Raw genomic sequence first — 111,423 nt, forward strand, 5'->3', positions numbered from 1 at the left:
TTTCATCATTGTTTTCGGAACACATTTGCAGATTGATGGGACGGCAAAATGTCCTGTTGCTGGTTTCACTGTGCACTGCGCTTGTGTGTCTCATATTGGCGCTTCCATTGTCCTGGAGCATTCTGGGGCTTTCACTGCTGTTGTTGCGCTGTACCTGCGGTATTCTGGCCCCTTTATCCCTTGCCCTGAGGAGCGAAGCCGTGGCAGATGCTGGAAGTATGGCCGCAAGGCTTTCAGCTCAAAGCTGTTTGATGAATTTGCTGGCGGTTGTTACCAATCTGTTTTTTGGCACTGCCGCCCAGAAAAGTCTCTCTTGCGGAATTATAATGGGGATTCTTTTTTCTCTGGCAGCTTTTATATTTTTCATTATTTATTGTATACCCAAACGGATGATTCCCTCCAAAAGGTAAAAAACAAAACTGTATTAAAAAGATAAAAGCCGCTATCTCGCGGCGGAAATGGAGAACAAAGCATGGCACAGACAACAGAACTTTGGGATATCTACGACAGTGACCGCAACCCTACCGGACGGGTGGAACCCCGGGGCCGTCTGGTCATTGGGGACTATCATCTGGTGGTACACATCTGGCTGATGAACGAAAAGGGAGAGATCCTGGTCACCCAGCGGGCTCAAAATAAGCCTTGGGGGCTGTTCTGGGAAACCACCGGCGGCTCTGTCCTGGCTGGGGAGACCAGCCTTCAGGCAGCGGTGCGGGAGGTCCGGGAGGAAGTGGGACTGGAGCTTGACCCTGCCCATGGCATCCTGATTGACAGTGTGCGTCGGGACCGGGATTTTCTGGACAGCTGGTTTTTCCAGGGACGGCTGCGGCTGTACGACCTGAAGCTGCGTCCCGATGAAGTAGTGGACGCCAAATTCATTTCCCGTGAGGAGTATGATCATATGCGCCGGGGATGTATGTTTGTCCCCACCCAGCCGGATTTCTTCCAGCTGTATGATGTACGGCTGAAAAATCGTTGACGTAAAAGACCCGCGGTCAGGAATCACATTCCGCCGCGGGTTTTTTCTGTCAGCGATTATTGTTGTAATTATTGTTGTTCCGGCTGCCTGGACCGCTGAAATTTCCGGCAGCGCTCATGTTGTTTCTGCCCAGGTAGGTATAGGGGGGCTGATAGGGTGTTCCATAGGGAGTAGTAGCCGCCGTACCGGGGATATTGCGGCGGCGGCCCGGCTTATAGAAGGTAACGAATTTCAGGGAATACATATCACACATCAGGGAGGTTTCATACTGTTCATCATAAAGAATGAAATAGCTTACCCCCACCTTGCTCAAAATTCCCTCCCGGGCTACGATCACCTGGGTGCCGATGAGGAATTCACAGGAAACGAAGCTTCCCACACCTTCGGCCAAAATTTCCTGGAAGGTACCTGTGGAAACCTCACTGTTATCTCCTGACAGTTCCTGATTGACCGGCGTCAGCGTTCTGGGGTTGACATTCTGAGGGTTTGGATCTGTCTGCATGGGAGACTGTACTCCCGGCATTCTCACTTCTTCTTCCATGGTGCTGCCTCCTTATGTATCATTGTAGGCGGGAGTGGGGTCATAAAAGCAATGGTCCCCGATCCTGGTGGTGAACACACCCACTTCACTGGGGAAGTTCTGCCGGCAGGTGGGCTGGTAGGGATTAAAGAACCACAGCGCCCTGCCCAGTCCGGTGACCCGGTTTCCAGCCATGGCCCATTGAGCGATCTCATAGTGGATCTCCTCAGGGCGCATATTGTAGATATTTTGAGGATTGTATTTTCCTCCCACCGTCTCCATGGCACAGGTGAACTGCCCCTGCTGGAAGATGATGCGTCGGATGCTTCCCTGCCCCACCCGGGCATATTCCCCCTCGCTGGCCTCCACACGGTTCATCACCACTGAGGCCACTGCTTTCATACCGGTGTCGCCTTCTCCTCCGGCCTCGCACTGAATCAGCCGTGCCAACAGCTCTTCATCCGAATAGGCCATTGCCTTGCTCGCCCCCTTTTCCGGCTGTCTCGCTCCAGTTTATGCGGGAAGCGGAAAAAACTTTCCTTTTTTCTCTTTTCAAGGAATTTTCGCACCCATTTCTGTGTTTAAAGCAAGCTTTACTGCTTTTGTACACCCTTTCCCCAAAGCACCTTTCTTCCGAAATCCTTTCATTTACAGCAAAAGGCCCCCAATGCCTGAAAGCATCAAGGGCCTGTATACTGATAGACTTATGAAAAACAATTTTCTTTTTACCATCATCCAATTCACATCAAAGCAATTATTTCTTTGAGCTTATTGGTCTGGCCGAAGAAATTCCCATCCATTTGGCTATTGAGGAATAAAGGCTGCTCTTCCCCGCAGCGGCAGAACAGAGCAGGCTGCGGGATATGTGACAGGTCTCACACAATAAAAGCGTCATGGATGGCGTTGACCGCACGGTTGCAGTCTTCCTTATTGATCAGAACCGAAATTTTGATCTCGCTGGTAGAGATCATGTGGATGTTGATGCCTGCGTCAGCCAAAGCCTCAAACATCTTGGCCGCCACACCGGGATTGGTAGCCATACCGGCGCCGACGATGGACACTTTGGAAATGTTGTCATCATAGACGATTTCCTTGGCATTCATCACCTTTTTCAGGTCATCCAGCACTTCCAGGGCCTCATCCATCTGGTCTGCCGCCACGGTAAAGGCGATATCCTTGGTGTTGTTGCGGCCCACCGACTGAAGGATGATGTCCACGTTGATTTTCTTTGCCGCCAGCGAGGAGAAAATCTTAAAAGCGATACCGGGAATATCCTGCACGCCGATAATGGACAGGCGGGCCACATTATTATCCTTCGCAACACCTTTGATGAGCATCTTTTCCACGTCAACGACCTCCTTGATTACCGTTCCGGGCTTCCGCGTCAGGCTGGAAAGCACCTCAAGATTCACGTTATATTTTTTTGCCATCTCCACGCTGCGGGTATGAAGCACCTGAGCTCCCAGGCTGGACAGCTCCAGCATCTCATCGAAGGAAATGACATCCAGCTTCCGGGCGTTGGGAACGATGCGGGGGTCGGAAGTATAGACACCGTCCACATCGGTATAGATCTGGCAGAGATCCGCGTGGAGCACCGCCGCCAACGCCACCGCGCTGGTATCCGAGCCACCCCGTCCCAGAGTGGTGATATCGTCATAGCGGTTGATTCCCTGGAAGCCGGCCACAATAATGATATTGCCCTTATCCAGCTCATTGTTCAGCCGCTCCTTGTCGATGCGGCGGATACGGCTGCTGCCGTGGGTGGAATCGGTAACAAAGCCCGCCTGCCAGCCGGTGAGGGATTTGACGGGATATCCCAGCTTTTCAATGGCCATCGCCAGCAGCGCAATGGAGATCTGCTCTCCGGTGGAAAGGAGAACATCCATTTCCCGCTTGGACGGCTTTTCATTGATTTCCTTGGCCTTTTCAATCAGGTCGTCAGTGGTGTCTCCCTGGGCGGAAACCACAACCACCACATTATTGCCTTTGGCATAGGTCTCGGTGATGATGTTTGCAACGTTCATGATCCGTTCGGCATTGGCTACGGAAGAACCGCCGAACTTCTGCACGATCAGGCTCATCTTGTTCCCTCCATTGTTCTGTTGAGAATGTCAAACCGCCGGGGCCGCGGCGGCTACTGTCAGCGGGAGGCGGTCAGGGCCGGACCTCCACAACGGTGCCGGTGTTGTCCGGCTCCAGAAGCTCCAGCCGCCAGGCGGCCAGCCCCGCGGTATCCAGATAGCACCGCAGATGGCGGAAAAAGCTGTCGTTCTGGGCGGGCACCAGGGCCATCAGAGTGGAACCGGCGCCGCTGATGTACACACATAAGGCTCCAAACTCCAACGCGCAATCCATCACCTGCCGTGCGCCTGGGATCAGCGGAAGGCGATAGGGCTGATGGAGCCGGTCCTGAGAGGCCACCCGAAGATTTTCATACTTGCCGGTGGCAAGGCTTACCGCCATCAGGGCGGAACGGGAAAGGTTAAAGACCGCTTCCTTATGGGTGACCTCCTTGGGCAGCGCTGCCCGGGCCTGACTGGTTTTCAGCTCACTGTCCGGGATGATGGCGGCAAAGCGCAGATCATCCTTCAGCTCCTGGCGGCAGTAGAACACCTTGCCGTTTTCGATGGCGGCGGTGACCTGTCCTCCCAGGATAGCCGGCGTGGAGTTATCCGGATGGCCCTCCATCGTCGCTGCCATATTGATGATATCCTCCCTGGTCAGAGGCTCACCCATCAGGAGATTGGCGCCGGTCAGTCCCGCCACAATGCAGGCGGAGCTGGAGCCCAGGCCTCTGGCCATGGGAATCACATTTTCCTGCCGGATATGCAGTCCGGGCAGCGGTTTCCCGCACAGGTCGAAGAGATATTTCGCGGTCTTATATATCAGATTATGCTCGTCGGTTGGGATGGGTGCGCTGTCCAGGGCCTCTACCAGCACCCCGTCCCACAGTTCCATCTCCACAGTATTGTACATCCGCACCGCCAGCCCCAGGGAATCGAAGCCGGAACCGATATTGGCGCTGGTGGCGGGGACCTTGATCTGTATCATTGCAAATCTTCTCCTTGTTGAGGGCTTTGGAGCCACCCGCTGTCAGTGGAGCGGGGAAAGCTCCGGGAATTTTTCCATATTCTGAATGCTCCGCTTCACACCTGGTAAATGCGGTCAAAGCTGGCTGAGCCGCCGTTTCAAAGGCGTTTCTTACTCTTCCAGAACCCGAACCATGCCCAGGACCTTCACATCGTTCTCCCGGAGGGCATCCAGCTTCCGGGCCAGCTCCCCTTCGGTGGTGCGGGGAGTGATAAAGGCCACCTGACCCTTGGGGGCAGTGACGGAAACAGCCTCTCCAAAGAGAACATGGAACTTGGCTGTGGCCTGATTACTGCTTTCCAGCCGCACCAGAGCGGAAACCGGGCACTCCTCAAAGGGCTCCAGGCGGCTGCCGTCCCCATCCTTCCACTGGAGGGTATGGATGGTTCCTTCCGCCCGGATGGCATCGATGATATCCGATACCACAGCGGAAGCGGTGGGCAGCTTGCCCGCCCCCTTGCCATAAAACATCACATCACCGGTGGCATTGCCCCGTACCAGGATGCCGTTGTATACATCATCCACGGTGGAAAGCTGACTGTCCCGGGACACCAGCGCCGGGGACACCAGAATGGCCAGCTTATCGTCCTCCAGCAGGCGGGCCTGACCAATGAGCTTGATCGCCCCGCCCCAGGCTGCGGCACAAGCCACATCATCGGGGGTGATGGCGGTGATTCCCTCGGTGTGGACCCACTGGGGATAAATATGGCTGCCGAAGGCCAGGGAGGCCAGGATGCAAATCTTGCGGCAAGCGTCATGGCCCTCCACATCAGCGGAGGGATCCCGCTCTGCGTAGCCCAGCTGCTGGGCCAGTGCCAGCGCCTCTTCAAAAGCCATTTTTCCCCGGATCATCTTGGTCAGGATGAAGTTGGTGGTACCGTTGAGGATACCGGCGATGGCGGTGATCTCATTGGCTCCCAGGCAAAGGTGCAGGGGCTTGATGATGGGGATACCGCCGCCCACGCTGGCCTCAAAGAGGAAGTTGACATTGTGCCGGGCGGCCAGAGCAAGGAGCTCCGCTCCCTTGGCGGCCACCAGCTCCTTGTTGGAGGTAACCACGTTTTTGCCGGCGGACAGGCTGCGGCTGACAAAGGTAAAGGCCGGCTCCACACCGCCCATCACCTCCACCACCACATCCACTTCCGGGTCCGCGGCGATCACCTCAAAATCCTTGACAAAAAGATGGGAATAAGGAAGGTCCGGAAAGTCCTTCCGATCCAGAATATACTTGATCTCCACCGGGCAGCCGGCTTTTTTCTCAATACCGGAGCGGTTGGTCGTCAGCACTTCCACCACGCCGGAGCCTACCACCCCATGGCCCAAAATTGCGATTTTCATCGTTTACAGCGCTCCTTTCCTCCATCAGCGGGTGGTGAGGATACGAACCTCCACCACACCGTCCAGGGATTCCAGACGGCTGACCATCTGGGAAACCTGGGTCTCCTTACCCAGCCGGGCGGAGATGGACACAGGAGCCACTCCATCCACCGGAATATTCTGGTTGACGGTGAGAATATTGGCTCCTAAAAGAGAGAGCTCATTGATCAAAGAAGAGAGAACACCGGGGCGGTCCACCAGATTGGTATTCATGGTCACCACATTCTCGTCGATGTTCTCATTGTGCATAAAAACATAATCCTTATACTTATACAAAGCGCTGCGGGAGATTCCTGCGGCTTTGGCGGCCTCCGAGAGATTGCGCACCTTGCCTACCGCCAGCAGGCGCTTGGCTTCCACCACTTTTTCAAACACACTGGGCAGAACGCTTGCATCCACCAGCAGCATCCGTGGCTGATTCATTCTTCATCCACCTTTCCAAAAAGCATCATTGCCCCACCGGAAACTGGCTTCTGGAAGGCGAGGCAAGGACAGTTGTCATCGCTGTGAGTACAATAGTACCATGCTGCGCCCTATCACCTCAATGGGAGAAATGACGAAATTCATCAACAATCCCTGTTATTTTTTGTTTTTTCTCCGGATAGCTTTTCCCTGTTCCACCTGAAAGCGGCACTGCAAATTTTTCCGGGTATGGCGGAAAGGATTTTGCCGTATAAAAGAAAGAGGGAATTCAAAAAAGGAGGGCGATCTGATGCAGGAACGTTTTCTCAAATTTTTTGCCTGCGCCGCCGCAGCCGGGATTTTGGTGTGGGTGCTTTTTCACTGGGTACTGCCCTGTCTGTGGCCTTTTCTGGTGGGGGGATTCATCGCCGTAGCGCTGCGTCCCGCCGCCAGAGGCATCCGAAACCTGACCCGGATGAACTGGAAAGCCTCGGCGGCCACTGCCTGCCTGTTGTTTTACGCTGTTTTTGGGATGCTGCTTTGGAATCTGGGTTTTCTTCTGTTCGCTCAGGGGGCCGCTCTCTTCACCCGGCTTCCGGAGTTATTCGCCGAAGACATCCATCCGGGGGTCACACGCCTGGGGGATCAGTGCATGGGCTGGCTCCAGCGCTTCTTCCCTGCCGCTTCCCAGCAGATGGACCAGCTGTATGGCCGGCTGACCCAACTGGCCGGAGACGGCGTCTCCGCTCTTTCCACTGCAGCCCTGCGCCAGGGGGCGGATTTCGCCGGTCATCTTCCCGCTTTTCTGCTGGCCCTCTCCTTTGCCGTCCTCTCCTCTTTCTTTTTCCTGATGGATTATCAGCAGGTCTCCTCCTTCCTGCTGCGGCAGCTGCCCCGTTCGGCTCAAAAAACGGTATTGGAATCCAAAGTTTACCTGCTGGATACTGGCCGGCGGGTGGTAGAGGCCTACTTTTTGCTGATGCTTCTTACCTTTGCCGAAACCGCCTTTGGTCTTTGGCTGCTGCGGGTGGAATACTTCGCGGTAATGGGCCTGCTGGTAGCGGCTGTAGATATCCTTCCCATTCTGGGCAGCGGCAGTGTGCTGGTCCCCTGGGGAATCTATCTGCTTCTCACCGGCCAGGGACCCCTGGGGGCGGGTATCCTCATTCTTTATGGCGTCATCACTGTGGTGCGTACGATTCTGGAACCAAAGCTGCTGGGCAACCGCATTGGTCTGCATCCTCTGGCAACCATCCTGTCCATGTATCTGGGACTGCGGCTGGGAGGCTTCGGCGGATTGATTCTGGCCCCCATCACCCTGACGCTGCTCATTCATCTGGACCAGGCGGGACATATCCATCTGCTGCGTTAAAAGCTTTTGGGAAAAGAAAGGCAGGAAAACTGCTTCCCGGCCTGAATGCCCCCCAAAAGTTCAGATACACTTCCGGCAAAGATACAGATTTTTCGGGCAGCATTACCAGCATCCAAATGAGACTGACCGCAGTCTCCGTTTTCCCGGTCCATCAGGCGGGAGCGGACGTTTTCTACGGTCCTAGACTGGATAGCAGTTGTCTGTTCTCAGTTTGTTTCATAGTTTTTTTAGTATCAGAAAAAGGGGATGCCATCGCTCTGGTTTCCGCACTCCAGTGGACAGGGAAAATCAGGCGTATGTCTTGGTTTTTATGATTTTGAATTTTATTTTTCTATTGAAGCAGACTTTTCCACAGCCTAAAGAGGGTCTCCTGACAAACTGTCAGGGGACCCTCTTTCTTGGAGCAGAAAACTGCCGGATTATTTTTTTATTCCTGAAGCTGTCTGGACAACAGCAGCAGTTTGTTGGCGGTATTGGCATTGCGTACCGTAATATTGCCGTATTTGGTGCTCATCGCCACTTTGGACCACTTGGTCTTTGAAAAGGTGGCCTTTGGTGCCGACCAGAAAATTACGGAACCGCTGTAAGACAACTGCTCATATTCCGGACGCAGCCCCACCTGTTGTGCCAGTCGGTCCGCCTGTTCCGGCGCAATGACAAAGATGGCCATATGTTTGGACTGTGGATCCTGGTTCCACCAGGACGGCGTCTGAGAAAAAGCCCGCTGATAGTCCTCTGCCGACAAAATCGCAACAGCGATATCCAGGCCGAACCGATCCAGGATCACCTGCCTGCAGCAGTTTTGAAGCTGGATCACATCCTGCCGGGGCGAAGCGAAAAGGATATTTCCGCTGTTGATGTAGGTGCTGACATGGGAAAAACCTCGTTCCTCAAGGGCTGTTTTCAGCTGCGCCATGGGTACCGGATTCTTTCCGCCCACATTAACACCCCGCAGCAGCGCGATGTAAAACTCCATCTCTTCACCTTTCCTTCTTGTTCCCAGATCCTGCTGTTAAGAACCGTTCCGGCGTCTGCTGCTCCGCAGCACTCCAGCGAATCCTTTCCATCCGTTTTCTGTCCCGGTGGGAAGGCTGGTCCTGAAACTTCAGTCTGCACAGGGGACAGGAGCAATGAATCTTCCCTTTGGCCAAACGCCCGGGAACTCCTCCTGTCCAGCCCTCCAGATACTGCTGTCCTCCGATTTCCAAAAGGAGATGTTTCTTTCGTTTGATGGTCCGCTGCCTTTGTCTGCGATAATAGCTTCGGTCTCTGTTCAATGTGATGCACTCCCCATTTTGACGGGCAGCCCATAAGAGGATGGGGAACCGATTCCCTTACAGGCTGCCTATCCTGAGGAAAAATATCAATGACATCATCTTGATCTCTCCTTATTATAAAAGGAAACAAGGATTTCGTCCCTGGAAAAGCTGTTATTCCCGGATCACCCGGCGGGCAAAGGCTGCGGCATCCTCCAGATCCTTTGGGTCAGGATGGCTCAGCGCCCGGTCAAAGTTTTCCAGGGCAAAGCGCATCCGCTGGTCGTTGGGGTCCTTTTCCAGAGCAGCCTCATACCGTGCCCGTATAGGAGCGGGCATCTTTCCCTGGCAGAAAAACCAATCGGCTTTTTCATTGTCGCCGGGAAGCACCTGGGAGGCCCGCTCTACGATACCCTGAAAATAGGGCTGACTGCCGCCCATACCCGCTGTACCAAAGAAAGCAACCTTCTTGCCGTGGAATCTGGAAAGGAGCTGCGCCACAACAGGGGACGCGGTACCCTTATCCGTCCAGAAGCCGACGAAAACAAAATCTTCTTCCGGCACCGCGGTCTCGGATGTGATCGCTTCCAAACGGCTCTGCCCTTCCGGCAAGGCCCCCGCGATTGCCTTTGCCACCGCTTCGGTATTGCCGGTGTGGCTGTGATATAAAACAGCGTATTTCATCTGAAAAACTCCTTTCTTTTTCTGGATGTGAATGATTTCACCTAAGATATACCGCATTTCCATGACTATGTCAAGTAAACAAATTGTGACGGCCCCATTCGGAGAGGGAAAGTTTCTTCAGGGGGCTTTTCAGGAGCATTATGGAATTTCAGTTGCATCCAGGAAAGGGAAACGGTATAATGAATGTTAATAACCCTCTTCCCCGGGGGAATGAGGGGATGGCAAGGGCCCAAGGGCTGAGGAAAGGGGTTTTGATGATGTTTCAGGAAATGATGGATACCATTGGCTTTGTCAGCGGCTTTGATCCCGAGGTGGGCGAGGCTATGAAGGAGGAACTGGCCCGGCAGAGACGGAATCTGGAGCTGATCGCTTCGGAAAACATTGTTTCTCCGGCGGTGATGGCGGCTATGGGAACCGTCCTGACCAACAAATATGCTGAAGGCTATCCCTCCAAGCGGTACTACGGCGGCTGCGAAAAGGTGGACATCGTGGAAAATATCGCCCGGGAGCGTGCCAAAAAGCTCTTCGGCGCCGAGCACGCCAATGTGCAGCCCCATTCCGGAGCTCAGGCCAATCTGGCGGTTTATTTCGCCCTGCTTGAGGCGGGAGATACGGTGCTGGGCATGAGCCTGGCGGACGGCGGGCATCTCACCCACGGCTCTCCGGTGAACCTGTCGGGCAAATATTATCACTTCGTTCCCTACGGCGTCAGCGAGGAAACCGGCACCATTGATTATGACGCCCTGCGGCAGAAGGCCCATGAGTGCAAACCCAAGCTGATCGTGGCGGGTGCCAGCGCCTATCCCCGGGAGATCGACTTCAAGACTATCGGGGAAATCGCCAAGGAAGTGGGCGCCTACTTTATGGTGGATATGGCCCATATTGCCGGTCTGGTGGCGGCAGGCCTCCACATGAGCCCAATTCCCTACGCAGACGTGGTCACCACCACCACCCACAAGACTCTCCGTGGCCCCCGGGGCGGCATGATCCTGTGCAAGGCGGAACTGGCCAAGCAGATCGACAAGGCTATTTTCCCCGGCACCCAGGGCGGTCCTCTGGAGCACATCATCGCCGCCAAAGCAGTCTGCTTCGGGGAGGATCTCAAACCGGAGTTCAAGGACTACCAGCGGCAGATCATCCGCAACGCCAAGGCTCTGGAAAATGCGTTCCGTGAACTGGGCATCACCATGGTTTCCGGCGGCACCGACAACCACCTGATCCTGCTGGATCTGCGGAACCTGGGTGTCACCGGCAAGGAGCTGGAGCATCGCCTGGACGAGGTGTACATCACTGTCAACAAGAATGCCATCCCCAACGATCCCCAGAGCCCCTTCATCACCAGCGGCATCCGGGTGGGTACCCCCGCCGTCACTACCAGAGGTTTGGTGGAGGAGGATATGGCGGTCATTGCCCGGTGCATCTATGACGCCGCCACCGATTTTGAGGGCAAGGCGGAGGAGATCCGGCAGCGGGTCAACGCTCTGTGCGCCCGGTATCCTCTTTATGAATAAGGAAGTGTCAAAAGCATGAAACAACTCAAGCAAATTCGCATTTTGTGCACCATCGCCGTGTTCATCGGCATTTTTCTGGCGGCGGTGGGCCACATTATCGCGGGACTGGCCATGCTGGCAGGAGCCTTTATCCTGGAGCTGAACTTTTTCCGCTGCCCCCTGTGCAAAAGACGGCTGGATACCCGGTTCCGCCTCCATGCCGGGTCCCGCTGCCCCTATTGCCATATGGAAATCCGTTGATTTTTCCAGGCAAAAACAGACAGAAGCAGCGTCATGCTTCTCCGTGAAAATGAGTGTGCCGGAAGGTTCCGGCACACTTGCAAGGAACCATACACCGGGATACGCCGTCGGTTGATCACACAATCAGCGGCGTATCCCCCCGTTTCCCTGCCCTGTGGGTGCGGGAGATGATTTTATGATTTTAATCTTACGCATCTTTCCCCAATAGGTTTTCCGCAGTTTGAGCATCACGGTTTTCCGTGGTGCTGTTTTTGAGAAAGGGAGGAAACAATGGCTGCGCCTTTGGCTCAACGGTTAAGACCCAAAACACTGGATGAAATGGTGGGACAGGAGCATCTGCTGGGTCCCGGCGGACTGCTGCGGCGGGTGGCGGCATCCGGAACTCTGCCCAATATGATTTTTTATGGTCCTCCCGGGGTGGGCAAGACCACAGCCGCCCGGATCATCGCCGCCGGGGCGAACAAAAAGATGGTCCGTCTCAACGGCACCACCGCCTCCACCGGGGATATCAAGGCCCTTATTGGGGAGCTGGACGGCTTTTCCGGCATGAATGGCATTTTGCTGTATTTGGATGAGATCCAATACCTGAACAAAAAACAGCAGCAGACGCTTTTGGAGTTCATGGAGGATGGCTCCATCACCCTCATCGCCTCCACCACCGAGAATCCTTACTTTACCATTTACAGCGCGGTTCTCAGCCGCAGCACCGTTTTTGAGTTCAAGGCAGTAAGCGCCGGGGAGATCCGCCGGGCATTGGAGCGGGCCTGGAAAGTGCTGACGGAGGAGCGGTCCGTAGAGCTGGAGGAGGGGGTACTGGAGCAGATCGCCGGCAGCTGTGGCGGGGATGTCCGCAAGGCTGTGAGCGCCCTGGAGACGGTTTGGCTGGCCGCAGCCGGCAGCGCGGGAAACGGCCGTGTCACCCTGGACGATGCTTCCCAGGTGGCCCAGCGGAGCGCCATGCGGTATGACCGGGAGGGGGATGAGCATTACGATCTCCTTTCCGCCCTGCAAAAGTCCATCCGGGGCTCCGACGAAAACGCCGCCGTCTATTACCTGGCCCGTCTGCTGGAGGCTGGGGATCTTCTCTCCCCCTGCCGCAGGCTGTTGGTGATCGCGGCGGAGGACATCGGCCTTGCCTATCCCATGGCCATGCCCATCGTCAAAGCCTGTGTGGATACCGCCCTCCAAATCGGTCTGCCGGAGGCCCGTATTCCCCTGGCTGAGGCGGCGATATTCCTGGCCACCCAGCCCAAATCCAATTCCGCCTATCTGGCCATTGCCGCCGCCTCCCAGGACATTCAGGCGGGACGGTGCGGCCCCTTTCCACGGCAGCTGCAAAACAAGCATTTTGACGGAGCGGATGCCAAGGAGCGGGGACAGCATTACCTGTATCCCCATGATTATCCCGGTCATTGGGTCGCTCAGCAATATCTGCCCGATGAGCTGAAGGACCGGGTCTATTACCAGTATGGGGAAAACAAGCTGGAACAGGCTGCCAAGGCTTATTGGGACAAAATCAAGGGCAGAAAATAACAGGACAGAATCTCCGGTATCCTGGTGGGAAAAAGATTCTCCGCCAGTTCTCAGCTTCTGTGACCGCCGCCCCCAAAATCCCATCTGCAAAAAACAAAAAAACAGCTCCCGTGGCTGCCGGAACCGCCGGACCACGGGAGCTGTTGTATTTTACACTGTTTCTGCTGTCTTTCCAGGATCATCCCTTCATACAAGGGGTTTTCCACGGCGGAAAGGAACCGGAGTGGAAAATCAGTCCTGATAGAAAGCCTCGGTGGCCTTGTAGGTCATATACAGGTCGCACTTGGAGATCACTTCAAAAGGCGCGTGCATGGACAAAACAGGCACACCCATGTCAATGGTGTCCACATTGAAGTAGGAGACGAACTTGGCCACGGTGCCGCCGCCGCCCTGGTCCACCTTACCCAGCTCTCCCATCTGCCACACCACACCGGCGTCATCCAGCAGACGGCGGAAATAACCCACGGTTTCGGCAGGGGCGTCGTTGGTGGAGGACTTGCCGCCGCTTCCGGTATACTTGGCCAACGCAACGCCATAGTTGAGGTAAGCGGTGTTGTTTTTCTCGCAGACCTCGGCAAAAGCAGGATCAAAGGCCACGTTGACGTCACAGGAGAGGCACTTGGACTTCTCCAGCACATGGCGCAGCTCAAATCCCTGGCTCTGGGCCAGATCCTCGATAAAGTCCACCATATAGTGGGAATGCAGGCCGGTGGTGCCGTCGGAACCCACTTCCTCCTTATCCGCGAAAACGGTGAGGGTGGTGTGGACGGGGTTTTTCACCTCCAGCTCAGCCATCAGGTTGGCGTAAGCGCACACCCGGTCGTCGTGGCCGTAAGCGCCGATCATGCCCCGGTCCAGTCCCAGATCCCGGGCGCCGAAGGCAGGAACAGCAGACAACTCAGCGGACATAAAGTCGCTCTCCACAATGCCGTACTTCTCAAAGAGCAGGCGGGCAATGTTCAGCTTCACCCGCTCACTGGCGGCGTCATCCTTGAAGGGCATGCAGCCGATGAGAATGTTCAGCTGTTCTCCCTTGATTCCCTCCACCATCGGCAGCTTCATCTGATCCTTGGCCAGATGGGGCAGCAGATCGGTGACGCAGAAGATGGGCTCATCAGCCTCCTCACCAATGGTCACATCCACGGTGGAGCCGTCCCGCTTGACGATCACGCCGTGAAGGGAGAGAGGAATGGCGGTCCACTGATATTTTTTAACGCCGCCATAGTAATGGGTCTTGAAGTAAGCCAGCTGACCTTCCTCAAACAGGGGACGGGGCTTGAAATCCAGTCGGGGATTGTCGATGTGGCTGGCGGAGATATGGACGCCTTCGCTCAGGGGAGCGGAACCGATGGTGGCCATCATCAGGGCCTTGCCCCGGTTGTTCTTATAGATCTTGTCGCCAGGCTGATACCGGGCGCCGGGCACATAGGGGGTATATCCCCGCTCCTCCAACAGCTTAATAGTGTACTTGACCACTTCCCGCTCCGTCTTGCAGGTGGTGAGGAACTTTTTGTAATCCTCACAGAAGTCGAATGCCTTTTGGATGGTTTCGTCATCCAGGGTATCTCCCATATTTTTGGGATTCATCAGCAGCTGTTCTTTCAGCTGCTCGCCTTTCGTTTTTTCCGCCATAACGGATACCTCCTGTTGAATTTGGTGACAGACAGGCTGCAAAGGCCCACTGTGATTTATGAAAAGTGGTAAAGGCGGCGGTAGGTTTCCGCCGTTTCCATCACTTTGCTTACATAAGCTCTGGTATCCCCGAAGGGAATGGTGGTAAGGGTCTTGCCATCGGAGGAATATTGGCTGTCCGCCAGCCAGCGGGTGACATTGCCCCATCCGGCGTGATATGCCGCCAGGGCGTTTTCCAGGGTGCCAAACTCCTCCAGCAGCAGTGCCAGGGTCTGGGAACCATAGAAAATGTTCTGTTCCGGGTCCAGCAGTACCGTCCGGGCATCCACAGCGCCGGGTTCTCCCAACCGGTACCGGACCCAACTGAGGGTATCAGGGGTGATCTGCATCAGCCCCAAAGCCCCTACCGAGGATTCCGCGTCCGGCTGAAAGCTGCTTTCGGTGCGGATGACGGCGTAAAGGACCGCCTCTTCCATTCCGGAGCGAACACTGTTTTCCTCCACGACTTCCTGATAACGCAGGGGATAGGCCGCCTGATAAAAACAACGGTAGCCTGCCAGCAGCACGCCTGCGCCCAGAATAAACACCACCAGCGTAAAAAGCAGATGGGAAAAGGGGTTGGTGATTTTTTTCAAAAGCACTTCTCCTTCTGGGAAAAATTACAAACCCAGGTCATTGAGCAGCTCCAGCACGGCCAGACGAAGCTCCACTGTATCGTTATTGTTTTTAATCAGGTAATCTGCCCTGTCGGCAAAAAACTCATCGGTATGCTGGCTGGACATCCGGCGCACCGCAAGTTCAGCCGAAATATGATCCCGGTCGATGATCCGCCGCAGCCGTATCTCAGGGTCAGCGGTGACAACCACAATTTTTTCGCACAGTTTATCAGCGCCGCTTTCAAACAGCGTTGGAGCATCCAGAAAAATCAGTTTTGCGCCCCGCTCCCGGGCCCGCATGATGTCCAGCTCCGCCTCCTCCACAATATAGGGGAAAATAATGCGGTTAAGCGTTTTCAGCTTCTCCTTGTCGGAAAAGACGATTTCCGCCAGGCGCCGGCGGTTCAGCTCCCCCTGGCTGTCTATAATGAGGGGAGAAAACTCCACCGCCAGGTCCACCAAACAGCGGTTTCCCTTGGATGCCACTCTTCGGGAAAGCTGGTCGCAGTCAATGATCTCCACCCCCTGCCACTCCTGCAGCATCCGACAGACGGTGGATTTACCCGAGCCGGTGGGCCCGGTCAGTCCGACGATCATAGCCGTCATTCCTCCTTTTATCCGGTGGTCAAATCAGGTGGCGTCCACCACATGAAAAGCAGCGGAACGAATCAGCCGGTTGTATACCGCCAGCCCGACGCCGTCGGTATCGGGACAATGGATGCAAACCTTTTTTGCTCCCTGTTTATCCATTTCCCGCAGCAGGTCAAAAATACGGTTGGCCTGGGTCAAATGATCCTCCCTTGCCCCATAACAGCGGTTCGGTACCGTCAGCCCGGCGTCCTCCTCAAAGCAAATGGCCCATAAACCGCAGGGCTGCTGCTGTTGGACATAGCGGACAAAGGCCTCCCCTGTGCCCCGCACCAAAGTGACCTCCGCCTTGGGAGCATAATGCTTGTATTTCATTCCCGGAGAACTGACGCGGGCATCGGGGGAAAGCTGTTCCAGCACCCCCCGGTCCATCTCCACCTGCCCCAGGGTTTCACGCAGCTGTTCCAATGTCACAGCTCCGGGACGCAGCAGCCGGGGGACTTCCCCACACAGGGTAATAACGGTGGATTCCACCCCTACTGCGCAGGGATCGCTTTGTACAATAGCGTCCACCCGTCCCTCCAGATCATCCACGCAATGCTGCCATGTAGTGGGGCTGGGGCTGCCGGAGCGATTGGCGGAGGGCGCCGCCAGGGGTACTCCCGCCGCTTCAATAATGGCCCGTGCCACAGCGTTGGAGGGCATCCGGATGGCCACCGTTTCCAGTCCCCCGGAGGTAGCCATGGGAATCCGGTTGGTTTTGGGCAAAATCATGGTCAGAGGACCAGGCCAAAACCGCTCCGCCAGCCGATGCGCGGCCTCTGGAATGCCGGTGACCAGATCCTCCATCATGGACATTTCATGAATATGAACAATGAGAGGGTTATCCTGGGGGCGGCCTTTGGCCTCAAAGATGCCCGCCACCGCTTCCGGGTCCAGGGCATTGGCCGCCAGACCATACACCGTCTCGGTGGGGATTGCCACCAATCCCCCTTCCCGCAGCAGCCGTCCTGCCTCCAGCAGGGCCGGGCGGTCCCGCTCCGGGTCATAAATAGGCAAAAGCTTTGTTTGTTTCATGGATGGGTTCGCTTCCTTTGGATGATCTTCTATTGTAACAGCAGTTTTGACCATGGAAAACATTTCCCTCCCCTTTTCCGGGATTCCGGGAAACTTTCGGTATTTTGTCTGTTCAGCTTTCCTTTTCACCGCTGCTCAGGCGCTGGGCCTGATAGTAGGCTATCAGGGCGTCGATGATCTCGTCCAGAGCGCCGTCCAGCACCGCCTGGAGCTTGTAAAGGGTGAGATTGATCCGATGGTCGGTCACCCGTCCCTGGGGATAATTATAGGTACGGATGCGCTCGCTCCGATCTCCGGTGCCCACCTGGCTTTTCCGTTCGCTGGCAATGCGGTCATCCTGCTCCCGCTGCTTTTGTTCCAGCAGCCGGGAACGAAGGACCCTCAGCGCTTTATCTTTGTTTTTATACTGGCTCCGTTCATCCTGGCACTCCACCACCATACCGGTGGGCAGATGGGTGACCCGGATGGCGGAGCTGGTCTTATTGATGTGCTGGCCGCCCGCTCCGCTGGAACGGAAGGTATCGATTTTCAGGTCCTTGGGATCGATTTCCAGCTCCACTTCCTCCGCCTCCGGCAGCACCGCTACCGTGACGGTGGAGGTATGGATGCGTCCCTGGGTCTCTGTTTCCGGCACCCGCTGCACCCGATGAACGCCGCTTTCATATTTCAGACGGGAATAGGCTCCGTCTCCGGCAATGGAAAAACTGACTTCCTTGCAGCCTCCCAGCTCTGTTTCATTGAGGTTGAGGATCTCGGCCCGCCAGCCCCGGCTCTCTCCGTACATGGAGTACATCCGCAGCAGGCTGTGGGCAAACAGTGCCGCTTCCTCTCCTCCCGCTCCGGCCCGGATTTCCACAATCACGTTTTTGCTGTCGTTGGGGTCCCGGGGCAGGAGCAGGATTTTCAGTTCTTCCGCGGCGATTTCCGCTTTTTCCCGGTTTTCCCGCAGCTCGTTTTCCACCATCTCCCGGAAATCCCGTTCCAGTCCGCCTTCCTCCAGCAGCTGGCGGGCTTCCTCGGCGGCTTCCTTCGCCTGAGCGTATTCCCGGTATTTTTCCACAATGGGCCCCAGTGCGGCGTATTCCTTCATCAGCTCCCGGTACTTCTGGTTATCGCTGACCACCTGAGGCTGGGTGAGCATCTGGCTGATCTCCTCATACCGCGCCTGGGTTGCTTGCAGTTGATCGAACATTCCATGGTCCTCCGTTTATAGATTCCCGGACAAAGGGACTGGCTCAGGGTTGGGGCTCCCGATGGATCCGCTTGATGTTCCGTTCCACCTTCAGCCGCGGCACCATCACCAGATGGCCGCATTTCTGACAGCGGATTTTGAAATCCATTCCCACCCGGGTCACCAAAAACAGATTACAGCCACAGGGATGGGGCTTCTTCATTTCCAGCACATCCCCCACCTGTACATCCATCTTTACCCGCCTCCTTTTTCGGAAATCCCTCTTTCCTGCTGACAGGAAAAAGTCTGTGTCAAAATATTATATCATAAGCTTTGCCGCATTCGCAACGCCTGTTGTATGGTTCCCGCTGTTTCTGCAAAAAATAAAGGGCATCGGCAGCAGAAAGCGCCGTAGAAAGGAAGATTTTCTATGCAGGTGACCATTACCGCGGTATTTGACAGCAGGCAGCAGGCGGAGTGGGCGGCCTCCGCCTTGTCCGGTCTGGGAGGAGAGAATAGTCCTGTCACCATTTCTCTGCAGACAGGGGAAGCAAGCGGTTTTTCCGCTGTGACCGCCGCCACTGGATTTTCCAATCTGTGGGGCGCTCAAAACATGGTGGCGCAATCAAAGGAAAAAGCGCTGCTGCGGCTTCGGTGCGACAGCGACCAGCAGCAGCGGATGATGGGAGAGCTGGCAGCCCTGGGGGCCAGCCGGGTTTCCTCTGAATCCTGAGAAAGCAAGACAAAACCCCGACCGAATCTCTGGAGAAAAGATCAGGTCGGGGTTTTGTTTATGGAGAAAAACGGGATTCAGGGGAATCCCGGAACCAGCGCCGGCGTACTTGCTCGGTTACCGGCGCGGATGGTTCCAACTCAGTGAGTCCGGATTATTTCTTCAGGGAAACCGCGCCAGCGGCAACCAGAGAAACAACAGCCAGAGCGGTGGCTACGCCAACAACGTCGTTAGCGCCGGTCTCGGGGTTCTCGGTGGTGTTGTCATCAGTCTCACCGTCGCCGTCGGTGTCAACAGCGGTGGTATCCAGCTCGATGTCGGAGATGACATAGGAAGCGGAAGAACGGATCTTGCCGGTGTAGGCATAAGCGTCCTCGTCCCACTTCAGGCCGGAAGCAACCAGCTTGCCGTCCTTGACAGCATAGACATACTCATCCTCGTCAGCATAGACTTCCAGATCCATAGCGGTGGGGAAGCCGTTGGTGTAGATGTTCACGAAGGACATCTCAGCATCGGGATAAGCCTTGAGGATATCGGTGTCGGCATCCTCATCATAGTCATAGAAGACCTCATCGCCGTCATAGACGCGGCCTTCCAGATAAGCGATATCGCCCAGCTCAACGCTCATGGTACCGTAGGAAACATCCTCGCCGCCGGCATCCTTGTCGAAGCAGAGAACTTTGCCCAGATCATTGGAGGACAGTTCCATATCTTCCTGCAGACCATAGGGATCAACCTTCACATGACCCACAGCGATGGACAGGTTCTGGCAAACCAGGAAGGTCTTGTTCTTCTTGATTTCGTTGGTCTCATCCTCGTTGACAGTCTTCTTGGTCTTGACTTCCAGCTTCTCGATCTCAACGTTCTTCTTGGCGTCCTTCTCTTTCCGGGACAGGTCATAGTCCTGGTTGAACTTGATCTCTACGCAGCCCTCGTTGTCGTTGATGGACACGGAAGCGATCAGGTTGGCGCCCTTGGTGATCTTCTTGGTGGTGATGGAGAAATAATCAGAATCAAACTCGCTCTTGGTCAGATCACCATTCTGGTTTTCCTCGAACTCATCGGGATAAATGCGCAGCTTGTCTCCGGGAGCCAGCGCAATGTCATCCTTGTCGATGCCAGAAGCACCGGTAGAAATGCTAATGGCGTTCTTACCCAGAGTGTAGGTAGTAGCCATTGCCATGCTGGTCATCATCGCAATGGCCAGCACCATAGAAAGTACCTTTTTCATTGGTGGTTTCCTCCTATAAAATTCTAATCTTTACTTTTGCCGTTCGGTATCTCCATCTCCCTTTCGGCAAAGCCATTATATTACAACCATGTAACCAAAGTTGTGAATTAATTGAAATAATTTACAGGTGAAATCATGAAAAACTTTTATAAAATTCAAGATTAATTAGGTAGCAATAGACATTTATGGCATTTTAAAGCAAAATATTTCAAATTATAAATTACAAATTGTAACCAAAAAGACTTATAAAACCAGAACGACACAAAAATAAAGCTTTAAATATCTTTTTTTGATGTAAAATTAAAATTATGTGAAAAATGCCATCAAAAGTTCAAAAATGGCAAATATCATTTTCATCACAAAACGGAAGGAGCACTTGCTTTTGATGGTAAATTACCGATAATAGGTAATAAAGGCCACTATTCCCCAACTGAGAATAAAGGAGCAGGCAAGATGCAAAACAAGCAGTTGGAATTGCTGAGAAAAGAAGATCAGATCCGCAAACTGTTGATTACCAGCTTACGGCGAGAAAATTTTGAAACTCTGGACGCGATTCACTTGGATGAGATGCCTTCTCAGGAGCAGCAGGTGCTTCTGCTTTCCATCTCCACCATGCTCATTGAGGAAGATGAATTGAGAGAAAACCGTATGGAGGTGGAATATTATACCAGCCCCGTTTTGATGCTGCGGATGCTGGATCACCTCAGCCAAGAAGAACATCCTCACCTCTTTGAGAAACTATGCTGCTACGCAAAGCCTATTTTATTGGCGGTCCGCTTGAGTTCAGGCGGGCCCGGAAGTCAAATGCCGGAAAACATTCCTGATATGCACTTTGGCCCCCTGACTATCCAACACCGCCAGCGCCAGTGTATTCTGGCGGGTAAAGCCATAGATCTCACTCGCAAGGAGTTGGATCTTCTTACATATATGGCCTATTACCGGAATCTGCCTCTGACCCGGGCACAGCTGCTGGATGTGGTCTGGGGCAAAGAGCTGGGGGGCAGCCGGGATATCCGCACGGTAGATACCCATGTCAAACGCCTGCGGAAAAAACTGGGACCATGCGGCCGGTGGGTCGCTACCGTCCGGGGCGTGGGATATTGCTTCCGTTGGCAGGATCAGCCGCTTCTGGGGGAGGATCCCAGGTTGGCTGAATTGATATAAGAAACAATTTCCCACATACCCAGGAAAACTCGCCGGAAATTTTTTTGAAAAAAATCGAAAAAAGGTATTGACTTTCCATGTCAGGTGGGCTATAATAACGAAGCGCTCTCCGGTAAGGGGCTGCGCGAAAAGAATACGGGGGTGTAGCTCACTTGGGAGCCCGGTTGAAGCGGTAAACAACCCCCGTACAGGGAACATAAAAATTAAACATCACAATCTCTCTTATCTGGGGGTATAGCTCAGCTGGGAGAGCGCTTGAATGGCATTCAAGAGGTCAGCGGTTCGATCCCGCTTATCTCCACCATCACCAAGAGATTGTGAACGAAAACCTCACTTCTTCGGAAGTGGGGTTTTTGCTTTATGCAGCGATGGCAACGATGTCCATGCCCATGCTGAACTGCTCAAAGTCAATGTTAAAGTCGATATGCAACTTGTAGTCCCGGTAGACCTCCACCCGCTTGATAAGGCAGTTGACGATCATTTTCTTTGCCTCCATGCTGGCGGTGTCGTACATATCAGCCCAAGAGATAATGTCATCGTATTGGGCGTTCAAGTGTTCCAGCACAGCCTGTCCTTCGTCATAGGCCAGTTGCGCCGCCTCAAGCTGCTGCTGAACTTCGAGACATTTTGTCTCACAGTCAGAAATCAGAGAGCCGAGCAAGTCCTGCGAAAAAGCACTTTCGCCGCGCAGGGATTTAATGACCTCGGCCTTCAGCATATTCAGCTCGGCAGATACTTTTGTATGTTCGGCCCGGATGCTGCGGAGCAGCGCTTTCCGTTCCTCCATCTTTTCTTTGTATCGGATATTGACGATCTCACTTTTGGGGACAGCTTTCATACGCTCAAAGATCTGTCGCACCACCTTATCAATGATGCCGTCAAGGGTATGTGCCGTGTACCCGGTCTGACCGTCACATTCCGTTTGCTTGCGGGTTTTGCCGTAGCAGATATACCGTACACGCTTTACAATGCGGTTTGGATCGTCCTTGCAGGGATAAGCCTTGCCGTTTGTGGTGAGTGAGAGCCGGGAGCCACAATGACCACAAAACACATTCCCGGCCAGCAGGGACTGGCCTCGGGTGTTGAGAGGAACACGGCGCTCCTGTTCGGCAGAATTGGCACGGGAAGTGCGGATATGCTGTGCGGCCTCAAAGAGTTCCGGCGGGATAATCTGCAAGTGCAGCAGCACTTGGGATCGGCTATCGCCGCTGCGGAGTACGCCGGTATAGGTGAGGTTGCAGATGATACCCCGGATGCTGGCGTGGTGCCACATCTTACCCGACCTTGCCCGATACCCGAGCTTATTCAGATAGGTGGCGATCCGCTGGGCTCCGTAGCCCTCATGCACATACTTGTCAAAGATAATCCGCACCACAGCGGCCTCGGCCTCGTTGACAACCAGCTCATAAACCTCATGCTTTCGCTTGTTGAAGCGGCCACTTTTTACGAGATCGTAGCCGTAGGGAGCAAGCCCGCCTTTGAAACCGCCGTCCTCGACAAGCTGGCCGAGGGCGGTTTTTGTGCGGATAGAAGTCTTTTCGCTTTCACCGTCAGCTTGCCAGAAGCGGATATAGTTGGTGAGTTTGTCGGTGTGGGTATCAAAACGCTGCTCACCCTCTTGGGTACTCCATACCCGGATGCCGTTCTTGACAAACCATTCCACCACAAAGGGCGTTTCGTCAGCGATACGCCCGATGCGGTCAAACATGAACACCAGCAGAATATCGAACTTGCCCTGCTTGGCCCGTTCTTTGATGATTTGGAGTTTGTCGCGGTTTTCGGCCCGTACCTTGTGGCCGGATACGCCGTCCTCCTGTTCTTCGTGAACAATCGTCCAGCCCATCTTTTCACAGAAGCGGTGGCACTCTCTGCGCTGCATGGGGATGTCGGCTTGGCTTTTATCGTCATAGTCCACTTGCTTGTCGGTGGACACTCTATACAAACAGTCAACGCGAGTTCCGATAAGAATGTTATTTTCCATATTGATCCGTCCTTTCATTTGTCATAAGGGCAAACCAAAAGAGCGAATCAATACGCGGGAGATATGAACTTTTCAAGGTACATAGGGGCTACCCCCACTATTATTATCGCTCCGATTGGGGTGGATTGCAAGGATGTCGCCGTGGGTATGCTTGGCGGCATTGTTGGCAAAAGAGGATAGCAAAATCTGTTTCACATGGCCGAGGGCCGTTGTGTTTCTGCTATCGGCAAAGGTAGCGGATATTTGATAACCGTCAATGGCGAAAGTGGTTAATTCTCTTGTGCGCTCCATAGATGACCTCCTTCACAAATGGCGTAGAACTGATTGATCCCCGTTGTCTGTTGGGGAAACACGAAAAGGCGGCACCCGCGATTGGGTGTCGCCCTTTTGCCTTTCTCCACATTGGGACAATTTGTCTCGAAGTTAGAATAAGGAGCGCCGCGCTCATTTTCTTGGCCCGTCATAAGACAGCTATACTCGGCGCGACGCTCCTTGCTGGGGTGGTGCGGCAGCTCCGGGGGACAGGCTGCCAGCCTGTCCACTCGCGGATCGTGGCCGTGGGGTGGCAAGTCCCCACTTGCGGCGTTGGTGTGGATCGCTCGTCCTCCGTGTTGGAGAAGTCCTGGCGCACCCGCCGCCCGGCTCCTCGCACTATGCCCGGAGCCGCCGCTATTCAGTTGTGGAGAGGATCAACTCCTCTCATATACCAAGGACATTTGGAAGATGTTTTTTAACCCCCTACATCAAACATTTTGCAAATATTTTTTCATGGACTTCAAACCCTGCTGGATAGATTTATGTACGGCGGCCACGCTTACGCCATCGGCCTCGGCAACCTCAGTCATGCTCTTGCCTTCAATGATACAGGCATCAATGCGAAGCCCCTGCGTTTCGGGCAAAGTGTTCAGCGCGTTCCACAGATCGCAGAAACGCTCCATGCGCTCCAGCAGCTCCTGCGGGGTCGGCTCGGAAAGGCAGGCAGAGTATTCGATCCCATCATCACAGTCGAGGGAATACTGTGCCTTATTGCGGATTATCCGCCGCTGGTAGGCAGCCTCATACAGCTTGTCGGCCCGCAGCTCGGCGGCCACTTCATCGGAAACTTCGATATATTCATCATGGGTGTGCCAAGAGTAAAAGTCCTTCAGATTGATAGTAGTCATTATATTTTCCTCCGTTCAGATTTTTGTTGTGGGTGGACGATCTGAACGGGGGATGGCGGGGATCGGCAGCCGGGGCCGCCCCTGCCTACCTCGGGACAACTTGTCCCAAGGTGGGTATAGAAAAACGCGCTCGCATGGCGTGATGCCACACAAGCGCGTGAAATGACATTATTCTTAATGTACTGGCAAATTTCGCGTCCAATGCCGGACTTGCCCGGAGGGGGAGCTACGCTTTTTTTAGCTGGTGAAGATCATGCGTACTATGAAAAAGCAAAATGAACACGACGATCCCTCCTCGGAAACCGCCGTGTTCCTCATAAAGTCGTCGTATAACGCGGCGGCTTTAATTGACAGCCGCCGAAAACAAAAGAGCCGATAATCCGCGCCTGAGGGCTAACGGGTTATCGGCTCTGCGTCTGTGCGTCTGGCTCTGTGATAACTAAAATCTTAAATTTTTCTACGCTGATTAAAGTTTCTTGTTTGCATTTAGGACAAAACAAAGGAAAGTTTTTCAGCTCAGTATCTAACCGCAGCTTGATACGAGTTTTACTGTTACAGACAGGACATAGCAGCCACTCGAAGCTATCCATATCGTTCATTTCAAATTTCCCTGAGCGTCCAAACTTTTTGAGCTGTGATAACAGAACCAATCGCAATTATCATAGCCAATAGGAAGAACGAAAACTGTATTCCACTTATTGCCACTGTGTAAACATCGAAGAATTTTAATGGCGTTAAGCAGTACAGCATTGGAGCTTCAAGATATTCGGCGGTGATGCTGATGCCATAAAAGAGCAATAATATTCCCGCGCCTATCCGAACAGCCCCTTTATAGGTTCTCGTCAGGCTGGAGGCCAGAAGCGTGATTGCAAACAAAGTCAACCCTGTCAAAAACAGGCCCAATGTGGTGGTAAAAGCAGCGTTTCTTTGCTCTAAACCGCCTAGCGGTAAAATGGCGGTAAAATAATTACATAACCCGCTGAATACCGCAAGTGCAAGCAAATTACATACACAGGCAACTGCTTTGGCACAGACAACCTTGTTGCGACCCACTGGTTTTGTAAATAGATATTCTGCCGTTCCCTGCGCCTGTTCTTTCGCTACACACGAAACACCGAGATAGACCGCATAGCTGTTGGTTAGCATCGTGACCCAATAATACATACAGCCATACCAGCCCAAAGCAGAAGTCAGATCACCGCTCACACCAAACATAGCTTTCAGAATTTTCGGAAAATTCGATATTAGCCCTGTCAGCTCATTGAGGCTTTCCTTTAGTGACAAATACTCAAAGTAAGCGAAGCCACACAAAATCAAGACAATTCCCATCCAGATCAGCAGTAGTTTTCTTGTTAAGCGCAGCTCGTTTTTCACTAACGCCTTCATTCGTTTCCTCCTTTACACAGCCAACGCAATATCCCGCTTCAAGATTTTCCAGTATGCCAGCAGCGCAAACCCAAACAGCAGGAGCAGATACCAGAGCATATAGTCCCATGAATAAGTTCCAGCATTGTGGATTTCCGCTGGACTGAAAAAAGAAAACGGCGATAAAAAGCCGATTGCCCGGATATTGACAGTCCTCGAAAAAGAAGTGATACAATATTCCACAAACACAACCAATCCGGCTGTCAGAAGTGGGGAACGATTATTGGGGTGAAATATTCCAACCATCAGTCCCAATAGTGCAAAAAAGAGGGAGATGAGAATAAACGAACCTGCCACCAAGAAAAATTCCCCGATGGGAAATCCGAAACGGAACAGAGTCATCGTTAGAAATGAAGTCGCCAGATAAAAAATCCCTGTTACACATATTCCGGCAAGCGCACATAGCAGCTTTCCCATATAAATCTGTTTCCGTCCACAAGGCTTTGTGTATAAGTATTCAGCCGTATTTCCCGTACACTCTTCTGTATGTAACGACAGCCCCAAGTGCATCCCGAAAATCCCCCCTGCAACCATAAAAAAGCCTGTGAGGAACGAGTACATACCAAGTGGCTCCATCAATAGCTCCAGAGAAATACCAACCGTTTCAAAAAAGCCTCCCTGTGTAAATTCCACAGGCAAAGTTTCCACCGTTTCAATCATGCCATAATACACTGGCGTCATGGAGAAGATACAGACCGCAAGAGTTGCGGCCCAAATCAGAATATATTTTCGTTTTCGTTTCCATTCAAATCGAAAAATCAACATAACGACCTCCTATTCGTAGTAGTGGAGGAATACTTCTTCCAATGACGGTTCCTCAATTAAAATATCCTCCAGCTCCAGCCGATGAAGCTGGTTCATAATCATCATAACTGGTCCGCTGAACATAAAGGATACAGAAGTCTTGCTCTTGTCCCACTCTAAATTAGCCGTACCGGGAACAGAAAAGAAATCCTCTGGAATGGCGCTTTTTGCTGTCAGCGAGATTTTCTTGTATCCGTTTTCCCGCAGTTCCTTCATGGATTGAACACTGATCAGCTTCCCCTCCCGCAGAATGGCTACACGGTCACAAAGTCTTTGCACCTCACTCAAAACGTGGGAGGACAGAAAAATGGTCACACCTCGTTTGTTTTCTTCTTTCAGAATATCATAGAAAGCCTGCTGGATGAGCGGGTCAAGGCCACTGGTAGGCTCGTCCATAATCAGCAACTTCGGAGAGGGTAACAGAGCCGACACAATGCCAACTTTTTTCTTGTTCCCTAAAGACAAATCGCCAATTCGCCTGGATAAGTCTAAATTCAACCGCTCCGCTAATTCTTCCATCCGGCTGTGGGCATTCACACCATAGAGTTCTGCTGTGTAGAAAAGCATTTCTTTTACTTTCATATTGTTGTAGTAACAGTTTTCGCTGGGAAGATACCCCACATCCTTTGCGATACGGGCGGGCTCCCGACTACAATCTAACCCAAAGATAGAGGCTCCTCCGTTGGAGGGTTTCAGCAGGCCCATTAGAGTACGGATTGTGGTAGATTTTCCTGCTCCATTGGGGCCAATAAAGCCGAAAACCTCGCCTTGTTCAACAGTAAAGCTAATGTTTTCAATTCCTCGATGTTTTCCATAGCTTTTTGTAAGTTCGTTTAGGACAATTACCGGCTTGCTCATGGCAAATATTCCTCCTTGTAAAAGTTGTGTTTCAACATATCTAGGATGTTTCGAAACTCTTTCATCATGCTGTCATAATCCACTCCACTTTCCAACTGAACGGACATACCCTTTGCAAGCATCATAAGCATCTGAAACACTAATTCTGCATCCTCCGGGTGTCTGAATTTTTTATAATCCCGCTCATGCAGAACAAGCGATGCGATATATTTTTCATTTGCTTCTGAAAATATGGCACTTTTCAATTCAGGCGTTGGTTCCACTGCCACACTTGCAATAAACGACGCAATATGCGGGTGCTTTTTTAAGATTTCCACTTTCATAACGCTGGCTTCCCATACACGGTCAAAGAAATCCGTAGTTTCCTCCAATGCACTCGTGTTATAGGCTTGCTTCATTTGGGCAGCGCAGTAATCAAATAAATACTGGTAAAGTGTCTGCTTATTTCCAAAATACTGGAATATAGACGCCTTTGAGATACCTGCCGCTACCGCAATATTATTGATTGACGTTTTTTCATATCCATGTCTTGCGAAACAGGCAAGCGCCGCATTACGGATTGTTGCCTGTTTCTCCTGTGAAAGCGCTAAAAATTTTTCCATTACTATTCTGCTCCTTCAAATAACCGAATCGGTTATTTGTATACAGTGTAACATAAATAACCGAATCGGTCAAGACGTTTTGCGCTATTTTGAGAGGAGCGCACAAATGGCAAGCAGGGCAAGTGTAGCCACACTTGCTATTTTTGCATCCCGTGGGGGCTGCAAAAACGCTTGTTGGGGAGCCTCCCCAAACCCGGCACTTTGGGACAAGTTGTCCCGAAGTCTGTTGTCTGCGTCACCGTTGCTTATCGCTCCTGTTCCTTATTTTTGCGCTCGTCCGACAGGCCGAGCAGATGATCGATATTCGCCTTGACCGCCACGGCCTCCCGCATTTCCTGCTGGGCCGCCCGGTACTCGGCATAGAGGGCTTTTTTTCGCGCTGCAAGTTTGCGGCGTTTTTCTTTTAGCGCGTCCATCTTCGGGAGCTTTTCACCGTCCAGCAGCTCATTGAGTGCCGCCTTCGCTGCCCGGTAGTCGGCCAGCTCCGGGCCATGCTCGGCCAGATATTTCTTGCTGTACCGGGCCGCCTTGTACCCCTCGAACACAGGCCGGGACTTGGCGTACTGCACCACAGCCTCCATCAGCGCGGAGGTTTTGGCGAGGTCAGCCTCGGTCTGACGCAGTTCCCCGGCCAGCGCATGAAACCGCTGGGCCGTTCCGTCAGCTTGCGCAGCGAGCTGGTCATACTCGGTGAGCTGGTGCTCCTGCAAAAACATGAGGGCTGCTGCCATCTGTTTGAGGTTATACACCTTGGCCCACCGTTCATAGGCCGGGCCTTTGCCGGAGCGCAGACGCTCCTGTATATCCACAATGAGATTGACACGCCTGGGCGTGGGAGCCGCCGCATCGTGGATATGCGGGACGGGTCGTTTCCCGGCAATCACGGCTCGAATGTTCTCGGGATCGTAACCTTCCCCAAGGGTGGATGCCCGGAGCCGCGTTGCCCGTTCCTGTCCGGGAACAAGGAACGAGATCACACCGCCGCGCCCATGCTTGACCGCATACCCGGACTCCGCCATGAGCCGCAGAAAGTCGGCAAAATCGGCGGGGCCTTTTGCGAGAGCATCGTTGATGGCAAGGCGCAGCCTTTCTTTATAAGAGGGCTGGCGCTCGGCTCCCAGCCATGCCCCATAGTGAAGAAAGCGGCCCTTGCTATGTAGCTTGGGATTGAGGATCACGGACAGGTCATTTTCCAGACACACCCGATCCGAGAGCCGCCGCACAGCGCGGGCCGAGCCGATGAAATCCCGGAACTTCCGGGTACAATCCAGCGAAGTAGAATTGTAGTAAATATGGTTATGGATATGCTGGCGGTCTGTGTGGGTGGCAACGAAAAAGGCGTACTTGCCCTTCGTCCAGCGCATCGCCGTTTCGTAGCCGATGCGATTGGCCTCCTCCGGGGTAATCTCTCCGGGCTTGAACGCCTGCCGGATCTGATAGCACAGCACATCGGCATCCCGGCGCTGCTCCCGGCCCGTGACAGCCCGGTACTTTGCCTTGCTTAACAGGAACTCCGCATCGGCGGTCATGTGGTCGCAGGCATAGGAAGAAATCAACTCGCCACCCTGCGTCTTATCCGGGTTTTGTCCGTATTCAAACCGATCCTTCAGCGATTGCGCGATAGTTTCTCCCTTGCTGATTTTGTGCTTTTTGAGATAGGTCGTTGCCGTAGGCAGCCCTCCTTCCTGTAAGAAAAACGGCGGCTGTGTTCAGCCGCCGTCATGCTACCTTGGGACAAATTGTCCCGAAGTATCAGCCTGTGATGAAGCCCCGCAGAGCAAAGTTGAGATTGTGCAGCTTATCCACCAGCCACTCCGCGATGGCCGGGATGCCATAGGGAGAGATCAGAAACGCAAGGACAAGGAACACGATCCCGCCCAGCGTCTGGCCGCTGATGAACAGGGCCACGGCAAGCAGGGTCAGCACCACACAGGCCACAACGAAAACCGCAGTTGCCATACAGAACAGAAAAGACACCACGGCGGCCAGAACGGTGAGCACCACCACAAAGGGGGCGGCAAGGATTTTCAGAACGATCATAAGCGGCTACCTCCTGTAAAAGTTGATGGGTTTCCTCCTACCAATATTATAACTCCGCCCATATAAGCAAACAAGGATGTCGATGGCCGGGCTACTTTGGGACAAAATGTCCCAAGGATTATATCTCAATGATGCGAATTTCCTTTTCGTTTGCCTGTGCAAAACGAATGGTGTAAAAAGTGCCGCCCGTGGATCTCCCGTCATAAACGGCAATTACCCGATCCGAGGAAAGTACCATGTAGCGGTTGCGTTCATGGTAGCATTGGCGATTGGATTTTTCAGACTGAACATACACGCGATCACAACAAGCAAGCAATTCTTGAAACAAGGGAGATTTAGCATTGATACGGTTTCGATATGGGAGCGCGGCCTCCAACTGCAAACAGCTATTTTGTTTCTTTTCCGCTGCAACTATGGCGGCAAAAGTGAGATCAACACCATCGGCAAACCCGGAGATAAAACGGGTATATCCCGCTGCAATCGCAGCCAGCACTTCTTTCCGTAGTGCTTCTTCCACATACTGCTCCTTGCCGACTGGCACATCACGATGGCCTGTTACACAACAAGTTTTCTCTCCCATTATCCAAACCTCTTTTCTGAAATTGCCCCGCCTTGGTATGGGCAATATTGCCTATCACGCTTTAGGTCAATTATAGGCAATAATGTTTATATAAGCAAGCGTGAAAGGAGGTAGGCCGGATGATCTCATACGCCCCATTGTGGGAAACTATGAAGCGCAAAAATGCAACCACATACACTTTGCAGGTCAAAGGGGAGATCAGTAGCTCCACGGTGCGTAGGCTGAAAGCGAATGAATCCGTTTCTACCAACACGCTGGATGCCCTTTGCAGAATACTTGATTGTGAGCTTGACGACATAATCGCATATTTGCCCGATGAAACAGAATAATGCGGGGAGCAAGGTATAAACCTGTGCTCCCCGCGTTTTGTTATAGCTCCACCACCTCCGACAGCTTTTTAATCAGAACGGACAGCGGCCCCCACAGGTCTGCATAGTCCTTTTGCAGCGCAGCGATCTCCGAGGGGTAGATGCCGTAGGTATTGGCATGGATCGCCACTTGGTTGAGGTTGTTTGCACACCGCCGCTGCAAGGACACCAGCTCCCGCACATCCGCAAGATCAACATGGAGCACATACCCATTGAGGGCCATTTTCCGCATATATGCTCCCATATTTTGAATACCCGCCTCGGCCATGCGCTCATAGATCAGCTCCTGCTCCTCGGGCGTTACCATGACATTGAGATGGTCGCAGCGACGGCGCTTTTTCGTCAACGCTCCTCGCGCTCCCTGCTGCGGCGTTTGGGCGGGATCTCCCGCACCTTATCCAGCGGCTTTTCCTCGGGCGGGAGCACCGGGGCCGGGCCGTTGTTCAGAATACCGTCGATCATATTATAGTTCTGCTCGGTGGTGAGTTCCGCGCTTTTCAGCGGGTCATACTTTTCGGGCATAGCGATCCTCCTATCTGTCGCCCCTGTCGGGGGTAGTCTTTTTCGGGGCAGCGCGGCCCCGGTCAGCCTCGGCCAGCTTTGCGGCCTCTTTCATCTGCTGGGCAATCGTGCGGGGCTTGACCTCCTGCACCTTATACATCCGCTTGTAGTCGGTGGCTCGATCCTTGAAATCCTTTTGAGCCGATGCCTCGTCTGCGTGGTAATGGCCCCAATAATAATCCCGCCGCCCGTTCTCTTCGGCAAACTGCCATGTGACAAAGGGAGCCGGGACTTTGGGGTTTCCATGCTCCGCGATGGCAAATCCCCGTTTGTTGTCAAAGAGAACGGACTCGCGGATCACATATCCGGCGTTTTTCTCCACGGTACACCTCCTTCAAAAAGTGGAAAGTATTTTGCGAAAACAGGGGTGGGGTATGAAATGATACACCCCACCCCACAAGCGGCCCCGAAAAGCCTTGATACAGGCGGTTTTTTCGGGCCTAATTTTCCACGGGTCAGCGCCTTGTTTTACGCATATAATCCCGCTTCTGTTTTCGCAGGGCAGTAGCGGAACAGGCCGCAGAGCAATACCGTGTCCGGCCATCCGGGAGGAAAGGTCGCCCACAGATCGGGCAGGGCCGCGTTTCCGGGACCGGGCCTTCGGCGGTCAGCGCCGCCTCCAGCACCGGATCATTGGGCAGAACGGCATCCCGGAAGTAGCGGCAGTAGGCTCCCGTCCAGCATTTCCCCAGCATATAACAGGGGCCGTCCAGCGGTAAGCACCCATACTCCCGATCATAGTTCGCACACAGGGAAAACACCAGCTTGCGGATCGCCCTCTTTTCCTCGCGGGTCAGTTCCCGGCTCATACCTCGTCCTCGTCCCAAGGGGGCGTATCGTCCTCGAGATCGTCAAAGGCATCCAGCTCGTCCCCGTAGTCCTCCTCAACCGCTTCTGTGGCCCGCTGCTGCTTGGGGCGGTAAACCTTGAAATACCAGCCAGCACCGCCGCCCACGGCGGCAATCGCCAAAATGAGCAGGATCGTACCCATATTGCCGTCTGTGTCCTCGGGCTGCTCCGGCTCGGGATCGTCCACAGGCTCGGTGTCCTCCACCGGCTCGGGCTCCACGCCCACGCACTCGGTCATGTTGGTGGCGCATACGGGGCAATCGGTGTTGATGGCCCCGGCCATGCACTTATCCGTACAGGCACAGGCGGGGACTTCCATCCCGGCGGCTTCCATAGCAGCCAGCAGATCGGCCTCGTCCACAATGCTGAAAAAGTATGTTTCGTACTGTTCGCCGTCCTCGTCCACGGGCTTATCGTAGTCAATGACGATATAGAATGTATTGCCGCCGCTGGTCTGGACGGTGATAAACTGCTTGTTGGTGTGCTCGTCATAGAGCAGATCGCGGGTGACAAGGTTGCCCTCGTCAGAAAAGCCTACCCCCGGCTCGGTGGTGGGGGTAGGCTCCTCCAGCCCTTCCCACTGGTCGGTAGGCTCGATGTACTCGTCACCGCCCCCGGCATGGGCCGTCACGGTAAAGCCGCACATGAACACGGCCACGCAGAGCGTCAGTAAAAGAACACGCAGCTTTTTCATTCCGCAGCCACCTCCTCGGACTTCGGGACATTTTGTCCCAAGGTTTTCCCGGCCCGGAGCTGCTGGAGCACCAGCGGCAGCTCCGCGAGAGGGATGCTCATGCCGCGCACGATGTCCACGATCTCGCTGTTTTCAGCCTCCACCTTGCGCTGTTCCAGTTCTTTCAGTTTGGTCTGCTGTTCCGCGATTTTGGCCTTGACCTTTTCGATCTCGGCTTCGATTTTCGCGCTTTTCGTAGTTGCCATACTTCGGGACAATTTGTCCCGAAATCCGCCCGCTCCGTTGCGCCTCCTCTCCCCACAAAGTCTGCCGACTTTGCGGGGTACCCCTTGTTTTCCAAAGTGGTTTTGTTCATGGCGTTGTCCTTTCTTAATGCGCGCCGAATATGCTCTTTGCCACCGAGCCAGTTTTGAACAGGGTGAAGCACAGCAGCACCGTATAGCCGATGCAGCTCCAGATCGCCCCGATGGGATCGCCGCTAGTGGCAATACCCTGTACCAGCACCGCATAGATGGCCACGCACACAAGGATCAGCAGACCTTGGAAACCGACAGCAAACAGGGACTTGATATAGTTCTGGCCCATACTGCCAATTTCACGGTTGGAGAGCGTAGCCACGGGTATGGGGGCCAAGCTGGTGAGCAGATATATTTCAATCATGCGCCCATAGACGATGACGAAAATAATAATGTTCAGCGCAAGCATGGTAATGTGAATGAGGAACGACTGGAGCCACAGACCCAGCAGGGGGCCGACTTCCATCGCCTCCAAGGTAGCCTCCAGATTATCCAGCATGGACGCGCTGATGTCGGTGGAGCCGCGCACCAGCCCTGCGGCGTTGGCAATCACGCTCTGGGACATATCAAATACCGCCATGACGATATTGAATGTATTGGAGAGAATGAGAATAGCCGCCGCCGTTTTGAAAATCCACTTGAAGAAAATCCAGTAGTCCAGATCGTGTAGGTTGTTCTTTTCGATAATGAGCTGGATCAGCTCATAGGTGGCAACAAAGGTTAAAATCAGACCGGCAATCGGCAGTATCACCGTTTCAGAAAGCTGCCGTATGAGGGAAAAGACCCCGGCGTTCCAAGCCGCCGGGGTCGTCCCTACTTGCACCGCAATCTCTCCGACACGGGTATTGACCGTATCAAAAAGGCCCGTGAGGTTGCCCATGATACCCTCAATCAGCAGCCCTTTTATCCAGTCTGTAAGCCAGTCGGTGAGAAATCCCATAAGCTAAACCCTTAAAACAGGGAGGACAGCAGGGGGATCAGAGTGGTGCCGAGCACGATGATGCCGCCGCCAGCCATGAGCTGTTTTATCCCTGATTAGGAGTAAAACTCTGCTCGATGGCGGGCGGCGGCGTGTCAAAAAATATATGGAATTGTTTTAGAACCGCCCCGGCGGGAACAGGTCAGCCCTTGACCTGTTCCACCTCCGGGATGGGTTTGAGATTGAAGTGAATTTCGATAGAAATGTGTCGTGTCTTATCGCTGTCGATGTGTTCATGGACAACGATTTCTTTAATCAGGCGGTTTAAGGTGGCTGCGTCCAGCTCCGTGATGTCGGCATATTCCTGAATGGCGTCCACCCATTGTTTGGCGTCCATCGCCAGCCGCATTTCATCAGCCAGCTTCTTGCGCCCCTGTGCAACCCGTTCTTTCAGTTCAGCCTGTTCCTTCTGCGTCTTGTCAAGCATGAGATTGAAGTTGGCTTCGCTGATCCGCCCGGCAACCATATCCTCATAGAGCCGCAACACCATCTTTTCCAGAACCTCGATCCGTTCCTCGTCTTTTGTCAGGGAACGCTCCAACGCTTCCCGCTGGCCTTTCTGTTCGGCTTCGCAGGTGTTGGTCAGCTTCCCGGCAATGGCTTCCCCATCGGTCAGGGCGGCCTTGGCGCACTCCCGAATTTTGTTCAAGACAAGGTGGTAAAGGGTGTCGTACTCTACCCGGTGCTGGGAACAGTGGTTCTTGCCGAACGCCCCATAGGTCTTACAGGCATAAATCTGCTGCGGGTGCTTGGCGTGGGTGGTGCGGATGGTCAGTGACTTGCCGCACTCGCCGCACTTGATAAGCCCGGCAAACAGGCTGGTTTCCCCGTCCTGACGGGGGCGCTGGCGGGATTTCAGCTTGTCCTGCACGATGGCAAAACTTTTGCTGTCAATCAACGGTTCGTGCCGTTCCTCCACCACGATCCAGTCCTGTGGCTTCTTCTCGCCAATGGTGCCGATTTTGAAGCGGTAGTCTTTCTTTTGGGAAGCTATCGCCCCGGTATAAACGGGATTCATCAGGATGTCCTTTATCACGGAGAAGTCCCACATATACCGCCCGTTTTCCGGGTCTTTCTTTTCCCATTTGGTGCGAACATTGCGGAAGCCCCGTTCTCGGTTCCACCATGTAGGGCAAGGCACCCTTTGTTCTTCCAGTCTGCGCCGGATGAAGTTTGGGCCGTGTCCTTCCAGCGCCCAAAGGAAGATTTGCCGGACAATGGGGGCGGTTTCCTCGTCCACCAGCAGGTGGTTTTTGTCCTCCGGGTCTTTCCGATACCCAAAGGGAGCCACACAGCCGGTAAACTGGCCTTGCTGGGCTTTCAGAAGATACGAGGAATGTACCTTCTTGGAAATATCCTTGCTGTACATCTCGTTCAGGATGTTCTTGAACGGCGCAATGTCGTTGTTGTCCCGCATGGTGTCGATACCGTCATTCATGGCGATATAGCGGACGCCGTGACGAGGGAAGAAGTCCTCGATCAGTGTGCCGGTCTGCAAGTAATTTCGGCCCAACCTCGATAAATCTTTCGTTATCACAAGATTTATCTGCCTGCGCTCGATGGCCTTTAACATCCGTTTCAGGTCGGGGCGCTCCATGTTCAGCCCCGTGTAGCCATCGTCCTGATAGACTGCCACAACCTCCCATCCCTGCTTTTCGCAGTAGCTTTCCAGCATATCCCGCTGGTTGGCAATACTGGCGCTCTCCCCGTCAAGGTCATCGTCTTTGGAAAGCCTGCAATAGATGGCCGCCCGGAAGCTGCCCGCCAGAATTGCGTCCATGCCTGTGTATTCGTATCCGTTCATCATAACCGTTTACCCGCACAATCCAGACGGAACACGGTTCTTCTGAACCTCGTCTTTATTATATCCCAAATCTTGTGTTTTCGCAAGATTTTCCTTGCCGGTATTCTGCCCATATTTTTGGGCAATCAGGCTCACAAAGACATCCGCTGCGTCCAGCTCGCCGTCAAAAACTGTGGTAACATGAATCTCTGTTTTCGTTTTTGCCATAGGCAGTTATCCTCCATAATAGAATAGCCAGACAAGGAGAAGGTCGGCAACGAAGTCCGGCAACGGGCTTCAAAAAACCTCAAAACCATCTCTGTCTGGCGGTTTGGTTACAATTTATATTTTCTTTTATTTTTCTGTTGCTTTGGTTGCTGATAGGGGAAAAAGCCCGCAGTTACGGGGCTTTTCCCGGCAACCAGCCCGGCAACGGGAGTGCAACAAAGTCGGCAACGGGGTGGGATTTTCAGAAAGAAAGTTCCATCTGCTCTGTGACCTCCACAAATCCCTCCGGGATTTTTTCGGCTCCGTTGCTGGTATCCGTTGCCGGGGTTTCACGCTCCCAGCCCTTTTGCCTGCCGTATTCCGGGAACATCCGGGGATTGGAAAAGTAGTGCCAGCCTGTGACACAATGGTTCATAATGTCGTTGACCTCCCGGATTTCCCATTGTTTCGGCTCGTCAAAGGGATGGTTCAGAGCTTCCCGGAAAAGCTGCTTGGAACACACCATGCTGCCGGTGTAGCGGTCAAGGTAGGCTTGGATCATCCCGGCCTTGGTGTCCTCCGGCATGAAATCCCGCTGGTGTTCTTTGAGATAGCGTACCATTTCGGGGCTGAAAGACAGCTTAAAATCTCCGCTGCGGTAAATGGTCATGGCTTCCGCCCATAGCTGCTCCATGTAGGCTCTGGAAGCGGCTTCATCGTCCAAAATATGAACTTCCGCCTGTTCCGGGTACACCATGACCGGCAAGAAGCGCCGGTTGCCGGAACGGTCAAGGGGCAGGAAGTCCAGGGCGTTGGAAGTTCCTCCGAACACGCATTGCCGCAGCCTGTCCTCCGGGTGGGTTTCGTATGGGATTTTATAGACCTCCTTCTGTCGGCTCAAAAAAGACTTGATTTCCTCAATGCTCTTGGCGTTTGCGGTGGCGATCATCTCCGACATCTCAATAATCCAGTGGCCTTGCAGCTTGCGGTACACATTGTCATCGTCCAGCTTGCGAAGGTCATCGGAAAACCACTCGTCTTTTACAGCCAGCAGCCGGAAAAAGGTGGATTTTCCGGCTCCCTGACCGCCCACCAGACAGAGCATGATTTCAAATTTGCAGCCGGGATGAAATGCCCGGTGGATGGCTCCCAGCAGAAACAGCCGCAGGGCTTCATAGGTGTACTGGTCGCTGTCGGCTCCTAAAAAGTGGTGCAGGCAGGTACGGATACGCTCGGTTCCGTCCCATGAAAGGCCGTTCAGATAGTCCCGGATGGGGTGATAGCCGTTTTCATTGGCAACGATCCCGATGGCGGCGGCAATCTTCTTTTCGCTGGTCAACCCGTATGTTTCTTCCAGATACAGGAGCAGATAGTTCATATCCGTGTCTGTGATGGCAGTGCCGGTACGGTGGTAGCCGATGGGCTTGATGATGTCGGTTCGCTCGGTCAGCAGATTTTTTGCGATTGCCCCGGAAAGCAGCGGGTCATTCTGAAAGACGGTCAGGCAGTTGCGGATACTGTTGCGGACGCCGCCTTTCTCGGTGCTTTCCAGCATGGCTTTGACTTCCTCAACGCTCCGGGGCGGCGGTGCTTCTTGCATGGTCTGTTCTGCGGCTTGCCGTATCTCCGGCGGTAAGCTCTGCCATTCGTCTTTCAAGATTGTTCACTTCCTTTCCACAGTCGATGATAAGGGCTGCCCGTTCCTCCATATCCGGAGAGAGCAGAACATCCAGCAGATAGTCCACATAGTCCTGCTTTTGCAGGGCTTCCACAAACAGCGGGTGGAAATCCTCGTCTGGCGTCTTGGGGGCATAGTCCCGTTTCCAGCAGCGCAGCAGGTTTCGGTAATCGCACAGCACCCGGAAGCAGTAACGCTCCATACGGCGAAACCGCTGTTCCGGGGTTTCCTGCGGTGCTTTCCTGTGGCTGGGCGGCTCCTTGTCCTCATAGGGGATGGAAAACTCCTGTGCCAGCATAAGGGCGGCTTCCTTGGGGCTGACAGCTTCCAGACGGGAAACAAAGTCGATCACATCCCCGTCTGCCTGACAGCCGAAACAGTGAAAGCGCCGGTCAACTTTCATACTTGGGTTTTTGTCGGCATGAAAGGGACAGACGCACATCCCGTTCCGTCCCACCCGGATTCCGAAATGCTCGGCAGCCTGCCGGGTGGTAACAGACTGCTTGACAGCTTCAAATACATTCAACTAAATCCTCCTGAAAATAAGAAAAGCGCCTGTCATTCTCGAAAAGAAAATGGCAAGCGCCTGTTAAAGCTCCATATCCTGTTTTTTCTCTGTGCGGGGCTGCTGGCGTTTCTCGGCCTGTTCCTCCCGGATACGCTGCGCCCGACCTTTGACTGCCTGCTGGATGGACGGTTTCTTGCCTGGTTTGGCGGTTTGGCGGTACTGCTCGGACGGAAGCACCTGATTGAGCCAGTGGCGCACATCCCGGAGAATCTTTACATCCTCCTGCATCGCCGACAGGCGTTCCCTGTACTCGGCCACCTCTCCGGCAAGCTGCGTCCGTTCCTCATTCAGCTTTTTGGTGCTGTACTTGGTTCCCTCCAAATGCACCTTGAAATAGCGGACAGCGGCATTATAGGCGTCCAGCTCGTCCCGATGGGCGGCGGCAAACTGTTCCTTTGGCTTCTTAAACCGGATGGCGGCATATTCCGCATGAACTGGCTTGTGGGCTTCAAAGTTGGCAATATGGGAAAGCATGGTGTCGATCTCCTTCATACGCTTTTCCTTCGGCTTCATCTCTGCCCGGATGGAAACAGCCTGTCCGCTGACGGTATCCAGATAGGTGTCAAGGCTCTCCACGGTGGACAGTTCCTTTTCCCGCAGATAGCGGATAGCGTCCATAACCTTGTTGAAGTCGTTCACAGTGCCTTTGAGCTGGCCTTTGCTCGTCCAGCCGGTGCGCTCCTCCCGGCGCAAATCCAGATATTTGCCCAGCAGCTCCGGCAGAGTGGGTTCCTTCGCTTCCTGCAAGGCTTCCAGCAGGGCGGCCTTTTTCTCCTTCAGGTCTGCAATCCAGCCTTTCAGATGGCGCACCATCTGACGGATAGACTGCATGAGCCGGTTGGCGGCGGTGATATCCCGGTTCAGGTTGCCGATATTAGTCTGTATTCCTCGTTTCTCCATCTGGCTGACCGCTGGCCCCATGTGGACGGTGGGAATTTTATCAAGCCCCTGCCGTTCATAGGAACGAAGGTCAAGGCGCTCCGGGCGGTCATTGGCTTCCAGATAGCGGTTAGCGACAGCCGCCCAGCCCTGCCGCCATATCTCGCCGTACTTCTGGTCATTCCAGTCCACGGTGTCCTCCTTGTGGCTTTTCCAGTTCCCGGACGGGAGCCGGATACGCTCGCCGTTCTCGTCAAGGTCATAAACCTTCCGGCTCTTGGGAAGCCATTTCCCGGTTTCGTCCATTGCCCGCATGGTCAGTAGGATGTGGGCGTGGGGATTCCCGTCCCCCTTATCGTGAATGGCAAAATCGGCAATCATGCCTTTGGAAACAAAAAACTCCCGGCAATAGTCCCGGATCAGGTCGGCGTGCTGCTCCGGGGGAATTTCCCTCGGTATGGCAAGCACGATTCTCCGGGCAAGCTGGGAGTTCCATTGTTTTTCTACAGCTTCGGCGGCGTTCCACAAAGTGTTGCGGTCTGCGTACTCCGGTGGAGCGTGGGGCGGCAGCATGATTTCTGTGTGGACGATCCCTCGTTTCTCGGAATAGTATTTCTGTTTCTGGTCGTACTCGGAAAACAGCCGTTCGCCGCTCTGGTAAGCTGCGGCGGCTACGGCTGACTGGCGGTTGCTGCGCTGAACGATTTTTATATCATGGTGGGGACAGGGCATAATGGCTTCCTCCTTCCTGTGGTTAATTGGATGGGGTGGTGGTTTGCCACCTCATTGTGGGCAAAAGAAAAGCAGGAAACCGTTTCTGATTTCCTGCTCGGGGTGCCGTCGGTGGACGACAGGTATTCAATTTTAAGGTGTTGCAACTACTAAAACAATTACCACGGAGTTCCAATATGCTTATCCAAAGTTAAATCTCATGTCTTGTTCCATGTGAAAGTAACAGCCCACTTGTCAATTCTATTCGCAGAATTATGGTATTTTCATCATCGAAATTATTGTGTCCATTATCAATCCATTCAGCAAAGACCTTCTTTAGCTTTTCGGCGATCACATGGTTTTCCTCTTTCCTAAAATAACCCAAATTGATGCCTTTCCCATGTGCCGTAAACCAGTCTCCCGATATTGCAACGGTAGGGTTACTTTTGATTTGTTTCATCTTGTTTGAAAGCGCATGCGTAATAATATAAAATGCACCGTTCTCATAATAAGCATTTACACTTCGCACATAAGGCACGTCATCTTTTACCGTTGCTAACGCAATAACAGTATCTTTACCAAAACGTTCAATCATTATCTTTTCAGCTTCTGGGCTCATTTTTTTCATCAATAGTTCCTCCTCTCGACTTCCAATTTGAAGATAGCTTTATTATACTTCATCCATCCAAATAAGCATATGCGGAATTTGTAAACTTGTCGGACGGGAACAGCTTGCAGGGCAAGGTGTTCCCGGGCGGCAAGTCCACAAAGGGGTAGCTGGCGCAGCCAGCGCAGGGGAAGCGTAGCGTCCCCTGTGGTGATTGGAAGCAGCCGCAAGTGTGCTGGAAATCATCCGCTTTCCGCAGGAAGCCCCCGACAGGGCGCAACGCACCGGCTCGACCGGTGTATAGTTGCGCCCTTACTCCGTAAGGGGTTTCCCGGCTACCCGACCTTTCACGCTTTCTGCAACAACTTCTTTCATGCCAGTTTGGGAAAATGCCTGTTTCAAAATGTCCATCACATCATCGTCCGTCAGCACTTCCGGCCTTAACAGGAAACTTTCCAGCATAGCCCCTCTGGTACAGAGGCGGTGCGTCCGTTCTTTCCGGGTAAGCTGCTTTATCTGGTGTTCCAGTATCTTTTCTTCATGCTGCGCCCGCCGCAGTCTGGCTTCGCCTTGGGCAAGCTGCCGGTTGAGCTTTTCCAGCTTTTCATTCATCACGGCAGCCCTCCTTTTTGGGAAGCAGCGTGTAAATGCGGTTCGGCTCTCCCACGCCCCGGCGCACCCGCAGGATCAGTCCGGCGTCCTCCAATTCTTTCAGGGAACGCTTGACGGTCACAGAGCTGCGGGACAAGGCTGCTGCCAGCTCCACAATGGGGAAACGGACAAACAGTATCCCGTTGGTATCCTCCGCACCTTCCGTAAGGGTGGCGTCCAGCAGACGGGCATACATGACTTTTGCAGTGCTGCTGACCGGCAACCGCAGCATGGCGGCGGGAAGTGGCATGCAGGGCGGCAGAACGGTGTCTGCGGTCATAAATTCAAAGTCCATTTAGTTGGTTTTCTCCTTTCGCTTGGCTCGTTTGGACAGGTAACAGGGGCAGTCGATCACGACAGCCCGGAAGCTCTGTTTACACTCATGCTGACACTTCCGGCACAGGTCGTTGTAGGCCACACGCCCCCGGTCATTGAGGAAGAAGGACAGCTCCAACTTCCGTTTCTTGCTCATTCTCGGCATGGTGCCTCCTATCATAGAAAATCCGCCCATTTCAGCTGTAACGGTAGAGATGGGCGGATAGCGGTTTCTGGTGTCATGTTTCGGGGCAATTTTCAAAGAAAATACGGCCATAGAGCCGTCCTAAAAAGCCCCATAGTATCACGGACAGGGCAGACTACGCCCCGCCCATTTGTCATGTTTGGGTAGCGTTTTGGTGTCAGTTCTGCCGGGTCTCCCTGATGTCGTTCCTGCCCCTGAATCTCACAGCAGCGTTTTGTTCCCGTTGGTACGCTCGCTGCGGTCAAGGTTCCTCCAACTCCTTGCCGCAGGTCGTTGCGCTACATCGCCAGGGAGCATATCCCATCAGGCCGGTCATTCGATTGGAATAATCCATCGATGAACTGACTTAATCATAGCTCATTTTTGAACCCTTTCCCGTATGTCCAGAAAGTAGGAATACCGCCCCAAAATCGAAAATTTCCACGATTTCGGAACGGTATGGTATAATGATTATATATGCTCGAAAACCACATGGGAAGGGAGTGGCAAACCGATGAAAGACCATGTTTCTTTGCAAGAACGCTTGAAAGATTTACGGGTCGAAAAGGGCTTGAAGCTGGAAGAACTGGCGGAAAAGACCGGCATTTCAAAATCTGCTTTAGCCAGCTATGAAAATGAAGAAAACCGAAATAAGGAAATCAATCACGGCAACCTTATCACACTGGCAGACTTTTATGAGGTGTCCATTGACTATCTGTTCTGCCGGACAGAAAACCGGGAGCAGATAAATACCCCGCTGTCCGAACTGCATTTGACTGATGAAGCTGTGGCGCTTCTGAAAAGCGGACGGATCAATACCCGGCTGCTGTGCGAGATGATGTCCCACGAAAAATTTGCGGAACTGATGGCTGACGCAGAAATCTATGTGGATGGAATGGCTACCATGCGGTTCCATGACATCAATAGTGCTTTGGCCGCTGTCCGGGCAATGATACTGGAAAAACATCCCGAAGCCGCCGCAGACCGTTCCTTGAAAATTCTGGAAGCCGGTCAGATAGAGGAAGAAGATTTTTTCTGCCATGTGACACACAAAACATGGGACGCTATCCTTCACGATATACGCAAAGCCCATGAGAACGATATGGAGAGTGCGCCGGATACCACGCCAGCCGATGAACTGATAAGGGAAGTCCGAAAGGCCATGCAGTCCACTGGCGATAGGGTGCAGGAATTTTTGGAAATCTTCTGCAAGGCGTTCCAGCTAAAATACAAGCGGCTCACAGACGAGGAAAGAACTACCCTGAAAAGGCTGTTCAAAAGATCGCCGCTGATTAAAAATTCCGGGATCAACTTCCGTCGCAGGCCGTGGAAATGAAAACTGCCGTTGTGGGAACAGGCGTTCCTGCAACGGCAGCGTCTTTGTTGTAGTTATTTGTGAATGTACATTCTTGTCATGTCCGGCTCATTATTACCCTGAACCATACACAAGAATTCCCAGCCATATTTTTCATAAAAACTTGTATGGTCTGTAATCAAATAAAGTGGGGCAATTCCTTTAGATCTCATATCTTTTACAACCATGTCAAGTAACTGTCCCGCAATTCCTCGACAGCGATAATTCTCTTCCGTATATAATGCACATACATTTGGCGAAAGGTCTTTTCTATTGTGAAAATCATTTTCTATTACACCCAGACCACCTATAATAAGCTCGCCATCTAAGCAAAGATACCAGCCGTATTCCGTTTCATTTTTCAGGTAGGATTCCATACATTCAAGATAGGCTTCTTGCGGTACGCCCCATTTGGCATGAAACCATGCAGCGGCGGTTTCTTTTAATTCTGGTATTTGTCTTAATGTGACATAGCTATATTCATTCATATCCATGCTTCTTTATATCCACCAGTTGGAAGTAATATCCCCCAATGTGACTATTTTTTTGTTCTCATAGTCCAACATAATTTCAATAGAATGATAATTCTCTGGCATGAGTTGTGTCATAAATTCCCGACACGCACCGCAAGGTGGGATAGCGTTTCCATTCCGATCAATCGCTATAACACGGCGAATATAATTTTCTCCGTTTGTAATCATGTTGGCAATCGCATTTCTTTCTGCACACATTCCCAATGAGCAAGCAGTATCAATGCAAACGCCGACGTAGATATTTTCTTTTTCGGTAAAAATTGTAGCGGAAACACTTCCGGCTTCAATCAATGGAGAAATTACTCTTTCCTGTTGTACTTTCCTTGCGGCGATATACATTTTATCCCATGTACCATCAAATTGAGAGAACGCCAGTTTTTCAATTTCACGCACAAAATTCTCTTTTCCGTCACAATATCCATCAATATCATACGGAAATTTCTTTGCAAGTTCTGTTTTTATTTTTGCGTATTCTTCTCGCTCCTTTTCATGGGTACGCATATAATCACGAAAAGCAAGGTGACGCCCGATATTATTCCAGTCGTCTGCCTGGAAAATATGAATTTGATGGGTTCGCTCATCACCACCTTTGCGAAGATAGCGTCTACCCTCTATGCCAAATTCTCCAAGATATTCATAACCTATGTCGGAAAACTTTTCTGCATCAATATCCACTCTCTCAAGACTTCTGACAACTGCCATAATATCAATAATTGGTTTAGCGGCTAAACCTTCCACAGAAGTGCTTCCAATGTGGTAAATTGCTATGCAATTATCCGCAAGAATATTTCTAATCAGCAAAGACTCTTCTTTATACTTGTTTTTCCATAAGGGACTATACTCTATTACTGTTATGTGTTGACTCATTTATTTCCACCATCAAAACATCAATTCCAACAAAATTACACCTCGATTATGTTGCGGATCTGTTCCAAGTCACCGCTGCATAACGCCTTGAGATTTGCGAATATTTTCTCTGGTGACCAGTCCCACCATTTTATTTCTTGCAAGTATGCAATAAGCTCATCATCAAAGCGTCTTTTTATTATTTTGCAAGGATTTCCACCGGCAATACAGTAGGCGGGAATGTCTTTTGTTACAACAGAATTTGCAGCTATAATTGCACCATCTCCGATATTCACACCCGGCATTACAGTAACATTTTGCCCAATCCAGACATCATTTCCAACCACGGTATCACCCTTTAGCGGCAAGTCCGCCAAAGTCGGAGTGAACTGTTCCCAGCCACCGCCCATAATATTAAAAGGATAGGTAGTAACGCTGCACATTCGATGATTTGCACCGTTCATTACAAACTCTATTCCCTTAGCTATAGCACAAAATTTACCTATAATCAATTTATCACCGAGGAATTCGTAATGATGCGTTACGTGTTCTTCAAATCTTTCTGCGCCATTTATGTCATCATAGTAAGAATATTCGCCCACTATGATATTGGGGCGGGTAATAACATTTTTAATAAAGCACACACTCTTAATTGCCTCATTCGGATAAATTGCATTCGGATTTGGTCCGTATTGCATATATATAACCTCCTCATAGATCTTTGTTTTATTCTTTACTTTGATTAGCCCCATCTACTTCCAACTCAATCACATCTAAAATGCCACAATGCAGGGTTTCACAGATACGAAGAAGCGTTTTCATACTGATATGCTCGCCCTTGCCCATGTTGGCAATTATATTGGTGGTCAGACCGGCGGCAAGCCGCAAGTCCTCTTTTCTCATACCACGCTCTTTCAATGTGTTCCATAATGGCTGATAGCTGATGTGCATAGGCTTCCCGTCCCTCTTTCCATCGTCCAGCGTTCTGTATCCATTATAGCAGAAATCTTGTGTTTCCACAATATTTCTTGACCGCACCGCCGATTCCGTCTGGATTGTGCTTTTCCTTTCTTCACTTTTGTTACATCTAATTAGCCATCAGCTGCTTCATACCCTGGCTCTTTGCTTATGTGTGATAAAGAAGTAATAGAAGTGTAAAAAATTTTGCCGTTCCTATCCGGCACATGAGGTATGTCGGATAGGTCGGGCGGTTAGGTGTCGGGCAGTTCTACCTTGCCGACAAAAGAATAATAGATTTCGATTTCCTGTCTGCGTAACTTGCCCCGGCGTTTCCCGTCAAGGGCAACGCTTTCATGGACAACGATTTTCTCCACAAACTCCCGCAGCAGAGTAGGGGTAAGTTCTTCAATGGTAGTGTGCCTGCGTACCACATTCATAAACTTTTCAGCGTTTGCGGTGGCTTCCTGCGCTTTGGAAAGTTCTTCCCGCAGTCTGGCGGCACGTTCTTTCAGTTCTTTCTGCTCGGCTTCATAGTCTGCCGACAGCTCTGTGAAACGCTCGTCCGATATGCGCCCGGTTACGCTGTCCTCATACAGCCGCTTGAAGATAGCAGATAACTCGGCTATGCGTTTCTCGGCGGCTTCCAGCTCCTTTTTCTTGGCGGCGTTCCTGCGTCTGTCCCCGTCCTCATTCTGCTCGATTAAAAGCTTCATAAACCGGGCTTCATGCTTTGCCGCATAGCTGGTAACTTTCCGCAGATTGGAGAGTACGCCAGCGGTCAAGAGGTCAGTGCGGATAAAGTGCGCTGTGCAGTCGGCGGTGCGTTTCTTGTAGCTTCCGCAGATATAACAGTCCTGCTTGCGCTTGTCCGTCTGGTATCGCTGCTGGTACATGACGCTGCCGCAGTCGGCACAAAAGAGTATGCCGGAGAACAAGCCCACTTCGTCATAACGGTTGGGGCGTTTGCGCTGCTTGCGTAACTCCTGCACCCGTTCCCACGTTTCCCGGTCAATGATAGGCTCATGGTGGTTCTCAAAAACCGCCTGCTTTTCCGGGGGATTTTCTATGCTGTGTTTCAGCTTGTAGGACGGCTTCTCGGTCTTAAAGTTTACCAGACAGCCCGTATATTCCCGGTTTTCCAGCAGATGAACCACGGTATTGGTCGCCCACTTGCACTCATAGCCGGGGTGGTAGCGGCGGGTGCTGCCCGTCCTGCGGTATTCCAGCGTCCCCGGCGTGGGGATTTGCTGCTCGGTCAGCATACGGGCTATCTTGGTCGGACCGTTCCCGGCAAGGCAAAGGCTGTAAATCTGCCGTACCACCGGGGCGGCTTCCTCGTCAATGATAAAGTTTTCGTCCTCGTCCATGAGGTAGCCATAGACGGGCTTGCTTGTGATGGGCTTTCCGCTCATGCCCTTAGAGCGTTTTACTGCCTTGATTTTCTTGCTCGTATCTCTCACCAGCCATTCGTTAAAAATGTTCCGCAGCGGGGCAAAATCATTTTCCCCCTGTGCGCTGTCCACTCCGTCATTGATAGCGATGAAGCGGACACCTTTCTGTGGGAAAATCATTTCTGTGTACATTCCCACCTGTAAGTAGTTTCGCCCTAACCTCGACATATCCTTGACGATAACTGTCCCGACTTTCCCTGCTTCAATGTCTGCAAGCATGGCTTGAAATCCGGGTCTTTGAAAGTTCGCACCGGAATAACCGTCGTCGGTGTACCAGCGCAGATTAGAAAATCCATTCTGTTTGGCATAGGTTTCCAAAATCCTCTTTTGGTTGGAAATGGAATTGCTCTCGCCTTGCAGCTCGTCCTCATGGGACAGTCTTGGGTAAAGGGCGGTAATGAGTTGCTGGGTGGTCTGTCTTAACATAAATTCCTCCGTTTCCGACAGCCAGCCCCACTATTCCGTACCTTGATTGTACCACATGGGGCGGCTGTCTGTATAGCGGCAAAAGCGTCAAATCTGCTTCTTTACGGTCGGTAAAAATGACGGTTTTTCAATCAGGCTTATCACAGGTCAAATATCCGGCGGCGGCTTCTGCTTCCAGCACTTTCATCATCTTGTCAGCGGCGGTGTCGGTCGCCCCCTCCTTGAAAAAGCCAGACACCACAAGGATTGTGTTGCCTATCCTCGTTTCGGTCACGCAGTCCGGGCGGCGGGCAGGGCGTTTGTTTCTCTGGGTGTCGGTCATAGGCAAATCTCCTTTCCGGCAAGCAGCCGTTTCAGCTGTTCCATTTTTCCCTGTGCGGCGGCTTTCCTCAAATTCTCCCCGGTAAAGCAGAGAGGGGAACACATTTCAAGCAGGCGGTCATAAATCCGGGCGTGGGCGGTGTCCTCCGGGTGCTGCAATTCCTCCAGCGTGAGGTTGGTCGTCACAATCAGCGGCTTCCTGCTCCGGTAGCGGCTGTCAATCACATTGTAGACCTGTTCCAGACCGTATTCTGTGCCACGCTCCATTCCAAAATCGTCAATGATGAGCAGGGGGAAGCTGCAAAGGCGGGAAATATATTCGTTCCTGCCCGCAAAGCTGGCGGCAAGGTCGTTTAATATTGCTGCAAAGTTTGTCATGCACACCGGGACTTCCTGCTCCATGAGGGCGTTTGCAATACACCCGGCAAAATAGCTTTTCCCAGTGCCTACCCTGCCCCACAAGAGCAGCCCGTAGTTCCCGTCCTTTATCTGTTCCCAGCGTGCCACATATCCGGCGGCGTTCTTCATCTGCGGGCAGCTGCCGTTATCGTTGGCAAATGTCCAGTCCTGCATGGTCTTGTCTGTAAAGCCCTGCCGTTTCAGCCGTTCCACCGTTTCAAGGTGGCTGCGCCGCTTCTCGGCGGCTTCCCGTTCCTTACGGGCTGCCCGCTGGCAGTCGCACTCTGACGGGTGGCGGTCACGCCCGAAAAAGGTCTTGCCCTCCGGGAAATAGGCTTCTTTGGGTTTCCGGCATTTGCCGCAGTATAAAAGCCCGTCCTCCCCGGTGTAATCCTCCGGCTCGGCTGTGGTGTCGGTCATAGGCAGTATGGTGTTGTGGATTGTATCGGTCATAGGCTTTCTCCCTCCTTGAATGAATAGTCCGGTATGCCTTTCTTTGGCTTCTCTTTGGCAGCGTCCTCCTGCGCCCACTTGTAAATGGTGGCTGCATGGCTCTGGTACTGCTTCCCGGTGGAAGCGATGTGGCAGGAAAGGCGGTCAAGGTAATACTCCCACTTGCCGGGGAAGTCCTGTTCCAGCTCCAAAAGTTCTGTGTCAGAAAGAAATACATTTTTATATCTGCCATAAGCGGCGGGGGGCTGCCCCTCACTCGCTCCTTTTGTTTGGCTCTCTATTAGGTTGTTTATATTAGTTTGGTTAGGGGACGGTTTTCCGACCGTCATAAGGTCAGTTTTCCGGCTGTCAGTTGGTCGGTTTCCCGCCCTTATGAGGGGCGGTTTTCCGTCCGTCAGTTGGTCGGAAAACTGTACCACTGGGATAGGCGGCACTTTCACATACAGACGGTTGGCGGCAGAAAAGCCCGTCCGTCTGCGTTCCAGCAGCCCGGCAGCGTCCAGTTCGTTCAGTGCGCCCTTTATGGTGGTGCAGCCTTTATCCAGCATTTCCGCTATCTCTGCTATGGGGTAGACAATGTATGTCCGTCCCTCGCTGTCCTGCCAGCCGTTCTTCTGCGAAAGGGTGGAACGGTCTAACAGCAGCGCATATAACTCTCTTGCGGTGTGGGATAGGTCTGTTTCCAGCAGGAAACGGGGGTAAGGCAGGTAAGCGGGCAGCTCCGTTCCTGCGGTCATATAATCAGCGATAGGGTTCACCTCCTTGTGGTGTCTGTCTGTGGGTTCTGTTACGCTTTTAGGGGGCGTTTTTAAGGGAAAAGGATAAATGTATCACGCACCCTTTGACACCCTCCAAAAAAGCCTTGATTTATGCGGGTTTGAAATGCCCTAAAGCGTGACATTTCTCCCTTTGTTTCCGCTTCCGTTTGGCGGCGTTTATCCGCTTCATGCGTCCGGCGCAGTCCGGGCAGTATTTCCCCCGGTTGGATTTTGGGAAGAAGAACGCCCCGCAGACAGCGCAGCGTTTCCGGCTTCCCCGGCGCAAGAGGGCGGCTTCCAGTGCTTCATCAAGGGGCAGGACAGCGGCGGTAAACCAGCGGCAGAGCAGCGAATAGCTGATACTCTGTACACACACGCAAGGCTCGCCGTCCTCCAACAGCAGGCAGTTCCCGCTGTCATAGTTGCAGCACTCATGCACAAGGCGGCGGGCTGCCCGGTACTGGCGGTAGTCCATGCGGGGGATATTACCGTTCATGGCTCTGCTCCTTTCTGCGCTGCGGCTCGCTCCGGCGTAAAATCTGGTCGATATTGCCCTTGACAGTCTGCAAGCGGCGGTACTCCTCCCGTTTTGCCCGGTAATCGTTGTAGCCGCTGTTTTTCTCTTTGATAAGGCTTTCAATCTCTGCTTGCAGGGATTTATAGCTCGGCAGCTTGGAAATGCCGTTCTCCCTGAAATAGCGGGCGGCTGCGTCTGCTATGATAAAGTCACTTTCATGCTTCTGACGGTAGGCTGCTTTTGCTTTGGCGTTTTTCTGCTGTTTCAGCCCGTCCCGGACAGGGCGGGTCTTGAAATAGGCAAGCACCTGCCGTTGCAGCTCCTTTTTCCCGTTCAGCGTCTTTTCCACCTGCTTCAACCACGCAAGGCTTTCCTGCATGGCGGCATAGGCGGCAGAACAGGCTTCGTCCAGTTCCTCCGGGGAGGAAAAGCCGTACTGCTGATAGGCGGTAACGGTAGCTGCCATTTGCTTTAGGTTGTGCTTTGCCGCCCAGCGGTCATAGCCCACGCCCTTGCCCTCGGCTCGCTTGGCTTCCCGGTCAACCATGCGCTGCAAGGTGTTGTCTGCCGGGGTGGTTTTTGCAGCTTTTTCCCCTTGTAACGGCTTTTTAACTGCGGCAGGGTATTCGGGTATGGCTTTGGTCTGTTCGGCAGCTCTGTGGGCGTTCTGCGTGAGCAGGGCAAGGACAGCAGCCTTGTCAAAATCGTCCCCCAGCTTTCGGGCTGTGATAGGCTTTGTCCTGTCCGGCGTGAGGTAGGAAAGCCGCCCCCGGCTCTCCTTGACGGTCACACCCTCCCGCAGCAAAAGGGAAGAAAACTCGTCAAAGCTGCCAGCTTGGGAAAGTGCCTGCCGTATCGTCCGGCGCAGCTTCGCCTTGTCCGTTTCAAACTTGGTGGGCTTGGTCGGCTGTCCGGCGGCTTCTCTGGCGGCGTTCTCTTTGTCAAGGGCAAGCTGCCCTTTCTTTGCCGCCCAGTATTCCCGTTCGGTTATCCGTTCCTTGCTGCCGTTCAAGAGGTCGATTTGGTAAAGCCCCTCCCGGTGGCACATTTCCATGACTTCGCTCTTGAAATATTCCATAGCGGCGTTGGTGCAGCGGTGCTTGCAGCCCTCCAGCGTGTCGGCTGGTCTGTCCATGTAGGGCAGAAGCGGGACTTCGTAAATCCGCAGGGAGTTGATGACGATATGCACATGGATATTCCCGCTGTGGTTATGCCCGTCCGGGTGGGTGCAGATTAGGGCTTGGTGTCCGGGGAAATGCTCCTTGCAGAACTGCTCGCCCAGCTCCTGCGCCCGGTCTACGGTCAAGCCGTTGTCTGTCCCGTCCCGTGGGTCAAAGCTGATGATATAGTGGTGGCTTTTCACATCTTCCCGTTTTTGGTTTTTCTCATAGCGGAGATTGGCTCGCATACAGGCAACAGCGAAATCCTCGCCCCCGCAGTTGAGGGAAGAAATGCGGTAATCCTCCCTCGGTATCAGCCGCCCGTTTTCATCAAGGGTGGCTTTCATGGTAAACTCGTCATGCTCAAATGTGAGATAGGCTTCCGCTGCGCCATAGTCGGCGTTTTTAGAGCTGATATGTTTGAATGTTGCCAACAGCGTCACCCACTTTCTGCAAGACTTCAAACTTTAGGGCAGCAAGGTCGGAAACCGCCGCCCGTACCTCCCCGGCAAGCTGCGGATAGGGACTGTGCCACTCGTTCAGCGTCCGGGCTATCTGGTTTAAGTTGCCGCCGATCCTCCCGTATTCGGCGGTCAGCTTCCCGACAGCGGCAAGCAGCTCGTCATTGATGGGGGAAACGGTTATGATGGGGCGTATGGCTGCCCCGGTTATGGCTTGCCGGATAAACTCGGCTTGGCTCATGTGGTAAGCAGAAAGCCGCTGGGCAAACTCGGCGTATTCTTCCTCGGTCATGCGTGTTTTGACTACCCGGCTGCGGTGCGGCGTGTTGTATCGTTTCATAGGTGGTTGACCTCCTTTCTGTGCGTGGTGTCCTCTCACTAATAGGAGAAAAACAGGGTGTGAAGCGGAACTGTTTTTGAAAAATCCGAAAAATATTTTGAGGGGTTTTTCAGCGGCGCAAGCCGCATAAGCAGGGTTTGGGGAAGGCACTCCCCAACAAGATTCCCGCAGGGGCAAAATGAGCGATAAGCGAATTTTGGCACCTCGGTAGAATCTTGCTCTAAGAAACTGCCGGCCTGCCGTTCACTTGCTACTGCCACTTTTTCAGAAAATCTATAACCAGCTTTTTTTATAAAAGGCTGCGGGCTGGCGTTTTTCCCTTACTCCCTACAAACCACAAAAGAGCAGAATGGACGGACTTTCCGGCAAGAACTTTTCCGGCGGCTCGGTCTTTCCCGACAATAAGGCGTTTCGGAAGCTGCGTTTTGCCCGCTGTCTGAAAAAAATGGCAGCCTTTTTTGGTTTCACTGTCTAATACGGAACTTTTGGAAATTTGCCAAAAATGGACGCAAAAAAAGCAGCAAATCTTTTTCGGATTTACTGCTTCATGTGCCGCTGCGGTGCGGCGGGATGGATATTCAGTTGAAATAAAAGAGGATGGTGGTACTTTAGTCTATCGACTCTTTACTAACTATTAGGTAATCTTGAAAGATTTTCCTTGAATTTATCTAAAGAATGTTCATTGTTTCCCGCAAAAATAAGTGGAATTGTATATTCATATGATATGCCATTTTCATAGTCCGATAATTGTATTTTTATAGTATCATCCCTCTCATCTTTAGGTGCTATATATATGAATGAATTTTTATTTATATCAGATATTTTCCCTTTTTCAGAAGAAACAGTATAACCCCAGTCTGTTAAATTTGTCTTTATTGTAACTTCTGTTTCTGTTTCTTTTCTAGTCTGCAATGCTGTTTTATCGATTTGGATATCAAAAGGAGTCGAACCTAACAATTCACTGTTTATATTTACAAGTTCTTCTCCATTTGTTTTAGAAATATTAGATTCATCTTCATAATTTTGTTGAGATTCATCTTTTGGTGTTTCTCTGTTACATCCTAATAAAAAGCATAAAATAATTAGTACTAATACAGAAAGTTGTTTTTTTTGCATTTATTTCTCCTTTCATATTATCAAAGAAAGCACTGAGAGTACTTTCAAGAAATTTTGAAATATTCTCAATGCTTTCTATTTTTTGATTATAAACTTGCCGGTAATGATACTATGTTAATTTATCTCTTTCGCGTAACCTTTGTTGCAATATACACATGCACCATTCACTCATTTGTGAGACATTTCAATCGTCTCAACTTCATAAATGCTTACTTCTCCACAAATTAAACATTGTTTGTAATTATATACATGACGTGTCGCACATTTATCCCAGTCATCATATATACCAGGCATTTCATCTTCATATCCATAGTACTGGGGAGAACCCCAACTATGAGTATGAGCGGCAAATACAGTCATTGGAGCAGCTACAATTCCAGCTACTACTGAAAGTGCTAAAATAGATTTTCTTAAATTCATAAGTTCCTCCCTTTCCTTAAAAATACATAGCTCTTTGTTACATTGTCATTTTAACATAATAATTGGTAAAATGCAATAATTTATTTTCTATTTACGAGAAAATACTGTGCATATTATCTTATTTAGGAATAGTTAAGGCGGCTACCTAAATCTTTTTATTACTTTACCGCACATGAGCATTCGCGCCGGGGTTATCGGAGCCGTAGCCCTCCAGCAGGTTGACAACGCCCCACACGCCAAGGCCAGCGCCGAGGGCAATAACGAGGGTCTGCAAAGTGTTGATGGCAGAAGCGAAAAACTGCATATATTACTCCTTTTCTCCGGGCTATACCCGGCCATGAAAAAAGCCGCCCCGTGTAGGGCGGCAGCGTCCGTACCTCGGGACTCGTCGGCACAAACTTCGCTTTGCTACTTTGGGACAAAATGTCCCAAACTCCGCACGCTCCGTTGCGCCTCCTCTTCCCACAAAATCGCTGATTTTGCGGGAACCCTAAAAGCCCAAGGTTTTATACAAAAGCGTCTGGATCGTCGAGGTCGTCATAGTTGAGGATGTCCTCGTCCTCTTCTGTGAGCGCCTCGGCGGGCACATCCACTTCGTACACCTCACAAGCCTCGTTGGGGCCGGGCCGCCTGCGGCGGTTTATCAGCCTGTCGAGGTTAAAGGCGTTTTTCTTGTCGGCCTCAGCCGTAAACTTGTAGTTGGGGTGTTGCTTCAGATCGTATTTGCGGGAATAGAACGGGGGCAGGCCCCGGAGCTGCAAGATGCACCGATCACCGGGCATTGTGGCAAGCTCGCTGGGGGTCATCAGCTCCCGGCCCAGCCGCTGGATGTTTTGGCTGTAACTTTCGGACTGGCCCCGTGTGCGGCCATCCGTCTGCATGGAGATCGTGGACTTGCCCAGCCAGTTTTCCGATATTTCCTTGATAGTGCTGGCCTCGCGGCCACCGAGGAATATCACGCTGTCCATGTTGCCGAGGATCGTTTCCGCATTTTTATCGTAAATGGCCTTGCATTGAGCAAGCTGCTGATAGAGCAGTACAAGGCTCACCTCGCGGGAACGAATGACGGCCACCAGCTTTTCCAGCCCCGGCACTTGGCCCGTATTGGCCGCCTCGTCCCACAGGACGCGCACATGATGGGGCAAGCGGCCCCCATGCACATTGTCGGCCCGTTCACACAGGAGATTGAACATCTGCGAAAAAGCGAGAGCGACCAAAAAATTGTAGGTGCTGTCCGTATCGCTGATGCAGAAAAATGTTGCCGTCCGTCTGTCACCCATACGGTCAAGTTCCAGTTCATCGTAGCTCATAATCTCCCGGAGCTGGGGGATGTCAAAGGGAGCCAGACGAGCACCGCAGGAAATCAAAATGCTTTTGGCCGTCTTGCCCGAAACGAGTTGTCAAGGACTTTTTAATCAAATTCACAAAAAGGCCACAAAAAAAGTGCCAGAAGCACTTTCATGCTCCTGACACTCAGGCGAGTAGAGTTACTTGCGGCCGCTTAGCAGTTCGTCGCAAATGTACGCATATTCCGGCAGTTGGTCGATATAGGGTTTCCAGCGCCGCTTAATCTCGGCCAGTTCCAGCGGATCGGCGTCCTCGAAGTCATGGTCGTTTCCAGTCATTCCGAAAACATCCAGTGCTATATCATTCAAGCACTCATAACAAAGGCTGGCAGCGGACTCTATCCAGTTTCCGGTGTCAATATAGATCGGGTCGATAGATATTGCCAGCCACACATAGCCGACCTTGTCCGACCAAACCAAATCATAACCAGTCATTTGTTGGATGTGTTTCTCGAACACTTTACGGACGCGCTCAATCTCATTTTTCTCTTTTTCTGTGTACAGCATTTTCATGTCCTCCTTGGATAAAAGTTTTGGTGTGTACCGTCATCAGTTTAACACAAGGCGACTGGCTTTATCAGCCGGTCACATCTGCTGTATCTCGTTTTTGAGCATACGCTTGATTTTGTCGCTCATGGTTTCGGTGCTGGTCTGGCTGAAATGGACGCGCACCTTGTAGGTGGTCTTGCCGATTTTCTTTACCAGCGCGGGGGCATCCTCCGGCGCTCTGGTAGGGGTGGTGTCTGCGGTCTGTATGGTACGGGTTTCTTCGCTCATGGTGCTCCTTTCTCCGGGCGGGGCTGTGCCGTCCGGCAAAAATTACTCATGCTTGCGGTTTACAATGTCTTTCGCCGCCTGTCTGGTGGCCCCGGCGTTTTCCTCCCGGAAGTTTTTCCCGGCAAAGAGGATCGGGGCGCACCGTTCCAGGATGCGGTCATAGATACGGGCGTGGGCCAGATCGGGCGGGTTTTTGAGTTCGGCCAGCTTCAGGTTGGTGGTGATGATCATGGGCCTGCGGCTGCGGTAGCGGCTGTCAATGACGAAAAACATCTGCTCCATCGCATACTCGGTACTGCGCTCCACACCCAGATCGTCAATGATGAGCAGGTCGTACTCGTCAAAGCTGGCGATAAAGTCAGCCCTGTCCTCAGAGAACATCCCTGTCAGGCGGTTCAGGATGGTGGGAAAGTTTGTCATCAGCACCGGCACATCCCGGTCAAGCAGGGCGTTGGCGATACAACCGGCGAAAAAGGACTTGCCGGTTCCCACATCCCCAAACAGAAGCAGGCCGGTGTTGTTTTTGTATGCCTCCTTCCAGTTCTCCACATAGGCGCGGGCCTTGTCCATCAGGGGATTTTTGCCGTTGTCATTGGCAAAGGTGTAGTCGTACAGATAGCGGTCTTGCAGGCCCTGGGCCTTCCTGCGCTTGATACGCTCCATGCGGCGCTGCCGTTCCTCGGCGGCCTTGCGTTGTTCCTCGGCCTCCCGCTGGCACTGGCAGATACAGCGGGGCATGAAGTAGCCGGGTTTCCCAAAGCATGGCACAACGGTCTGCCTCTGGCCGCCGCACTTTTTACAGTGAATGAGGCCGTCTGCCGGGTCTATGTACTCGTCCCCGGCCAGTTCCATACCGGCGGCTGCCTTGTCGATCAGTGCCCGGATTTCTGCGGTAATCTCCATCATACGGTTTCATCCTCCTTTACGCTGTAATCCCGGTTTCGGGTGGGCGGGGCCGCTTTCTTCGCGTCCTCACCGGCCCAGCGCCGGATGGTGGCGGCATGGCTCTGATACCGCTTGCCGGTAGAGGCCATGTACTCGGACAGCTTTTCGATGTACTGGCCCCATACGGTGGGAAAGCTGGCCTGCAAGTCCGCCAGTTCCTCGTCTGTCAGGAAAACATTCTGGTAACGGCCATAGGCGCGGGCGCTCTCACTCTCTCTATTCTCTATACTCTTATCTCTAATATCTAATCTCTTATCTCTAATCTCTGGTGGACAAATGTCCCCCCGGCTATATGGTGGACAAATGTCCGCCCCGTCGGATGGGAGCAGTTTTTGACGCTTCAACCGCATACGCTCTTTCTTTTTCCGTTCCCCCTCGGTAGAGGACTGGCCGATCAGCAATTGGATGTCGGCCATGTAGTAGGCCCCGTCGGTCAAAATCTCCACAAGGCCAAATTCGAGGAACACCTTCAAGGCCCGTTCCACCGTCCCCACCTGATGGCGGGTAAAGGTGGCGATGGTCTGGGGCGTGTGGGGCAGATGGTCGTTGAGCATGAGAATACCGCCGCTTTTGAGTGACATGAGGTACATTTTCAGCAGCAGATTGGAGTACAGCAGGCCGTCCTGCATACTCTCCAAAATAACCATTGTTTCGCTGTTGTAGAAGTTTTCTTTCAGCTTGAGGTAGTAATATTTTCGATTGTCTGACATGGGTTCCTCCTTGGGGTTTATTTCAGGGGTCTGTACGCCTTTAGAGGGCCGTTTTGGGGGCCAGAGGATAAATCTATCAGGCCCCCAGCGACACCCTCAAAAAAAGCCTTGATTTACAAGGGGTTTTCGGCCCCTAAAGCGTGACATTTCGCCCTTTGTTTCCGCTTGCGCTGGGCGGCCTTGATACGCTTCATGCGTCCGGCACATTCCGGGCAGTATTTGGCCCGGTTGGAGCCTGGGGTGAACAGCGCCCCGCAGACGGCGCACCGCTTGGCGTCCAGGCGGTGGAACAGGGCCGTTTCCAGCTCTCTGTCCAGTGGCAGCACCGCCGCCCGGAACCACCGGCACAACAGGGAGTAGGAAATGGACTGGACACAGACACATTCCTCCCCATCATCCAGCGCGATACAGTTGCCGCCGTCGTAGTTGCAGCACTCATGTACCAGCCGCCGCGCTCTGCGGTACTGGCGGTAGTCCATGACGGGGACGGGTTCAGGCTTGCTTTTCTTCATGCTGGCACTTCCCGCACCCGCCGCAGTTGCCGCAGCCCTGGCAGGCATGGGCCTCCGGCTCCGGGCCGGTGGGCGCGTCTGCCGGTTCCGGCTGCAAGAGGGCAAGGGGCAGGCGGATATTCAGGTGGACAGTGACGGGTAAAATAATCTGCTTCATACTGGCCCGGACGGAAACTGCAACAGTACGCCGGGAAATATCTTCTTCTATCAGCTATGCCGCCTCCTTTCTCACCTCGGGACAAGTTGTCCCAAGGTGGGGTTATCGTTCCGTATGGCCCAGCGTGGGCCGTTTCCGTTCCCCCTCCAGCGAGGAACGGTCTATAATTTCCTTGAAAGCTGACATCTGCTCCCGGATGGACAGCTTGGGCATGGAGAAAACGCGGTGCTCGTCGGGAATGTCATCCCGGCCCGTGTAGTGCTCTATAAAGCTGCTGCGGTTGTCGGCCACATATCCACCGGGGGCATAGTGGCCGCCGTCATTGATCCGCACATCCCGCCCGTATGCCTCATAGTCGATATAATCAATGAGGTGTTCCGGGACTTCCACACCGCCGAACTCCAGCACATACATACGGCCCAGCTCCTCGTCACTACGGACACCGGAATAGAACTCAAAGCAATCCAGATTTTGCGTGAGGTTGATTAAGTCTTTTACGCTACCTGTGTATTCGCCAGCGTCTATGACCGCCTCAAACTTTTCTATATCGCTCTGATCCATTTCCGACAGCAGCGCGGCCAGATAGTTGAGCTCGTCAATGCTTTCATATTCGCCCAAGTGCTCATGCAGCCCCAGTACATCGCCGTCAAAGCTGGTTATGAAAATCTCCTCATACCGTATGCCGTCCACGCCGATGCGCTTTAAGAGGGACTGTACCTCCTCCGCCGTGGTGGGAAATTTCAGCGTTTCGCCCACAAGCTGCCCCTCGGCATATTTGCCGAGGTTGGTAATGTAGGCTTCCAGCAGGGCCGCCATATCAGCGGCGGCCCTGTCCCTTGACCGTCAAGATGCCCTCCAGCGTGGTTGCCGTGATACCCAGCCGCTGGGCAACAGCAATATCGTTCTTCATAGCCTCGGTGACGGTATGGCCGCACACCACCAGCACATGAGAGCGTTTGAGCAGATTACGGGCCATGTCGATCCCGCTTTTATGCTCCTCGGGAATGGCATCATTGAGGAACAGGGGATGGAACAGCGTGGGGCAGATGGGCGAAAAGCCCGCCTCATACACGCTGCGGCAATACTGCGCCGCCTGTTTTGCGTTTTCGGCATCGCTGCCGCACCACGCAGCGGTGATATATGCGAGGGGTCGTTTCATTGTTAAAACCTCCATTCAATGAAAAAACCTCGGGACAAATTGTCTCGAGGTTACAGGCTCTTATCCGTTTTCTTTTCGGGCTTGCCCAGCTCGGGGGGCTGCTTGGCCTTCCAGTCATCCAGCAGGGCCATGATCTGATCCTTCATCTGACGGGGGGACTTGTCCTTGCCGAAATACTTTTCCAGTTCCGCGCTATTGATAATCACCTTATCAACCTCCTTCTTTTCTTCCATCAAAATGCCGTCGATCACATCGCCGTTCAGCTTGCCCTCTTGATCCAGCTTGCGGAGCCGCTGGGCTTGGGATAGGGACGGAGAGGACTGCTGGCCCTCAATGGACACGGCGATATACTTCTGATGTTTGGGCCGGATAAAGGAAATCTCCACGGCGGGGGTAAATGCCAGCTTTTTTTCGTCCAGCATTTTCTGCAAATCCGGCACCAGCTCGGTCAAGCGGATATACCGCTGTACCTGTTTGTAGTTCATGCCGTTGCGATCACCCACGATCTGCGTGGAGCGTTTACCCGCCTCCTGTGCGTCCTCACCGGGACGAGCGCCTTGGTGCTTGATGGCCTCCACCTGCATTTTCAAAGACTGTGCCTTTTCCGTGGGCAAAATCTTTTCGCGGTGGCGCAGGTTGTCATCCGTCATAGCGAGGATGGCCTCGTCATCGGTCATGTTACGGACAATACAGGGCATATTCACAAACCCGGCCAGCTCGCTTGCCCTCTGGCGGCGGTGGCCCGCGATGATCTCATACCCGCCATCCTCGGTGGGGCGCACCAGCGCGGGCTGGTTTACACCACTTGCCCGGACGGACTCCACAAGGCCCTGCATCTCGGCATCGTCACGGACACCAAAGGGATGGTTTTTGAACGGGCGCAGCTCGGACAGATTGAGGTAGACAATTTCCTCTTTTTCTGCGCGGGTAGCGTCACGGGGCGCGGCGGGCTGCTCCGGCGCGGCAGGGGCGGGAGCCTCCTGCGGATTGGGTGCAGCATTTTCCGGGGCAGCCTTACTTTGGGACATTTTGTCTCGCGTGGGCGGCTTGGCCTTGTCGGGGGCCGCCTTGTCAGCCTTTGCCGGGCGGCCCTTGCTGGCCTTGGCCGCTGCTTTGTCCTTCGACTCCGTGGTTTTCTGCTTGGGAGCCTTTTCCTTCGGGGCCTTGTCCTTTCCGGCCTCCTCACGGGCGGCGGCGAAATCCACCACCTTGCCAGAGGGAGCAGGGGCAGGATCACTCTTGTCCGGGGTGGCAGTCTGCTTGGCCTCCTTGTCGGGCTTGAGCGGCTCGGGAGCCGCAGGGCTGGGAGCCTCCGGGACGGTGGGCTCCGCCTTTTCTGCGGGAGCTGCCTTTTCAGCCGGGGCGGGATCTGCCACAACGGGCTCGGCCTTGCCGGGAGCAGGCTGCTCCTGCGCGGGGGCCGTGTCAGTCGTTTCTGCCTCGGGGCCGATATTCTTTTTATCGTCTGCCAATGTCAAACCTCCTTTGTCTTGAAATGAAAAAAGCCAGCCCGATGGCTGGCAGCAGATAAGGGACTCCTCCTTTCAAGTTGTGGTGTATGAAAACGCCGCCCATAGTCTCACTCGGGCGGCGTAATGCTCAATATGAAATTGTTTTAGAATAAATACCTTGCTTGACAACTCGGATTTAATTTTAGATTAGATTTTTTCGCGGTGGCCTTCGTTCCACATTTTTTCATCGACATCGGCCATCATCAGCTTTAACAGGATGTCCGACATACTTTCACCGTTTTTATCATAACGGGGCTCCACGATAAAAACGCGATTGCCGATCTCATATCTTTGCGGCTCACCAGCTATATATTCTTTCTCCATACTCAACACCCCCTTTCGCTATGGAACAAGGAAATTATACCATGCGAAAAGGGAATTGCGGTATCGAGCTTGTTTTCAAATTTAGTATTGATATGCGGTCTGGCCCCAGCTATAATGAATTTCAAGAAAAACGCCGATGGTTTTGCGGCTTTTGGTGGGGTGTCCCGCGTATTGAACGCTCTATTGGCCCGATTTAGAGGGGTATGTAACCGATCTAACCGGGAGAGCGCTTGAATGGCATTCAAGAGGTAAGGGGTTCGATCCCCCTCATCTCCACCAAAAAATCCGGTCATTGATTTGACCGGATTTTTTCATATCCAAATTTATTTTTTATTGCCTATGCAGTTTGTGGGCGGGCAGTTCTTCCCATCCCCTATTTCAGCCCCCCACTACCCACAGCAAAAACAACAGTCAAAAAGATGCTGTGCCCTTTGCCCCAGCTTCACTTTTGCGTACTCCCGCAGTTTCACCTGCAAAGGATCTGCATTTGCTGTGTACTCCGGGATGATTTTTCGTTCATCGGCCTCAAAGAACTTTCCTCTGCCGGCAACCTATGGGAGAAGGGCCGCACTTATAAAAATATCTGCTGTTCTTTTCAACAGTGACCGTTCATAGGAATAACCCTCCCCTTTTGTAGGAACCTTTTCCTGCTACAGCTGTGTTCAAAAATATGTGTATCTTGATTCTTTCCAGACTTTTTCCCACATTAACTTTGAATTTGTCACCAGCTTCTTTTCTCCATCATTAAAAAGATCCGGCCATGTACAGGACCGGATCTTTCTTTTTACTTTGTTTTTTATGATCTTTCCTCCGTCACCCGAAAAAGCTATCAAAGATCTTTTCAGGCAAGGAACACCGGATTTATCTGCCGCCGGAAGCATACTCCCCCATGTTCACATCCAGCACTCCCCGGGGAGGCTGAACAAGAGCATCTTCATACTGACAGAGCCACTGCACCTGTTGGCTCATGCGTCCCCCCGTAATGCCGTCCACCGTTTCGCCGGACTGGATAGGGTTGTCATTTTCCAGAATATAAGAGGCCAGATTATAAGCATGGCCAACCACCCAGTTGGGGTCCATATCATGGAAATGGTATTGGAGGTCCGGCAGAAACAGCGTGCTCATTCCCACGGTGTCCACAATCATATCCTCCGTGTCCTGGATATTGAAAAAGCGGGCGTTGACGCCGAAGCGAATAAAACGATCCGACCCCTGGAGACCGTGAGAGCGCACCTGTTCCCCGGAGAACAGCTTGCCGCAGTTCTGAAAATAGAACCCCTCACAGGTGGGATACAGCTCCGCCAGAGCCTCCAGAAAGTCCATATCCAGCTGTGCCCGCTCCAGCGCCGGGAGAGAGGCCGCCAGCATATCCACCGCCACCACCTGGTATTGGCACTGCTCCAAAATCCGGTCCCGCTCTTCCATGCAGTCCCACATCTGGCTTGTGAGAAATGGATCGAAACCCTTCCCCTGAAAGCTCTCGCAGGCAGTTACTATCAGCTGTACCGGGACCTTCCCTTCCTTAAACTCTCCCAAATGCTCCATAGTGGAAAAGCCGGCTGATTTTTTGTCGTGACTATAACATTCCACCCGGCCCACATGGCGCTCCATTACAGCGATCATCCGCTCTTTGTCCGGCATGGTCACCGGCTCACGGAACAACAGCTGAATGAGAAAGGGACCTCCCGGCCTGGGACTTTTTCCTTTCAAATCCTGTTGGAATACTTCTGCGCTCATCTCTTGCTTCTCCTTTCTGTTCACTGGTTCCAGACCCCATTGCCGCTCTCACAGGTCCTTTCAATAAGGCAAAATGCTGCATCTCCAAAACCAGCCTTATGTCTGTATGTTTCCTTTTTATACTCAGTCCTCATCCCCGGCTTTGAAGTTATAGATGGGCCGAATGATTTTGAGCACCTCCGCTGTAGGTCCGATATAATCCAAAATGTCCTGCATCCCTTTATATGCCATAGGACACTCATCCAGGGTGGATTTGCTGACAGAGGTGGTGTAGATCTCCGCCATCTCCTTTTTGAACTGGGAAACAGTAAAGGATTCCTTGGCTTGGGCGCGGCTCATCAGGCGGCCCGCGCCGTGGGGAGCGGAAAAGTTCCAGTCCTCGTTGCCCTTTCCCAGACAGAGAAGGCTTCCATCCCGCATATTGATGGGAATAAGAAGCTTTTCCCCCGCCTGGGCCGAGACAGAGCCTTTCCGCAAAATCATGCTGTCCGTGTCAATATAATTGTGGATGGTGGTGAACTGTTCCTCCACATGGAGCTTCATCCCCTTGACGATCTCGTCCATCATCGCCTGACGGTTGAGCATGGCAAAGTGCTGGACAATCTTCATATCATGAATATACCGCTCAAATAATTCTCCCGAAACATAGGCCAGCTGACGGGGAATACTGGTTTGTTTGAGATTTTTCAGGCGTTTGAGCTCCTTTTGAATCTCCTTCTGGCGTCCCTCCCCCTTCATTTGGGCAATGACTGCCTCCAACGAGGCGTCGTCGGTGCCATTGAGGACCTTGTATCCCTCTTCCTGGTAATACTTGGCCACCTCCAGCCCCAGATGCCGGCTGCCTGAGTGGACCACAATGTAAAGGTTCCCCTCATCATCCCGGTCCACCTCGATAAAATGGTTGCCGCCGCCCAGGGTACCGATGCTTTTTTCCGCCCGGAGCAGATCCACCTGTTTGGCGCAGCAGAGGGCGTCCAAATCAATCTGCCGAAGATAGGGATGGGCCTTGGCACGGGTACCAAAGCCGGAAGGGATTTTCTCATAGATCAGCTTATCCAGTTTTTGCAGCTCCAGATGGGTCTCCCGGATGCGTATCGTCTCCATCCCGCAGCCGATGTCCACCCCCACCAAATTGGGTACCACCTTGTCGGTGATGGTCATGGTGGTGCCAATGGTGCAGCCCGCTCCGGCGTGAATATCCGGCATCAGACGGATGCGGCTGCCCGCCGTAAACTCCTGGTTGCACAGCTCCTGCACCTGAGCAATGGAGGCGCTGTCCACCACATCGGTGAAAATTTTGGCCTCATTATATTTTCCTTTTACTTCGATCATAACAGGTCTCCATATCATTCTTCGCACTCTGCCGCAGCAGAGGTTGTACGCCAGAGATTTTCCCCTGCTCTTCACTCCTTTTTCTGCCGCGGCCTGATTCTGTTCTGTCCTGAAATCCGGCTTGCAGCCTTTGAAACCCAGGACTGTGTCCTTGCCGTTCTTGGGGAAAGAATCAGCTTCTCCACCATTTTCCAGGCTCTTTGCCGATTGTCCCCATTATACTATGAAACCGCCGTGGAAGCCATACCATGTACTTTTAAATTCCGAAAGGGGGATAAACCCTTCATCAAAAAAGCAGTATAAACCAACCGGCGGCTTTGTCCGGCTTTACCCGGGCCTGTCCAGGTTATCGGACGATCTTTGCCTGCCGGGACAGAGGCAGAAACCATCCCTCCCGGCCGCCGCCCTTAAAACCAAAAGGGAATAACCAAAACCGCGGCAGGCACTATCTCCGATGAACTGGACGGTACCTTTCCGGGCAATGGGTTTCCAAAGGGATGAGCCTCTTTGGCCGTCTCCCCTGTCCGCCCTCATCCTTATCCCCATCAAATTTTCAGGACGCACTTAAATTCAACTTCTCAGACAGCGCAAAGCGCCCTCAGCCGTGGAACACCTTTCAAGAGAGGTTCCGCCGGCTGCGAGCGCCTTTGATTTTTCCTTTTGTCTGTCATGCCTGGGCACGCTGCTGCAGGATTATCTGACGGATGGCTTCCACCGCCACCCGAATGGCTCCGTCGGTATCCAGACATTCCCGCTGGTCCAGGCCGGCCTTTTCCCGCTCCTGGTTCCAAATCACATGGTAAACGGCCCCAAAACGAACATTCCGGGCTGCTGCGGCCACCATCAAAGCGGCCCCCTCCATCTCACTGGCCAGCACCCCCAGCTTCTTCCACATCTCCCACTTTTCCATCAGCACATGGGCCATGGGGGAGCGCTCCGGAGAATGCTGCCCGTAAAAGGAATCCTTTGCCTGCACCACACCCGCTTTCCAGGGTTTTCCCAGCTTCCGGGCGCTTTCCACCAGGGCAAACAGCACCTCAAAGTCGGGGACGGCGGGAAATTCGATGGGCGCGTATTCCCGGCTGGTGCCCTCCATCCGCACAGACCCTGTGGGGATAATGATATCATCCGCTTCCACATCCAGGCGGATGCCGCCGCAGGTTCCCACCCGAATAAAGGTATCCGCCCCGATAGCCACCAGCTCCTCCAGAGCGATGACCGCCGACGGCCCGCCGATACCGGTGGACACCACGCTCACCGGCTCCCCCTCCAGCGTGCCTGTGTAGGTAGTAAATTCCCGGTTGGAAGCGATTTTTTTGCTGTTATCCAGGTAAGCCGCGATTTTCTCGCACCGTCCCGGGTCGCCGGGAAGGATGCAGTAGCGGCCCACGTCCCCCTGCTCCAGCATAATATGAAACTGCCGCTGCCGATGTAAATGATCCATCCTCTCGCCCTTTCTTCTTTAGCCTTCACCGTCATCCGGCAACCTCAGCCGCCGGATGCGGACATCCTGGAGATGCAGTCCCCAGGGACAATGCACCGTCCACTTCTCCCCAATAAAACACAATTATATTATAGTATGCCCCTATAGGAAATGCAAACTCCGGCGCACTGGATATTTGCCGGTTTTCTGCCGGGACCACCAGGGGGATGTTCTTGATATTTAATCTTTTTTCTAAGTTCAAGCCTGACTGTGGGAATTTTCAAAGAATCTGTGCGCCAGGGATAAAATGATGATATCCATATATATTAGGAAGGATTCTCCAAAAATCTTTTGACATCCACTAAATTTATACTTCCTTCACACATCCCCATTGTCCGCCGTGCTACAATAAGACTGAAGAAGATCAAACAGTGCCTTTCAGCAGCCCCTTTTTGGACCGAAGGGACCTGAACAGGCGCTTTTCCGTTATACAGACAAAAGTGAGGTGCGGATGGATGAAAAAACTTTTCAGATGGACAGCCCTTTGGGCGGCGGCGGTGCTGCTGCTGTTGGCAGCGGCCTGCGGGGGGGAGAAACAAACGGCTTCCCTGACGGCTGAGGAGGCGTTTCCCACGCTGTTGGGGCAGGATTATGAGGCGGCCTATCTGCTGACCAATCTGGGCATGACGATAGATTCCACCGCAGGGGTGGATGTGGACGGCGCGCTGTACTATCCCGCTGTATCGGAAAAATATAAAACCACTGCCGACCTGCGGGCCCTGTTGGAGAGTACCTATGCCGATTCCGCCACGGTGGACCGGCTGATGGCCACGACCGATCAAAAGGGCAATCCACTGTTCCGGGACATTGACGGCAAGCTGTATCAAAGCGCTCAGGGAACAGCTGCTTCCCAGTGGCTGGAGCCGGATCTGGACAACATTCGGGGGCAGGAAAACGGGGACCAGGCCACCGCCGTGGTACAGGAGACCGGCCTGGACGGATTTTTGTACGAATGCACTGTGACGGCGGTGCGCAGTGAGGATGGCCAGTGGCGGCTGACAGCGCCCCGGAGCGAGGCTCCCCGGAAAAAGGTGGGGGATGTCCTGACAGGGGAAGAAGATCAGCAGCCTCAGGTAAGCAGCTCCCAGGTGCGGCAGATGGCGGAAAACTTTCTGATGGCGCTGAAAGCCGGAGACACCCAGACCATTGAAGAGCTGGCGGGGGCCCAGCCGGGAACCTATCAGGGCTGGAGCGCGCTGGAAATTTCCAAAGCGGAGCTTAACGAAACTTTGGAGGAATATGAAACCGGAGGCACCTACCGGGTAGCGCTGACAGTGGACAACGGCGTGGGGCTGCTGCCGGAGGGAGAGCAGATCTGGGAGCTTTGGATTCGGTGCGACGAAAATCTGCAGCTGAAAGCGGAGCGGTTCCAACAGGGAGACCCCGCCCCCTACCGCCATATGGAGCATCCCGCCGGGGAGCAGGTAAGCCGGATGCTCAGTTACTTCGGCGGACCGGATTTTCAGGGCCCCTCTCAGTTGGATGACAACATTATCACCGAATACTGCCTCCAGGTTCTGGCGGAGGAAAACGGCTTCCAGGACAGCGGCTTCACTCTGGAGCAGGTGCAGCAGGCGGTATACCGGTATTTTGGCCTGGAGAACTTTGATCCTTCCGGCACCTCCTTCTATCGCCCGGAAACGGACGATTATATGGCTTATGGCCGGGGCGGAATCGAAATGCCGGAGTACAATCTCTATCTGACCCAGGGGGATGAGGGCAAGGTGGAGGTTCGACTGTACACCTATCAGGACCCCCTGTGTACCCGTCGGGACAAAATGCAGCTGTGGACCCTCTCGGACAACGGCAACGGCACCTATGAGTTCCTTTCCGCGGTCACCGGGGAACCGGACGGAGGAGAACAGCAAAGCGCCCAGCCGGATACCGGCGAAGAACCGGAAAATCAGGAGTAAACAGGAGGCTGCTTTTCCTTTCTGCCGGGGGCAGGAATGGGAGAGCAGCCTTTCCAGTATGGGAAAAGAAAGAGGAGAGCTGAATGAAGATCGAGCATATTGCCCTCTATGTCAACGACTTGGCGGCGGCCCGGGATTTCTTTGTCCGCTATTTTGGGGCGTCCTCCAATGAGGGGTATCACAATGAGAAAACCGGTTTCCGCTCCTTTTTCCTCACCTTTGAGGGCGGGACCCGGCTGGAGCTGATGACCCGCCCCGCCATGGAGGACCTGGAAAAGCCTTTGACCCGAACAGGATTTGCCCATATCGCTTTCAGCGTGGGCAGCCGGGAACAGGTGGACGCCTTGACCAAGAGGCTGCAAACGGATGGCTTTGAAGTGGTCAGCGGCCCCCGGGTTACAGGGGACGGCTATTATGAAAGCTGCGTGGTGGCCCTGGAGGGAAACCAGATCGAGATCACCGTCTGAGTTCCCGGAAGAAAGAAAAAATGTCAAAAGGAAGGCTGAAACAGGAGGCTTTGCTCCTTCCCCGGGAGGAGAGGCTGCCTCATCCCGGAAAGGGGCGCAGCCATCCTCTCCCCCGCCCTCTTGAGGGGGCCGGATGGCTACCTTTCCCTGGAGTTTTTCTGAAAATTCTGTGAAAAACCGGCGGAGGGGTTGAGTTTTTATTTTTCATCAGGTATAATAGATAAGCTATCACGCCCAAGCAAGGATGGACAGGACAGTTGATGTCCATTGTCACGCGGATGTTCGGTCCTGTGCGACGCGGCGCTGTGAACCATGTCAGGCGGGGAACCGAGCAGCATTAAGCAGCGTTTCGCGGGTGCCGCAGCCAACCGGACGTCCGTGTGATAATGCACACCAGCGGCTTTGTCCGTCCTTTTTTGGTAACTGAGGAGGGAAAGAAATGTATCAGGCCCTTTACCGCAAATGGCGGCCCAAAAGTTTTGACGACGTGGTGGGCCAGGAGCATATCACCACCACCCTCCGCAACGAGATCGCCGCCGGCAAGCCCGCCCACGCCTATCTTCTCATGGGCAGCCGGGGTACCGGCAAAACCACCTGCGCCAAGCTCATCGCCAAGGCGGTCAACTGCCTTGCCCCCAAGGACGGCAGCCCCTGCGGTGAGTGCGAGATCTGCAAGGGCATCGATAACGGCTCCATGGTGGATGTGGTGGAGATCGACGCCGCCAGCAACAACGGCGTGGACAACATCCGGGACCTGCGGGAGGAGGCAAATTTCCTGCCCAATGTCACCAAATACCGGGTGTACATCATCGACGAGGTCCATATGCTCAGCATGGGGGCGGTCAACGCTCTGCTGAAAATCATGGAGGAGCCCCCTTCCCATGTGATCTTTATCCTTGCCACCACCGAGGTCCACAAAATCCCTGCCACCATCCAGTCCCGATGCCAGCGGTTCGACTTCAAGCGCATCGACAGCGCCGCCATTGCCGGCCGTCTGCGGTATGTGTCGGACCAGGAGGGGATTTCCATCACCGACGAGGCCCTGGCCATGATCGCCCGGCTGGCCGACGGCGGAATGAGGGACGCCCTTTCCCTGCTGGACCTGTGTTCCTCCCACAGCCACGAGGTGACGCTGGAAACGGTCAGCGAAGCGGCGGGCCTCATTGGACAGGATTATTTGTTTGATATCGCCGATGCTGTCAGCCGCAAGGATCTGTCAGCCGCTCTGGACCTCATCGGCGTCCTGGGCAGTCAGGCGGTGGAATATGACCGGCTGTGTCAGCAGCTGGTGACCCATTACCGCAATCTGCTGATGGCGGCCACCTCCAAAAATCCCGGAGAGCTGATCGTCTGCCTGCCGGAGACCCTGGAGCGGTATAAAACCCAGGCCGCGGCCTTCACCCCGGCACGGCTGGTATACGCCATCAGCGCTTTGCAGCAGGCTTCGGCCCTGATGAGCCGCACCACCTCCCGGCGCACTGAGCTGGAGCTGTGTCTGGCCCGTTTGTGCGATCCCCGTTTGGATCAGTCCCCTCAGGCGCTGCTGGCCCGGATCGATCAGCTGGAGGCGAAGCTGAACCGGCTGCTGGCCGAGGGGGTCACCCTTCCGGCGGAGGTCTCCCAACCCCAACAGGAGGAAGCTCCCGCCAAACCCCAAAAGGAAAAGAAAGCGGCCCGTCCATCCCCCTCTCCGGCTCCCCCTTCCCAACCGGCTGTACCTATGGAGCGGTGGGGCGAGGTGATGGACCGGCTGAAAATCGTCAATCCAGCCCTCCGGGGGGCTCTCACCGGTTCCCGGGCCTTTATCAGCGGCAGCCGGGTGCTTATTGATTTCCCCAATCCGGTGTTCCGGGAACTGATGAACAGCAGCGACGACGTGCGTGTGCAGCTGAAACGGGCTATTGCCGAGGTGACCGGCACCCGGTACGGCATCGGCCCCTATGATCCCCCCAAGGAACAAACCCCAGAACAACAGGTCAAACCCCTGGACGAGCTGCTGGCGGCAGCGGCGGACAGTGGTATAGAAATCAAAACCATGTAATTTCAGTTGATAGGAAAGGAATCAATCACTATGAAAGCAAGATTACCCCAGGGAATGGGCGGCGGCCCCAGCAATATGAACCAGATGATCCGTCAGGCTCAGAAGATGCAGGAGGAGATGACCAAGGCCCAGGAAGAGATCAACGCCAAGGAATATGTCACCACCTCCGGCGGCGGCATGATCGAGGTGACCATCACCGGCAAGAAGGAGCTGAAATCCGTCAAGCTCAAGCCCGAAGTGGTGGACCCCGAGGATATCGAGATGCTGGAGGACCTGATCGTGGCGGCAGTCAACGAGGCTATCCGCACCGCTGAGGAGGATTCGGCCAAACGGATGGAGAAGATCACCGGCGGTCTCAACGTCCCCGGTATGTTCTGATAAAACCCGTTAGGGGGGAACGGCTCCGGGAGTGGGTTGGGGCTGTTCCTCCCCTTTTTTTCCCAACATGGGAGCAAGAAACAGTGGAAGGATAACAGGTGTTTGACCATGGAAAGCGCGCTGCCCCTTACAAAGCTTATTGAACAATTTGCCCGCCTGCCGGGGGTGGGCCGCAAAACCGCTCAGCGGTTTGCCTTTTATATCCTGGACCTGCCGGAGGAAAAAGCCCGGCAGTTTGCCGAAGCCATCGTGGACGCCCGGACCAAAATGAAAAAATGCACCGTCTGCGGCAATCTCACCGACCAGGAGCTGTGCCCCATCTGCGCCGCCTCCGGCAGGGATCACTCGGTCATCTGCGTGGTGGAGGACCCCCGGGATGTGCTGGCCTTTGAGCGGACCCGGGAATATAACGGCGTTTATCATGTCCTTCACGGCCTGATTTCCCCTATGGAAGGGGTGGGGCCTGAACAGCTGACCATCAAGGAGCTGCTGGCCCGGGTGAACAAAGGCGGGGTGGAGGAGGTCATCATGGCCACCAATCCCACTGTGGAGGGAGAAGCCACCGCCATGTATATCGCCCGGCTGCTCAAACCCCTGGGGGTGAAAACCAGCCGCCTGGCCTATGGCATCCCTGTGGGAGGCAATCTGGAATATGCCGATGAGGTGACCCTTTATCGGGCCCTCCAGGGACGCAGCGAAATTTGAGGAGCGGATCGCAGACATCCCCCTTGGAGACGGAGAACAGCGCCATGCCTTTTTCTCCCACAAATCGTTATAAATCAGCAAAAATATACAATTCGTTTTAGAATTTGATTCATTTTGATCCTGATGAGAAAGCAGCACGGTCTATCGGCCCCAGTGCCATCGCCGCCGGAGGACAGGAAAAAGGGCTCTGTTCTTCCTTCCCAATGCCTCGTATACAGACGCTTTTTCAGGACCATACTCTTCCAATGAAAGGTGGTTTTCAGGTGGACCGCGGCTTTAAGGAACTGCTTCGGGCGGCAAAATTTGCCGTGGTGGGGGTTGCCAATACCCTCATCGATATGGGCGTTTTTGCTCTGCTGGCCCAGGTGCTGGGCTTAAATGTCTATCTTTCTCAGGTCATCAGCTACAGCGCCGGGATGCTCAACAGTTATGTTTTCAATCGCAGCTGGACCTTCCAGGCCAAAGACCGCTTTTTCAGTCCCGCTTTGGTGCGGTTTGTGGCGCTGAATCTGGTGATGCTGCTGGTGAGCACCGGACTGCTGTGGTTTTTCTTCGACTTCTGGGGGCTGCCCAAGCTCATCGCCAAGGTGCTGGCCACTGGCTTTACCCTGGTCCTCAGCTTTGGAGCCAACAGACTGTGGGTATTCCGCCAGGCGGAATGATCCCCCCTCTTGAATCCCCCCGTGATCCATGATATACTAGGAAAGCATCAAACGCGGCCCGGCAGAAGGAGGCGACGCCCATGGGCAAAGACAGTATCAAACAGATCTCCTACAACCGGCAGGCCCGGCACAACTACTTTGTGGAGGAGTCCCTGGAAGCCGGCATCGAGCTGTTCGGCACCGAGGTAAAGTCTCTGCGCTGCGGCGGCCTGAACCTCAAGGATGCCTGGTGCGATTTTGAAAACGGGGAGCTGTTTGTCAAGCAAATGCACATCAGCCCCTATGAACAGGGAAACATCTTCAACCGCGACCCCATGCGTCCCCGGAAGCTGCTGCTTCACCGCCGGGAGCTGAACCGGCTGTTCGGTCTGGTCAAGCAGCAGGGCATCACCCTGGTTCCCCTTCAGGTCTACTTCAAGGGGCCCCGGGTCAAGGTGGAAGTGGGGCTGTGTAAAGGTAAAAAGCTTTATGACAAGCGGGACGACATGGCCAAACGGGACGCCCAGCGGGATATTGACCGGGCCATGAAGGACCGGAGCAGAAGGTGAATGCAAGATGGAGCTTTTGGATCTTCCTCTCCGCCATGGAGGCCGGCTGACGGCATATCTGCCGGGGCGGTATCTGCCGGAAGAATTTTCGGAGCGGCCCCGCCCGGCGGTAATTGTCTGTCCCGGCGGCGCCTACGGCTTTCTTTCGGAGCGGGAAGGCGAATCCATTGTGGCAAAATTCCTTTCCGCCGGATGCAACTGCTTTCTGCTGCGGTACAGCGTAGCGCCTGCCCGCTTCCCCACCGCTCTGACCCAGTTGGCTGAGGCGGTGCGCCTCATTCGCCGGGAGCATGAGGGGTGGAATGTGGACCCTCAGCGGGTGGTGGTTTGCGGTTTTTCCGCCGCAGGTCATCTGGCCTGTTCTCTGGGCACCTTCTGGAACCGGGATTTTCTGTGGGAAGAAATGGGCGGCCAGCGTGAGGAGTACCGTCCCGATGGTCTGATTCTCTGCTATCCAGTGATCTCCGCCCTGGACCGGCCTCATGAGGGGTCCTTCCGCAATCTCCTGGGGGAGCGGTATGGGGAGCCAGAGTTGATGGAGCTTCTTTCCCTGGAGCGTCAGGTGACAGCCCAAATGCCGCCGGTATTCCTCTGGCACACCTATGAAGACCGGACTGTGCCGGTGGAAAATGCCTTGCTTTTGGGGCTGGCTATTGGCCGGGTGGGAACAGGACTGGAGATGCACATTTATCCCCATGGTCCTCATGCGTTGTCCAACAGTCTGCCTTTTACCGCCAGAAGGCCGGAAGAAATCGTTCCGGAAGCCGCCGGATGGCTGGATTTGGCTGTTCGCTGGATCGGACAGCTTTGAGATGGTTTTTGTTTTCCCTCGGGAGGAAAGCCTCCCTTTTCATAAAAAGCGATTCCCCTTGCGGGGCGCGCATATTCCCGGCTTTGCCGGGCAGATATGGGGGCGCACTGGTTTCGACGGGGACTCTGAAGTATGGTAAGCGAGCAGAGGCGCTCGACCTCTATAAAACGGGCAACTTAAAAAGAAACGATAACAATAGTTACGCGTTTGCAGCCTAATTAGGCTGCCGTCCGGCCGATGAGGACCACGGCATCGGTTCGGGCGTCGATTAGTGGTGAACGATCATGGGGAGCGCTTCCGCCCCATGATTGTATTGGAAGCTACTGAGCCGGGCAGTCCGCCGCTCGACGGTCCGGCGAGGGAATGTAAATTTGCGGCTATGCTCGTAGAAAGCCATAGGGATGGGTTTTCGGACGCGGGTTCGATTCCCGCCGCCTCCACCATAAAATCAAAACGGTATAGATGCCACTGGCGAAAAGCCAGTGGCATCAAGGCTTAATAGTGATAAGGTACTATTTAGCTTTGCGAGGGGCAGAGAACGGTGTGACCGCAATGGTCACGCCGTTTTTCTGCGTCCAGGGGTGGATTTCGCAACAACAGGCTCGGAAATCACAGGAATCTCTACATCATCCACGAAGTTGAAATAGATTTTTACCTTCTGTACCCGCTTGCCGCTGGACTTGTCCGGTGCAAACACCTCAATCTTCTTGATATACTCATTGACTATCGTAGGTGTCAATTCCGGCACATCCACATACTTCTGGGTCAGAGCGACAAAGGCATCCATATCTGCACTCATGGTTTCCTGAGTTTCCAGCCATTCTTCCGTCACTTCAATTTCGAGTTTTAACCGCTCCTGCTCTGCCTCGTAATCGGCGGTCATTTTCTTATACCGCTCCTTACTCAGATCGCCCAGGACAAAATCCTCATAAAGTCGGGACAGAAGAACATCCAAGTCAGCCAGCCGTTTCTTGGCCTGCTCCACTCGCTTCCGATCCTCACGGATATTGCGTTCCTGATCGGAACGGCGGCATTGCAGCCATTCTTCCTGAAAGCCTTCTACATCCTGCCGGATATAGGCATTGACCGTACGGATGCGCTCCAGCACCAGTTCCCGCAGTACATCTTCCCGGATATAGTGGGCAGAACAGGTGCCTCGACCACTTTTGTAGCTGGAGCATACATAATGGTCTTGCTTGCCGTCAAAGCTTTTGCAGGTAGCAAAGTGCAGCTTATTCCCGCAATCAGGACAGAACAGAAGCCCAGAGAACAATCCCTGCCGTTCCGCTTTTGTGGGACGGCGTTTGTTTTTTCGCAACTCCTGCACCCTGTCCCACTGAGCCTGAGAAACGATTGCTTCCTGCGTATCAGGAAAGATACACATATCTTCGATGGCATTGGGAATCCGCTTCTTCAGCTTATAGGACTTGGAATAGGTCTTGAAATTGCAGGTACAGCCGGTGTACTCCATCCGTTCCAGAATACCCACAACCGATTGACCAATCCAATGATAAGGGCGCTCCGGCATCTTCTTCCGCTTTTTCGGGTCAGGATGATTTTCCGACTGTTTGGCATACAGCGCCTTGGTAGTCAACACCTTATCCTTCTCCAGTATACGGGCAATCTGTTCCGGCCCCTTGCCGTCAATAGCCAAGTCAAAGATGCGCTTGACTACTAGGGCGGCATCATCGTCAATGATCCAATGGTCTTTATCGGTAGGGTCAGTGCGATAACCATAGGGCGGTTTTCCCAGATGCTTTCCGCTGGTGCCTTTCTGCCGGAATACGACCCGGACTTTTTTGCTGGTGTCCCGTGGATACCATTCGTTGAACAAATTACGAATAGCAGCAAAGCCGTCGCTGTCGCCTCGTTCACTGTCCACACCATCATTGACAGCGATAAAGCGCACATCGTAGCTGGGGAAAATGATGTCCGTGTACTGTCCAACGGTCAGGTAATCTCGGCCAAACCTACTAAGATCCTTGACCAGCCAGCAACCGACAAGCCCCTGCTTAACCAGTGCAAAGCCTTCCTGCACGCCGGGGCGGTCAAAATTGGTTCCCGTATATCCGTCATCCACCAGAATTTTCAGGTTGGTGTAGCCATGCTCGGCTGCGTACCGGGTTAAAAACTCTTTTTGATTCTGTATCGAATTTGATTCTCCATCCAGTGCATCCTCATTGCTGAGGCGGCAGTACAGGATGGTGATTTTCTGCTGATCCAACATAGCGTCCTCCTTTACGGTTGGGTCAGCTGACAGAATCGGTGTGCATGGTGATATTGTAGCATGAATTTGAGTCTGTGTCATGAACAAAGCGCCTCCTTATCCGAGAAAATGAGCCGTTTTACCTTGTGGGTAAGCGGCTCATTTCCGTCACATACAGTCTCCAGCAGATACCAGGTATTTCCGATTTTTCGTTCCACCGTACCGGCGAACGGATTCATCCGGTTTTCCCAGCGTTTCCGGCATTCTTCCAGAAAATCAATCGGCGGATCAAAAATTGGGTCAAAGCAGGATTCAATGTCGATATAGCCATAGTCGGGTTCGCTCATAAAATCTTTGTGTTTTCTCATGCAGTTTCCTCCATCAATTAAAGTTCCATATCCTGCGACTTGCGGTGGGAAGGTTGATCGTGCTGCCTTGTTTGCCGGGTCCGGGTTAAAATGGCGTCAAGAAAAGCCCGCACCTTTTCGGGTGCGAGCTTGACAGCGTCCAGATATGGCTGGACTTCCTTTTTCAGTTCTTGGTACTTGTCATAAATCTTTTCGTATCGCTGTTTCCAGACAGCGGCACTCTTTTGCGCTTGTTGCAACTTATCTTCCAAACGGCTGTTTTCTGCCTTGGCAAGAATCCCATTGACCGCATAATCCTTGAGTGTGCTGCACTCGGATGGGGTCAGAGTGATGTTGCCGGTGATCGTCTTTTTCCCCATGGAGCGGATTTCCTGTACGGTCAGGGCGGTGGTGCGCTGTTCTTTGGTCTGCTTTTGCAGGGATTGCAGTTCCTTCTGCTTTTTCTCAACGGCAGCCTGTGCAGTGTCCAGTGCCTGCTCCGTCTGAGCGATTTGAGCGGTCACATCTTCCAGCCGCTGCTGCTCCTGTGCCACTTTGAACTGGGTCACAGTCAGATGTTCTTCGGTGCTGCCACGCTCTCCACGCTCCACATCGGTATATCCGGCAGCTTTCATATAGTTGAAGAAATCGTCTTGCAGGACACTGTATGATGTCCGCAGGACTTTCTTCCCCTTGGAGGTCAGAAGCGGATTACCCTGCTCATCCAGAGCTACCTTGGATTCCCACTTTTTACTGCGGCTGACCTGCATGATGGTCTCCTTGACTGTGCCCACAAGGGACTTGTCCTTGCACCGCTTTGACCAGAGAATCTGTTTTTCCACCACCGGGATATAGACCACGTGAAGGTGGTAGTGATACAAATTCTGCCCCAGAGCTTCCGACATGGCCCGGTTGCGTTCATCGGCGTGCATGACGGCAGAGAGGATATACTGCTCACCGCCCACGATCTCCACGGCTGCTTTGTATGCGTCGGTGTAGAACTGCTTGGCATATTCGTAGCCGCCGTGATTGTGGAAGTAAGCGGAGTTCACATCAAAAATCAGCTCCCCATATTTCACCGCATCGGCTTTCAGGCCACGGGTGGAGATGACGCCATCGGCAATCATCTGATCGAACATAGCGGCATAGCTGTCGGTGGGAGCTTTGAAGTGAATATTCCGGTAGGTCTGGGTGGTATCAATATCCTGGTTGGAGTAGCTGTCCTTTTCTCGTTCGTTGTGCTCCTGAACCTTCGCCACATCATCAAGGGTGGGCAAGTCCTGGTTACGGGCAAAGGTGCGGTCGATTCCGTCATTTCTGGCCATACAAATCAGCTCCTTTCCATTGTGCGGCAGACGGCTGGGGGACGAGGATGCACTTCCTGCGGGAAGTGTAATAACCCACTATGACACTTTTATCCCAGAGGGCTGCAAAGTGCCGTGGGCTCTCCGAGGGGGAATGCGGCATCTGCGAATGCCTTGCCGCCTTTAGAGGCTTGTGTGTGGCACCCAAATCCTCAAAAGGCGGTGTGACCGACAGCATCTCCGCAATCTCGATTGCTTCATTTCTGCCACTCACAGGCAGAGCAGATTTTGCAAATCCACTCTGCCATCCATCTCCAAATCTGCGGATTTTTCGATGGGGACGGGAGATGCGGTGGGTAAGAACGGCGGACATCATTTGTCCCTCCGCTTTTGCCATACGAGATCATAGCCAAGGGCATCGGCGAGCTGTACCGCCTCCACATACCGCAGAGACTCCCGCTGGAGCTTGTTGGACAGGTTGGAAACGCTGTCGCTCCAGCCGTAATCCTCAGAAAGCCGGTCAACGACTTCCTGCATCGTGTATCCGGAACGCACAATGTACGACTTGATTTCATTTCTCAAATTGGATTTCATAGAAAACACCTCATTCTTTCATGAAATGGTTTTACCGTGGAGCATACACGCTGCATGGTACAGTAAATCTTGATTGCTTCTTAAAAGTCACTCAGGATTGCGCCTGTGAAGAACTGTCCGAAACAGTATCCCATCGACTTTGCGATTAGGTGGGCTTACAAGCGAAATAGTGAAAATAGGCACCTTTCCGCATACTACCATCACCATTCTGTAAATCACCGAATGATGATTTGTGCTCTGCTTATGGTAGTGTTTTTCACTGTTTGCACAACCATTGATCGGGAAGTGCGGATTTTAGAGCGCCCGCTGAGCCGAACAATAAAAAATGAACTTCGATTTTTTGCGTTCGTGCGTTCCTTCGTTCCACAGGCTGTACCCGGTCAGGAACGCATGAACGCACGAACAGAAAGTTTTGATGTTCCGTTACAACTCCATAGGCGAGAGCAGAACATAAATGCCCATATATCCCCGGCACCGTTTTCCACCGCCGATGTGTAGATTGTTGACCGGCTCCAAATGGTAGCGTTCAGCATTCTGGCTGAGCTGGTTTGCGAAGCTCTTTGGTGACAGTGGGTTTTCGGCGTTGTCCTCACACCACCGCTTATAGGCTGCATACAGATTTTTGGTGCTGGCTTCATAATCGGCCTTGAATGCCACATAACCCTCAGAATCGAGAAAGTCCAGAATGTTGTTGGCATCCCGAACTGCGGAAGTGATATTGTCCTTGGCTCTCTGGCTGATGGTGAAGTGATAGTGATTGGCGATCAGCCGCCGCAATCCCTCCAGCATCCAGAGGAAGATTCCCTCTTTTTCGGCAATCAATTTCTCAGCAAGAAACGGGTCATCGAACCGATCCACAGGCTTATCTTTGGTGGTCAGAATGATCTGACGGCGAAAGAAACCATCGCTGCGGTCATGAAGTGCAGTCAATGCCCCGTTGCCAAAGCAGAGGAAACGCACATAAAGCAGCCCCTGATAGCTCTGTTCTCTCTTCCGTTCCAAATCCATCCGCAGTTCTGCTGTCACGATGGATTTTACATAGTTGGTCTTGGTCAAGGCATTCATGTCCAAATCATCGTCCAGCATGAGCAGCTTGCCCTCCAGGTCGGCTCTGGCAAAACGACTGTTCTCTACTTTCTGGATGGAAGTGGTATTCATGTTGAGCCCGAAAATGGCGTTCATCGCCACACCGATGCGGCTTTTGCCCTCGCCGCCCTTGCCGATCAGCATAAGCATTTTCTGTCCTTTGGTGGAGGGAATCAGGCAGTAGCCCAGATACTCCTGCAAGGCGGGAATATCCTCCGGCTCCAGCAGTTCCGAAAGGAAGCACAGCCAGTGTTCCGGTGCCGGAGCATCTGCCCGATAAGACACCGACAGACGGTTGCTGCAATACTCTTTTTTCTCTGTAAACGTGCCATCCAGAAAACAAGTGCCGTTCGCCACATGGATGCGGTCACATTGCAGGGGCAAAGGGTCTGCGTATGCCGCCAGCTTCAACGTCTTGAGCACCTGCTCCACCGTCTGTGCGACCTTGTCATGCAGCCAGGGCGAGATTTCCTCATAAATCGTTCGCTTTAATTTGCTTTCATCCGGCAGCGGTCCCTCCACAGTATAAAAGCGGTCGTTGATACAGCGCATTGGATGCCGGGACAGGAAATCCCGGCAGTATTCCGGCTCGACGATTTTCCCTTTATCATCGATCCAAACAGGGTTGTTCATGGTATCGCTCCTCTCTCAGGCGGGCCTGTAATTTGCGGATGTACCCGTCTGCCGTTAGATTACTCACGGTTTCGCCTCGTTCATAGGAATCGCCTTGCAGCAGGATGCCCAGCTGATACTCTGCCCAGGGCAACCGGTGGCAGGCTTCCACAAACCGCTCGTCCGGCACATCTTCCGGCGCTTGCGGCGCATACCGTTTTTCCCAATCCAGGAGCAGCCGCCGATACTCGTTCAAAACAGAAAAGCACAGCCGCTCGTTCTCACGAAGCTGCTGTGCTTTGGTTTTGTGTTTCATTTTCCGGCGAATGGCTTCCGGCAAGGGCTTGTCCGGTGCAAGGTGAAAGTCCGACGCCAGTTTTCGGGCCGCATCATACAGCCGAAGGTCAAACAGTTTGGCAGTCAGGTCGATCACATCCCCGTGCTCCCCACAGGCAAAACAGTGGTAGTGGTCATCCGATACATACAGGCTCGGATGACGGTCATTATGGAACGGACACAGTGCCATACCATGGTGGTTGATGTCAATTCCATACGTCTGCGCTGCTTCCTGTGTGTTGATGCTGGCTTTCACCACTTCAAACAAATTCATACAGATTCCCTCCATTTCCTTTTTGATGGGGCAGTTTTCTCACCCCTCTGTATAGGTTATGGGGAAAATCGAAAAAAACAGGCTAATGGCATGACAAGCCGTTTTCAAAAAACATGACAAGGTCTTTGTTGTGTGCTATTATGAAAATAGAAAAACATGACAGGAGGGAGAAGATGGATCGGATCATCAACCATACGGTTTTATCGCTGGATTTCTGGCAGGACACCGTGACCTATGAGAGGAGTACCATGCCCACGGGAACCATTGGCTGCGAGGTGCTGAACATCCCGGACAGTACCATTGAAGAGCTGGATACTCCCTGCAATGTGCTGAACCAGCTGCTTCAGGGGATGAACACCGGTTCCGTGGATATGGAGCTGCTGCCGCAGGTGCAGCAGGCCGCTGGCGAGATCATCTCCTTTTTACAGGCCACGCCACCGTTCTCCCGCCTGAATCGAAGCTATTTTGAGCAAAAACTTACAGCCATCTTTTCCGAAGAATACATGGAAGATGCCAAAGCCTATTTGCAGCTCACCCAGCAGGAGCAGTTGATCTGTGCTTTGACTGGTCAGCACAGCAAGGCAACAATGCTCGTCCGAATAGCGCAGGTGTTGGGGCATTTGAGCTATTCTCTGGGGCAATACAAGGAGGCCCTGACGAAATTTGCAGAGCGGTTGGATGAACCAGGCTATGACCGTACCCCGGATGGTTATGCGGCAATGTTCGGTCAGTTCTTCAAAGGTGAGCCAACTCTGTCGCTGGATAACCCGGCCTGGATGACCCTGACCAATGCTTCAGTGCAGTATATAGCTGCTATTCGCCCCGGAAAGACAGAGCCGCAACTGGTCAAGCGAATACACTATGTTTCTTTTGTAGGAATGTTCCGTTCCGATCTGTTTGAGGGGCTTTGTGTGGGCCATGCGCCCAAGAAATGTCCCATCTGCGGCAGGTGGTTTCTCACCATTGACGCACGGCACACCAAATACTGCGGCGGGCTGGCCCCCGGTGACCAGCGGGGACGGACGTGCCGACAAATCGGCAATCTGAGAGGACGGGAGCAGCGGGAGCTTGCAGACGATCACCCCATTAAGGCCATTTATACCCGCCGTATGAACACCATTTTGCAAAGCACCCGTCGTGGAAAGCTGGATGAAGGAACGGCAGCAGCTATGAAAAAGCTGGCAAAAGATAAGATGCTCCGTGCGCTTTCAGATCAGCGCTATGCCAGCACTGTCTATGAGCAGGAAATGACCCAAGATGCACTGCTGAAAGCAGTACAAAAAACTAAGCAGCGAAACATCTGAAAGGTGGTGAGGGAAAATGGATACAGCGTGGACATGGGAGCTGCCCGGCTATTGTGCCAAATACAGCTTCCTAACGGAACCCAAGGGCTTGACCATGCGGGAAGTGGAACGCATCTTTCAGCTTGACCCGGAACCGCCTGCCCATGAAAATCTGAATGATTATATCATTAAGGCCGTACAGAGACGAGAACAGTGCTGGTTTTCCTTTTTTCTGCACCACTATGAGAACCGGCTCAATGGCCGTGTTCGCCGTTTCCTGCTGCGGGAAGGGCTGGATCGCTATGACCCGGAACGCTTTTTGGACTATAAAATGGGCTGTGTACTTGCCATGCTGGACTGTCTCCGGGAATACGATCCCGCACAAGGGGCAGATTTCCTGACCTATGCCTACCATTTTATCGGGAACGCCCTTTTGACCTGCCGGATGCAGGAGGAGGCCGGTTCCTTTGAAAATGTGGATGAGTACAAAGCTGTGCGTGGGCTTGCTTGGCTCTACAATCAATCCGGTCAGTCTGAACAGGCGGCGATCCAGAAATATGCGCAGAAACATAACTGCTCAAGTGAAACCGCAGCGAAGTTTTTGGCATTGGCCAAACAAAATCGAAGTCGTGTTCCGTTTTATCAGACTGTGCAGGATGAGGACAGCGAAGAAACCGGCGAGGATGTCAGCCGGGATGACCATTGGGACTATGCGGAGATTCTATGGAACGGCATCCAGGCTGAAGCTGTCCGAGAAGCGTTTGAAAAGCTGAATTACCGGGAGCAGACACTTTGGGAAAAGAGAAACGCCATCTGTATGACCTGTGGTAGGGTCAGTCCCATCAGCACCCGACTGACCTTTGAAGAACTGGCAGTCCTCTTTGAGGGCAGCACAGCCAGTGGTGCAGAACGGGCCTACCGCAAAGCTGTGGAACACTTGGCCTGTCTGCTGACAGAAGCCGGAGTGCTTCACATAATTCGCCTAAAACGCAAATCCCAGACCAAACGCAAAAAGAAAATCGCCGCCGCTGTCTACCTGTATCAGGTGGACAACGACGGCGAATGGGGTGAGGTTTCGTTTGATTTTGAGACCGAAACAACGGAGATCATCCGGCTGGCGGAATGGGATACGACGGTAAGCAAGAAATTTGCAAAACAAGCAATCCGTCATCTGCAAACTTCTCCAAGGCATAATCTTCCCAAGGATTCTGTAATCATACTTGAAGCATGATATAGCTCCCTGGATGAAAGCAAGATAGTTGAGTTTTGTCTTTGCTGTTATTTGGAGATACTTACTTTTCCTTCGATAATCTCAATTCGTTCTTGTTTTACCAACAGTTCAAAGGCTTCGTTGATTACAGAAGTAATATTTTGGGTCATTCGGTGGAAATTATACGCACGTGCAGTCTCCGCACAAAGAAGCTCCTTTGTTAGTCCAACGCTCTTGCTCAGAACCCTGTACATCGCTTCCGCCAATTCCTCGGTGGATATATGATTGATTTTTCGGCTATTAACACGAGGAGAGACTTTTGTATATCCAGCAGGGAAAAAGAAGTCTCCTTTGCGAATCAGCTTTTTACCCAGTTGTTGCAGCTGATAATCTACCTCCCTCTTTACTTTAACTGTTGCTTTTGTGTTTCCGAGCAGAGGGGCAAGGTGCTGGCAAATCAAATCATAATGGACAGGGTAAAGCCTGTTCACGATTTCCATAATGCAATCAGCTCCGGACAGATAGCCGCTGCTGTTGCGGGAAAGATGTGCAAAAGACACCTGTTGCTCCCCTTCAAAGCCATAAGGATTTTCTATGTCTTCTATAGAGACGGCCTTTTCTTCTAAAGAAACAAAGTCCTCGGCATCGACTTCCACCTTGGAAGACACGGTTTCATCAATCCCATAGTTTTTTAGAGCATCCTCGATGGCTTCAATCAGACGATTTCCTTCCGTAACCGGATCTTTGATCCAATCCGTGGACCAAATGCGGTAAATTTTCCACCCCATATTTTCCAAAACATCTTGCCTCAAACGGTCACGCTCTCGGGCTGTTTTGGCAGAGTGATATGCTGCTCCGTCGCATTCTATACCGAGAACATACTGACCGCTAATTGTGGGATGTTTTACCGCCATATCTATCCGGTATCCAGAGCATCCTACTTGCGTGGCCAGCTTGTAGCCTTTGCGATCAAGGAAGTCATACACCGCTTTTTCAAAAGGTGAATCGTGCTGTACAATATCACTTTCTGTCACTTCACGCTGCAAAGAATCGATTCCATTGATAGCAAAGTCGATGTAAGAGCGCAGAAGTTTCGGTCCTTCAGCGGAAACACGATCAACATCAATGTCGGTGGGCAGAATTGATCCTACCAACTTGACGTTGTATTTCGCACGTGTTATGGCTACATTCAGTCTGCGCTCACCTCCAGATTTGCTGAGGGGGCCAAAATTCATGCGGAACACACCTGCAGCATCTTTGGCATATCCAACACTAAAAATGATGGTATCACGCTCGTCACCCTGAACATTTTCAAGGTTTTTGATGAAGAAAGCGTCTTCCTTTTCTTCGTTGAAGAAACGCTCATACTGCTGATTTCTCAAGCGCATTTCTCGAAGCATTGTTTCAATGGCCTGTTGCTGCACTTCACCAAACGCAATTACCCCCAGTGAACGATTGGGATGCTTTTTGAAGTGCTCAAATACCAACTCAGCAACCCGTTTTGCCTCCGGCACGTTTCCTTTTTTTCCGCCACGATCATAGAAGCCTTCTTTTACATAAAAGTACTCTACACCATTATCTGGAACCCGATCCACATTAGAAGGGAACGTGATCAGATTATTGTGATAAATTTTTGCATTCGAGAAAGCAATCAGATGTTCATGACGGCTGCGGTAATGCCACAAAAGTGTACGTTCCGGCAATAGATTCGCTTCATCCAAGATGGATTCATAAGCAGCACTGTCGTCATCCTCTTCATCGTCCGTATCGTAATCGTCTGTATCCGAAGTGGACGCAGAGAAAAAGCTTGTCGGCGGCAGCTGTTTACTGTCACCAGCAATGACTACTTGTTTGCCACGAGCAATTGCGCCGATTGCGTTTTCCGTACATACCTGGGATGCCTCATCGAATATAACGGTATCGAATTGATAGGTATCTGCTTCCAGAAAAAGGCTAACAGACAGCGGAGACATCATCAGGCAAGGCTTTAGTACCAGCAAAAGATTCGGAATGTGACGGAATAATTTGCGGATGGGCATGATCTTTCTCTGCTTGCCGAGCTCACGTTTGAGTATTCCCACCTCGTCCATGCCGCTTGTGAATTTGTCCAGCAAAGGCAGATCGTTGATTAGTTTGCTCTTGATTCGTGCTTTTGCAATCTCAAACTGCATCCTGTCCAGTTCACAAAATTCACGAATCGTATTTTCCTGATTCAATCGTCTGAAATTCAGGACAGCGGGATACTCCGGCAATACCGCATCCAGCCACAGGCGGAAGAATCGCTTCTGGAAGATAGGGAGAATTTGGTATGGTTTGATTTTTTGTTCTTCGATTTGCTGAACATATTCGAAAAGACCTTCTTTTTCGCAATCTTTCCTGGCATTGACAAAATCAATCCACTCTTCCAGCAAAAACAAACCATTAGCACAGCGTTGAATACGGTTTGCCAACACTTGAAGATCCATTTGGGCATACAGCTCTGGCTCTCCAAATAGACTGAGGAACCATTGAAAGTCCTTGTCTGTTTCTCGGAGTGCATTGGCTATCGTTTCTTGATATGTGCCGCATTTCTTTATGATTTCGCCGCCAGAACAAATGCACTTGACAAACTCGTCATTGGGCTGATATTTGTCAATTTCTTTTTTGAATTCGATAGTCCAGTCAAGGGCATCTCGTATGTCTTGCCAGGATGTGGCCATGCCTTCGTAAAAGAAACCGTACTGCTCACGGAGATCAGCTTCCTGCAGATTCAACTCCTGCATCATGGCATCCATATCGACAAGAATGGATTGCGCCTGGATAAATGCGGTGTATGTTGTTAAAAGTGCATCTACCAGCTTAAAATCTGTGTTTTCATATTCAAATACGGCATCAAATACGAATATGAAGTGGGGGCATACAACATTACACTTTTCTCTTTCGGCGTCTAACTGTCTCAACGCAAGCAACACCTTTATTACAGCGTGTTCGGAAAGCTCTTCGGTGTCATTTTTGTAGTATGGTTGGAATACAGTTACCTCGTTTCGGATTTTCTGGCGAAAATCTGCAGTTTTTTGCAGTGCAAGCAGAACGAGTTCCCAGGAAGTATCAATTCCTTTATACCAGACGCCGTATTTTTCTGCCAGTTCGCTGTCTGCCGGATCAAAATCCTGTACAATTTCCATCATATCTGACACAAGGCGAATTGCTTCCAGAAGATTGGCATATGTGTCCAGCACCATGCTGATGTTTTGAAAATCGGTATCTTCATATTGGAAGCTATCCCCAAATGCCTCCATCAAATTCTTGCATTCACATCCCATGTCCTCTCGGGTTTGCCCAATATCCTGTAATGTTGTCAATGCAGCAATGATGGTTTTGTCATCGATTTTCTGGGAAACGTTTCTGTACAAAAGTTTCATTTGTCGCTGATCTGCATAGTAGCTGCCCCTCACATATTTCAAAATAGAGGTATACTGCAACTTATATCGAACCAGCATTTCCTGATAATTGACACCCAAAACTTCCTTTTCAAAATTCTGAAGCAAGTCAGATTGCATGGAATGAATTTTGTTCGCTTTCTGCTGTGCGCCTAAGAGTTCCTTTCTGCAAGCTTCAATCAGCTTTCCTGTGTCAATCGCCGACATTGCACTGTTCCCGGCAATAATTGCGTGCAATTTTTGCAGCTCTGCTTCCAGTGCTTCAAAAGTAACCAACTGATCAGCATTTGACGTCAACTGTTCCTCAGTAGCGGAAATTACACCATACAGCTTCTTGAGCTCTGCCGCTTTCTGCTGGAAGGTTTCCTTTCTTTGTTCATATGTTTGAGCATCACTGCTTAACTGGATTAGGTTTTCTGCTTGAATCCATTGCTCAGGGAGTAGATCATCTGGTCGGGAAACAACGCTGATACCCGGATAATAATTTTCTTGGAGAGCGTTTGTCAGAGAGCTATAGGCTTCGTGGTAACGAGATAAAACAACCTTATAATCAATCTCAAAGATGCCCTCGGCAAAGTCCTGAGAAATTTGTCCTTTTATTGCATTGATTGTCCATGCTTGTCCTTCAGCTATTTGACGTTCATTTTGAATGAGCGCCAAATTTTCACCCTGCTGCTGCATCCGTAAAAGTTCCGGAACACCCTCTGCACATTTGGAAAGTATCTCTTTGGCACCGCAGATTTTTTCCACACTGTCCAAATCGGCAAAAGTGTGAGGTTCCAGTTCGCAGATTCCCTGTCCATTGATTACTGCATACTGGGATTGCAGTTCAGCAAGTTTTCTGGCAAAGCCCGATGTTTTTTCTTCATATACCGAAATTCCGTTAAATAACGATATAACATTAGGTTCTGATATCCAACTATAAGGAATACCGGGAGATTTTTTGGCAACTGCCAGCAAATCTATTCCTTTTTTCAGATTTTCATAAGAACGCTCAAAAGTCAAATATACTGAGGCAAAAATATCGTTTGCTTGAGAAGCGCACCTGCTAAGACTGCTGGCAAGTGCGGGAAATCGTGCGCTTACATCATGCCGCAGCTCATTTGTGACAACCGGTACAATCGATCCACGCCAAGGATTACCATCAAAGTCTTCCGACATTTTCCCGATTGTGTTCTTAAAAGCGTTGAGCACATATAAATACCGACGATACTGTTCAGCAGAAGTGCTACGGATATCTGGTATACTAAATATAACATCTGGGTAATCATCAAGTTCGGCAAGCGTTCCATTGACTTGATAGATTGTCATATTGAGCGGACTAACTGTTTCAAAAATCTGTTCCGCATACTGGTTCAGCTTTTCTTTATCTTGGTACAGCGTCTCCAGTTTCATATATGCTTCATCGCTCAGCTGCGCTTTGTTGCGAGCAAGGCTCAGTGCTTTTCGCAACTGCTCAAGTACAGCTTTTTTATTTGCTTTATGACTATGCAGAACCAAACAAAAATCATCCAATCCGGCTGAGGTCAACCGCTTGTGTACGACATCCAGTGCGGCCATCTTTTCGGATACAAACAGCACCTTTTTCCCATCAGCTAAGCATTCTGCAATAATATTGGTGATTGTCTGACTTTTACCTGTTCCGGGAGGTCCCTGCAAAACAAAGCTAACACCTTTTTTCGCACACAGAATTGCCTCTTGCTGGCTGGAATCTGCGTCCACTACCTGAAACACATCAACGGGCTTTAGCTTTTTGTCAAAGTCATAGTCATTGAGCTCTTCCGGGATGTGTTGTGCTGCAGAAGTATCTCCTGCGATTGTACGCACGATAGGATTGGAAACAACATTTTCCTTGTTTCTGGCCAAATCTCTGTACATATTGATTTTCAAGAAAGAGAACAGGCTGAGTCCAACTTCAGGCGTTACCGTCCAGTTGTTGTTTTTTACCGCTTTCTGAACTGCATTCAGATAGTTTTGTAACCCGAGATCTTCATCAAATTCTGGGAAGGTCAATCCGAAATCGTTCTCCATCTTGTACTTTAATGCCGGATTTACCACAATTTCATCATCGGTCATTTGCAACACAAACGGAGAGGAAATGGACTCTACAGTCAGACTGACAGGGACAAGCAAAAGCGGTGATACGATTTGCTCGGTACTATAATCAGCTTCAGTCCATTTCAAAAAGCCAAAGGCCAAGTACAGGATATTTATGCCCTGTTCTTCTATCGCCATTTTCGCTTTATTTCGGAGATTTCTCAGAGTTCGCTGCAACTCTTTTACGTTCTGATTAGTTGTTACATCAGAAGATGTAAGGAAACCGTTGTCAATATCATATTCCACGTCCGTTTCTTCTTGGGGTTCACGATAATATGGGAATTCCAATGGATTGTCATTCTCCACAAAACTCTCCCAAAGCTCAAAAATTTCGGGAGTCTTGATAGATAGCGTAGACCGCTTCGTTTCACGATAATTGATAAGACGATTCCGCTTTCCTAAATCAAGTAATTTGTTCTTCCAAATTTCGACTTTTTGATCTATCCCTGCCGGCATCGTAGCCATCCTCCATTTTCTGTTATTCCAGATTTGCTCCCGCCTCTTTGCTGGGGGTTATTTCCATAATATCGCCTATATCGCAGCCAAGCGCCGTGCAAATTTTAACCAAAGATTCGGTGGAAACATTTTCATTTCTGCCTAACTTAGCGATCAATGCCGGACTGACACCAGACAGGCGCTGCAAGTCCTTTTTCTTCATGTCACGATCAATAAGCAACTTCCAAAGCTTTTTATAACTAACTGACATAATTGAGACACCATCCATGTAGAATAAACGCATTCAATATTATAACAAGAAAATTCTGTAACAGCAATATAACTACACGGATATGAAGAAAATTTTCGGAAAATCTAACGGATAACGCATAGGTGTTTGCTATACTGCGGGAACGGCATAATTACAGGTTCTTTTAGATGTAATCCATCGAGAGAGTTTACCTTGTTGTGTTTGATTTACCTGAAATCATTATGTGGTAAGGCTGTTACCTGGATTAACCCCTTGCCCTCTCTCTTCCTTGCATATTCGAGAAGATCTTTTGCATTGCTGGCGGGATGCCACGCATAGGCAATGAGGAAATCGGTATGATCGACCACATACCGATTTGCCCGAACAATGGCAACCTTGCGGGGTACACTTTCCATGCCTGGAGGATAATAAGTGCTGTCAAACCCATCTGGTACAGGAATAGGGCGCTCTGCTGGATGGTAAGGTAACAATAGGGTCAGTTCGACTTCTGGATGGTTTTGTTTTGCGGTTTTTACGGCTTTTGCCGCAAGACCGTCAAAACATCCATAACGACCAACAATAAATTCAGTAACACCGTAGCGGATTATATGCGTCTCAACAGCGGCGTAAAGTGATGGATAAATTTCTTCCGATGCTTCTCTATGTCCAATAAAGAAACAACTCTTCCTGCTCATTGCAATCAACTCTTTATAGTTGTGTATATCGTTAAAATTATACGATTAAAATGATTAAAAGGCAACGATAAACAAAAGTATAATTTACGAAGAACACAAGCAAAGAGGTGATGCAAGTGAAGGATATTCTCTCTGCCATAACCGCATATCGAGAGGATCGAGGCTGGACGGAGTATCAGCTTGCAGAACGCTCTGGTTTGCCTCAATCTACGATCTCCTCATGGTATCGCAAGAATATGGTTCCCACTATTCCGTCGTTGGAAAAAATCTGCATGGCTTTTGGCATCACGCTTTCTCAGCTATTCGCAGAAGAAGATTCACCGGTTACTCTGACTGATTCACAAAGGAAGCTGCTGGAACGATGGTCGAGATTGAGTGAAGAGCAACAAGCCGTAGTGTTTGCTTTGATTGACAAAATGTAAAAAAGCCGCCAGAAGCAGCATCGCATGGGTGTGCCTCTGGCGGCTTTGCTTATCAATCGAAATCTAACTGTGGAGCCTCCGTTACGGTTCGCAGGTATTCTTCCGGATCGCCATTCAAAATCAATTCCGCATAGGACAGCGGATCGTTGTAGATGAGCCAGTCCAGTTCAGACCGCTGGAAACGGCTATTTGCCACCTCATCCTCAACAGCGGTACAGTTAATAGAAATCATGCTGCCGTCAGAATATCTTAGTTCAACGCAGCCGGTATCCATGTTAAATTCACTGGAAAGTAATGTTTTCATAATGCTATCCTCCAATATTGGCTCTGTTAAGAAGAAAAACTCCCGTCTGATTCCTGTTAGGAATCAGACGGGAGTTTCGTATGCACCCGAAAACCGTCAGCTAACAGTTGATAAGTGATTTAGTTCCTTATCACTGTTAAGCCAACCGTTTCCGGGCTTTTTCAGCTCGAAAATTCGATGATGATTCCATAGCATCAATAATCTGAACGATGTCATCCGTGTGGCGGAACAGGTGTCGGACTACATTCTCATTCCCAATGTCAATTCAGATGTGACACTTGGCCGCTATGTCGCTGTTACCGGTCAGTTTCATGGTGATCCCAGATTCCCCGAAGCAGCTTGGCCCTACCTGGACTTCGCAAAAATCGGCGCAGAATACTATGCCGAGCATGGCGGTGCCTACACCCACGCCGGCTATGTACTCCGCAAGCAGGATGATGAACTTGTCAGAGAGAAAGCGTCGCAGATCCAGCTTGACCTCTCCTCCTCCCAAACGCAAGCGAGTGTATGCCTTCCGGCGACGAAGGAGGAATTGGAGCGAGTAAAAAGAATACTGGGAATCGATTGCTTTGCAGAGGCAGCGATAACCAAGGTATCGTTTGCGGCGCCCTACATGGACGAACATATCCCCACCACAGGGGTATGTGTGGAAGATGCAAACGAATTGGCTTGGGCCATTGAGGCGATGCAGCGTGAAGACGGTGAACTACTGAAATATCTGTCGGTTCTTTCTGTGGAGCAGCCGGGAACTATGCAAGAGGCGCTCCGCTGTGCCATGAATCTGGACGACTACGAGCGCATCACGGAGGACACTTACGAATACGGACAAATTGTCCTGCGGCGCATCGGTGCTGATGATGAGCTGATCGATACCATCGATGGATATATGGATTTTGAGAAGCTTGGCGAGGACGCCATGGCGGAGGACGGCGTCCGGCGAACCGAGTTCGGCCTTATCCGCAGATGCAGCAGTCCCTTCTCTGAGGAAACGCAGGCGTTAGGAATGGGAGGCCTTTCCTGATGACCCGCGAAACTGATTTGTTCCGAGTAAAGCTGGTGGCACACACCCTCCTCGATGTACAAATTCAACAGACTGCCTTTTCCCCGATGATTGTCAGCCACCCATTCACAAACTCCGGTATATCCGCTCTCCGAAACGAAGATGGAAGTCTTTCTATGGTCGACCTGGTGGACGATCCAGATAACTGCGCCAGATGGCGTAGTCAGGTCGGAGAACAAATTGACCATGCCGAAAATGTCCGAGAGATCTTCGCACTGCTCAACCCGCCCTATTATCTGACCTTCATCAAGTTTGCCACCCCGGCGCTTTCAGAGCGGGATCTTGGAATACTCTTATCCAGAGCATGGACGCAGGAGGAATGTCCCAATCAGGATTGTAATGTGAGCAAAGCTGAGTTGCTGGTGCTGTTTCAATCCGTTCCCCCGAAATATCTTATGGATGAGGAGGAACAACAGGTATATGACTCTCTGGAGGATGCTGTGACCGTATTCCGCGGCGTGACCCCGTACAACCGGAGAAACATCAAAGCACTGTCTTGGACATTGGATCGCCGAACCGCTGAGTGGTTCGCCCACCGGTTTGGCGAGGAAGGCACGGTTTACGAAGCGAAGATCAGGAAAGAGCATATCCATGCGTACTTTAACGGAAGAAACGAATCAGAGGTGATTGTAGACCCCAAATATCTGGAACAGCTCATGGAGTCTCCGGAGCCGCAATTTGATATGCAAATGACCTGAACAATATGGGAGGACTGTAAATGAAAAAGAAAATCATGATCACACTGGCATCTGTGGCAGCGGTGGGAGCCGCTGTTGCGGGCTACCTCCACTTTTCCGGCAGAACGCCTTTTGGCCATAGCTATTTCCGCTGAGTAGTGGTATGTTGTGTAGCTATACCAGCACGAAGGGAGTGAGAAAATGAGTAACAAAACGATTGCCGAGTTTTTGGAGCATCATAAACAGTTCAGCCAATTCAGGCCCGCTTCTCGTGAGGAAGCGGGTCTCTTTTATTCAGAGCCAGACCAGGCGCTGGATGAGACGCTGGGTACGGTGGGACATCTCCGCATGGACTTCGGCTCCGGCGGGAAAGGATTTTTCCATACCTGGTGGCCTCATAACGAAGACCAATTCAACACCGGGGAATTTAAGGATGACCTTCAGGAAGTTGTGGATGCCCTTCGTGCCGATGGTCCTCTAAAGGATCTGTCCGCAATGAGCACCTACTGTCATCAGAATGGTGGAGCAATTACGCAGGACGGCCGGAGTTATGGTTACATCGCAGAAACGAAGCATTACCGCTACTGTCTGCGCTGCACCCCGTCCCCCGGCGACTACCAAGGGTATCTCTACTGTTACGACTTGCGTCAGCAGCAGATGGCTCAGCAGAACAAGCCGGTTGGTCGAGTGACATTCGCCAGCGGTGAGCAGATGGAGTATCAGGATGGAGAAACATATCTGACGGCCATTCGGGAAGAATTACCTTATATGGCCACCACCGGATTCCGCTGCGAAACGCTGACGGATGACCCCGCCATCCGCAAGGCTGTGGATGACATTCTGCTGGACTTCGCCGGCGAAGCAAACCCTCGTCGGGAATGCAGCTACGGACTGACAGAAAAGGGCATGAAAGCGTTGCGGGATGCGGCTGACCCGTCGCTTCCGCACAGCTACAGCTGGTTTGTAATTACTGACTGCAATACCCAGGAGGAGCAGTTCCATCGGGATCTGACCTTGTCGGATGCCATTCGGATTTACAGTTCCAGCGTCCGGCCTGAAAAGCGCATTGGCGTCACGAAGGATGGCATCGCCACGGTAGACCTTGTTCACACACAGGACGGTGAGCAGAGGTTCTTCGAGGACTATCAGAAGATGAACAGCTTTAAAAATGATCCTGAAATTCTGGAGTCGGTAGACCACCTCCGGCAGGAGCTGGAGCTGCCCAACCAGGGCATGAGTATGGGAGGGATGTAAATGTCAGTAAGGATATCAAAAAAACCAACGGGATGATCTCCTTCAAGGATGCGGTGGAATTCCAGAAAGAGAAACCACAGTGATAAAAGGCGGTGACGCTCTGTGCCAAAAGTTATCTTCAAGTGTCCGCATATCAAGGGTGGCACAGAGCGTGCCGCCTCCCATCTGCAAAACTATGTGGAGTACATGTCAACACGCAAAGGCGTGGATAAGATCGACCCAAGTGAATCCGTGCTTCCAGCTACCAAGGGGCAGCGTCAAATGGTTGCGCAGATCTTGCGTGACTTTCCACTCAGCCGCGGAATGTTCGAGTACGAAGACTACCATGCGTCACCTACACGGGGGAATGCGTCCGAATTCATTACTCGTGCGCTGGAAGAAAACTATGACCGAATCGGAAAGCGTGAGAACTATCTCAAGTACATCGCTATGCGTCCTAACGCGCAGCGTATGGGTCCACACGGATTATTCACCGGCTCCGATGATCACCTCGTACTCTCACAAGTTGCGGACGCGGTAGCACACCATCCGGGAGTTGTGTGGCTGCCTATCATCTCTCTGCGTCGTGAAGATGCCGCTCGTCTCGGTTACGACAATGCGGAACGCTGGAAGGATCTGCTTTCTGGTTATGCCACAGAAATAGCGAAAGCAATGAAGATCCCCTGGGCCAACTTCCGCTGGTATGCGGCCTTTCATAATGAGTCTCATCATCCTCATATCCACATGGTCTGCTACAGCACCGATCCCTCCAAAGGGTTCCTGACCAAGCAAGGCATTGCGGACATCAAAGCTGGTTTGGCAAAGGAGATTTTTCATCAGGAGCTGACAGAACTCTATCAAAAGCAGACGCAACGCCGAGATGAATTGAATGTTGATACCCAGACCATTCTATGTGAGCTTATTGAGCAAATGTCATCCGGAACAATCCAGAACAAGCGCATTGAGGAGCTCATGAGCTACTTGGCTGACCGCCTGCGGTTTTTGTCCGGTAAGAAACAGTACGGATACCTCAAGGCACCTCTCAAAGCGGTTGTGGATGAGATCGTGGATGAACTCGCAAAGGATTCTCGTGTCGCATCCGCTTATGATCTGTGGTACGAGCTACGAGAAGAAGTCCTTCACACCTATAAGGATGATTTGCCAGAGCGGTTACCGCTCTCTCAGCAGCCTGAATTTAAGAAAATAAAAAATATCGTTATTGCGGAAGCAGCAAAATTAAGTGAGCGACAGCAAATATTTGCTCCCGACGATCAACAGGAAGTTAATCTTCCATCCACACAGGAGGATCTGCCTTCCTCCGACCAGCTTTCATTGTTGTTAAATGTTGAAACCGACGCTCCTCCAGAACCATTCCATAAGGAATCATCTGATGCAGGTGTGTACATGGATTGGAACGAAAGATATCGCAAGGCCCGACGCTGTCTGTTTGGAAGTAAAGATCAACCCCAGGATTTCAAACTTGCCTTTGCATTATTCGAAAAAGAAGCTCAAAAAGGTAATGCATTGGCCATGTATGATTTAGGCCGTATGCTCACGGATGGTCTGGGTCATGAAATAGATATGCAAGCTGCTCATGAGTGGTACGCTAATGCTCTAACTGCATTCCACGCTGTGGAAGAACAGAAGAAAAACCGGTATGCAGAATACCGTATTGGCAAGCTCTATGCCGCAGGACTCGGCTGTAAGCAAAACTATTACAAAGCGGCCCATTGGTTCCAGCTCTCTGCAAAAGAAGAATACAAATACGCACAATATTCCCTGGCTGGACTTATTCGCCGTGGATATGGTGTGGAGCAAAATGACCGATTGGCATTGGAGCTGTATACCCGTGCTGCACAGCAGGATTTTCCCTATGATAGGAGGTTTTTTCTTGAAAAAGCGTAAGGGTACCAAGTCTTCTGCTTATACACTGATACAAATCAAGCCCCGTCGTCCTGCTCAGGTACAGCAGGTTCGATACCATCGCAAGACGCGCAGCCGTCACCGCTGACATTGAGGTACTACTATGCCTTACATACATTTTACTGATGAACAAAAATTCCGCGCCAATTCTGTTGATCTGGTGGAATTCCTGTATCGGCAGGGGGAAAAGCTGATTCCGTCAGGCCGTGAAAAACGGCTGGCCTCTGACCACAGCATCACGGTCCGCGGGAATGAATGGTTCGACCATGCCACAGAACAAGGTGGCCATGCGATATCATTCGTACAGCAATTCTATAATCTGAGCTACCCAGAGGCCGTCAAGAAGCTCCTTGATGGTGAATGCGGCGTAAACTATACTCTGGCTGATCCTGAGCCTGCGGATGTGCCAAAAGAATTCTCGCTTCCGCCGGCGAGTTCTACCATGCGACGTATGTATGCATACCTGCTTCAGCAACGATTGATAGCTTGGGATGTGATCAACGCCTTTGCGAAAAAAGGGCTGATCTACGAAAGCTGCGAAAAGTCAAAGGACCAGACAAAAGAATACCACAATGCTGTGTTCGTTGGATTTGATGAACATGGCGTTGCCCGTCACGCACACAAGAGAGGGATCTATACCCAAGGAAAAAGCTTCCGTGGAAATGTGGTTGGATGTGATCCACGATATAGCTTTCACTGGACAGGTAGCAGCAACAAGCTCTATGTATTCGAGGCTCCCATTGACATGATGGCGTTCATCACCCTTTATCCGGATGACTGGCAGAGCAACAGTTATGTAGCCTTATGCGGTACCGCTGAGCATGCCATGCTGTGGATGCTGGAGCAGAACCCGCAGCTTGAAAAAGTGATCCTTTGCCTGGATCATGATGCGCCAGGGATTGAGGCCACCGGCCGACTCACTGATATTCTTCATGAACACAGTTATTCGATGGTAGCTCCGCTCCAATCCGCCCACAAGGACTGGGACGAGGATCTGAAAGCGCAGTGTCGCATGGCTGCCCAGCCTGCAGAGGAGCATCCGCAGGCAGTTGTCAAAGGAGAAATCTGCAATCGCATCGGTGAAAAATGTACCAGCATACAGGCCGACCGTGTACCCCGGCAGATACTGGATCTTCTCCGGCAGTATCGAAGCCATCTCCAAGGCGGAAGAACCGAGCAGGCTATGGATATCATGGAGCAAATGTCTGCCAGCGCACTGTCTGTGGTGCTTCAAGAGTGTAAGCAACTGGGTTCGCTGGTCGCAGTAGATAAGGCAGCTCTTCTCCTTCAAGATCAAATCCTGCCCCACCAGAATAGAGGGGCCATTCATAATCGCACCGATAGGATTGCATCTGAAATACAAGGTGTGCTGAGCAAGGCGCAGGCAACAGGAGTCCGCAGCGTAGACCAGAAAAAAGATATTGCCCGTGCATGGCTTAATCTGGCCATATCCTGTGCGAAAATTCCGGTTAAGCATGCTGCCGATCAGCTTGTCATGGATCAGAAACAACAAGTTGAACGTGGGCAACGGATGTGAGGTAGCCTTATGGAAACAGAAGGGGGACAGATCACTAATCCGTCCCCCTTCTTCGGAACAAATTCCTTTTTCGGTTTCTATACCCCTCCCGCCCCCGTTTATCAGCGAGGCGGACAGTTTCCTTGCCGCAGTCTGGACAATGCTCTGGATTCTCTTGTGACTAAAATAAAAAGTAGCAATGATCACATGTATAAATCAATGTAATCACCTCATCCAAAAGTGAAAGGAGGAAACCTATTGTCTTCCATTATGATTTTGATCGCGGTCTCCGGAGCAATGTTCCTGGTGATCGGCGGTCTTGCTTTTGTTTCGAATTTTTATACCTTGGATGGAATCAAATCCCGAACAGTGGGCGATGGACAGCATGGTAGTGCCCGCTGGGCGACCAAGCAGGAAATCAAATCCACCTACGCACATATTCCCTTTGAGCCGGAACTGTGGCGACAGGGCAAAAATCTACCGACAAAGCAAGGGCTGATTGTTGGGTGCGAAGGCCCAAAGGGACATGTCACTGCACTGGTAGACACCGACGATATCCACGCGCTCGTCACGGCAGCCAGCGGTGCCGGTAAGACTGCTTTTTTTCTTTACCCCAATATCGAATATGCGCTTGCCACCGGTATGTCTTTTCTCTGCACAGACACCAAGGGCGATCTGTTCCGAAACTATGCTGGAATTGCGAAAGACAACTATGGCTTTCACACCTCGGTTATCGATTTACGAAACCCTCTGAAATCCGATGAGGATAATCTGCTTCATCTCATCAACAAGTACATGGATATCTACAAGGCGGACCCCAGCAATCTGGCCGCAAAAGCCAAATCAGAAAAGTACGCTAAGATTCTTGCCAAAACGCTGATCAACACCAGCGGTGGTGACAGTGCCCAGTATGGTCAAAACGCCTTCTTTTATGACTCAGCAGAAGGACTGTTGACTGCCATGTTTCTGCTGGTGGCGGAGTATCTGCCCACTGAAGATGCGGACGGCAACCCAATTGAGCAGCGGCACATTGTGTCCGTCTTTAAATTGGTACAGGAGTTGCTGGCTCCCAGCCGTGTGAAAGGCAAGAATCAATTCCAGCTTCTGCTGGAGAAGCTTCCGGAAAATCACAAAGCCAAGTGGTTTGCCGGTTCCGCACTTAATACGGCGGAACAGGCTATGGCCTCTGTTATCTCCACTGTACTCTCCCGGCTGAACGCCTTCCTCGATTCTGAAATGGAACAGATCCTTTGCTTCGGAACTTCTATTGACGCGGAAGTTTTCTGTAATGAAAAATCTGCTATCTTCATTGTGCTTCCCGAGGAAGACCAGACCAAGTATTTCATGGTATCCCTGATTCTGCAGAACCTGTACCGGGAGATCCTCACCGTCGCAGATGAGAACGGTGGTCGACTGAAAAATCGTGTGGTTTTCTTTGCGGATGAGCTGGGTACCTGCCCGCCCATCCAGTCACTGGAGCTGATGTTCTCAGCATCCCGTTCCCGAGGCTTAATGCTTGTTCCCATCGTTCAGTCAATCACCGGCCAGCTTCAGAAAAACTATGGTCCCGAGGGTTCGCAAATTATTGTGGACAACTGCCAAGTGAACCTGTATGGAGGATTTGCTCCTGCCAGCAAGACTGCTGATGAGCTCTCCAAATCTCTCGGCAGCCGAACTGTAATGTCTGGTTCTATTAGCCGAGGGAAAAACGATCCCTCCCAGAGCCTTCAGATGATTGAACGCCCCCTTATGACCCCCGACGAACTCAAGTCAATGCGTAAAGGAAGTTTTATCGTAGCAAAGACAGGCGTCCATCCAATGAAGTCTCAACTCCGTCTGTTCCTGGATTGGGGTATCCGCTTCGGAACACCATATGAGATGCCGGAGAAGGCGCAGCGGCCAGTAGCCTATGCAGACAAGCAAACCTTAGAAGAAAATATCATCCGAAGCCAGTACGCCTCTCAGATTGAGGATGATGATCCGGGTTCCGACTCGATGGCTGGTGGAGTTACTCAAGGAATGCAGGCAGGGGCTGATCCCAAGCGCCCACGGCCGATGATTCGTACACAGTAAGGAGGTGCCTATGAGTTACTATAGCCTTATCTATTCTTCTGATCTGGAGCATCGCGCCAGGACAGTATACATGTACCTCAAGGATCGCGCCGATTTAGATGGCCGCTGCTGGCCGGCAATCAAAACGATTGCAGCAGATCTTGGATTGTCACGGTCAACGGTCAAGAGGGCTCTGGATGATCTAATCCGCGTCGGACTGCTCGAAAAAGAACCACGCTGGAGGGAGAATGGGAGTTACACATCCAATCTCTATCGGCTCACCTGATCAGAAAAAGAAAAGCAGACTCTTCCCACCAAGGGGAGAATCTGCTCTTTTGATGAACTGAGGATAGGTTCATGGTGAACCACCCAGAAGGGAACACTCTATAATTTTATTTAATTCAGAAAAGAACAAATTCTATCACTACAACACTTAACAACATATACAGAATGTGAAATAAGCAAAGAATTGCTGTTATGAAACAGCGGCAGAATTTGTATGGTGACTGAACTCACATTTCCAGCAAAGGTTCCTTCATCAACCGCTCAATCATCAGTTTCTGGATATTCATTTCTTCGGTATGATCAAAGTATGAATTTTGGGGGTCGGCCCAAGAATCCAAATAGCCTTTGTATTTTTCTCCGTATCCCCGTTCCTGTAAGATGCTGTAAATGTTATCAACACCCTGCTGAAGCTCATCTGTTACCCCATGCGCCTCGGATAATACACGGTCAATTTCAGAATAAATATCCGATGCAGAAGGGTCGATGGTCCAGTTGGAAGGATCTTTTGCGGCAAATGCGGAAAATGTGTCTTCTCCCAACACGTTTTTTAGAGTGCGGTCAAGTCTATCGTTAGAAAAAAATTCGCTGTATCGGTTCTCGTTAATATGAGCGATCCCGTCTTGAAGGAACTGCTCTCTGTCCTTTTGGGCTTTCTCATAAGACGAAAGAACGCTTTCCATGGTCTGTCCTTCTGATAATGCAACCTTTCCATCCAGAATATCCTGATAGCCTTGGATGGTTTGATCCCATTCCTGCAACTGTTCCTTGAAGTCCGAAAGTTCTTGCTCATATCCTTCAGATATTGTCAAGTACATCTTGGTATTATGCAAATATAGTTCCAACACGCCGGTTGGCAGTTCTTCCAAAGGAGTGGCTTCATTGGTTTTTACATAGGTGTCTCTGCGAATTTGCGCAGACTTGGACAAATCTTCTAACCGCTCATCACTTGTTTGATTGGCCACAATCTGGTTTGAGACCTTTTGAAGTGCTGTTTGAGGTTTTTCGGCGGTCGATAAAATACCAGAGTTTGCAGCAAACAGATTGCGGTTTTGAAAAACGCCGTTGTTTTGAAAAACACCGTTGTTACTCAAAAAGGAAAACGCCGTATTTGATAGGTACATTATTCCATCCTCCCCACATGGCTGTACACACCCTGTTAATATGAATTTTAACTGCACAATAAATGTTTATGCTTTCATATCCATAGTCCCTTGCTTGTATTCCTCCAAAATACTGGTATCAAACTTTTGACCAATCTCCCAGCCGGGAATACGGGAACGGACAAAATCATAGAGACGATAGGCCTCATCCCTGTGCATTTGATTCAATGTCCAGCCAGCATTGGCGCGGTCTGAGACGGGGACTTGCTTATAATAGGACTTGATGAAATTTCCCAAGTCGTTGCCGTCAGGCCCAGACATCCCATAATACTTTTTCATGTGCTCCAAAGCTATATCCCGTACCGCCTGCTCTGCTTCTTTGGATACGGGGATGATGTGAAAGTCCGCTGCGGTCATGCCTGTAATATCCAGTCCGTCATCAGGCGCATTAGGATCTGATACCGCAGCACCGTTTGGATACTTTGGCTGTGTGACCCCACGCTGATACTGATCTGCGTTCATCAGCATACGCGCCATATCTGTGATGGTCATGCTGTTTCATCTCCTTTTACACATAAAACGGCTGGCAAAAGATAATGAACAAAAAGACACTTCTCTCAAATCATCTAATTGCCGACTGAATATATTTGATCAGAGCTGCCGTATCTCCAGCGATGCCCAAATAGGAGTCGGAAAGGTTATATTTTTTCCCAAACTGCTGCACAAGGGTGCGCATATCGGAGAGCTTTGCGTTGAAGTCCGCCATAAAAGCGTCCTTGCTGCTGCAATCCAGATTGGCAAACAGGTCGGAAATTTCAAGGCCGGTATGAACGGAATCATTTTCCTTCTGCGACCAACCGATTCCGCCGTAGCCACTGTTCATGCTATTGTTTAGCTTTTGAACATTTTGGATGCTTTTTTCATAAAGCCGCCCGATGCCATCTGCAAACATATCTCCTACCGCACCATAATCTTTGCCATAGTATTCAGCGATAGATTTTGCAAGCCCTTTCTGAGCGTATGCAAACGAGTCCATTTGACCCACGGAGGTTTGGTTCAAAACCCCCTCCAAGTCCTTACCCAGCGATTGCAGCTCAAATAACTGGCTTACGCCAATTTCCGAACCGCCAATGGTCAATTTCGTCTGGACACTGCTGAGATCGATCTCTTTGCCATCCTTGATCTGCTGGGCCAGCTCCAGCACTACATCTTCCATCTGATCCTGCATGGCGGCAACATCTTTCTCCGTGTAATTGCCATTGGTCAGAAAATCCAAGGTGTCACGGACAAAACCTTCATCTTGAATATCCCGAAAACGGAAGGTTTCATTTTCACCCAATGTACTGTACTTTTGGGCGGCCTCCTTTAGAAAATCCGTGGTGTGATAAAAGAAACCATGGGTAGCGGCCCCTTCGGCAGCACTCCGGTTAGCCTCATCGGGAAATGTGATAAACTGGCCGTCTGCTCCGATCCGGGATTCCACTTTAATTCCGCCCCACAGGTTTCTGACAATCGTTTTCCCATCTTCATCCACTTGTGGTTCGTCAGAAAACATACCTTCAGGATATTCAGGGGTAATATCACGGATATTGCTGTCACTAAAATCTACGGTATCGAAAGAGGGTGGGGAAAGACGCGCTTGCTCGCCGGTAGTTGCCTGTGTATTTCCTTGACCGGATTGGGTGCTTCCTTGTTTATATACAGTCCACCCGCTGTTGACCAGTTCAGACGAAAGCTGACCGTTTATATTTGGTACTTGCCATGACATAATATAATGCAACCCCTTTCACGAATTATATGGTACTACTCTACCAATATTATCGACCCATTTGCTAAAAACTTAAGTTATCCCTCATAGTTGACATCGAGTGAATTTGGATCAATAATCCAAATCGTCCTACCTTGCGACCTCGCATATTGTACTGTGGAGCCGGTTCCGCTTGGCGTCCCGTCCCAAACAGCCAGCAACACATCAGACTGGTCTACCATATAGCGATTCCGCTTTTGCATACAATCTGGTGTGTATTGTGTTTGAAGCATGGTTTCTTTGTCGCATTGCTCTGCGATTTTGAAATACCGATCTCTCAACGACTCAGACCATTTGGCAGCTTGTGTCTCGCAGGGAATCGCGCTCTCCAGTGTGATGTGTGGATACTTGGCCTTTAGATCAAGAACAATTTCGGCGGCATACATATCAACGCCGATAGCCATCCCGGAAATGAAGTGTGTAACATTGTGCTGTTCGATCAGCTGAACTATGAGTTTTCGGAGTTGTTTCTTAAGTGCGATACATCGCTTGTCGGACTCGTTGAAGCGGAATGGAAGATTCTGTGGCCTATGGCCTGTAAAGGCACATGTACGCCCACCTGGGCAGAAAGTGGATGGTTTCGTTACACCAAGTAGTTCAACAAGTTTTTTAATCATGCCGCACGCCTCCTGTGTATTAGAAATTTATTCTATAACGCTAATACATAGTATAGCATACACAGAAAGATTTATGTCGAAAAAAGTCGATGGGCTACAAGATTCCCTTGCAGCCCACAAAATCAATCATTTTAACTTCTTCTTCGCTTGCTGAACCATCAGCTCTACGATTTCCAAGATGCGTTGCTGCTCCTCCGGGGGAAGTTGCTTCAACTCCTCTGAAAGCTGGCCACCCCGGTATTCATTGGAGTGTGTAATGACATCGCAAAAAATTGCATCTGCGGATACTTCAAGTCCGTTGATAATGGCAATCAACTTTTCACAGCGAGGAAATGAAGCGCCTCTTTCAACGGTGGAAATATAGTTTGTTGTCAAGCCCAGCCGCTCTGCAAACTGGTCTTGCGTCAGGCCCAATTTTTCACGACATTGTTTGATCCGCTCACCTATGCGTTTATCGATCATACGGTCTCCACCGCTCCTTTCTATGTCGTTAAGACATAGTATACGGAGCAGCGAGAGACACATACAGAAACGCTAATACACTATCACTGTATTAGCGTTTGAGATTGCAAGAAAATCAACCTAAGAATCATTTCGTTATGGTGAACCTCCTTTTACTCATGAATCTCGAAACGCTTTTAGCATTCTGCGTCTAATTTCGAGAATCTATCACAGATGACTGATCAATATCATTTACGCAGTAGGTCATCAATACATGACCCAAGTCATCCGCAACACGCCGGATTTTTTTGAAAGACAAACTATATAGCTGGATCACGCTGTTTTCTTCTGCTCCATGCTCTCCAAGCCACTCTGCGATGGATTGCGAAAAAGTCTTGATTGCCGGAACCTAATCCGCTTCAAGATGGGTTCCCCTGTATGGATCAAATCGGTAATAGCATTCATAATTCGTGAGTTCGTTGCTGACATCGTACAAGAAACAATCACCAACATTGGGCATCTGTTTACCTCTTGACCGATAAGGTAGAATAAGTCGCAAAAATGAAAAGAGACATGGTTTGCAGATCTCTGGTAGAATGAAGTGGCGACACACCATCCTGAAAGGAGATAGCAAACCATGTCTGTGAAGATCGTACAGCTAAACGAGGAAGTTATCAAGGGACAGTTCAAGGAACTTATGCGAGGCAGCGTAGAGGAAACCCTCAACGCACTGCTGGAGGCCGAGGCGTAAACTGATTGCGCAAAACGCTTGAGCTGTTGACACTACCTTTATCTTTTATCTTCCTTCTCATAATTATTTAAAAACTCCAAAATTTCAAAGCGGGAAGGCGAATTAGAAAAGCCGCTGGAAAAGAAACTTTTCAGGTCGCGGAACAGTGTTTCTGAATCGAATTGCCATGCGTAAATTGCGTCCCATTCCGCTTCTGTCAGCTGGCTATGAGGATTGGGATTTGATGCGCTCATTTTGTCCAGCAGTCCCAGATTTTTGTACACATAGTCGTAAGTAATGTGACTATTCATTGAACTCAGATAATCCGATGAAGCTTCCCGGCCTAATTCATTCATGTAAACTAAGGAATGCTGCAGCTCACCCTGCATATTCAAAAAGTCGATGTAAGAGGTCTTGCCTTGATACTTGCTGTAAATTGCCTGCTTCTTCTCTTCAAAGCTCATCCCGCTGTAGCCCAGTGGGGCACTTTGGATGTCTGAAATACGCTGCATAATATAGGTATCATCCCGATCGTAAAACTCTCCCTCTTCCAATAAGCCCTGCTCATAGAACTCCTGAAAAAGCGGATGAATTACAGCCTCTCCAGTTTCCTCATAAAATTGATTGGAAATATCATCCCAACCGTTGGCTAACGGTCCCATAGGACATATAATTGCCGGTAAGTTTCCGCCAAAGGCATCATTATAGCGGTTCCATATTGTGGTGTATATGTCTTCGTAAGACATACCCGTATAGTCGGAGACGCTTGCAATCTGCTTTAGCTTTTCCAATTTTACTTCTACGGAGTCGCCGGGCAATATGGTTATATTCGTTGGGATCGCATTAGTGGTAGCAGCGGATTCAATTTTTACAGGCGCCTCTGCCGCACGTGCATGGAACAGTTCTTGAAACGTATGATTGGGCTGGGTAATAGCCGTGTCCTTCCGAATCGACTGCTGGCCTATAATCCGACCATTCCCTATTCTATTAATCTCCATTGTCGGCTCCCCCTTTTCCGGCACATTCTCCTGAATTTGATTGAAAATTTTTGAAAGGCGGTCATAAGAGTCCGACGTCATGCGGGTACTGTTGATTGCTTCGCCTTGGCTTGACATAAAATTTCTGCAAGTGTTCGCACAATTTTGCAGAAGTTCTGCAAAGTCCGTCTGCTCTTTTCCCCGAGGCCAGCCATCTGCCTCCGTATATGCTGTTTTACCTTTGGTATCGGTGTATGGAATCATTCCTCCATATCCAACACTGAAGTCCTGGGGCGTAATAATGCCCATATCCCTCAACTCACGTAACAGACTACTGTATTGGTTGCGTGTCATATTTGTAATAGTGTACCTGCTTCTTAAACTGTGTGCAGTATCAGCTGTCATTGGCTTTAGCAGCTTCTCTATATTTAACCCCTTGGAATCATCTGGCTGTGAGGCGTAAACATCTGTTCTGCTAATTGAAGGGAAATGAGTTATTTCTTTTGTCTGATAATGTGTATTTTTTGAAACAAATAAACTTTGGTTTATTCCAAATGTAGTGCCGTTAACCATAGCCATTACTTGGTATCCTCTCTTTCGGCTAAACATATTATATTTACTTCAAAAAGTAACATCTGTCTCAGTCACGCTACAACCTTGTGCCTGACACTCATCTTCTATCGGTCATTTGGGCTGGGACTTCTAAACTGTAAGCAGCGCAAGCAAAACGAACCCTTTCATATTTTTGTTATTATCATTGAGGACTCCACGGCCAGGGGCAATCTTACGCCGGAAGGGTCGTGAATCTGAAATCGGCGAGAGGACTGTTCCCACTCTCTCCAGGCTTCAACACCAACCCCAAAGTGGAACCTTGCTGTCACCGTCTCACAGCTGTCAGTTGCACAAGGTCTAATCAACTCATCCAAACTGAAAGTCTGGATGTAAACTGTCTCCCCGGCCCCATTGATGGAGGCCATCACCTCTGGCTGTTGCTCCACTGGCTCTGCCACAAAAGCAGGAATGGACAAGGCCATAACCATTGAGAGCGCCAACAGTATAGAAACGACTTTTTTGGACTTCTTTATATGAGTGACCTTCTCTAAAAGATTTCCTCAATTTATATATCGGTAATTTTATCTAAAAAGTAAGAAACACATCCACACTTTTTCTGTTGTTTTTAGAAGCATGGTAAAATAAGTCGCAAAAATAAAAAGAGACATGGTTTGCAGATCTCTGGTAGAATGAAGTGGCGACACACCATTCTGAAAGGAGACAGCAAACCATGTCTGTGAAGATCGTACAGCTAAACGTGGGAGTTATCAAGGGGCAGCTCAAGGAACTTGTGCGAGGCAGCATAGAGGAAATCCTCGACGAGCTGCTGGAGGCCGAGGCGTAAACTGACCCAGGCAGCCGGTATGGGCGCAACGAGCAGCGCCAAGGTTACCACAGTGGCCACTACAGCCGCAATCTCACCGCTACTTCCGGGGTGCTACCCTCTAAATTTTAATTGAATTTATCAAATTCGGACGGTATCACAGCCTATTTTATTTATGTGACACCATTTCTTGCAGGATAGTGTCGAGCCACTGGAACGCCTGCGCCTTACAGGTTGGAAGCCACTCCGAGCGATCCTGATCGTAATACTGGAATGTTTTCTCCCATGCAGACATGTCAAACACATTGCAATGCGCATTACCGGAGGAAAAGCCCACAGGCTGACCATTCGGAAAAGCGCTGTTGTTCGTCAACGAAGTGATGCAATGACCATCCATCAACTCTGGGGATACCGGCGAAAGATGGATGCCGCCTACATTTATACAGGAAGAATGGCCATCCTCACAGACAGAGAGCATATGCAGATCCCCGTCACTAAGCAATCCCTTGTCGTGCAATTCTGTAAGAAGCGCACTATACTCTCGCTGTGTCATGTTTGACGGGTCATACTTCTGATTGAGACTCTTCCATTCCTCATCAGTCAATACGGTGGAGAGGTCCGCCGCCGACTTATAGTCCTCCTGGTTGGAAAGGCCAAAGTTGCGCGAAGCACCATTGGCAAGGCACGCCCGCATCGCCGTTCTTTCTTCCGGGGTTTTGCATATCACGAAACTGCCACTTGGGGCGGTACCGGCCATAACATCTGCCCAACTGACGGTGGTAATGCCACTATACAATTGTGCCTGTTCTGTCGTTTTGGCATTATTGGTAACAGGCTTTCCGGCGGATGTCGGATATCCGGCATATGTCGAATGGACTCCACTAACCATGAAAACATCCCATCCTTTCACATATAAATGTACTATGTGGCAATCGGTCTATTCATTGTCTTGATGAACAGGCACTACACTATTTAATCTATCGACCGTGTGTCACAAAAAGTTAAGGGATAAGGATGGGGATTCCACAATACTGCGATATGTAAAAAGGCAGAAAGACAGGAAATCATTTTATATGCTTACTTTTTCTCGAAAAATGACGATAATATACTTGAGAGAGTGCGAAATGAATGTAAACGCTGGCAATTATAATATTTCCCGAAATTTGGTGATGAAAGGATGGGCTATAGCTATGCAAGTTAGCGGATATTCCAGTGCTGTTATGTTGGCACAGCAATTTTCCGGCATACAGCAGAAAGCGGGCGGCGTAAAAAAGCAGGATTTTGCGCAGATGATGCAGAACACAAATGCAGCTACACAAGCAACAGGTCAGACAGATGAGGCGGCGGCAACACAAGAAGTATCAGAAGTTGACGAGATGACAGCCTTTAAGCGGGAAATTTATAAGGAACTGGCTGAAATCGGCTCAATGTACGGACCGGCTACTCTTACCAACTCTGTCAACATTACAGAGGATGGATTCCAAAGGATGAAGGACGATCCAGAATACCGCAAGGAAATCATGGATTGGCTTCGAGCAGATGCGAGGGCTTCCCACGGACTTCCATTTCAGGCACATACGACAACAACAATAACTGGAGCAGGAGCAACCGCCCGTACTGTAAGTGATGATCTCTATTGCAAGGACCCCTCAACAAAACAGTTGTTTGATACCAAAAAAGATGATGCATTTTATTATGCTGACCGTAGAGCCGAACAGCGCAAGCGGAACAGCGAGTATGTAGCAGACGAACGCCTAAAACGGGAACTCATGCAGAAGATGATATTGGAAAAGAGCATTGACCAAAAGGTACAGCAGCAGGAACTTGATCAGAGGGTTTTTGCACAGAAGATTGTTGACCAAAAGTATGCTCAAGATTACCTGTTGGGGATGCAAGAAACCAGGATGTGGAACATTTAATAGGAACATCTTTTTCGGCGGATGGGAGGACGGATTATGGATATGCAGATCAACGGATATTCCCGTGCCTCTATGTTGGCACAGCAATTTTCCGGCATGCAACAGAAAGCAAACACCGTAAAAAAGCAAGATTTTACACAAATGGTGCAAAACACAAATGCAGCTACACAGGCAACAGGTCAGACAGATGAGGCGGCGGCAACACAAGAAGTATCAGAAGTTGATGAGATGACAGCATTCAAGTTGGAAATCTATAAGGAACTGGCTGAAATCGATTCAATGACCGCTGCCTCTGTTTTGACTAATTCTATACATATTACAGAAGATGGATTCCAAAGAATGAAGGACGATCCAGAGTACCGCAAGGAAATCATGGATTGGCTTCGAGCAGATGCAAGAGAGTCACATAAGGTTCCTTTTGACTGTCATGTTACAACAACGATTACAAGTGCTGGAGCGACCAGCTATGGAATTAGCGATACTGCAGCAACGCCACAATGGGTCAATTCTAAAGCGGAGGGCGCGTTTTATCGTTCTGACCGTAGAGTTGAACAGCGCAAGCGGAACAACGAGTATGTGGCAGAGGAACGCCTAAAGCGGGAACTCATGCAGAAGATGATACTGGAAAAGAGCATCGACCGAAAGGACCAGCTACAGGCACTTGATCAAAAGGTTGTTGACCAGAAATATGTTCAAGATTATCTGCTGGGGAGGCAAGATTATCTATTGGGCGGAATGCAAGAGTTTAAAAGGTGGGATTGGCGCCCCAGTGATAGCCTTGACAAACTTGAGTATCAAGTATAAACCGTTGCGAGATAGCATTTTGAAAATCGGACTATATTGATTTGCTCCATACAAAACGAGAAGCACATCCTGGCCGGGATGTGCTTCTCGTTTTATGAGACCAATATTGATTTGTTCAAACGTAAAACAGTTAAGCCTTTACATCAACGCCCTGTTGGTATTCGTCCAGGATACTGGTATCAAACTTCTGACCAATCTCCCAACCGGGGATACGGGAACGGACAAAATCATAGAGACGATAGACTTCCTCCCGGTGCATCTGCTGTAATGTCCAGGACGCATTGGCGCGGTCAGAGGGGGGAATTTGTTTATAATAAGATTTAATAAAATTTCCCAAGTTATTGCCGTCAGGCCCAGACATTCCATAATACTTTTTCATGTCCTCCAAAGCCATATCTCGTACCGTCTGCTCTGCCTCTTTGGATACAGAGACTATTTTGCGATCCGCTGCGGTCATGCCTGTAATATCCAGTCCGTCATCAGGCGCATCAGGATGTGATACCGCAGCGCCGTTTGGATATTTCGGCTGTGTGCCCCCACACTGATACCGGTCTGCGTTCATCATCATACGGGCCATATCTGTGATGGTCATGGTTGTTACACTCCTTTCAAAATCCAATAACATCAGTGGGTTTCCTTCCAAAGATCGTAATTCTTCGAGTACTCGAAGTCCGCGTCGCTCCAACCATTAGGCATGGCAATTTTATTCCATACTTTGTAACGCTTCCCTCAGAGGTTAAGCTAATGGTCAATCCTCCAGGATTGAGTACTTCCGATGCAACGGTATCCAACGTGAGGGGGTCCGTTCCAACTTGATAATACATCTGCTGAATGTCAGGCTCTGAAGCTGTTTGATCCACAGCGCTTTTGCTAAAGGTATCGAACCACTTTTCCCCAATCAGCCCCATAGTCTGCTCGGTTATCGATGTTCCTTTATTATTTTATCGACCATTCTGACAAAAAACTTATATCTTACGCACATGTAGTTTTTTCTTTGGCTCCCCATTGATTTTGTATGGAGCGACCTTCCTTCTCGCGCCGCTTGGCGTGGCTTCCTTTGCCGAATACAACAGTCCGGTCTATACTCTGGCTGTTGCAGGGATGCACCAATTCTGGAGCGACTTCGACAAGGTTCGTCTCATTTTTATCTTAGAGATATGATAGAGTAAATCCATGCATCGCACATAAATTACGGCATAGCAGTTGCGAACTTAACATCCTGCTTAACACGACGCCTGTTTCAAGTGTGTAGGTAGGCATAGTTCCAGTACAGGTACAGAGAATGAAACGGCGCCGATGCAGAAAATGCGTCGGCGTCTTTTATATTTCTGATAAATGAGTCTTTTCATCACAATAAATTGAGCCTATGTTATACTGGCCGATGTATTCTGACGGCAAGGGAGGTACTATTTTGATCACTATGCGCCGCCTTCAGGTGTGTTCATTTGCATTTGAATTATTACACATTTGCACTTGATCCAACTATTGCTCAAAATATAAGTCATTTGCTTCCTGACAGATGCAGAGTTTTGCGCTTGGTCAAAGTATAATTATATGCATAGGGGCGGCAGGTGATACATATGAGCAAAGAAATAGAATTCAAAAATCGAGATAGGTTTGTCCAGTTGGGGATTGCTATCTCTGCGTTGAGAAAGATGCGAGGACTTTCACAAGAGCAGCTTGCCGAAAAAGCGAATGTCAGCCGTTCCCACATCAGTTCAATCGAAGCCCCTGGAATTGCTCGCCCGTTTTCCTTGGAAGTTTTCTTTAACATTGCTGACGCTTTGGAAATCGAACCTGCCGATCTGATCCGTGCTTCCGTTTTTCCAGACAAGATTATAAACAGCAGAAAGGGCTGACATCCGAGTTTAATCGAAAATAATCTGCCAAGTCATTGGCAGTGAGAATGAACAGCGCAAAACTGCTCCTACACAGTGGTTTTGCGCTGTTATTTTATTTGTAAGGAGAGATATGTATGGGAGGATTTTTGAGAAATTTATTCCAAAAAACCGAAAAAATCACGGAACCATTACAGTCACAGGGAAAAAAGGAGCGCCCGCCCAATGACGATGATGGGTATTTGCACTACTGTACCGAATTGGAGCAGGCACTTAGAGACTTGGAAACATATCTGCTCACCTGCGACGATCCCAAAGAGATTGCCATGCAGACCTTGAGGACTGCGTGTACATTTTATGGAGGCGACTGGGCAGGAACACTTGAGGTGGATCTGGACTTTGATGTTTGGGCTCCTGCCTGGTGGTATAATCCGGGTATTCAGGATCGAACAACCCAGCTTATTCTTGAATTTGAATCTCTGCATTTTATGCCTCGCTGGATCAATGCCTTGCACCAATGCAAAAACATCGTGATTTCAGATGTGAATACCGTAAAAGCAGAAAACCCAGATGAATATGCAGTTTATGAAAGACTGTTCGTTCAATCGATAATTGCCGTTCCGTTCATACCAAGCCCTATGGGCTTTCTTGTGATTCGAAACCCCTCTCGCTATATTGATCGGTCCAGTATGCTTAGTGCGCTTGCCTATGTATTGCACCGAGCTATGGTACAGCAAAAAGCAATTGAGAGCGCAAAACTGGCATCAGCACCTGATTTAGTACAGAGCAGCAAAGATATTGCTATCAATTTTTTCGGTGACATGGAGATCTGCACCAAAAAAGGAATCCTGAGTGAGCGGTTCTTTAACTCGCCCAAAAGCAGCCGGGTTATTACCTACATTATCCTCAACCCCCAAACGGCACATCCTCCATTGGAGATATATCACGCTCTTTGGCCTGATGAGTGTGTTGAACCGGAGGTGGCCGGCAGAAATATACGCGGCTATGTTTATCGTTTCCGGCAGGCATTTTCTCTTATATGTGATTACCCACTCATTGAATCAACGCCCAATGGATATCGACTGAATCCAAATCTGAATATTATCACCGATGTACGGCAGTTTGACCGTCTTGTTGACGCAGCAAGGCGATCATCTTCTGAG

At 51.3% G+C, this 111,423-nt stretch carries 120 protein-coding genes, 1 tRNA gene, 2 other RNA genes and 3 pseudogenes (2 of these 126 running past the window's edge); 36 read left to right on the forward strand and 90 right to left on the reverse strand.

Going from position 1 to position 111,423, the window contains the following annotated elements:
- Both BQ5383_RS01490 and BQ5383_RS01495 read left to right on the forward strand, forming a co-directional pair.
- A protein-coding gene (locus BQ5383_RS01490) for an MFS transporter (protein WP_071429044.1) crosses the window boundary here: on the forward strand, positions 1–410 show its end. Its footprint begins 760 nt before the window's first position; the window shows 410 of its 1,170 coding nt (coding positions 761–1,170); the start codon falls outside the window, past its left edge; it ends in the stop codon at positions 408–410.
- Positions 411–472: 62 nt separating this feature from the next.
- The gene (locus BQ5383_RS01495; RefSeq protein ID WP_071429045.1) at positions 473–979 is read left to right on the forward strand and encodes an NUDIX hydrolase; all 507 of its coding nucleotides are present in this window, start codon (positions 473–475) and stop codon (positions 977–979) included.
- Between the two features lie 49 nt (positions 980–1,028).
- Here BQ5383_RS01495 and BQ5383_RS01500 read toward each other — a convergent pair whose 3' ends face one another.
- The 6 genes from BQ5383_RS01500 to BQ5383_RS01525 all read right to left on the reverse strand — a co-directional run bounded on the left by BQ5383_RS01500 (position 1,029) and on the right by BQ5383_RS01525 (position 6,389).
- Positions 1,029–1,520, reverse strand: a complete 492-nt coding sequence (locus BQ5383_RS01500; protein WP_071429046.1) for a hypothetical protein — start codon at positions 1,518–1,520, stop codon at positions 1,029–1,031.
- A 12-nt stretch (positions 1,521–1,532) separates the two neighbouring features.
- Positions 1,533–1,973: a cell wall hydrolase gene (locus BQ5383_RS01505; protein ID WP_071429047.1), complete on the reverse strand. Its 441-nt coding sequence runs from the start codon at positions 1,971–1,973 to the stop codon at positions 1,533–1,535.
- A 401-nt stretch (positions 1,974–2,374) separates the two neighbouring features.
- Entirely contained in the window at positions 2,375–3,580 is a 1,206-nt protein-coding gene (locus BQ5383_RS01510; protein ID WP_071429048.1) for an aspartate kinase, read from the reverse strand.
- Between the two features lie 73 nt (positions 3,581–3,653).
- On the reverse strand, positions 3,654–4,550 hold the full coding sequence (thrB, locus tag BQ5383_RS01515; RefSeq protein ID WP_071429049.1) for a homoserine kinase: 897 nt from the start codon (positions 4,548–4,550) through the stop codon (positions 3,654–3,656).
- Between the two features lie 150 nt (positions 4,551–4,700).
- Complete coding sequence (locus tag BQ5383_RS01520; protein WP_071429050.1) at positions 4,701–5,927, reverse strand: homoserine dehydrogenase; 1,227 nt, start codon at positions 5,925–5,927, stop codon at positions 4,701–4,703.
- Positions 5,928–5,951: 24 nt separating this feature from the next.
- The gene (locus BQ5383_RS01525) at positions 5,952–6,389 is read right to left on the reverse strand and encodes an ACT domain-containing protein (protein ID WP_071429051.1); all 438 of its coding nucleotides are present in this window, start codon (positions 6,387–6,389) and stop codon (positions 5,952–5,954) included.
- A gap of 289 nt (positions 6,390–6,678) precedes the next feature.
- Here BQ5383_RS01525 and ytvI point away from each other — a divergent pair, with 289 nt between their 5' ends.
- Positions 6,679–7,740, forward strand: coding sequence for a sporulation integral membrane protein YtvI (gene ytvI, locus BQ5383_RS01530; RefSeq protein WP_071429052.1), 1,062 nt, complete (start codon positions 6,679–6,681; stop codon positions 7,738–7,740).
- 427 nt (positions 7,741–8,167) lie between these two features.
- Here the strand turns inward: ytvI and BQ5383_RS01535 are convergent, their stop codons facing one another.
- From BQ5383_RS01535 to bilS, 3 genes are all read right to left on the reverse strand, one after another.
- Positions 8,168–8,716 carry a DUF1697 domain-containing protein gene (locus tag BQ5383_RS01535; RefSeq protein ID WP_071429053.1) on the reverse strand — a complete coding sequence of 183 codons (549 nt, stop codon included), beginning with the start codon at positions 8,714–8,716 and terminating at the stop codon, positions 8,168–8,170.
- Between the two features lie 4 nt (positions 8,717–8,720).
- Positions 8,721–9,017: a hypothetical protein gene (locus BQ5383_RS01540; RefSeq protein WP_071429054.1), complete on the reverse strand. Its 297-nt coding sequence runs from the start codon at positions 9,015–9,017 to the stop codon at positions 8,721–8,723.
- 153 nt (positions 9,018–9,170) lie between these two features.
- Positions 9,171–9,680, reverse strand: a complete 510-nt coding sequence (gene bilS / locus BQ5383_RS01545; RefSeq protein ID WP_071429881.1) for a flavodoxin family protein BilS — start codon at positions 9,678–9,680, stop codon at positions 9,171–9,173.
- Positions 9,681–9,937: 257 nt separating this feature from the next.
- On the opposite strand from bilS, the gene BQ5383_RS01550 reads away from it, so the two are divergent.
- From BQ5383_RS01550 to BQ5383_RS01560, 3 genes are all read left to right on the forward strand, one after another.
- Entirely contained in the window at positions 9,938–11,191 is a 1,254-nt protein-coding gene (locus BQ5383_RS01550; protein ID WP_071429055.1) for a serine hydroxymethyltransferase, read from the forward strand.
- Between the two features lie 15 nt (positions 11,192–11,206).
- Positions 11,207–11,431, forward strand: a complete 225-nt coding sequence (locus BQ5383_RS01555; protein WP_071429056.1) for a hypothetical protein — start codon at positions 11,207–11,209, stop codon at positions 11,429–11,431.
- Between the two features lie 270 nt (positions 11,432–11,701).
- Positions 11,702–12,964 (forward strand): replication-associated recombination protein A, encoded by a 1,263-nt coding sequence (locus BQ5383_RS01560; protein ID WP_071429057.1) that lies wholly within the window; start codon positions 11,702–11,704, stop codon positions 12,962–12,964.
- A gap of 231 nt (positions 12,965–13,195) precedes the next feature.
- Here the strand turns inward: BQ5383_RS01560 and BQ5383_RS01565 are convergent, their stop codons facing one another.
- The 6 genes from BQ5383_RS01565 to BQ5383_RS01590 form a co-directional block, all read right to left on the reverse strand.
- Complete coding sequence (locus BQ5383_RS01565) at positions 13,196–14,596, reverse strand: aminopeptidase (RefSeq protein ID WP_071429058.1); 1,401 nt, start codon at positions 14,594–14,596, stop codon at positions 13,196–13,198.
- A gap of 56 nt (positions 14,597–14,652) precedes the next feature.
- A complete protein-coding gene (locus tag BQ5383_RS01570; RefSeq protein WP_071429059.1) occupies positions 14,653–15,231 on the reverse strand; it encodes a lytic transglycosylase domain-containing protein in 579 nt (192 codons plus the stop codon).
- A gap of 24 nt (positions 15,232–15,255) precedes the next feature.
- Positions 15,256–15,849 carry a dephospho-CoA kinase gene (gene coaE, locus BQ5383_RS01575; RefSeq protein WP_172724573.1) on the reverse strand — a complete coding sequence of 198 codons (594 nt, stop codon included), beginning with the start codon at positions 15,847–15,849 and terminating at the stop codon, positions 15,256–15,258.
- Between the two features lie 33 nt (positions 15,850–15,882).
- Complete coding sequence (locus tag BQ5383_RS01580; protein ID WP_071429061.1) at positions 15,883–16,917, reverse strand: L-threonylcarbamoyladenylate synthase; 1,035 nt, start codon at positions 16,915–16,917, stop codon at positions 15,883–15,885.
- Between the two features lie 112 nt (positions 16,918–17,029).
- Positions 17,030–18,109: a peptide chain release factor 1 gene (prfA, locus tag BQ5383_RS01585; protein WP_071429062.1), complete on the reverse strand. Its 1,080-nt coding sequence runs from the start codon at positions 18,107–18,109 to the stop codon at positions 17,030–17,032.
- Between the two features lie 43 nt (positions 18,110–18,152).
- Positions 18,153–18,341 carry a DUF951 domain-containing protein gene (locus BQ5383_RS01590; RefSeq protein ID WP_071429063.1) on the reverse strand — a complete coding sequence of 63 codons (189 nt, stop codon included), beginning with the start codon at positions 18,339–18,341 and terminating at the stop codon, positions 18,153–18,155.
- Positions 18,342–18,518: 177 nt separating this feature from the next.
- On the opposite strand from BQ5383_RS01590, the gene BQ5383_RS01595 reads away from it, so the two are divergent.
- Positions 18,519–18,821, forward strand: coding sequence for a hypothetical protein (locus tag BQ5383_RS01595; protein WP_071429064.1), 303 nt, complete (start codon positions 18,519–18,521; stop codon positions 18,819–18,821).
- Between the two features lie 154 nt (positions 18,822–18,975).
- On the opposite strand, the gene BQ5383_RS01600 is transcribed toward BQ5383_RS01595, so the two are convergent.
- Entirely contained in the window at positions 18,976–20,052 is a 1,077-nt protein-coding gene (locus BQ5383_RS01600) for a hypothetical protein (RefSeq protein WP_071429065.1), read from the reverse strand.
- Positions 20,053–20,505: 453 nt separating this feature from the next.
- Between BQ5383_RS01600 and BQ5383_RS01605 the strand changes: the two genes are divergently transcribed.
- Complete coding sequence (locus BQ5383_RS01605) at positions 20,506–21,216, forward strand: winged helix-turn-helix domain-containing protein (protein WP_071429066.1); 711 nt, start codon at positions 20,506–20,508, stop codon at positions 21,214–21,216.
- A 228-nt stretch (positions 21,217–21,444) separates the two neighbouring features.
- Positions 21,445–21,520, forward strand: a tRNA-Ala gene (locus tag BQ5383_RS01610).
- A 54-nt stretch (positions 21,521–21,574) separates the two neighbouring features.
- On the opposite strand, the gene BQ5383_RS01615 is transcribed toward BQ5383_RS01610, so the two are convergent.
- The 11 genes from BQ5383_RS01615 to BQ5383_RS01670 all read right to left on the reverse strand — a co-directional run bounded on the left by BQ5383_RS01615 (position 21,575) and on the right by BQ5383_RS01670 (position 30,669).
- Positions 21,575–23,197, reverse strand: a complete 1,623-nt coding sequence (locus BQ5383_RS01615) for a recombinase family protein (protein WP_015574134.1) — start codon at positions 23,195–23,197, stop codon at positions 21,575–21,577.
- 72 nt (positions 23,198–23,269) lie between these two features.
- Positions 23,270–23,488, reverse strand: coding sequence for a hypothetical protein (locus BQ5383_RS01620; RefSeq protein WP_015574135.1), 219 nt, complete (start codon positions 23,486–23,488; stop codon positions 23,270–23,272).
- A 452-nt stretch (positions 23,489–23,940) separates the two neighbouring features.
- Positions 23,941–24,360: a sigma-70 family RNA polymerase sigma factor gene (locus BQ5383_RS01630; protein ID WP_015574136.1), complete on the reverse strand. Its 420-nt coding sequence runs from the start codon at positions 24,358–24,360 to the stop codon at positions 23,941–23,943.
- A 401-nt stretch (positions 24,361–24,761) separates the two neighbouring features.
- Positions 24,762–24,950: a cysteine-rich KTR domain-containing protein gene (locus BQ5383_RS01635; RefSeq protein WP_117508171.1), complete on the reverse strand. Its 189-nt coding sequence runs from the start codon at positions 24,948–24,950 to the stop codon at positions 24,762–24,764.
- 10 nt (positions 24,951–24,960) lie between these two features.
- Entirely contained in the window at positions 24,961–25,746 is a 786-nt protein-coding gene (locus BQ5383_RS01640; RefSeq protein WP_015574138.1) for an ABC transporter permease subunit, read from the reverse strand.
- Between the two features lie 12 nt (positions 25,747–25,758).
- Positions 25,759–26,550, reverse strand: a complete 792-nt coding sequence (locus tag BQ5383_RS01645) for an ABC transporter permease subunit (protein ID WP_015544018.1) — start codon at positions 26,548–26,550, stop codon at positions 25,759–25,761.
- 9 nt (positions 26,551–26,559) lie between these two features.
- Entirely contained in the window at positions 26,560–27,447 is an 888-nt protein-coding gene (locus BQ5383_RS01650) for an ABC transporter ATP-binding protein (protein ID WP_015574139.1), read from the reverse strand.
- The gene (locus tag BQ5383_RS01655) at positions 27,444–28,049 is read right to left on the reverse strand and encodes a TetR/AcrR family transcriptional regulator (protein ID WP_071429068.1); all 606 of its coding nucleotides are present in this window, start codon (positions 28,047–28,049) and stop codon (positions 27,444–27,446) included. The genes BQ5383_RS01650 and BQ5383_RS01655 overlap by 4 nt, the downstream gene beginning before the upstream one ends.
- 245 nt (positions 28,050–28,294) lie before the next feature.
- On the reverse strand, positions 28,295–29,659 hold the full coding sequence (locus tag BQ5383_RS01660) for a relaxase/mobilization nuclease domain-containing protein (protein WP_071429069.1): 1,365 nt from the start codon (positions 29,657–29,659) through the stop codon (positions 28,295–28,297).
- A 142-nt stretch (positions 29,660–29,801) separates the two neighbouring features.
- Entirely contained in the window at positions 29,802–30,089 is a 288-nt protein-coding gene (locus tag BQ5383_RS01665) for a CD1845 family protein (protein ID WP_015544968.1), read from the reverse strand.
- 118 nt (positions 30,090–30,207) lie between these two features.
- A complete protein-coding gene (locus tag BQ5383_RS01670; RefSeq protein ID WP_015574141.1) occupies positions 30,208–30,669 on the reverse strand; it encodes an SLOG family protein in 462 nt (153 codons plus the stop codon).
- A gap of 119 nt (positions 30,670–30,788) precedes the next feature.
- On the opposite strand from BQ5383_RS01670, the gene BQ5383_RS01675 reads away from it, so the two are divergent.
- Entirely contained in the window at positions 30,789–30,998 is a 210-nt protein-coding gene (locus tag BQ5383_RS01675; protein ID WP_015544970.1) for a helix-turn-helix domain-containing protein, read from the forward strand.
- A 40-nt stretch (positions 30,999–31,038) separates the two neighbouring features.
- On the opposite strand, the gene BQ5383_RS01680 is transcribed toward BQ5383_RS01675, so the two are convergent.
- The 17 genes from BQ5383_RS01680 to BQ5383_RS01755 all read right to left on the reverse strand — a co-directional run bounded on the left by BQ5383_RS01680 (position 31,039) and on the right by BQ5383_RS01755 (position 41,981).
- The gene (locus BQ5383_RS01680; RefSeq protein ID WP_071429070.1) at positions 31,039–31,383 is read right to left on the reverse strand and encodes a plasmid mobilization protein; all 345 of its coding nucleotides are present in this window, start codon (positions 31,381–31,383) and stop codon (positions 31,039–31,041) included.
- Positions 31,380–31,559, reverse strand: a complete 180-nt coding sequence (locus BQ5383_RS01685) for a DUF4316 domain-containing protein (RefSeq protein WP_015544971.1) — start codon at positions 31,557–31,559, stop codon at positions 31,380–31,382. The genes BQ5383_RS01680 and BQ5383_RS01685 overlap by 4 nt, the downstream gene beginning before the upstream one ends.
- A 10-nt stretch (positions 31,560–31,569) precedes the next feature.
- Complete coding sequence (locus BQ5383_RS01690) at positions 31,570–31,920, reverse strand: hypothetical protein (protein ID WP_071429071.1); 351 nt, start codon at positions 31,918–31,920, stop codon at positions 31,570–31,572.
- Between the two features lie 133 nt (positions 31,921–32,053).
- Positions 32,054–32,407: a cysteine-rich VLP domain-containing protein gene (locus BQ5383_RS01695; RefSeq protein ID WP_015544972.1), complete on the reverse strand. Its 354-nt coding sequence runs from the start codon at positions 32,405–32,407 to the stop codon at positions 32,054–32,056.
- The gene (locus BQ5383_RS01700; protein ID WP_015574142.1) at positions 32,404–33,141 is read right to left on the reverse strand and encodes a DUF4366 domain-containing protein; all 738 of its coding nucleotides are present in this window, start codon (positions 33,139–33,141) and stop codon (positions 32,404–32,406) included. Before BQ5383_RS01700 ends, BQ5383_RS01695 begins: the two co-directional genes overlap by 4 nt.
- Positions 33,138–33,386: a DUF4315 family protein gene (locus BQ5383_RS01705; RefSeq protein ID WP_015574143.1), complete on the reverse strand. Its 249-nt coding sequence runs from the start codon at positions 33,384–33,386 to the stop codon at positions 33,138–33,140. Before BQ5383_RS01705 ends, BQ5383_RS01700 begins: the two co-directional genes overlap by 4 nt.
- Before the next feature lie 124 nt (positions 33,387–33,510).
- Positions 33,511–34,377: a VirB6/TrbL-like conjugal transfer protein, CD1112 family gene (locus BQ5383_RS01710; protein WP_015574146.1), complete on the reverse strand. Its 867-nt coding sequence runs from the start codon at positions 34,375–34,377 to the stop codon at positions 33,511–33,513.
- 11 nt (positions 34,378–34,388) lie between these two features.
- Positions 34,389–34,454 carry a Maff2 family mobile element protein gene (locus BQ5383_RS19820; protein WP_076944444.1) on the reverse strand — a complete coding sequence of 22 codons (66 nt, stop codon included), beginning with the start codon at positions 34,452–34,454 and terminating at the stop codon, positions 34,389–34,391.
- Positions 34,455–34,558: 104 nt separating this feature from the next.
- The gene (locus tag BQ5383_RS01715) at positions 34,559–36,223 is read right to left on the reverse strand and encodes a recombinase family protein (RefSeq protein WP_071429072.1); all 1,665 of its coding nucleotides are present in this window, start codon (positions 36,221–36,223) and stop codon (positions 34,559–34,561) included.
- Between the two features lie 6 nt (positions 36,224–36,229).
- Positions 36,230–36,427 (reverse strand): hypothetical protein, encoded by a 198-nt coding sequence (locus tag BQ5383_RS01720; protein WP_015536493.1) that lies wholly within the window; start codon positions 36,425–36,427, stop codon positions 36,230–36,232.
- A gap of 241 nt (positions 36,428–36,668) precedes the next feature.
- Entirely contained in the window at positions 36,669–38,006 is a 1,338-nt protein-coding gene (locus BQ5383_RS01725) for a virulence-associated E family protein (RefSeq protein ID WP_071429073.1), read from the reverse strand.
- On the reverse strand, positions 37,975–38,610 hold the full coding sequence (locus tag BQ5383_RS01730) for a CHC2 zinc finger domain-containing protein (RefSeq protein WP_071429074.1): 636 nt from the start codon (positions 38,608–38,610) through the stop codon (positions 37,975–37,977). The genes BQ5383_RS01725 and BQ5383_RS01730 overlap by 32 nt, the downstream gene beginning before the upstream one ends.
- A 63-nt stretch (positions 38,611–38,673) precedes the next feature.
- On the reverse strand, positions 38,674–40,263 hold the full coding sequence (mobQ, locus tag BQ5383_RS01735) for a MobQ family relaxase (RefSeq protein ID WP_071429075.1): 1,590 nt from the start codon (positions 40,261–40,263) through the stop codon (positions 38,674–38,676).
- A 190-nt stretch (positions 40,264–40,453) separates the two neighbouring features.
- Positions 40,454–40,870 (reverse strand): pyridoxamine 5'-phosphate oxidase family protein, encoded by a 417-nt coding sequence (locus BQ5383_RS01740; RefSeq protein ID WP_071429076.1) that lies wholly within the window; start codon positions 40,868–40,870, stop codon positions 40,454–40,456.
- Between the two features lie 291 nt (positions 40,871–41,161).
- A complete protein-coding gene (locus BQ5383_RS01745) occupies positions 41,162–41,461 on the reverse strand; it encodes a DUF3847 domain-containing protein (protein ID WP_207646799.1) in 300 nt (99 codons plus the stop codon).
- A complete protein-coding gene (locus BQ5383_RS01750) occupies positions 41,454–41,795 on the reverse strand; it encodes a DeoR family transcriptional regulator (protein WP_071429078.1) in 342 nt (113 codons plus the stop codon). The genes BQ5383_RS01745 and BQ5383_RS01750 overlap by 8 nt, the downstream gene beginning before the upstream one ends.
- Positions 41,796–41,981 carry a hypothetical protein gene (locus tag BQ5383_RS01755; protein WP_071429883.1) on the reverse strand — a complete coding sequence of 62 codons (186 nt, stop codon included), beginning with the start codon at positions 41,979–41,981 and terminating at the stop codon, positions 41,796–41,798. It lies immediately after the preceding gene.
- A gap of 532 nt (positions 41,982–42,513) precedes the next feature.
- Here BQ5383_RS01755 and BQ5383_RS01760 point away from each other — a divergent pair.
- The gene (locus BQ5383_RS01760; protein ID WP_071429079.1) at positions 42,514–43,335 is read left to right on the forward strand and encodes a helix-turn-helix domain-containing protein; all 822 of its coding nucleotides are present in this window, start codon (positions 42,514–42,516) and stop codon (positions 43,333–43,335) included.
- A 53-nt stretch (positions 43,336–43,388) separates the two neighbouring features.
- On the opposite strand, the gene BQ5383_RS01765 is transcribed toward BQ5383_RS01760, so the two are convergent.
- The 28 genes and pseudogenes from BQ5383_RS01765 to udp form a co-directional block, all read right to left on the reverse strand.
- Complete coding sequence (locus BQ5383_RS01765) at positions 43,389–43,841, reverse strand: GNAT family N-acetyltransferase (RefSeq protein WP_071429080.1); 453 nt, start codon at positions 43,839–43,841, stop codon at positions 43,389–43,391.
- Between the two features lie 12 nt (positions 43,842–43,853).
- Positions 43,854–44,753, reverse strand: a complete 900-nt coding sequence (locus tag BQ5383_RS21840) for a GrpB family protein (protein ID WP_071429081.1) — start codon at positions 44,751–44,753, stop codon at positions 43,854–43,856.
- A 35-nt stretch (positions 44,754–44,788) separates the two neighbouring features.
- A complete protein-coding gene (locus BQ5383_RS01775; protein ID WP_071429082.1) occupies positions 44,789–45,430 on the reverse strand; it encodes a Vat family streptogramin A O-acetyltransferase in 642 nt (213 codons plus the stop codon).
- A gap of 28 nt (positions 45,431–45,458) precedes the next feature.
- Positions 45,459–45,752, reverse strand: a complete 294-nt coding sequence (locus BQ5383_RS01780; RefSeq protein ID WP_476726756.1) for a helix-turn-helix domain-containing protein — start codon at positions 45,750–45,752, stop codon at positions 45,459–45,461.
- A 191-nt stretch (positions 45,753–45,943) separates the two neighbouring features.
- Positions 45,944–47,569 (reverse strand): recombinase family protein, encoded by a 1,626-nt coding sequence (locus BQ5383_RS01785; RefSeq protein ID WP_002594230.1) that lies wholly within the window; start codon positions 47,567–47,569, stop codon positions 45,944–45,946.
- A gap of 127 nt (positions 47,570–47,696) precedes the next feature.
- Entirely contained in the window at positions 47,697–47,891 is a 195-nt protein-coding gene (locus BQ5383_RS01790) for a transposon-encoded TnpW family protein (protein WP_002594231.1), read from the reverse strand.
- Positions 47,888–48,742, reverse strand: coding sequence for an ATP-binding protein (locus tag BQ5383_RS01795; protein ID WP_002594232.1), 855 nt, complete (start codon positions 48,740–48,742; stop codon positions 47,888–47,890). The genes BQ5383_RS01790 and BQ5383_RS01795 overlap by 4 nt, the downstream gene beginning before the upstream one ends.
- On the reverse strand, positions 48,739–49,500 hold the full coding sequence (locus BQ5383_RS01800) for a replication initiator protein A (protein WP_425518624.1): 762 nt from the start codon (positions 49,498–49,500) through the stop codon (positions 48,739–48,741). The genes BQ5383_RS01795 and BQ5383_RS01800 overlap by 4 nt, the downstream gene beginning before the upstream one ends.
- 109 nt (positions 49,501–49,609) lie before the next feature.
- Positions 49,610–49,996 carry a cysteine-rich VLP domain-containing protein gene (locus BQ5383_RS01805; RefSeq protein ID WP_002594234.1) on the reverse strand — a complete coding sequence of 129 codons (387 nt, stop codon included), beginning with the start codon at positions 49,994–49,996 and terminating at the stop codon, positions 49,610–49,612.
- Entirely contained in the window at positions 49,986–51,611 is a 1,626-nt protein-coding gene (locus BQ5383_RS01810; protein ID WP_071429083.1) for a relaxase/mobilization nuclease domain-containing protein, read from the reverse strand. Before BQ5383_RS01810 ends, BQ5383_RS01805 begins: the two co-directional genes overlap by 11 nt.
- The gene (locus BQ5383_RS01815) at positions 51,583–51,978 is read right to left on the reverse strand and encodes a plasmid mobilization protein (RefSeq protein WP_002594236.1); all 396 of its coding nucleotides are present in this window, start codon (positions 51,976–51,978) and stop codon (positions 51,583–51,585) included. Before BQ5383_RS01815 ends, BQ5383_RS01810 begins: the two co-directional genes overlap by 29 nt.
- Positions 51,979–52,605: 627 nt before the next feature.
- Positions 52,606–53,094: a hypothetical protein gene (locus tag BQ5383_RS01820; RefSeq protein WP_002569239.1), complete on the reverse strand. Its 489-nt coding sequence runs from the start codon at positions 53,092–53,094 to the stop codon at positions 52,606–52,608.
- A 168-nt stretch (positions 53,095–53,262) separates the two neighbouring features.
- A complete protein-coding gene (locus BQ5383_RS19835) occupies positions 53,263–53,514 on the reverse strand; it encodes a desmoglein-4 (protein ID WP_076944428.1) in 252 nt (83 codons plus the stop codon).
- 175 nt (positions 53,515–53,689) lie between these two features.
- Positions 53,690–53,818: pseudogene (locus BQ5383_RS19840) on the reverse strand (Maff2 family mobile element protein); the annotation flags it as partial.
- 202 nt (positions 53,819–54,020) lie between these two features.
- Positions 54,021–54,914 (reverse strand): annotated as a pseudogene (locus BQ5383_RS01825) (VirD4-like conjugal transfer protein, CD1115 family); the annotation flags it as partial.
- Between the two features lie 87 nt (positions 54,915–55,001).
- Entirely contained in the window at positions 55,002–55,367 is a 366-nt protein-coding gene (locus BQ5383_RS01830; RefSeq protein ID WP_071429084.1) for a hypothetical protein, read from the reverse strand.
- 78 nt (positions 55,368–55,445) lie between these two features.
- Positions 55,446–55,637 (reverse strand): transposon-encoded TnpW family protein, encoded by a 192-nt coding sequence (locus BQ5383_RS01835; RefSeq protein WP_054704492.1) that lies wholly within the window; start codon positions 55,635–55,637, stop codon positions 55,446–55,448.
- 42 nt (positions 55,638–55,679) lie between these two features.
- On the reverse strand, positions 55,680–56,543 hold the full coding sequence (locus BQ5383_RS01840; RefSeq protein ID WP_071429085.1) for an ATP-binding protein: 864 nt from the start codon (positions 56,541–56,543) through the stop codon (positions 55,680–55,682).
- Entirely contained in the window at positions 56,540–57,292 is a 753-nt protein-coding gene (locus BQ5383_RS01845) for a phage replisome organizer N-terminal domain-containing protein (RefSeq protein ID WP_054704489.1), read from the reverse strand. Before BQ5383_RS01845 ends, BQ5383_RS01840 begins: the two co-directional genes overlap by 4 nt.
- 113 nt (positions 57,293–57,405) lie before the next feature.
- Positions 57,406–57,804 (reverse strand): cysteine-rich VLP domain-containing protein, encoded by a 399-nt coding sequence (locus BQ5383_RS01850; protein ID WP_044992645.1) that lies wholly within the window; start codon positions 57,802–57,804, stop codon positions 57,406–57,408.
- On the reverse strand, positions 57,785–57,961 hold the full coding sequence (locus BQ5383_RS20965) for a hypothetical protein (protein WP_002596503.1): 177 nt from the start codon (positions 57,959–57,961) through the stop codon (positions 57,785–57,787). Before BQ5383_RS20965 ends, BQ5383_RS01850 begins: the two co-directional genes overlap by 20 nt.
- Positions 57,962–58,063: 102 nt before the next feature.
- Entirely contained in the window at positions 58,064–58,777 is a 714-nt protein-coding gene (locus BQ5383_RS01855; RefSeq protein WP_015574150.1) for an antirestriction protein ArdA, read from the reverse strand.
- Between the two features lies 1 nt (position 58,778).
- Positions 58,779–59,120 (reverse strand): DUF7768 domain-containing protein, encoded by a 342-nt coding sequence (locus tag BQ5383_RS01860; RefSeq protein ID WP_015574151.1) that lies wholly within the window; start codon positions 59,118–59,120, stop codon positions 58,779–58,781.
- A 50-nt stretch (positions 59,121–59,170) separates the two neighbouring features.
- Positions 59,171–60,592: a ParB/RepB/Spo0J family partition protein gene (locus BQ5383_RS01865; protein WP_087154058.1), complete on the reverse strand. Its 1,422-nt coding sequence runs from the start codon at positions 60,590–60,592 to the stop codon at positions 59,171–59,173.
- Positions 60,593–60,778: 186 nt separating this feature from the next.
- Positions 60,779–60,955 (reverse strand): hypothetical protein, encoded by a 177-nt coding sequence (locus BQ5383_RS20970; RefSeq protein WP_015574152.1) that lies wholly within the window; start codon positions 60,953–60,955, stop codon positions 60,779–60,781.
- An 861-nt stretch (positions 60,956–61,816) separates the two neighbouring features.
- A complete protein-coding gene (locus BQ5383_RS01880) occupies positions 61,817–62,692 on the reverse strand; it encodes a DUF4261 domain-containing protein (RefSeq protein ID WP_071429088.1) in 876 nt (291 codons plus the stop codon).
- 123 nt (positions 62,693–62,815) lie between these two features.
- Positions 62,816–64,024: an RtcB family protein gene (locus BQ5383_RS01885; protein ID WP_071429089.1), complete on the reverse strand. Its 1,209-nt coding sequence runs from the start codon at positions 64,022–64,024 to the stop codon at positions 62,816–62,818.
- 667 nt (positions 64,025–64,691) lie between these two features.
- A complete protein-coding gene (gene udp, locus BQ5383_RS01890; protein ID WP_071429090.1) occupies positions 64,692–65,468 on the reverse strand; it encodes a uridine phosphorylase in 777 nt (258 codons plus the stop codon).
- Between the two features lie 494 nt (positions 65,469–65,962).
- Here udp and BQ5383_RS01895 point away from each other — a divergent pair, with 494 nt between their 5' ends.
- From BQ5383_RS01895 to ssrA, 10 genes are all read left to right on the forward strand, one after another.
- Positions 65,963–67,420, forward strand: coding sequence for a hypothetical protein (locus tag BQ5383_RS01895; RefSeq protein WP_071429091.1), 1,458 nt, complete (start codon positions 65,963–65,965; stop codon positions 67,418–67,420).
- Positions 67,421–67,503: 83 nt separating this feature from the next.
- A complete protein-coding gene (locus BQ5383_RS01900; RefSeq protein ID WP_071429092.1) occupies positions 67,504–67,887 on the forward strand; it encodes a VOC family protein in 384 nt (127 codons plus the stop codon).
- Between the two features lie 279 nt (positions 67,888–68,166).
- Positions 68,167–68,265, forward strand: an RNA gene (gene ffs / locus BQ5383_RS01905) — signal recognition particle sRNA small type.
- A gap of 61 nt (positions 68,266–68,326) precedes the next feature.
- A complete protein-coding gene (gene dnaX / locus BQ5383_RS01910) occupies positions 68,327–69,928 on the forward strand; it encodes a DNA polymerase III subunit gamma/tau (RefSeq protein ID WP_071429093.1) in 1,602 nt (533 codons plus the stop codon).
- 30 nt (positions 69,929–69,958) lie between these two features.
- A complete protein-coding gene (locus BQ5383_RS01915) occupies positions 69,959–70,306 on the forward strand; it encodes a YbaB/EbfC family nucleoid-associated protein (RefSeq protein ID WP_071429094.1) in 348 nt (115 codons plus the stop codon).
- A 108-nt stretch (positions 70,307–70,414) separates the two neighbouring features.
- Entirely contained in the window at positions 70,415–71,011 is a 597-nt protein-coding gene (gene recR, locus BQ5383_RS01920; RefSeq protein ID WP_071429886.1) for a recombination mediator RecR, read from the forward strand.
- Between the two features lie 245 nt (positions 71,012–71,256).
- Complete coding sequence (locus tag BQ5383_RS01925; RefSeq protein ID WP_071429095.1) at positions 71,257–71,673, forward strand: GtrA family protein; 417 nt, start codon at positions 71,257–71,259, stop codon at positions 71,671–71,673.
- An 80-nt stretch (positions 71,674–71,753) separates the two neighbouring features.
- Complete coding sequence (gene smpB / locus BQ5383_RS01930; RefSeq protein ID WP_071429096.1) at positions 71,754–72,221, forward strand: SsrA-binding protein SmpB; 468 nt, start codon at positions 71,754–71,756, stop codon at positions 72,219–72,221.
- Between the two features lie 7 nt (positions 72,222–72,228).
- Positions 72,229–73,032 carry an alpha/beta hydrolase gene (locus BQ5383_RS01935; protein WP_071429097.1) on the forward strand — a complete coding sequence of 268 codons (804 nt, stop codon included), beginning with the start codon at positions 72,229–72,231 and terminating at the stop codon, positions 73,030–73,032.
- 98 nt (positions 73,033–73,130) lie between these two features.
- Positions 73,131–73,475, forward strand: a transfer-messenger RNA (tmRNA) gene (gene ssrA, locus BQ5383_RS01940).
- A gap of 113 nt (positions 73,476–73,588) precedes the next feature.
- Here the strand turns inward: ssrA and BQ5383_RS01945 are convergent.
- The 6 genes from BQ5383_RS01945 to BQ5383_RS01975 form a co-directional block, all read right to left on the reverse strand.
- A complete protein-coding gene (locus BQ5383_RS01945; RefSeq protein ID WP_071429098.1) occupies positions 73,589–75,340 on the reverse strand; it encodes a recombinase family protein in 1,752 nt (583 codons plus the stop codon).
- Positions 75,337–75,606, reverse strand: coding sequence for a hypothetical protein (locus tag BQ5383_RS01950; RefSeq protein WP_071429099.1), 270 nt, complete (start codon positions 75,604–75,606; stop codon positions 75,337–75,339). The genes BQ5383_RS01945 and BQ5383_RS01950 overlap by 4 nt, the downstream gene beginning before the upstream one ends.
- 17 nt (positions 75,607–75,623) lie before the next feature.
- On the reverse strand, positions 75,624–76,910 hold the full coding sequence (locus BQ5383_RS01955) for a plasmid recombination protein (protein WP_071429100.1): 1,287 nt from the start codon (positions 76,908–76,910) through the stop codon (positions 75,624–75,626).
- 351 nt (positions 76,911–77,261) lie between these two features.
- Positions 77,262–77,483, reverse strand: a complete 222-nt coding sequence (locus BQ5383_RS01965; RefSeq protein ID WP_055080156.1) for an LLM class flavin-dependent oxidoreductase — start codon at positions 77,481–77,483, stop codon at positions 77,262–77,264.
- A gap of 423 nt (positions 77,484–77,906) precedes the next feature.
- Positions 77,907–79,202 carry a DNA primase family protein gene (locus BQ5383_RS01970; protein WP_071429102.1) on the reverse strand — a complete coding sequence of 432 codons (1,296 nt, stop codon included), beginning with the start codon at positions 79,200–79,202 and terminating at the stop codon, positions 77,907–77,909.
- Positions 79,177–79,791, reverse strand: coding sequence for a CHC2 zinc finger domain-containing protein (locus tag BQ5383_RS01975; RefSeq protein WP_071429103.1), 615 nt, complete (start codon positions 79,789–79,791; stop codon positions 79,177–79,179). Before BQ5383_RS01975 ends, BQ5383_RS01970 begins: the two co-directional genes overlap by 26 nt.
- Before the next feature lie 173 nt (positions 79,792–79,964).
- Between BQ5383_RS01975 and BQ5383_RS01980 the strand changes: the two genes are divergently transcribed.
- Both BQ5383_RS01980 and BQ5383_RS01985 read left to right on the forward strand, forming a co-directional pair.
- On the forward strand, positions 79,965–81,095 hold the full coding sequence (locus BQ5383_RS01980) for a DUF6076 domain-containing protein (RefSeq protein WP_071429104.1): 1,131 nt from the start codon (positions 79,965–79,967) through the stop codon (positions 81,093–81,095).
- A gap of 16 nt (positions 81,096–81,111) precedes the next feature.
- On the forward strand, positions 81,112–82,305 hold the full coding sequence (locus BQ5383_RS01985; RefSeq protein ID WP_071429105.1) for a sigma-70 family RNA polymerase sigma factor: 1,194 nt from the start codon (positions 81,112–81,114) through the stop codon (positions 82,303–82,305).
- 47 nt (positions 82,306–82,352) lie between these two features.
- Here the strand turns inward: BQ5383_RS01985 and BQ5383_RS01990 are convergent, their stop codons facing one another.
- From BQ5383_RS01990 to BQ5383_RS02000, 3 genes are all read right to left on the reverse strand, one after another.
- Positions 82,353–88,256, reverse strand: coding sequence for a DUF4011 domain-containing protein (locus BQ5383_RS01990; RefSeq protein WP_071429106.1), 5,904 nt, complete (start codon positions 88,254–88,256; stop codon positions 82,353–82,355).
- 22 nt (positions 88,257–88,278) lie between these two features.
- A complete protein-coding gene (locus tag BQ5383_RS01995; protein ID WP_071429107.1) occupies positions 88,279–88,506 on the reverse strand; it encodes a helix-turn-helix domain-containing protein in 228 nt (75 codons plus the stop codon).
- Between the two features lie 206 nt (positions 88,507–88,712).
- A complete protein-coding gene (locus BQ5383_RS02000; RefSeq protein WP_022132490.1) occupies positions 88,713–89,180 on the reverse strand; it encodes a hypothetical protein in 468 nt (155 codons plus the stop codon).
- Positions 89,181–89,290: 110 nt separating this feature from the next.
- On the opposite strand from BQ5383_RS02000, the gene BQ5383_RS02005 reads away from it, so the two are divergent.
- Positions 89,291–89,602: a helix-turn-helix domain-containing protein gene (locus BQ5383_RS02005; RefSeq protein WP_040212661.1), complete on the forward strand. Its 312-nt coding sequence runs from the start codon at positions 89,291–89,293 to the stop codon at positions 89,600–89,602.
- Between the two features lie 52 nt (positions 89,603–89,654).
- Here BQ5383_RS02005 and BQ5383_RS02010 read toward each other — a convergent pair whose 3' ends face one another.
- Positions 89,655–89,906 (reverse strand): DUF6061 family protein, encoded by a 252-nt coding sequence (locus tag BQ5383_RS02010; protein WP_071429108.1) that lies wholly within the window; start codon positions 89,904–89,906, stop codon positions 89,655–89,657.
- A gap of 220 nt (positions 89,907–90,126) precedes the next feature.
- Here BQ5383_RS02010 and BQ5383_RS02015 point away from each other — a divergent pair, with 220 nt between their 5' ends.
- From BQ5383_RS02015 to BQ5383_RS02045, 7 genes are all read left to right on the forward strand, one after another.
- On the forward strand, positions 90,127–90,927 hold the full coding sequence (locus BQ5383_RS02015; protein ID WP_235821916.1) for a DUF6329 domain-containing protein: 801 nt from the start codon (positions 90,127–90,129) through the stop codon (positions 90,925–90,927).
- Complete coding sequence (locus BQ5383_RS02020) at positions 90,927–91,664, forward strand: hypothetical protein (protein ID WP_071429109.1); 738 nt, start codon at positions 90,927–90,929, stop codon at positions 91,662–91,664. The genes BQ5383_RS02015 and BQ5383_RS02020 overlap by 1 nt, the downstream gene beginning before the upstream one ends.
- A 180-nt stretch (positions 91,665–91,844) precedes the next feature.
- The gene (locus tag BQ5383_RS02025) at positions 91,845–92,897 is read left to right on the forward strand and encodes a hypothetical protein (RefSeq protein WP_083389784.1); all 1,053 of its coding nucleotides are present in this window, start codon (positions 91,845–91,847) and stop codon (positions 92,895–92,897) included.
- Positions 92,898–92,999: 102 nt separating this feature from the next.
- Positions 93,000–94,781 carry a MobP3 family relaxase gene (gene mobP3, locus BQ5383_RS02030; RefSeq protein WP_083389785.1) on the forward strand — a complete coding sequence of 594 codons (1,782 nt, stop codon included), beginning with the start codon at positions 93,000–93,002 and terminating at the stop codon, positions 94,779–94,781.
- A gap of 121 nt (positions 94,782–94,902) precedes the next feature.
- Positions 94,903–96,336, forward strand: coding sequence for a DUF3991 domain-containing protein (locus tag BQ5383_RS02035; protein ID WP_071429110.1), 1,434 nt, complete (start codon positions 94,903–94,905; stop codon positions 96,334–96,336).
- A gap of 249 nt (positions 96,337–96,585) precedes the next feature.
- Positions 96,586–98,388: a type IV secretory system conjugative DNA transfer family protein gene (locus BQ5383_RS02040; RefSeq protein ID WP_420835663.1), complete on the forward strand. Its 1,803-nt coding sequence runs from the start codon at positions 96,586–96,588 to the stop codon at positions 98,386–98,388.
- Positions 98,389–98,398: 10 nt separating this feature from the next.
- Positions 98,399–98,653: a helix-turn-helix domain-containing protein gene (locus BQ5383_RS02045; RefSeq protein ID WP_071429111.1), complete on the forward strand. Its 255-nt coding sequence runs from the start codon at positions 98,399–98,401 to the stop codon at positions 98,651–98,653.
- 226 nt (positions 98,654–98,879) lie between these two features.
- Here BQ5383_RS02045 and BQ5383_RS02050 read toward each other — a convergent pair whose 3' ends face one another.
- The 6 genes from BQ5383_RS02050 to BQ5383_RS02080 form a co-directional block, all read right to left on the reverse strand.
- On the reverse strand, positions 98,880–99,773 hold the full coding sequence (locus BQ5383_RS02050; protein ID WP_071429112.1) for a hypothetical protein: 894 nt from the start codon (positions 99,771–99,773) through the stop codon (positions 98,880–98,882).
- A gap of 66 nt (positions 99,774–99,839) precedes the next feature.
- Entirely contained in the window at positions 99,840–100,304 is a 465-nt protein-coding gene (locus BQ5383_RS02055) for a DUF3879 family protein (RefSeq protein ID WP_071429113.1), read from the reverse strand.
- A 70-nt stretch (positions 100,305–100,374) separates the two neighbouring features.
- Positions 100,375–101,520 carry a hypothetical protein gene (locus tag BQ5383_RS02060; protein ID WP_071429114.1) on the reverse strand — a complete coding sequence of 382 codons (1,146 nt, stop codon included), beginning with the start codon at positions 101,518–101,520 and terminating at the stop codon, positions 100,375–100,377.
- Positions 101,521–101,597: 77 nt separating this feature from the next.
- Positions 101,598–102,176 carry an SLOG family protein gene (locus tag BQ5383_RS02065; RefSeq protein WP_071429115.1) on the reverse strand — a complete coding sequence of 193 codons (579 nt, stop codon included), beginning with the start codon at positions 102,174–102,176 and terminating at the stop codon, positions 101,598–101,600.
- A 126-nt stretch (positions 102,177–102,302) separates the two neighbouring features.
- Positions 102,303–102,638: a helix-turn-helix domain-containing protein gene (locus tag BQ5383_RS02070; protein WP_071429116.1), complete on the reverse strand. Its 336-nt coding sequence runs from the start codon at positions 102,636–102,638 to the stop codon at positions 102,303–102,305.
- A gap of 768 nt (positions 102,639–103,406) precedes the next feature.
- Positions 103,407–104,903, reverse strand: a complete 1,497-nt coding sequence (locus BQ5383_RS02080; RefSeq protein ID WP_071429118.1) for a hypothetical protein — start codon at positions 104,901–104,903, stop codon at positions 103,407–103,409.
- 703 nt (positions 104,904–105,606) lie between these two features.
- Here BQ5383_RS02080 and BQ5383_RS21975 point away from each other — a divergent pair.
- Positions 105,607–105,810: pseudogene (locus BQ5383_RS21975) on the forward strand (transposase); the annotation flags it as partial.
- Between the two features lie 58 nt (positions 105,811–105,868).
- On the opposite strand, the gene BQ5383_RS02095 reads toward BQ5383_RS21975, so the two are convergent.
- Positions 105,869–106,588 carry a hypothetical protein gene (locus tag BQ5383_RS02095; protein WP_071429121.1) on the reverse strand — a complete coding sequence of 240 codons (720 nt, stop codon included), beginning with the start codon at positions 106,586–106,588 and terminating at the stop codon, positions 105,869–105,871.
- Between the two features lie 235 nt (positions 106,589–106,823).
- Here BQ5383_RS02095 and BQ5383_RS02100 point away from each other — a divergent pair, with 235 nt between their 5' ends.
- Together BQ5383_RS02100 and BQ5383_RS02105 are read left to right on the forward strand one after the other, a co-directional pair.
- Complete coding sequence (locus BQ5383_RS02100) at positions 106,824–107,618, forward strand: hypothetical protein (RefSeq protein WP_139193319.1); 795 nt, start codon at positions 106,824–106,826, stop codon at positions 107,616–107,618.
- Positions 107,619–107,654: 36 nt separating this feature from the next.
- The gene (locus BQ5383_RS02105) at positions 107,655–108,422 is read left to right on the forward strand and encodes a hypothetical protein (protein ID WP_071429123.1); all 768 of its coding nucleotides are present in this window, start codon (positions 107,655–107,657) and stop codon (positions 108,420–108,422) included.
- Positions 108,423–108,552: 130 nt separating this feature from the next.
- Here the strand turns inward: BQ5383_RS02105 and BQ5383_RS02110 are convergent, their stop codons facing one another.
- A complete protein-coding gene (locus tag BQ5383_RS02110) occupies positions 108,553–109,014 on the reverse strand; it encodes a DUF3879 family protein (RefSeq protein WP_071429124.1) in 462 nt (153 codons plus the stop codon).
- Between the two features lie 988 nt (positions 109,015–110,002).
- Here BQ5383_RS02110 and BQ5383_RS02120 point away from each other — a divergent pair.
- Together BQ5383_RS02120 and BQ5383_RS02125 are read left to right on the forward strand one after the other, a co-directional pair.
- Positions 110,003–110,281, forward strand: a complete 279-nt coding sequence (locus BQ5383_RS02120) for a helix-turn-helix domain-containing protein (RefSeq protein WP_071429126.1) — start codon at positions 110,003–110,005, stop codon at positions 110,279–110,281.
- Positions 110,282–110,397: 116 nt separating this feature from the next.
- A protein-coding gene (locus BQ5383_RS02125) for a BTAD domain-containing putative transcriptional regulator (RefSeq protein WP_071429127.1) crosses the window boundary here: on the forward strand, positions 110,398–111,423 show its 5' portion. Its footprint extends 390 nt past the window's final position; only the first 1,026 of its 1,416 coding nucleotides appear in the window; its start codon is at positions 110,398–110,400; its stop codon lies beyond the right edge, outside the window.

This window comes from Angelakisella massiliensis, assembly GCF_900104675.1.
Taxonomy (GTDB): domain Bacteria; phylum Bacillota; class Clostridia; order Oscillospirales; family Ruminococcaceae; genus Angelakisella; species Angelakisella massiliensis.

What these genes read in the sequence shown, in the direction of transcription:
- BQ5383_RS01495 (WP_071429045.1), top strand. Translation starts at nt 473, where the DNA reads ATGGCACAGACAACAGAACTTTGGGATATCTACGACAGTGACCGCAAC.
- BQ5383_RS01500 (WP_071429046.1), bottom strand. Translation starts at nt 1,520, where the DNA reads ATGGAAGAAGAAGTGAGAATGCCGGGAGTACAGTCTCCCATGCAGACA.
- BQ5383_RS01505 (WP_071429047.1), bottom strand. Translation starts at nt 1,973, where the DNA reads ATGGCCTATTCGGATGAAGAGCTGTTGGCACGGCTGATTCAGTGCGAG.
- BQ5383_RS01510 (WP_071429048.1), bottom strand. Translation starts at nt 3,580, where the DNA reads ATGAGCCTGATCGTGCAGAAGTTCGGCGGTTCTTCCGTAGCCAATGCC.
- thrB (WP_071429049.1), bottom strand. Translation starts at nt 4,550, where the DNA reads ATGATACAGATCAAGGTCCCCGCCACCAGCGCCAATATCGGTTCCGGC.
- BQ5383_RS01520 (WP_071429050.1), bottom strand. Translation starts at nt 5,927, where the DNA reads ATGAAAATCGCAATTTTGGGCCATGGGGTGGTAGGCTCCGGCGTGGTG.
- BQ5383_RS01525 (WP_071429051.1), bottom strand. Translation starts at nt 6,389, where the DNA reads ATGAATCAGCCACGGATGCTGCTGGTGGATGCAAGCGTTCTGCCCAGT.
- ytvI (WP_071429052.1), top strand. Translation starts at nt 6,679, where the DNA reads ATGCAGGAACGTTTTCTCAAATTTTTTGCCTGCGCCGCCGCAGCCGGG.
- BQ5383_RS01535 (WP_071429053.1), bottom strand. Translation starts at nt 8,716, where the DNA reads ATGGAGTTTTACATCGCGCTGCTGCGGGGTGTTAATGTGGGCGGAAAG.
- bilS (WP_071429881.1), bottom strand. Translation starts at nt 9,680, where the DNA reads ATGAAATACGCTGTTTTATATCACAGCCACACCGGCAATACCGAAGCG.
- BQ5383_RS01550 (WP_071429055.1), top strand. Translation starts at nt 9,938, where the DNA reads ATGTTTCAGGAAATGATGGATACCATTGGCTTTGTCAGCGGCTTTGAT.
- BQ5383_RS01555 (WP_071429056.1), top strand. Translation starts at nt 11,207, where the DNA reads ATGAAACAACTCAAGCAAATTCGCATTTTGTGCACCATCGCCGTGTTC.
- BQ5383_RS01560 (WP_071429057.1), top strand. Translation starts at nt 11,702, where the DNA reads ATGGCTGCGCCTTTGGCTCAACGGTTAAGACCCAAAACACTGGATGAA.
- BQ5383_RS01565 (WP_071429058.1), bottom strand. Translation starts at nt 14,596, where the DNA reads ATGGCGGAAAAAACGAAAGGCGAGCAGCTGAAAGAACAGCTGCTGATG.
- coaE (WP_172724573.1), bottom strand. Translation starts at nt 15,849, where the DNA reads ATGATCGTCGGACTGACCGGGCCCACCGGCTCGGGTAAATCCACCGTC.
- BQ5383_RS01580 (WP_071429061.1), bottom strand. Translation starts at nt 16,917, where the DNA reads ATGAAACAAACAAAGCTTTTGCCTATTTATGACCCGGAGCGGGACCGC.
- prfA (WP_071429062.1), bottom strand. Translation starts at nt 18,109, where the DNA reads ATGTTCGATCAACTGCAAGCAACCCAGGCGCGGTATGAGGAGATCAGC.
- BQ5383_RS01590 (WP_071429063.1), bottom strand. Translation starts at nt 18,341, where the DNA reads ATGGATGTACAGGTGGGGGATGTGCTGGAAATGAAGAAGCCCCATCCC.
- BQ5383_RS01595 (WP_071429064.1), top strand. Translation starts at nt 18,519, where the DNA reads ATGCAGGTGACCATTACCGCGGTATTTGACAGCAGGCAGCAGGCGGAG.
- BQ5383_RS01600 (WP_071429065.1), bottom strand. Translation starts at nt 20,052, where the DNA reads ATGAAAAAGGTACTTTCTATGGTGCTGGCCATTGCGATGATGACCAGC.
- BQ5383_RS01605 (WP_071429066.1), top strand. Translation starts at nt 20,506, where the DNA reads ATGCAAAACAAGCAGTTGGAATTGCTGAGAAAAGAAGATCAGATCCGC.
- BQ5383_RS01615 (WP_015574134.1), bottom strand. Translation starts at nt 23,197, where the DNA reads ATGGAAAATAACATTCTTATCGGAACTCGCGTTGACTGTTTGTATAGA.
- BQ5383_RS01620 (WP_015574135.1), bottom strand. Translation starts at nt 23,488, where the DNA reads ATGGAGCGCACAAGAGAATTAACCACTTTCGCCATTGACGGTTATCAA.
- BQ5383_RS01630 (WP_015574136.1), bottom strand. Translation starts at nt 24,360, where the DNA reads ATGACTACTATCAATCTGAAGGACTTTTACTCTTGGCACACCCATGAT.
- BQ5383_RS01635 (WP_117508171.1), bottom strand. Translation starts at nt 24,950, where the DNA reads ATGGATAGCTTCGAGTGGCTGCTATGTCCTGTCTGTAACAGTAAAACT.
- BQ5383_RS01640 (WP_015574138.1), bottom strand. Translation starts at nt 25,746, where the DNA reads ATGAAGGCGTTAGTGAAAAACGAGCTGCGCTTAACAAGAAAACTACTG.
- BQ5383_RS01645 (WP_015544018.1), bottom strand. Translation starts at nt 26,550, where the DNA reads ATGTTGATTTTTCGATTTGAATGGAAACGAAAACGAAAATATATTCTG.
- BQ5383_RS01650 (WP_015574139.1), bottom strand. Translation starts at nt 27,447, where the DNA reads ATGAGCAAGCCGGTAATTGTCCTAAACGAACTTACAAAAAGCTATGGA.
- BQ5383_RS01655 (WP_071429068.1), bottom strand. Translation starts at nt 28,049, where the DNA reads ATGGAAAAATTTTTAGCGCTTTCACAGGAGAAACAGGCAACAATCCGT.
- BQ5383_RS01665 (WP_015544968.1), bottom strand. Translation starts at nt 30,089, where the DNA reads ATGATCGTTCTGAAAATCCTTGCCGCCCCCTTTGTGGTGGTGCTCACC.
- BQ5383_RS01670 (WP_015574141.1), bottom strand. Translation starts at nt 30,669, where the DNA reads ATGGGAGAGAAAACTTGTTGTGTAACAGGCCATCGTGATGTGCCAGTC.
- BQ5383_RS01675 (WP_015544970.1), top strand. Translation starts at nt 30,789, where the DNA reads ATGATCTCATACGCCCCATTGTGGGAAACTATGAAGCGCAAAAATGCA.
- BQ5383_RS01685 (WP_015544971.1), bottom strand. Translation starts at nt 31,559, where the DNA reads ATGCCCGAAAAGTATGACCCGCTGAAAAGCGCGGAACTCACCACCGAG.
- BQ5383_RS01695 (WP_015544972.1), bottom strand. Translation starts at nt 32,407, where the DNA reads ATGAGCCGGGAACTGACCCGCGAGGAAAAGAGGGCGATCCGCAAGCTG.
- BQ5383_RS01700 (WP_015574142.1), bottom strand. Translation starts at nt 33,141, where the DNA reads ATGAAAAAGCTGCGTGTTCTTTTACTGACGCTCTGCGTGGCCGTGTTC.
- BQ5383_RS01705 (WP_015574143.1), bottom strand. Translation starts at nt 33,386, where the DNA reads ATGGCAACTACGAAAAGCGCGAAAATCGAAGCCGAGATCGAAAAGGTC.
- BQ5383_RS01710 (WP_015574146.1), bottom strand. Translation starts at nt 34,377, where the DNA reads ATGGGATTTCTCACCGACTGGCTTACAGACTGGATAAAAGGGCTGCTG.
- BQ5383_RS01715 (WP_071429072.1), bottom strand. Translation starts at nt 36,223, where the DNA reads ATGATGAACGGATACGAATACACAGGCATGGACGCAATTCTGGCGGGC.
- BQ5383_RS01720 (WP_015536493.1), bottom strand. Translation starts at nt 36,427, where the DNA reads ATGGCAAAAACGAAAACAGAGATTCATGTTACCACAGTTTTTGACGGC.
- BQ5383_RS01725 (WP_071429073.1), bottom strand. Translation starts at nt 38,006, where the DNA reads ATGCAAGAAGCACCGCCGCCCCGGAGCGTTGAGGAAGTCAAAGCCATG.
- mobQ (WP_071429075.1), bottom strand. Translation starts at nt 40,263, where the DNA reads ATGCCCTGTCCCCACCATGATATAAAAATCGTTCAGCGCAGCAACCGC.
- BQ5383_RS01740 (WP_071429076.1), bottom strand. Translation starts at nt 40,870, where the DNA reads ATGAAAAAAATGAGCCCAGAAGCTGAAAAGATAATGATTGAACGTTTT.
- BQ5383_RS01745 (WP_207646799.1), bottom strand. Translation starts at nt 41,461, where the DNA reads ATGAATGAAAAGCTGGAAAAGCTCAACCGGCAGCTTGCCCAAGGCGAA.
- BQ5383_RS01750 (WP_071429078.1), bottom strand. Translation starts at nt 41,795, where the DNA reads ATGGACTTTGAATTTATGACCGCAGACACCGTTCTGCCGCCCTGCATG.
- BQ5383_RS01755 (WP_071429883.1), bottom strand. Translation starts at nt 41,981, where the DNA reads ATGCCGAGAATGAGCAAGAAACGGAAGTTGGAGCTGTCCTTCTTCCTC.
- BQ5383_RS01760 (WP_071429079.1), top strand. Translation starts at nt 42,514, where the DNA reads ATGAAAGACCATGTTTCTTTGCAAGAACGCTTGAAAGATTTACGGGTC.
- BQ5383_RS01765 (WP_071429080.1), bottom strand. Translation starts at nt 43,841, where the DNA reads ATGAATGAATATAGCTATGTCACATTAAGACAAATACCAGAATTAAAA.
- BQ5383_RS21840 (WP_071429081.1), bottom strand. Translation starts at nt 44,753, where the DNA reads ATGAGTCAACACATAACAGTAATAGAGTATAGTCCCTTATGGAAAAAC.
- BQ5383_RS01775 (WP_071429082.1), bottom strand. Translation starts at nt 45,430, where the DNA reads ATGCAATACGGACCAAATCCGAATGCAATTTATCCGAATGAGGCAATT.
- BQ5383_RS01785 (WP_002594230.1), bottom strand. Translation starts at nt 47,569, where the DNA reads ATGTTAAGACAGACCACCCAGCAACTCATTACCGCCCTTTACCCAAGA.
- BQ5383_RS01790 (WP_002594231.1), bottom strand. Translation starts at nt 47,891, where the DNA reads ATGACCGACACCCAGAGAAACAAACGCCCTGCCCGCCGCCCGGACTGC.
- BQ5383_RS01795 (WP_002594232.1), bottom strand. Translation starts at nt 48,742, where the DNA reads ATGACCGATACAATCCACAACACCATACTGCCTATGACCGACACCACA.
- BQ5383_RS01805 (WP_002594234.1), bottom strand. Translation starts at nt 49,996, where the DNA reads ATGAACGGTAATATCCCCCGCATGGACTACCGCCAGTACCGGGCAGCC.
- BQ5383_RS01815 (WP_002594236.1), bottom strand. Translation starts at nt 51,978, where the DNA reads ATGAAACGATACAACACGCCGCACCGCAGCCGGGTAGTCAAAACACGC.
- BQ5383_RS01820 (WP_002569239.1), bottom strand. Translation starts at nt 53,094, where the DNA reads ATGCAAAAAAAACAACTTTCTGTATTAGTACTAATTATTTTATGCTTT.
- BQ5383_RS19835 (WP_076944428.1), bottom strand. Translation starts at nt 53,514, where the DNA reads ATGAATTTAAGAAAATCTATTTTAGCACTTTCAGTAGTAGCTGGAATT.
- BQ5383_RS01830 (WP_071429084.1), bottom strand. Translation starts at nt 55,367, where the DNA reads ATGCTGTACACAGAAAAAGAGAAAAATGAGATTGAGCGCGTCCGTAAA.
- BQ5383_RS01835 (WP_054704492.1), bottom strand. Translation starts at nt 55,637, where the DNA reads ATGAGCGAAGAAACCCGTACCATACAGACCGCAGACACCACCCCTACC.
- BQ5383_RS01840 (WP_071429085.1), bottom strand. Translation starts at nt 56,543, where the DNA reads ATGATGGAGATTACCGCAGAAATCCGGGCACTGATCGACAAGGCAGCC.
- BQ5383_RS01845 (WP_054704489.1), bottom strand. Translation starts at nt 57,292, where the DNA reads ATGTCAGACAATCGAAAATATTACTACCTCAAGCTGAAAGAAAACTTC.
- BQ5383_RS01850 (WP_044992645.1), bottom strand. Translation starts at nt 57,804, where the DNA reads ATGAAGAAAAGCAAGCCTGAACCCGTCCCCGTCATGGACTACCGCCAG.
- BQ5383_RS20965 (WP_002596503.1), bottom strand. Translation starts at nt 57,961, where the DNA reads ATGAAGCAGATTATTTTACCCGTCACTGTCCACCTGAATATCCGCCTG.
- BQ5383_RS01855 (WP_015574150.1), bottom strand. Translation starts at nt 58,777, where the DNA reads ATGGCGGCCCTGCTGGAAGCCTACATTACCAACCTCGGCAAATATGCC.
- BQ5383_RS01860 (WP_015574151.1), bottom strand. Translation starts at nt 59,120, where the DNA reads ATGAAACGACCCCTCGCATATATCACCGCTGCGTGGTGCGGCAGCGAT.
- BQ5383_RS20970 (WP_015574152.1), bottom strand. Translation starts at nt 60,955, where the DNA reads ATGGAGAAAGAATATATAGCTGGTGAGCCGCAAAGATATGAGATCGGC.
- BQ5383_RS01880 (WP_071429088.1), bottom strand. Translation starts at nt 62,692, where the DNA reads ATGAGCGCAGAAGTATTCCAACAGGATTTGAAAGGAAAAAGTCCCAGG.
- BQ5383_RS01885 (WP_071429089.1), bottom strand. Translation starts at nt 64,024, where the DNA reads ATGATCGAAGTAAAAGGAAAATATAATGAGGCCAAAATTTTCACCGAT.
- udp (WP_071429090.1), bottom strand. Translation starts at nt 65,468, where the DNA reads ATGGATCATTTACATCGGCAGCGGCAGTTTCATATTATGCTGGAGCAG.
- BQ5383_RS01895 (WP_071429091.1), top strand. Translation starts at nt 65,963, where the DNA reads ATGAAAAAACTTTTCAGATGGACAGCCCTTTGGGCGGCGGCGGTGCTG.
- BQ5383_RS01900 (WP_071429092.1), top strand. Translation starts at nt 67,504, where the DNA reads ATGAAGATCGAGCATATTGCCCTCTATGTCAACGACTTGGCGGCGGCC.
- dnaX (WP_071429093.1), top strand. Translation starts at nt 68,327, where the DNA reads ATGTATCAGGCCCTTTACCGCAAATGGCGGCCCAAAAGTTTTGACGAC.
- BQ5383_RS01915 (WP_071429094.1), top strand. Translation starts at nt 69,959, where the DNA reads ATGAAAGCAAGATTACCCCAGGGAATGGGCGGCGGCCCCAGCAATATG.
- recR (WP_071429886.1), top strand. Translation starts at nt 70,415, where the DNA reads ATGGAAAGCGCGCTGCCCCTTACAAAGCTTATTGAACAATTTGCCCGC.
- BQ5383_RS01925 (WP_071429095.1), top strand. Translation starts at nt 71,257, where the DNA reads ATGAAAGGTGGTTTTCAGGTGGACCGCGGCTTTAAGGAACTGCTTCGG.
- smpB (WP_071429096.1), top strand. Translation starts at nt 71,754, where the DNA reads ATGGGCAAAGACAGTATCAAACAGATCTCCTACAACCGGCAGGCCCGG.
- BQ5383_RS01935 (WP_071429097.1), top strand. Translation starts at nt 72,229, where the DNA reads ATGGAGCTTTTGGATCTTCCTCTCCGCCATGGAGGCCGGCTGACGGCA.
- BQ5383_RS01945 (WP_071429098.1), bottom strand. Translation starts at nt 75,340, where the DNA reads ATGACACAGACTCAAATTCATGCTACAATATCACCATGCACACCGATT.
- BQ5383_RS01950 (WP_071429099.1), bottom strand. Translation starts at nt 75,606, where the DNA reads ATGAGAAAACACAAAGATTTTATGAGCGAACCCGACTATGGCTATATC.
- BQ5383_RS01955 (WP_071429100.1), bottom strand. Translation starts at nt 76,910, where the DNA reads ATGGCCAGAAATGACGGAATCGACCGCACCTTTGCCCGTAACCAGGAC.
- BQ5383_RS01965 (WP_055080156.1), bottom strand. Translation starts at nt 77,483, where the DNA reads ATGAAATCCAATTTGAGAAATGAAATCAAGTCGTACATTGTGCGTTCC.
- BQ5383_RS01970 (WP_071429102.1), bottom strand. Translation starts at nt 79,202, where the DNA reads ATGAACAACCCTGTTTGGATCGATGATAAAGGGAAAATCGTCGAGCCG.
- BQ5383_RS01975 (WP_071429103.1), bottom strand. Translation starts at nt 79,791, where the DNA reads ATGAATTTGTTTGAAGTGGTGAAAGCCAGCATCAACACACAGGAAGCA.
- BQ5383_RS01980 (WP_071429104.1), top strand. Translation starts at nt 79,965, where the DNA reads ATGGATCGGATCATCAACCATACGGTTTTATCGCTGGATTTCTGGCAG.
- BQ5383_RS01985 (WP_071429105.1), top strand. Translation starts at nt 81,112, where the DNA reads ATGGATACAGCGTGGACATGGGAGCTGCCCGGCTATTGTGCCAAATAC.
- BQ5383_RS01990 (WP_071429106.1), bottom strand. Translation starts at nt 88,256, where the DNA reads ATGCCGGCAGGGATAGATCAAAAAGTCGAAATTTGGAAGAACAAATTA.
- BQ5383_RS01995 (WP_071429107.1), bottom strand. Translation starts at nt 88,506, where the DNA reads ATGTCAGTTAGTTATAAAAAGCTTTGGAAGTTGCTTATTGATCGTGAC.
- BQ5383_RS02000 (WP_022132490.1), bottom strand. Translation starts at nt 89,180, where the DNA reads ATGAGCAGGAAGAGTTGTTTCTTTATTGGACATAGAGAAGCATCGGAA.
- BQ5383_RS02005 (WP_040212661.1), top strand. Translation starts at nt 89,291, where the DNA reads ATGCAAGTGAAGGATATTCTCTCTGCCATAACCGCATATCGAGAGGAT.
- BQ5383_RS02010 (WP_071429108.1), bottom strand. Translation starts at nt 89,906, where the DNA reads ATGAAAACATTACTTTCCAGTGAATTTAACATGGATACCGGCTGCGTT.
- BQ5383_RS02020 (WP_071429109.1), top strand. Translation starts at nt 90,927, where the DNA reads ATGACCCGCGAAACTGATTTGTTCCGAGTAAAGCTGGTGGCACACACC.
- BQ5383_RS02025 (WP_083389784.1), top strand. Translation starts at nt 91,845, where the DNA reads ATGAGTAACAAAACGATTGCCGAGTTTTTGGAGCATCATAAACAGTTC.
- BQ5383_RS02035 (WP_071429110.1), top strand. Translation starts at nt 94,903, where the DNA reads ATGCCTTACATACATTTTACTGATGAACAAAAATTCCGCGCCAATTCT.
- BQ5383_RS02040 (WP_420835663.1), top strand. Translation starts at nt 96,586, where the DNA reads ATGATTTTGATCGCGGTCTCCGGAGCAATGTTCCTGGTGATCGGCGGT.
- BQ5383_RS02045 (WP_071429111.1), top strand. Translation starts at nt 98,399, where the DNA reads ATGAGTTACTATAGCCTTATCTATTCTTCTGATCTGGAGCATCGCGCC.
- BQ5383_RS02050 (WP_071429112.1), bottom strand. Translation starts at nt 99,773, where the DNA reads ATGTACCTATCAAATACGGCGTTTTCCTTTTTGAGTAACAACGGTGTT.
- BQ5383_RS02055 (WP_071429113.1), bottom strand. Translation starts at nt 100,304, where the DNA reads ATGACCATCACAGATATGGCGCGTATGCTGATGAACGCAGATCAGTAT.
- BQ5383_RS02060 (WP_071429114.1), bottom strand. Translation starts at nt 101,520, where the DNA reads ATGTCATGGCAAGTACCAAATATAAACGGTCAGCTTTCGTCTGAACTG.
- BQ5383_RS02065 (WP_071429115.1), bottom strand. Translation starts at nt 102,176, where the DNA reads ATGATTAAAAAACTTGTTGAACTACTTGGTGTAACGAAACCATCCACT.
- BQ5383_RS02070 (WP_071429116.1), bottom strand. Translation starts at nt 102,638, where the DNA reads ATGATCGATAAACGCATAGGTGAGCGGATCAAACAATGTCGTGAAAAA.
- BQ5383_RS02080 (WP_071429118.1), bottom strand. Translation starts at nt 104,903, where the DNA reads ATGGCTATGGTTAACGGCACTACATTTGGAATAAACCAAAGTTTATTT.
- BQ5383_RS02095 (WP_071429121.1), bottom strand. Translation starts at nt 106,588, where the DNA reads ATGGTTAGTGGAGTCCATTCGACATATGCCGGATATCCGACATCCGCC.
- BQ5383_RS02100 (WP_139193319.1), top strand. Translation starts at nt 106,824, where the DNA reads ATGAATGTAAACGCTGGCAATTATAATATTTCCCGAAATTTGGTGATG.
- BQ5383_RS02105 (WP_071429123.1), top strand. Translation starts at nt 107,655, where the DNA reads ATGGATATGCAGATCAACGGATATTCCCGTGCCTCTATGTTGGCACAG.
- BQ5383_RS02110 (WP_071429124.1), bottom strand. Translation starts at nt 109,014, where the DNA reads ATGACCATCACAGATATGGCCCGTATGATGATGAACGCAGACCGGTAT.
- BQ5383_RS02120 (WP_071429126.1), top strand. Translation starts at nt 110,003, where the DNA reads ATGAGCAAAGAAATAGAATTCAAAAATCGAGATAGGTTTGTCCAGTTG.